This window comes from Lacisediminihabitans changchengi (assembly GCF_016634425.1).
GTDB classification, from domain to species: Bacteria; Actinomycetota; Actinomycetes; order Actinomycetales; family Microbacteriaceae; genus Lacisediminihabitans; species Lacisediminihabitans changchengi.
Genome location: NZ_JAEPES010000004.1, coordinates 213,846 through 329,188 on the forward strand (window position 1 = coordinate 213,846; position 115,343 = coordinate 329,188).

Here is a 115,343-nt window from a genome sequence, read left to right on the forward strand (position 1 = left end):
GCGTTCGCCCCGAGGAAGAGGATGCCGCGCAAGGGTTGGCCCGATCCCACCGAATACAGGACCGCGCCGCTGACCAGAAAGAAGAGGTAGCACGCCACCCCGATGCCGAGCGCGAAGAGCACCAGCGCGCCGCCGGTCTGGCCAGCCGCGCTGAATAGCCCCAGATAGAGAGCAGCGGCCGCGACGATGAACATCGCCGGGATGACCAGGATGCTCGCGTCGCGCTCGGCGAGGACATCCTTGCCGGCAAACAGGTTGATTACCCCGCTGGTCGCGATGCACAGCGCGATGAAGAGCACCACGGCGAAGACGGCGACCGCCGCCTCGTAGCGGCGCTGCGATGAATCGCGCTGCTGGGTCACACCCCGGCGCGTGCCGACTCTGCCCGGCGCTCGTACTCCGCGCGGCGGTCGGCCATCTGCATCTCGTACTCGGTGCGAGCCTCGGCGTTGCGGGCCTTCATGCGACGGCCGCGCGCCGCGATCGCGAGGCCCATCCAGAGCGCGGTCTCGCGAGCGACCAAGGCTGCGGCGATCACGAACGGGTCGACCAGGGCTGCGGCGACCAGACGACCTGCTTCTGACGGTGTCTCACCGAAGATGCCGTTGATCACGAGCAGGGTGGCCACCGTGCCGAAGTAGACGAACAGCGCGACGAACAGGCTGCCGATCACATGCACCCACCAGCCGGCGCGGTTGATGATCAGCACGAGCAGCACGAATCCGATCGCGAAGAACAGCACCGGCACCCAGAACGTGGGGCGGCTGACGAAGTCGAAGCTGAAGTCGCCGGTGCGCGCCGCGATGATCAGGGCGACCACCAGGGCGAAGATGAGGCCGAAGATCACCGCGGAGAGCAGGGCGACCAGGCTTCCGATGCCGCGGTTGCCGCGCTTCTTGGGCGGGTTCGGCGCCTCCACGTAGACCGTCTGGCTGGGCTGCGGGATGACGGCGGGCGCGACCACGGGCGCGGGTGCGGGGATCACCTCGACGTTGTCGATGTCGGCGGGGCGCTCTTCCGCTGGCACCTCCACGACGGGCGGCGCCTCGGCGAGCGTCACGCGCTCGGGCTGGGGCGGCTCGACCAGGGCGGGCGCTTCGTCTTCGACGACCTCGGCGTATTCGATGGTCTCGTGCGTGCCTCGCGACGGTTCCGGGCTGTCGATCGGCTCGCTGTCGATCAGTTCGCCGTCGAGCACCTCGATGCGCTCTCCCTCGTGCGACTCGACGGGAGCGGTTGGCTCTGCCGGCGCGGAAGAGAACTCCGGCGTGACAGCATCCTCTCGGCGCTCGTCGTCAGGATGAACAGGCGGGTTGTCGCTCACGGTGCGGCTCCTTCGCGGCCCTCACGGCCATCCGAACAGGTCACCGGTCACACTACCCCGCGGCGCAGCCCGCGCCCGGCAGTGACAGGCACCACGCACGTTTGCCCGAATCTGCAGGTTTCTGGTGCCGAAACTCTGCATATTCGGGCAAACGTGGTGGTGCGGGCTACTTATTCGGCAGCGCGTAGATGTCTGCGGCGATAGAGCCCGTGAATCCGCTTTCATCCGAGGTCATCGCGAAGGTCTGCACCAGGAGCAGCCGCGGACCGCCCTGAATGGATCCAACGAAGGCGAGCACGTCCGCATAGCTCCCGGTGACGACGATCTGGATCGGGATGACCACGAGCCCTCCACCCGCGGCCGGGGCAGGCGCCGGGGCGCTGGCATCCGGCGTCGCGGCCGACGGCGATGGAGAGGGCGAAGCGGTCGGCGTCTCGCCAGCAGCCGGTGTGGCCGGGGCGGTCACGGGGGCCACGTAGGGGGTGGGCGGGCTCACCGCCACGCTCTTCAGCGAGATGTTGTGGGCCGTTCCGTAGTCGTTGATCTCACGAAGAAAAGCCGGCATCTCGGCAACCGTGGGGAGGGATGTTCGCAGACCGGCGAGCTCGTCCTGCACCTCGCCGATGTTGGCGAATTGTTTCTTGAGCGAGACCAACTTCGTCTGGTTGATGTCATTGATACTGGTGACGCTGGAGACCTGCTCGCTCGTCGCCGAGGTCTGCTCCAGAATCGGCGAGATGCCGACGAACCAGCCGAGGACGGCGACCAGCGCGATGGCGCCGGCGATACCGAGGGTGAAGAGCCTGTTCTTGTTCATGTCTACTTCTTCTTCGCGTCGAACTGTTTGGCGAGCGCCTTGTCGCCGATGAGAAGGCTCACCGCGACGGTGTAACGCCCGGTGTCAGGGACCAGCGTGACGCTCCCGGGCATCGCTCCCAAGAAGCCGGGGACGCTAGCGAGGTTGTCGAGCCAATCGGAGATCGGCGCCTGCGGGCTGTCCGCGGTAATGGTGAGGATCGCGGCATGCTTGACGGTCGTCGTGTCGGCCGACGCGTCGGCGGCTGCGCCATCGAGCTGGGCGCTGAATCCCGTGATCGTCATCCCCGCGGGGAGGGTGTCCCCCACCGCCGTGAGGTAGGGCTCCCAGAGGATCTGGCCGTCAGCGGCGATCGGCTGCGCGGCGGTGATTCCGTCGACCTGGCTCTGCAGCGTCGTCACCTCGCCGAGCTTCGCGCGTTGAGCGGACAGCAGGGCGCTTCTCGCCTGTTCGCTCGCCAATTGCGCGGCGGACCCGGCGAGCGAAACCACCGCGACCCCGGTTGCGAGGACCACCATCACGACGACGATTACGAGGGCAGCAAGGAGGCGTCGCCGAACTGCGCGCTCCTTCTTGCCCTGAATGACCTCGGGCGGCAGGAGATGAACCCGGGGGCTGGCTCCGAGGGTGATGACGTCGCTCATCGGACGTCCGAGTGTGATGGCGCTCATGCTGCACTCCCCAAGGCCAGTCCGATTGCTACAGAGGAGCCGCGGAATCCGTCGCTGACGGTCTTCTCGGCGAAGCGACCGACGGTCACGCTCGCGAGCGGGTCACCGATAGTGACGGGCAGACGCGTGTATTCCGAGAGCGCATTGCTGAATCCGGAAAGTTGAGCGCCCCCGCCGGAGAGAATCACTCGGCCGATGGCGTCATCCGCTGCACGAGTTCCGGCGTAATAGGTGAGCGTGTTCCGCAAACTGCTGATCAGCTCGCCGGCATGCTCGTACATCGCGACGATCGCGGCCTGCTCGTCGGCCGTCGTCGGAGTCGCGGCAAGACCGAGCGTGCGCTTGATCGCCTCGGCTGCGTCCAGAGTCAGGTTGAGCTTGGTCGACAGGGCAGCGGTGAGATCGTCCCCGCCGGTCGGAATGATGCGGACGAATTGCGGAACGCCGGCGGACGAGACCACGACGATCGTGGTGTTCGCCCCCACGTCGATCATTGCCGCTGTGCCCATATCCCCTGCGCTCGAGAGAACCCGGGTGAGGGCGAACGGCACCAGGTCGACATCGACCGGGTTGAGCCCGGCGAGCTGCGCGGCCCGCACGTTGCCGAGAACCGCATCTTTGAGCGCCGCGACCAACAGTCCGTGTACGACGGGACCGTTAGCATCCGTTCCCTCGCTGATCGGATAGAAGTCGAGCAGCGCGTTCTCCGTGGGGAACGGCAGCAGTTCCTGAACGTGGAACGGAAGGGACTCGCGGATGCGCGCGAGCGGAGCCTTGGGCACCGTGAGGTCTCGAGCGAGCACCCGCGAGTTGCCGATGCCCAGCACGACATCCTTCGACGAGAACCCTCCCGTCGACCACAGCTGGCGAAGGGCCGTCGCGACGGTGCTCGGCTCCATCACCTCGCCGCGCAAGACGGCACCCTCGGGCAACGGCACCGAGTGGTACCGCACCAGGGTCTGTTTGCCCTTGACGTTGGTCGTGAGCTCTGCCGCTCGGATGGCGTTGGCGCTGATGTCCAGCCCCACAATTGTCTTCCCCATCATTTCCCCCTAGTAGTGATCAGTTATGCGGCCGCGAGGCCGAAGAGTCTGAGGTAGCCGTCGAAGACGGAGCTGCCGAGAGCAACGCCGAACCAGGCCCCGATGAGCATCCAGGGTCCAAACGGGATGCCGCTCTTGCGGTTCGCGCGGCGAGCGACGATCAGTACGATCGCGAACAGGCCCGCCAGGATGAACGCGGCGAACGCTCCAACGGCGAACGCTCCCCATCCGGTCCAGCCGAGGTAGAGACCGATCACACCGGCGAGCTTGACGTCGCCGAGCCCCATTCCCGCCGGGTACACGAAGGCCATCGCGAAATAGGCGACGAACAGAATGGCCATGCCGATAGCGGCACGGATCAGAGGCGCGTAGTCGCTCGAGATGATCGCGGCGGCTGAAAGGAGCACGATGCCCACGAGGTAGCTCGGCAGCACGATTGCGTTCGGCAGCCGATGCGTGTCGATGTCGATCATCGCCAGAGCTATCGAGATTGCCGCAAAGTAGAGGAATGCCACCAATACCAGCAGAGCGGATGTCGCTTCCGCGCCGTTGGATAGTGCGGCGAGCGGTGCGCCGAGCAAGGCGGCGACCCCGGCGAACGCGATGCCGGTGACGAGTTCGATGATCGGGTAGCGCGCCGAGATCGGCGTCGCACAGGAGCGGCACTTACCGCGCAGAACCAGCCACGAGAGCACCGGCACGTTGTCGTACCCGGCGATTCGCGAGCCGCAGTTGGGGCATGCACTCGGCGGCGACACGATCGATTTGCCGGCCGGAACCCGGTAGATGACGACGTTGAGAAACGATCCGATAAGCAGGCCGAGCGCACCGGCGATGACGATGACGGCGATCACTTGCTGTACTCCCTATAGCTACTGACATCGGAGTCAGTGTAGGAAGCGGGGGCGTTCCACTTCTGTTCGAGCCCACCGTTACAGGCCGCCATGATCATCTTCGACCACTTGCCCGCGGTGTAGGTGTCCGTCGCGTCGACCGAGAGGCAGCGGCTGGTGGACTTGTCAACGAACACGTAACTCGTCGAATACGTGCCGGTGTCGAGGAAGCGGGTCCACTTCTGGCTGGTGGCCAGCGGGTTGCTGCACAGGGTGAAGGTGACGAACTTGCCGCTCGACGCGGGTGCAGTGAGGCAGTACTTGTTCGAGTCTGTCTTCGTCCCGCCGTTGTACACGTAGATGGCCTGGTCGGCGACGGACGTCGCCGGGAGGACCGGCTCGGTGTAATACCACTTGTGGTTCCAGAGCAACTGCGTGCCGGTGCCGGTCGGGTCCTGCTTGCACGGGTAGCTGATCATGAACGAGCTTGTGACTACCTGATCCGTGACGTCGGCGCAGCGCCCGAATTCCTTGTAGTTGACCATCTGGAAGGTGAGAGCGCTCGCCGCGCCCGCGCCCACAGCGGTCGACGGCGAGAATCCGCCGCTGCAGCCGTCCCGCACCGCGAGAACCGATCCTGCTGCGATGGCACCGGGAGACAGGCAGAAGTTGGTGTTGCTGGTGTTGGTCGAATTCTGACCGACCCAGGTGTTGGATCCGACCCAACTCCACAGCTGCGTCCAGCGCGAGGCGTCGGACTTGCAAGCGGTCAGCGTGGCGGACCCCGCGAGCGCCGCGGTGTTCGTGGTGTTGGTCGGACTCGTTATGCAGAGCGGAGATTGACCGGCGACGAGAGTGCTTGCCAGCTTGATCTCGTAGTCCTTATCGTAGACCCAGAGCTGAGTCGAGTCGTTCGCCGACTTGCAGTCTGCGGGGGCCTTCAGGGTGATCTGCGATCCGACCGTCGCCGAGGTCGCCTGCAGGCAGTACGTGTTGCCGTAGTCGTAGATTCGACCACCGGCGATATTGACGTTCGTGACCTTGAACTTGTACACGGCCGAGATGTGACGGTCGCCGATAGTCGCATCGGTCATTCCCGGAATGGCAGCCCCGAGGCCGTCTGCTTGCGCCAAGGCGTACAACGGCTGGCTGGTGCCGGGAAGCACGGTACCCGTGCAGTCCATATCGTTGGCATTCTGCCAGGTCGAGTCTTTGCCGGTGGGATCGGCCATGAAGTACTTCATCGTGACGGAGTACGTCGAGGTCGCGTCGCTGCCGTCGACCTTGCCGCTGATCGTGCATGGCAGGTTCGCCCGAAGCCCGGTGATCTTGCCGGTCGTGATGTCTGTCTTGCTCAGCGATCGAACGACTCCGAGTGCCGCCTGCAGACCGGCCTGCGCCGAGTAAACGGTCTTGGTGCTCTTCTGCGCAGTGTAGACCGGCATAGCCTGCGACAGGATGACGCTGAGCAGCACGACCGAAAGTCCCGCGACCAGCACCATGAAGAGCAGAGCGCTCAAGAGGGCAACACCCTCGTCGTCTCTCCGCCGCATCCGGATGCTCATCTGCTGCCGCGCGAGGGTCAGCCGCCTCACGGTCGGTACCCACTGAAGGTACACACCGGGGTGAGCGGATCGTTACTTGTCGATTTGATGGAGCTGTTGCGGGCAAAGAACGTGGTGCTTGCGGAGGCTCCGGAATCGAGCGCGCTGTTGCCCGCATCGATGGTCAGAACGAGCTGCTGTCGTGGAGAGTCACTGATGTTGGCGGGGATGAGTTGGAAAGGATGCGTCGCGACGCCGTCGTTGATGACGTTCTCCAATTTGGTCGACCAGGCGGTCGCGTTCGTGGGCGATCCGTCCGACCACTGCCGCGAATCGAGCTCTTGGTTTATGACGTCAAACCGCCACTGGATGCAGGTGGTCGCGCCACTCGCGCTGCTCGGGGCGGGGATCCGGAACTCGACGTAGCGCGTGCCTGAGGTTCCCGCTCCGGGGTAGTTGATCGAGTCGGCGTACCGCACCTGACGGTCCATGTTGCCGAAGACGACGAGCGTGCTGTTCGTGGACTCACCGACCAGTTGGGTGCGAGTTGCGCTCCGCGACAGCGCCACGATTGTCGTAAGCAGAATCGCGATGAAAACAGTGAAGACCGCCATGGAGACGAGGAGCTCGATGAGCGTGAAGCCCGCGTCGTCCCGACGCGCATCAGCGCGCTTTCGTCGCTCATCCATTGGTAGTCCATTCGAGATCCGCGTGGGCGTCGAGCAGTGTGGTCACCGCGTACGAGCATGGGCTGGCGGTTGAGCAGCCCTGCCCGCCCGTCCAGCGCACCAGAACGACTACGCGGGTGAGCGGGGTATATCCAGGAAAGCTCGTGGGAAGCGTCTGCGATGACGGGAGCTTTGTGCAATCGCCGCCGGCCGTCTGGCCCGGCATGGTGCCGAGTTTTTGGAAGCAGGTGCCGATCACCGTGGTGATCTTGTACACCGTTCCGTCCTGCGTCTGGGTGTCATTGATCGGCACCTTCTGCGCAGAAGGAAGCGGGAGCGAGTGGTCATATTCCTGATAGGTGTTCGCTACCGCTGGGATGGAGCTATTGGCGACAAAACTTGCGGTGACATCGCTGGCAGAACGCCCGCTATAGATCAGTCCGGCCGGAAGACCACTCACCTGTTCCATCGCGTCATTTGCGACCGTGACGGCGACGGCTTGGTGTTGCTGAGTTACAGAGCCAGTAGTGCTCGCGATAGCCAGGCCCGTCGCGGCCGTAGCAACAATGCCCATGATGCTGATCGCGACGATCACCTCGATGAGGGTCATGCCCTCGTCGGAGCGGTCAGGCTGTGGAACGCAGCACATCACATTTTTCCCTGAGATTCGTCGGGCTGGCGAGTATCGACTGCGAGAGTTCGGGGCCCCTCGCGGGACCCCGAACGGTTGCTTCTATCGATCCGTTAGCCCGCCCAGGTTTGCAATCCACCCTTTGAACTGTCGAACGTCTGGTTGCCCGTCACGTTGGAGTTGCTCCCGAGAATCGTGTAGCCGTTTGCGGTAGCCGTAACCGTGATCGTGTTGCCAGGCGTTACCTTGAACGGCGCGCTAGCCGTGGTCGAAGTAAACGCGGTTCCAGGGAACTTGTCGTAGGACCCGTTATTTTGTGTGCCGTAGGTCTCGACCGCCACAGCGGCGTTCTTGAGGTCGGATCCAACGGATGCCTTCCACGCGCTCTGGCGCTGGTTGAGGAACACCGGGATCGCGATCGCGGCGAGGATTCCGATGATGATGATGACGACGAGGAGCTCGATCAGCGTGAAGCCCTTGTCGCCCTTTTGCAGTGCCGCGTGACGCTTGGCCACCGACTGGTTGAATCGCATGAACATAGTTTTTGTTCCTGTCTGGGATGTGTGCTGCTGCGGACAGGTGGCCCCCTAATGAAATGCCCCCTGGCAGCAATATTCCCCGAGCGTCACTCCCCCGTACATCCCACAAACAGGGGTACTATCAGCATTTTTCGCCCCCAGTGCGGGGGTGACCAGGCCGTTTTCTACCCACCATGCATTCCAAATGTGGAATACGACTTTGTCACAATTACTCCGGAGACGACTTCGGAGTGATCGGGTTTGCGGCGAATTACTTGATCTGGTTGAAGATGGTGAAGATCGGCATGTACAGAGCCACGATCATGCCACCGATGATCGTGCCGATCACGGCGATCATGAGCGGCTCGATCAGCGAGGTGAGTGCCTCGGCGGTGGCCGTGACCTCCTCGTCGTAGAAGTCGGCGATCTTGGTGAGCATGGTCTCGAGCGCCCCGGAGTCCTCGCCCACGGCGATCATCTGCACGACCATGGCGGGGAAGATCGGCTGCTCGGCAAGCGGGCCGGCGATCGAGTTGCCGGTGCGCACCGAGTCTTGCACCTTCTTGAGCGCGTTCTCGATCACCCAGTTGCCGGAGGTCTCCCCCACGATGTTGAGTGCCTGCAGAATCGGCACGCCGGCGCCGATCATGGCGGCGAAGTTGCGGGTGAACCGCGCGACAGCGACCTTCGCGAAAAGCCCACCGAAGACCGGGATCTTCAAGCGAAGCGGATCGAAGATCGACCGCACCTTCTCTTTGTCCTTGTTGAACTTCCACCAGAGGCTCGTGCCGATGAGCACCACGGCCAGCAGGGGCGCGATCCAGATCATGTTCTGCGACAAGGTCACCAGAATCTGGGTCGGGATCGGTAGCTGCCCGCCGAGGCTGGTGAACATCGCCTGGAACACCGGGACGATGAAGATCAGCATGGCGATCACCGCCACGAAAGCCATGATCAGTACGGCGACGGGATAGGTGAGCGCCGACTTGATGGTGGCGCGCAGCTTGACGTCCGACTCAAAATTTGCAGCGATCGATTCGAGAGCCCCGTCGAGGAATCCGCCCGTCTCCCCGGCGCGCACCAGATAGATCATGAGGCGCGGGAAGATGCGCGGATGCTTGGCGAAGCTCTCCGAGAGCGAGACGCCGCTCTCGATATCGGACCGAACCTCGGCCAAAGTCAAAGCGAGCTTCTTGTTCTCGGTCTGACTGGCGAGGATCGTCAGCGTCTTCAGCAGCGACAGACCAGCGGCGATCATTGTCGCCATCTGCCGGCTCATGATCGCGAGGTCTTTGAGCCCCACTCCCTTGCTGAGAAACGAGATCTCCATGTTGAGACCCGTTCCGTCTTTCGCCTCCGAGATCGAGGTGGGCGAGACGCCCATTGCTCGCAACCGCAGAGCGGCGTTCGACTCGGTGGCCGCATCCACCTTGCCCTTGACAACCTTGCCCGCGGAGTCTCGGCCCGTGTAGGCGTACGCCAGCGTCGCCACTACTCGGCCTTCCTGGAGTAGACGTCACCGAAGTCGATGCCCGACGTTGCCATGGCGTTCGCCGCGGCATCCGTGGCACTCTCCGCCCGATGGATGAGTAGCTTGAGCGACTCGGCATCCTGCGCCTTGTCCATCGCGGCCTTCACCGTGATGGTGCCGGCGTTGGCGAGGTCGGCGAGGTGCGAATCCATGGTGTGCATGCCGTGGTCGCGACCCGCCTGCATCGCCGAGGCGATCTGATAGGTCTTTCCTTCGCGGATCAGGTTGTTGATCGCGGGCGTGGCGATCAAGATTTCGGTGGCGACGACTCGGCCCTTGCCGCTCGCGCGCTTGACGAGGGTCTGACACACCACGCCCTGTAGGGTCGCCGCGAGCTGCGAGCGCACCTGCCCCTGCTGATGGGGCGGGAAGACGTCGATCACTCGGTCGATGGTCTGAGCCGCGTCCTGAGTGTGCAGGGTTGCGAACACGAGGTGGCCGGTCTCTGCCGCGGTCAGTGCCACCGAGATGGTCTCGAGGTCTCGGAGCTCACCGATCAGGATGACATCCGGGTCCTGCCGCAGAACGTGCTTGAGCGCGCTGGCGAAGCTGTGGGTGTCTGGACCGACCTCTCGCTGATTGACCAGCGACTTGTGGTTCTTGTGCATGAACTCGATGGGGTCTTCGACCGTCACGATGTGATCAGCACGCGTGCGGTTGACCAGGTCGATGAGGGCTGCGAGCGTCGTCGACTTTCCGGAACCGGTCGGTCCCGTCACCAGCACCAGGCCTCGGGCGAGGGTGGCGAAGCGGGCGACACTGTCGGGCACACCCAGATCTTTCAGCTGCACGATGTCCGTTGGGATGAGACGAAATGCGGCCCCCATCGCGCCGCGCTGTTGATACACGTTGACGCGGAAGCGAGCGTTCGCCGACACCGTGTAGGCGAGGTCGAGTTCGAGCTGTTCGTCGAACGTCGCCTTCTGTTCGTCGGTGAGGATGCTGGTGAGGGCGGCAGCGACCTTGTCCTTGTTCCAGACCGACAGTCCGTCGACGGGGCGCAGACCACCATCGACGCGAATCATCGGGATCGCGTTGGTGGTGACGTGGAGGTCGGATGCCCCGAGCCCCAGCACCTCGGTGAGCGCCGCAATGAGTTCCGGATCGGCCTTCGCGCGGAAGGCGACACTCTCGGCGTCCATTGGAAGATCGAAAAAGCCCTCGTTCTGATCGACCACGTCCGGAAGGACGGGAATCGCCGGGGCGACGAAGGCCGCGGCTGGCTCGGGGATCGGTGTCGGGACGATCGCGGGCGTCCCCGTCGGAGCTGCGAAATTAAGTGCGGCCGCGGTCGGTGCGGTGAAGGGCTGGACTGGTTCCGGCCGGATGGGTTCCGCCGCAACGGCCTCCTCGACGATCGGCGGACCGACCAGCGGATCGACCGGCTTCTCGCCGGCGGCTTCGCGTGCAAGGAACGCCGCCCGACGACGCTCCGACAAGATCACAGGTTGTGGCATGGCGACATCCGGAACCGATTCCGGTACGGTCTCGGCTGCTGCGGGCACGCTCGGCTCTGCAGCCACCGCACTGGCAAATGGCTCCCCGACGATGTTCGGAAACATCTCCTCGACATAGGAGTTGCTGAAGGTCTCGGCCACCGGCTTGTCGAAGGTGCCGTAGTCGAACGACGGCGTCGGTTCCGGCATCCACCCGGCGGTGTAATCGGGAGTCGGGGCAGAGAAATTCGTCCCGGGCGGCCCGGCGAACGAACCAGGCGCCGGAAACTGCGGTTCGCCGGTCGGCTGCGTGAAGGGCTGCGCGCCAGCGGGAGGCGGGAAGCTGGCTCCGGCCGGTGCCGGAAACCCCGCCGCGCTCTGGTTCGGGTTCAGCGTCACTGCGCCTGGCGGCGGAGGGAACGACGCGATGTCGGGTGCGACGATGCCGTCGGTCGACTGCGGATAGACGGTCGGCGGCATCCGGAACTCCAGAGCATCCGCTGCCTCATCCGCCGCCCGCTGGGCTGCCTGGGCATCCCCCAACGGAATCTCGTACGGCTGATTCATGTGCTTTCCCCTCGTGTTGCACTTGACCTGTCGATGACACCCCCGCGCCATCGGATTACGCGACGACGCGAAGAATCTCTTCGATCGACGTCAAACCCATCTGTGCTTTGGCCCATCCGTCTTGGCGGAGGGTCAGCATGCCCTCGCGCATCGCGACGTTTTTGATCTCCGCGCTCGACGCGCGAGCGACGGCCAGACGCTCGATGTCCTCCGTGACGGTCATGATCTCGTGAATGGCGATGCGACCGCGGTATCCGGTGTTCGAGCAGACCGAACATCCGATCGCGCGGTGCAGCGTCGGCATCGGGAAGTCGGGATTGAGTCGGAATCCGACCGCGGCGAGGTCGTTGAGCTCGGCGACGTACGGCTCCTTGCACCGGTCGCACAGTCGACGGGCGAGACGTTGTGCGACCACCGAGTCGAGCGCAGATCCGACCAGGAAGGGCTCGATTTCCATTTCGGTGAGGCGAGTGATCGCACTGGGAGCGTCATTGGTGTGAAGAGTGGAGAGCACGAGGTGGCCGGTGAGCGAAGCCTCGATGGCGATCTGTGCAGTCTCGTGGTCGCGGATCTCACCGAGCAGCACGACATCCGGGTCGGAGCGCAGGATGCTACGCAGGGCGCTTGCGAAAGTGAGCCCCGCCTTGACGTTCACCTGCACCTGGTTGATCCCCGCCATGCGGTACTCCACCGGGTCTTCGACCGTGATCACGTTGATCTCGGGCCGTGCGACCGTATTGAGTGTTGTGTAGAGCGTTGTCGACTTGCCGGAACCCGTCGGCCCGGTGACCAGAATCATTCCGTAGGGCTTCGTGTACGACTTCTTGTACGCCGCGGCGTTGCGCTCGAGTAGACCCAGGTCGGAAAGCTGCATGCTCGAACTCGAGTTGTCGAGGATTCGCATGACGACCTTCTCGCCCCAGACCGTCGGCAGGGTGGCGACGCGGAGGTCGACCTTGCGGCCGGCGTGGACGACGGAGAGCCGACCATCCTGCGGCTTGCGGCGCTCGGAGATGTCGATGTCACTCATGATCTTGAGGCGCGAGATGACGCCGTTCTGGATCTGCTTCGGCGCCTGCTGCATCTCGTGCAGCACGCCGTCGATGCGGTAGCGGACGCGCATATCGTGCTCCGCGGGCTCGATGTGGATGTCCGAGGCCCGGTCTTGGATCGCCTGGCTGATGAGCAGGTTGACGAAACGTACGATCGGCGCGTCGTCTTCCAGCGCCTCGGTGCCTGTGGCGACGACATCCGCTGACGGACGGCTCTCTTCCTCGATTGCGGTGGTGAGCTGGTCGAGCTCCCCGTCCGCACGCAGGAATCGGTTCATCGCATTGCGGAGGTCTTGGCGCTCCGCCACCACCACCGCAATGTGCATCCGAGTTGCTGCGCGGATGTCGTCCAGGGCGAAAACGTCGCCCGGATCGGCCATTGCCACGGTGAGGGTCTCGCCGTTCACAGTGATCGGCAGAAGGTCGTGTCGGCGGCAGAGCAGGGCGGGGACCAGCGTGATAGCGGTGCGATCGATCGGGAAGTCGAGCAGTTCCACGAACGGCAGCCCCGCCTGCGCGGCGCGAGCGGATGCCACCTGCGCGTCGCTCAGCACACCTCGGTCGACCAGGCCGACGATGGCCAGCTCCTCCGTGGTGGGATCGCCGGTGAGGTCATCCAGGCTCTCGATGGGCATGAGGCCACGGATGATCAGGATTTCAGCCAAGGATGACATCGCGCCCCTTCCATTCGGGTAGGGGCAACTGAAGAATTCCCCCCGGAAAGGCCAACGGTATCCCGGCGTCTCAGAGACGGACAGACCCGCTTTAGGGGGTGGAGAACCCGCTCTCACCAGGGCTTAACAGGGAAATGGCCCCTCGCGATAACGCGAGAGGCCATTCCTTGAGGTACTGCTTAGTTGTACGTACCCGGCGTGTAGTCGTCCGACGAGAAGCTGTCGAAGTCGACGAAGCTCAGGTCGGCCTCACTGAACGACGCGTCGTCCGTGAAGATACGGTTCGGGTACCGCTCCGCCTTGGCCTCGTCGGTCGCCTCGACGGCGACGTTGCGGTACTTCGGCAGACCCGTTCCGGCCGGGATGAGCTTTCCGATGATGACGTTCTCCTTGAGCCCCATCAGCGGGTCGGACTTGCCCTCCATGGCGGCCTGCGTGAGAACACGCGTGGTCTCCTGGAACGACGCGGCCGACAGCCACGACTCGGTCGCGAGCGACGCCTTGGTGATACCCATGACCTCCTGGCGAGCGGATGCCGTCTTCTTGCCCTCGGTGAGCGCGGAGCGGTTGAGCTCGTTGTACTTCAGGCGGTCGACGAGCTCACCGGGCAGGAGTCCGGTGTCGCCGTGGTCGACCACGGTGACCTTACGGAGCATCTGGCGCACGATGACCTCGATGTGCTTGTCGTGAATCGGCACACCCTGCGAGCGGTAGACGCCCTGCACACCATCGACGAGGTGCTGCTGCACGGCACGGACACCGCGAACACGAAGAACTTCCTTCGGGTCGATGGCGCCCACGTGTAGCTGCTGTCCGAGCTCGACGTGCTGGCCATCCTCGACGAGGAGGGTCGCGCGCTTGAGCACCGGGTAGGCGATCGGCTCGTCACCGTTGTCGGGGGTCAGGATCAGCTTGCGGCTGCGGTCCGTGTCCTCGATCGTGATCTTTCCGGCGGCCTCGGCGATCGGGGACGCACCCTTGGGGGTACGAGCCTCGAACAGCTCGGTGACGCGGGGAAGACCCTGGGTGATGTCATCCGCGGATGCCACACCACCGGTGTGGAAGGTACGCATGGTCAGCTGCGTACCGGGCTCGCCGATCGACTGGGCCGCGATGATGCCGACGGCCTCTCCGATGTCGACGATCTTGCCGGTGGCCAGCGAGCGACCGTAGCAGACGGCGCACACACCGACGGCAGACTCACACGTGAGGACCGAACGGACCTTCGCGTGGGTGATGCCGTTGTCGATGAGCTCCTGGATCAGCACGTCTCCGACGTCGTCGCCAGCCTTCGCCACGACCTTGCCGCTCGCGTCGACCGCGTCCTCGGCGAGGGTACGGGCGTAGAGCGAGTTCTCGACGTTGGCGTCGCGCACCAGCACACCATCGGCACCGACGGTCGCGACCAACAGGTCGAGACCCTTCGAGGTGCCACAGTCGTCTTCGCGGATGATGACATCCTGCGAGACGTCCACCAGACGACGGGTGAGGTACCCGGAGTCGGCGGTGCGCAGTGCGGTGTCGGCCAGACCCTTACGAGCACCGTGGGTCGCGATGAAGTACTCGGCGACCGAGAGCCCTTCGCGGTAGCTCGAGATGATCGGGCGGGGGATGATCTCACCCTTCGGGTTCGACACGAGGCCACGCATACCGGCGATCTGACGAACCTGCATCCAGTTACCGCGGGCACCGGAGGTGACCATGCGGTTGATGTTGTTGTTCGACGGCATGTTGTCTTCCATCGCCTTGGCGACTTCGGCGGTTGCCTTGTTCCAGATCTCGATGAGCTCCTGGCGACGCTCGGCGTCGGTCGTGAGGCCCTTCTCGAACTGGGTCTGAACCTTCGCGGCCTGCTTCTCGTAGCCACCGATGATCTCGCGCTTGGTCGGCGGGGTCAGGATGTCGGAGAGTGCGACGGTCACACCGGAGCGGGTAGCCCAGTGGAAACCGGCGTCCTTGATCCGGTCGAGCGCAGCGGCGACCTCCACCTTGGGGTACCGCTCGGCGAGATCGTTGACGATCGCGGAGAGCTGGCCCTTGTCGGCGACGGCCTCGACGTACGGGTAGTCGGCGGGAAGCGTCTCGTTGAAGATCGCACGACCGAGGGTCGTGTTCACCAAAACGGGCTTGCCAGCCTCGAAACCGGCCGGCTCTTCACCCTCGGCGAAGGCGACATCCGACAGACGGATGCGCACCTTGGCGTTGAGGTCGAGCGAGTGCTGGTCGAACGCCAGGATCGCCTCGGAGATCGAGGAGAAGGCGCGGCCCTCACCGGCGACCTCGCTCTTCAGCGTGGTCAGGTGGTGCAGACCGATGATCATGTCCTGCGTAGGCAGGGTGACCGGGCGGCCGTCGGAGGGCTTCAGGATGTTGTTCGATGCGAGCATCAGGATGCGCGCCTCGGCCTGGGCCTCGACGGACAGCGGAAGGTGCACTGCCATCTGGTCACCATCGAAGTCGGCGTTGAACGCCGCGCAGACGAGCGGGTGAAGCTGGATGGCCTTGCCCTCGACCAGCTGAGGCTCGAAGGCCTGGATGCCGAGACGGTGAAGCGTAGGTGCGCGGTTCAGCAGCACGGGGCGCTCGCGGATGATCTCCTCGAGCACGTCCCACACCTGCGGACGCGAACGCTCGACCATGCGCTTGGCGCTCTTGATGTTCTGAGCGTGGCTGAGGTCGATCAGGCGCTTGATCACGAACGGCTTGAACAGCTCGAGTGCCATCTGCTTGGGCAGACCACACTGGTGGAGCTTGAGCTGCGGTCCGACGATGATGACCGAACGACCGGAGTAGTCGACGCGCTTTCCGAGCAGGTTCTGGCGGAAACGACCCTGCTTACCCTTGAGCATGTCGCTCAGGGACTTGAGGGCGCGGTTGCCGGTACCGGTGACGGGGCGACCACGACGACCGTTGTCGAACAGTGCGTCGACGGCCTCCTGCAGCATCCGCTTCTCGTTGTTGACGATGATCTCGGGGGCACCGAGGTCGAGCAGACGACGAAGACGGTTGTTGCGGTTGATCACACGACGGTAGAGGTCGTTGAGGTCGGAGGTCGCAAAGCGGCCACCGTCGAGCTGCACCATCGGGCGCAGCTCCGGCGGGATGACCGGGACGACCTCGAGCACCATGGCGGCCGGCGAGTTGCCGGTCTGCAGGAAGGAGTTGACCACGCGCAGTCGCTTGATCGCGCGGATCTTCTTCTGGCCCTTGCCGTTGGCGATCTGGTCGTGCAGGTCGTCGCTCTCGGTGGCGAGGTCGAAGGCCTGGAGGCGCTTCTGGATGGCCTCGGCGCCCATGTAGGCCTCGAAGTACACGCCGAAACGGTCCTGGAGGTCGTGGAAGACGGAGTCTTCCGGCTTCAGGTCGCCGACCTTGAGGTTGCGGAAGTCATCCCACACGCGCTCGAGCTGAGCGATCTGCTCGTCGAACGACTTGCGGACCTGACCCATCTCCTTCTCAGCGGCGTCTTTGGTGCGACGCTTCTGGTCTGCCTTCGCGCCCTCTTCTTCCAGAGCGGCGAGGTCGGTTTCGAGGCGCTGCAGGCGCTCGGCGATACGGGAATCGCGCTGGCTCTCCAGTTCCTTGATCTCAAGGCGGATCTCGTTCTCGAGGCCGGGCATGTCATCACGACGGCCCTCCTCGTCGACGGAGATGACCATGTAGGCGGCGAAGTAGATGACCTTCTCGAGGTCTTTCGGCGCCATGTCGAGCAGGTATCCCAAGCGCGACGGAACGCCCTTGAAGTACCAGATGTGGGTCACGGGTGCGGCGAGCTCGATGTGGCCCATGCGCTCGCGACGCACGGAGGACTTGGTGACCTCCACGCCACAGCGCTCACACACGATGCCTTTGAAGCGCACTCGCTTGTACTTACCGCACGAGCACTCCCAGTCACGGCTCGGTCCGAAGATCTGCTCTCCGAAGAGGCCATCCTTCTCGGGCTTCAGCGTGCGGTAGTTGATCGTCTCGGGCTTCTTGACCTCACCGTGCGACCAGCGACGGATGTCGTCAGCGGTAGCCAGGCCAATACGCAGCTCATCAAACGTTGTTACGTCGAGCAATTTTTCTCCTACTTTGAAAAGGTGTCGTTGTCGTAGTTGGCCGGCTGTTAGATCTCGTCGATCGACGAGTTCTCGAACCGGGCGGAGATGTTGATGCCGAGCTCCTCAGCAGCACGGAAGACCTCGTCATCCGTGTCGCGCAGGCTGACCGCCGTGCCGTCCGCCGAAAGAACTTCGACGTTGAGGCAGAGCGACTGCATCTCCTTGATGAGCACCTTGAAGGACTCCGGGATGCCCGGCTCCTGGATGTTCTCACCCTTGACAATGGCTTCGTAGACCTTCACGCGGCCCAGGATGTCATCGGACTTGATCGTGAGCAGCTCCTGCAGCGCGTATGCGGCGCCATAGGCCTCGAGAGCCCAGACCTCCATCTCTCCGAAGCGCTGTCCACCGAACTGCGCCTTTCCACCGAGCGGCTGCTGGGTGATCATCGAGTAGGGGCCCGTCGAGCGTGCGTGGATCTTGTCGTCGACAAGGTGGTGCAGCTTCAGGATGTACATGTAACCGACGGAGACCGGCTGCGGGAACGGCTCGCCGGAGCGGCCATCGAACAGCTGGGTCTTGCCGGACGAGTCGATCAGGCGAACACCGTCACGCGTCTTGTTGGTCGAGTCGAGGAGTCCCTCGATCTCGCTCTCAAGCGCGCCGTCGAACACCGGGGTCGCGACCTTCGTGCCAGGCTCCGCCTTGCGAGCGTTCTCGGGGATCTTCTCGGCCCACTTGGGCTTGCCCTCGATCTCCCAACCCTGCTTGGCGACCCAACCGAGGTGGACTTCGAGCACCTGGCCGAAGTTCATGCGGCCGGGGATACCGAGCGGGTTCAGGATGATGTCGACCGGAGTTCCGTCGGCGAGGAACGGCATGTCCTCGACCGGCAGGATCTTCGAGATGACGCCCTTGTTGCCGTGACGACCGGAGAGCTTGTCACCCTCGGTGATCTTGCGCTTCTGGGCGATGAACACGACAACGCGCTGGTTGACGCCCGAGCCAAGCTCGTCGTCGCCGTCCTGCGAGTCGAACACCTTGACGCCGATGATCGTTCCGGCCTCACCGTGAGGAACCTTGAGCGAGGTGTCGCGCACCTCGCGGCTCTTCTCGTTGAAGATTGCGCGCAGCAGGCGCTCCTCGGCCGAGAGCTCGGTCTCGCCCTTCGGCGTGACCTTTCCGACCAGGATGTCGCCGGGGCGAACCTCGGCACCGATGCGGATGATGCCGCGCTCGTCGAGGTCTGCGAGCAGCTCCGGGCTCACGTTGGGGAGGTCACGGGTGATCTCCTCCTTACCGAGCTTGGTGTCGCGCGCGTCGACCTCGTACTCCTCGATGTGAATCGAGGAGAGCACGTCATCCTTCACCAGGTTCTGGTTCAGGATGATCGCGTCTTCGAAGTTGTGACCCTCCCACGGCATGAACGCCACGAGCAGGTTCTTTCCGAGCGCGAGCTCGCCGTTCTCGGTGGCGGGTCCGTCGGCCAGAACCTGGCCGGCTTCGATCCGCTCGCCGGCGGAGACGATGACGCGGTTGTTGTACGACGTGCCCTGGTTAGAGCGGTCGAACTTGCGCAGGTAGTAGTCCTGCGTTCCACCCTCGTCGAGCTGGATGGTGACGACGTCGGCGGAGACCTCCGCGACGACACCGGCCTTGTCGGCGGTGACCACGTCACCGGCGTCGATGGCCGCGTAGCCCTCCATACCGGTTCCGACGACCGGGCTCTCGCTGCGCAGCAGCGGGACGGCCTGGCGCTGCATGTTCGCACCCATGAGGGCGCGGTTTGCATCGTCGTGCTCGAGGAAGGGGATGAGCGAGGTCGCGACCGACACCATCTGGCGCGGGGAGACGTCCATGTAGCCGATCTCCTCGATCGGGAACAGGTCGACCTCTCCACCCTTGCTCCGCGCGAGGACGCGCGGGTCAGCGAAGCGGGCGTCGGAGGTCAGCGGCGCGTTGGCCTGGGCCACCACGTACTCGTCCTCTTCGCTCGCGGTGAGGTAGTCGATCGTCTCGGTGACCACGCCGTCGACGACGCGACGGTACGGAGTCTCGATGAAACCGAAGGAGTTGATGCGCGCGAACGATGCGAGCGAACCGATCAGACCGATGTTCGGGCCTTCCGGGGTCTCGATCGGGCACATGCGGCCGTAGTGCGAGGGGTGGACGTCACGAACTTCGACGCCGGCACGCTCACGCGACAGACCACCAGGGCCCAGGGCCGAGAGGCGACGCTTGTGGGTCAGGCCCGCGAGCGGGTTGTTCTGGTCCATGAACTGCGACAGCTGCGAGGTTCCGAAGAACTCCTTGATCGCTGCGACGACGGGGCGCACGTTGATCAGGGTCTGCGGGGTGATCGCCTCGATGTCCTGCGTGGTCATGCGCTCGCGAACGACGCGCTCCATGCGGGACAGACCGGTGCGCACCTGGTTCTGGATGAGCTCACCGACGGCGCGGATGCGACGGTTACCGAAGTGGTCGATGTCGTCGACATCCAGACGGATGTCGACGGCCTTACCATCGCGGATACCCGGAAGTGTCTTCTGCTCGTCGTGCAGGGCGACCAGGTACTTGATCGTCGCGATGATGTCGCGCTGGCTGAGCACGGAGTCGCTCAGCTGAGCGTCGATCCCGAGCTTGCGGTTGATCTTGTACCGGCCGACCTTGGCGAGGTCGTAGCGCTTCGAGTTGAAGTAGAAGTTGTCGAGCAGCGCACGCGCGGCCTCGGCGGCAACCTGCTCGCCCGGGCGCAGCTTGCGGTAGATGTCCTTGAGCGCCTCTTCCTTGGTGAGGATGTTGTCCTTCTCCAAGGTGAGCTCGATCGACGAGAAGCCCTTGAACTCCTCGAGGATCTCCTCGCTCGTCAGGCCGAGGGCCTTGAGGAAGACGGTGACGCTCTGCTTGCGCTTGCGGTCGATGCGAACGCCGACCTGGTCGCGCTTGTCGATCTCGAACTCGAGCCATGCACCACGGCTCGGGATGATGCGAGCGGAGTAGATGTCCTTGTCGGAGGTCTTCTCCTGCTGGCGCTCGAAGTACACGCCGGGCGAACGGACGAGCTGCGACACGACGACGCGCTCGGTGCCGTTGATGACGAAGGTGCCCTTCGGGGTCATCAGCGGGAAGTCGCCCATGAAGACGGTCTGAGTCTTGATCTCACCGGTGAGGTGGTTCATGAACTCGGCCTCGACGTAGAGAGGAGCGGAGTAGGTCTTGCCCTTCTCCTTGCACTCGTCGATCGAGTACTTCTTCTCTTCGAGGAAGGGGTTGGTGAACGACAGCTGCATCGTCTCGCCGAGGTCCTCGATCGGGGAGATCTCTTCGAAGATCTCCTCGAGGCCGGTGAGCGAAGGGAGGTCCTGACGGCCCTCGGCCTTGGCCTGCGCCGCGCGTTCCTTCCAGATGTCGTTGCCGACCAGCCAGTCGAAGCTCTCGGTCTGCAGTGCTAGCAGATCGGGAACTGTAAGCGTGTCGGTGATCTTCGCGAACGAGACGCGCTCTGCAGAGCGACCGTTCTTAGGAGATCCGTTCTTCGATGAGTTCGTGGTGGATGCGTTGCGAGCAGCAGCCAAGGAAATAACCTCCGGTGGCGGGTCTAGCGCCAGTTGCAGTCGGTGATGGATCGCCCCAGGGGTGCCGTGCTGTAGAGCACAGAGCCAACCGCAATATGAAGGCAGAGAAATCCTGGGAGCGCAAAGAACCACTATAGGACGGAAAGACGCGCCGAGTCAACCAAATGCTTGACCAATTTATCGGCGAGGGCTATAAGACCCGGCCCGGACATCCGCTCTCCCCGGTATTTTCGGAGCCTCCCACCCCTGAGTTGCATGTTTTGGCTGTTCTCGACCGCTCAAAACAGCCAAAACATGCAACTCACCGATGAGACGAGGGAGGCGGATGACCGCGGCGGGTGCACCGGTGCCGTGTGGCAGCATCGAGGCATGACCGAATCGCCCTCGACGACCCTGAAGCTGAGCGGATTCCACGCGGTCATCGAGCCGGACCGCTGGGTTCCCGGCGCCTTCACCCTCGTCGTCGACGGCACGCCGCAGTCGCACGTGAACCTCGACGATCCGACTCAGCTGTTCTTCGAGTACATCCAGCGCATCGGTCACGTCATCGACCAGCTGCGGATGCCTGGCGAACCGATAACCGCCGTGCACCTGGGCGCCGGCGCGTTCACCCTTCCGCGCTACGTCGAGGCGACGCGCCCGGGGTCGCGCCAGCAGGTCATCGAAATAGAGTCGGATCTCGTCGACCTGGTCCGCGCCCACCTCCCCCTCCCCCGCAACGCCTCCTTGCGAGTGCGCCACGGCGACGCGCGCGAGGTGATGGAGAAACTGCCGTCCGGGCTGCGCGGCGAGGTCGATCTTCTCGTCGTCGACGTGTTCAGCGGCGCCCGCACCCCGGCCCACGTCACCAGCGTCGAGTTCTACCGCGAGGCGGTCTCCCTGCTGAAGCCCGACGGCGTGATCGCGATCAATGTGGCCGACGGCCCCGGGCTCGCGTTTGCCCGCGGACAGGCCGCGACACTCCTCGCGGTGACGGATGACGTGGCCGCCCTCGCCGAGACCCAGATCTTGAAGGGTCGCCGCTTCGGCAACATCGTGCTGGTCGGGTCACCGAGCCCGCTGCCCCTGGAGTGGATGCCGCGCCTGCTCGCCGGCGGACCGCATCCGTCGAAGGTGGTCGCCGGCGCCGAACTGCGCAACTGGATCGCGGGTGCGCAGATCGTCACCGACGCCACCGCGGTGCGCTCGCCACCGCCGGCGAAGAGCATCTTCCAGGTCGGTAACCGCGACTGACCGCAGCGCTGCGCGGCGATGACGGCGGAGCCGGTTAACCTCGTAGTGATGATCACCGGTTACGACCCGCAGACCCTGCGCGAGCTAGTTGACGTGCCCGCTGTCGAGGCGCGGCTGGCCGCGCTCGGCGACAGCCGCAGCACCGACGTGCTCGGCGAGAAGGCAGTACTGCTGCGCCTGCTCGGCCGCCTCGACGAGGCTTTGGCCACGGCGGAACAGGCCTTTCGCCTCGAACACTTCTCCGGCGACCGCGAGCGCCTCACCCGGGCACGGATGCGGCGGGCTCAGGTCTTCCAATTCTCCGGGCAGCTCGAGCGCGCCCTGGCCGAGATGACCGCCGCCCGCCGCACCGCTGCGGGAGAAGAGTGGTCGTCGACCGAGGCCTTCGCAGCGCAGCACGAGGGCAAGATCCTGTTCGACCTCGGCAGGTTCAGCGAGGCCCGCGAATCTGTGGCCCACGCGCTGGCCGTGCGCGAACGCATCCAGGCTCCGGCCGAGCAGATCGAGTCCTCGCTGTTCGCGCTCGGGGTGATCGAGAGACGCATCGCCGAGGGCAGCTGACCCGATGGCCGAACTCGCGCGGGTGCGTCACTGGGCCGATGCCCTGATTGCGCTGCACCTCGACCCCAGCTGGAGCTTCGGGTTCGATGCCGCGAAGACGCGCGCCGGACTGTGCAACTACACCGACCGCCGCATCTCGGTCTCGCGCCACCTCGCCACCCGCTACGAAGACGACGAGATCCATCAGGTGCTGCTGCACGAGGTGGCCCACGCCATCGCCGGGTCGCGCGCCGGGCACGGGCCGAAATGGAAGAAGGTTGCAGCCGAACTCGGGTACGAGGGCAAACGCCTTCACGACGGGGCGATCGCGAACGACCTCGCGCCCTGGGTCGGGAGCTGCCCGGCCGGTCACCAGCACTTCCGTTACCGCGCCCCGACCCGGGTGCTGGCCTGCGGACGCTGCGCCAAACGCTTCGACCCCGCCAACACGATTACCTGGACCAAGCGCCTGGTCGCGAAGGCGAGCTGACCGGCGGCATCCGGAACCGTCCGCCAACAGGATCAGATCGTCAGATCATCCGTCAACAGGTCAGATTCGGCAATTTCGGGGCGGCCATCATGTTGGCGGATGGGCCGGCGTCGCCATAGCAGGTCGGGGAGGCGCCGGTAACCGGACATAATGGTTACCGTGAATACCGGTCAGTGGTTCGTCTCCAGCGAGGGCGCGCAATGGTGGTTCGACTCCGGAGCGGTGTCCCTCGACTTCGCCTATACCGGGGCGATGGGCGACGATCCTGCATGGGAAGACCTGCACGGTCCAGCGGACCTCGGCGAGTGGCTGGCGGGTCGGTACCCCCGGGTCGACCCGAGCGCCACGGCCGGCGATCTCATCGATGCGAAGGCACTGCGCCGGTCGATCGCCAACATCGCGCTCGCTCTCAGCCACGACCGCGAACCGCAGCCGGATGACGTCGACACGCTGAATCTCTTCGCAGCGACCCCCAACATCCCGCCAGCACTCGCCGGCGGCAATCGCCAGGCCGGACGCTCGGCCGTCCGCCCCGGACAGGCCCTGGCGACCATCGCCCGCGACGCCGTCGAGCTATTCACCGACCGGGCCGGCGGTCGCCTGCGCGAGTGTGCGGCGGATGACTGCGCCCTCGTGTTCTACGACGAATCCCGCTCGAACAACCGCCGCTGGTGCTCGATGCAGCGCTGCGGCAACCGCTCGAAGGTGCGGGCGCACCGGGCGCGGTACGGGGCTTAACGCGCCGAGCGCTGCCGGATCGGTCGAGCACCGCCGACCATTCGGCAGCACCCGTTCGATCCGACAGCGCTCGCTTAGTGCGTGCTGACCTACTCGGTGATCTGAACTTCTTTCCAGAAAGCCACGTAGTTGCTGAAGTCCTTGCCGTCGGTGCGGGCGAAAGCGGTCTCGTACGGGTGCGGGTAGCTCCAGGCGCGGTCCTGCAGCACTGCATCGCCATTCTTCACGGAGAAGTACTGGCACGCGCCCTTCCACGGGCAGGTGTACGGGGTCTTGCTCTCGACCAGGAACTCCGACTTCACGCTGGCCGGCGGGAAGTACCAGTTGCCCTCGATCTTGATCAGGTCTTCCTTGGGGGCTTCTGCGATGACGTTTCCGTCGATGACTGCCTTCATGATGTGCTCCTCAGAGATTGTGCGGCCTCGCGGCCCGCGATTATCGCAACGCTACGCTCGGCCGACTGATTCCCGGGCGACGGAGTCGACATCCAGTTCGATCGCCCGGTCGATCTCGGAACGGCGGCCGCCTTCGGTCAGTGCCCGGCCGCTCGAGGAGGCACCGATCAGGTGACCGGTCGCGTTGCGCAAGCCGGCGAAAGCGGCGGATGCGGCGGCGGCTTCGGGCGAGCAGTAGTCGATTCCGAGGTCGGCGAGCGCATCGATCACCGCACCGGCCGCGAGCAGATCCTCCACGGCGAACCGGGGCGATCCGTCGGCCCAGCTCTCGCCCGCCGCGACCACGGCGACCATGAAGCGCTCGCCCCTGTCACCCTGCCGTGCCAACACCCACTCGGCCACGGCGCGACGGTTGCGAAGGCCGCCGATCACGAGCGGCACGGTCCCCGAGCCTGTCGAGGGGACCGCCGGCGGCGTCGACTCACCGAGCACGTCGACCCAGACCAGGGCGTCGGCATCGTGCCCGATCGCCTCGGCGCCGCGCACGCCCCACTCGAACCGGACCTGGTATTGCGTCTGTGCGAAAATCACGGGTTCGAGGGTAACAACTCGCGGGTTGAGTAGCGCAGGAGGGACATGAGGCCGCGTCGCGGCCTACTCAACCAGCCAACCCGGGCGCACAATGGGGTCATGCGCGTTCTGCTCAAGCTGGTCCTCGACTGCCCACCGGATGCCGCGTGGCGGGCCCTCCGCGACCCTGCGGTGTTTCGCGCCGTCTCGGCACCCTTCACGACGTTCACCACCGACCCGGGCGGGTTTCCGTCGGAGTGGTCGGAGGGGGAATACCGGGTGCGGGCGAAGGCATTCGGACTGTTCCCCCTCGGCGAGCAGGCCATCCGTCTGTCGTTCCAGAAGCGCCCCGAATTTCTCGACGCCGGCGACGTGCACATCGTGCGGGACGACGGCGGCGGGGTGCACGGTGCCCTCGCCGCGGTAACCAACTGGAGGCACAGCATGGCCGTCGCGCCGCTCGGCACGCGCACCCTCTACCGTGACCAGCTCGAGGTCTCGGCTGGCGCGCTCACCCTTCCGCTCTGGCTGTTCTACTGGGCATTCTGGCAGTGGCGCGGCCTGCAACTACGCCGGCTCGCACCGACCTGGAGCGCCGCATGACCGCCTTCGAGGTCGCCGACTGGCGCCGCCGCGTGTTCGCGCTCTACGCCGAGGTGCGCGCATCCACCGATCTGCCTGCCGCCCATGATCTCTGGCGGCGCGGGCGCGACGAACTGTTTGCGCAACATCCGTCGACCCCGCTGCTGCCCGACGACCGCGCCGAGTTCACGGGACTTCCGGTGCGGCCGTACGACCCGGACTGGCGCTTCACGGTCGAGGTGATCGACGCCGATCCGAAGCGGATGGATGTCGAAACCGGCACCGACGGGATCGTCCCGTTCGAGCGCATCGGCATCGCCGACGTGCCCGGGGTCGGCCCGCTCGATGTCTGGAAGCTCGGCAGCTACGGAGGCGGCATCTTCGTGCCGATCAAAGACGCACTGTCGCGCGTGCCGGGCGGCACCTACGGCGGCGGCCGCTACCTGATCGACACGATCAAGGGCGCGGATCTCGGTCAGGGCGCTGGGCCGAACTCCCTGGTCCTGGACTTCAACTTCGCCTACAACCCGTCGTGCGCGTACGACCCGGAATGGGCCTGCCCGCTCGCCCAGGCTGGCAACACCGTGGCGGTCGAGATCCCCGTCGGGGAGCGCTACTCCGGCAGTTATTAGCAGAGCGCGGGTGCTAAGCTGGGGTCACTTGCGAGATCATGACGATCTCCCTGCGTCGTTGAACGCTTACTCTTCTCCCGCAGATCATCACTGATCGAAACGGTTGTAGACACTTTCTCCGGCGATCGATTGCGGCCACCGCCGCTCTCGCCACTTCCCGTTCAGGCGCTTTCGTCGTCGTGCGGACCGATGCGAAAGCACCACATCCATGTCAGAAATCACCACCACTTTCGGCGCGCTCGGCGTGCCCCAGCCGATCGTCTCCGTTCTTGCCACGCAGGGCAAGGAGACGGCATTCCCGATTCAGGTCGACACCCTGCCCGACACCCTCTCGGGCCGCGATGTGCTCGGCCGCGGTAAGACCGGTTCAGGCAAGACGCTCGCGTTCGCCATCCCGATGGTCGCCCGCCTCGGCGGCGCCCTCTCCGGCGGCAAGCGCCGCCCGGGTCGCCCGCTCGGACTCGTGCTCGCCCCCACCCGTGAGCTCGCCACCCAGATCACCGCGGTCATCGAGCCGCTTGCCGACAGCTACGGCATGAAGGTCACCACGATCTTCGGCGGCGTCTCGCAGCAGCGCCAGGTCGCGGCCCTCAAGGCCGGTGTCGACATCATCGTCGCCTGCCCCGGACGCCTCGAAGACCTCATGAAGCAGGGCTTCGTCGGCCTCGACGCGATCGAGATCTCGATCCTCGACGAGGCGGACCACATGGCCGACCTCGGCTTCCTGCCGGTCGTCACCCGCATCATGGACAAGACCCCGCAGAGCGGACAGCGCATGCTGTTCAGCGCCACCCTCGACAACGGCGTAGACAAGCTCGTGCGCAAGTACCTCCACAACGAGGTTCTGCACTCGGTCGACGAGGCCAACTCCCCCGTCGCCGCGATGACCCACCACGTGTTCGAGACCGAGTCGGTCGAGAGCAAGAAGCTCCTCGTCGAGAAGCTCGCCTCCGGCACCGGTCGCCGCGTTCTGTTCATGCGCACCAAGCACCACGCCAAGAAGCTGGCCAAGCAGCTCACCGACTCCGGCATCCCCGCCGTCGACCTGCACGGCAACCTGTCTCAGGTGCAGCGCGACCGCAACCTGGCCGCGTTCTCCGCTGGTGACGTGCGCGTTCTGGTGGCAACGGATGTCGCGGCCCGCGGCGTTCACGTCGATGACATCGAGCTCGTGATCCACGTCGACCCGCCGGCCGAGCACAAGGCCTACCTGCACCGCTCCGGCCGCACGGCCCGCGCGGGCAAGGAGGGCGAGGTCGTCACGCTCGTGCTGCCGGCCCAGCGCAAAGACACCGCAGCCCTGCTGCGCAAGGCAGACATCACCGTCACCCCGCAGCAGGTCACCGCGGACTCCCCCGCGGTCGCCGCACTCGTGGGCGATGTCGCCGCATACGTGAAGCCCGCTCCCCGCGCTGCAGTGCAGCCGCAGGGTGCGCCGCGTCAGCGCCAGTCGCAGGGCGGCCAGACCCAGGGCGGCCGTTCGGCCGGCCAGGGACGCTCGCAGGGTGCCAACGCCCAGCGCAAGCGTGCCGTGCGCGAGGGCGGAGCGGCCTCGGGTGCTCCGAAGCAGGGCGGGCCGAAGTCGGGCGCCGCTCGCACCGGCGGGCAGCGCACCGCCAGCACCGGTGGCTCGCGCGCCTTCTACAGCACCGCATCGGGTTCAGCCAGCCAGGGTTCGCGCCCGGCCGGCGGTCGCACCCGCGCTCGCGGCTAGTCAGCTCTCCAGACAGCGCGCCCGTTTGTCATCCCCGCGGTAGGTACACCTGCCGCGGGGATGACAAACGGGCGCGCTGTCGTTTAACCCGCAGACGTCGCTGTCTACCGTTTTTCGCGGGATTATCGTAAAGACATGACCGACATCACCGCGTCAGCCCTGTCACAGAACAGCGACTACGACCCCTCCGCCCTTCGCGATGTCTTCGAGCATCACTTCACCTACGCCTCGGGTATCGAGCGCAACATCCATCGCTATGCCGCGAGCCTGGCGATTACCGACTCCGAGTCTGGACAGACCTGGACCTACGCCCAGCTCGGCGAGGTCACCGGGCAGCTGATGGCCGGCCTATCCGCGCACGGGGTGGGCGTCGGCGACGTGGTCGCCTACCAGCTCATGAACCGCCCCGAGTTCGCCTTCCTCTACGTTGCCACCCAGGGCTTGCGCGCCGTCTCATCCCCGATGAACTTTCGGTTGGCGCCTGCTGAGACCGCATACATCCTGAATGATTCGAAGCCGGTCGTCTTCTTCTATGAGGCGGCGGATGCTGCGAACGTGGCCCGCGCGCTGGAGCTCTCCGATCACGTTCCGCCGGTGATCGTCGCGGTGGGCGACGGCATCCCGGTCGAGGGTTCGTTGCGGTTCGGCGATGTTCTCGACCCGCACGCTCCGAGTTTCACCGCCCCCGAGGGCGGCTCGGTCTGGGACGAGACCACCCGCCTCTACACGTCCGGCACGACCGGGATGCCGAAGGCCGTGCCGCTGTCGAGCCTCAACGAGACGCTGAGCGCGCACGACGTGATCATGCACATGTCGCTGGTTCCCGGCGACCGCACGATGAACATGTCGCCATGGTTCCACCGCGGTGGCACATACTGTGCTGGTCCGAACAGCATGTTCTACGTCGGCGGCTCGGTGGTCACGCTTCCGCAGTTCGACCCGGACCTCGTGCTCGACCTGGTCGAGAAATACCAGTTGAGCCATGTCATCGGCGCCCCGACGAATCTCGAGCGGCTGGCCGAGGCTCAGGAGCCCGCCCCGCGCAACCTGGAGAGCCTCAAGGGCATCGTCACCATGGGTGCGCCGTTCGAAAAGGCGGCGGCGCTGCGCTACCAACGTGTGCTGACCCCGAAGATCGCCAACGGCTACGGCACCACCGAGGCATTCTGGAACACCTTCCTCCGCCCCGAAGAGCTGACCTCCGCGGCCGGCGCTGCGGGGCGCGGCAACATCGACGACGACGTCGCCGTGGTGAAGGTCTATGCCGATCGCGTCGCCGACCCGAGCGACATCGTCGCGAAGGACGGGTCAGAGGTGGGCGAGGTCATCGTGCGCTCGATCAAGGCGGGCGGGGCATATCGCAACAACCCCGAGGAGCAGGCGAAGAAATTCCACGATGGCTGGCTGTACGCCGGCGACCTCGCCACCTGGACCGAGGATGAGATGGTCACCGTCATCGGACGCAAAGACGACATGATCATCTCCGGCGGTGAGAACGTGCACCCGGTGCAGGTCGAAGCCGTGCTCGCACAGGTACCTGGAGTCGCCGACACCATCGTGGTCGGGATGCCAGATGCCGAATGGGGCGAGCTGGTCGTCGCCTATGTGAAGGCCAAGCCCGGTGCCCTCACCGACCGGGATGCCGCGGCCCACGACCTCGACGCGTTCGCGCTGGCGAGCCCGGAGCTCGCCGACTTCAAGCGGCCGCGCCGGTACGCCTTCGTCGATGAGCTTCCCTACACGGCGACCGGAAAGAAGCAGCACTTCAAACTGAAAGACCAGTCAACAGCGGATGCCGCCGCCGGTCTGTTCGTGACGCCGAAGCGGTAGTGCTCGCCGGTTGAGTAGCGCCCGAGGAACGAGGACGCGTATCGAAACCCACCCCGCAGCAAGGTTTCGATACGCGAACGCCCTAGAGGGCGTGCGCTACTCAACCAGCGCTTGCTAGTACAGGGCGCCGACGGAGGCGAGGCCGGCTCGCACGAGCGCACCCCGACCGCCCTCCATGTCGGCGGCGATACCCGGGGACGCGGCCTCCATCGGGGTCATCCAGGTGAGTTCCAGGGCGTCCTGCCGCGGGTCGCAGGTACCCGTGACGGGAACGACGTAGGCCAACGACACCGCGTGCTGGCGGTCATCCGTGTATTGCGCGCCGGGGAACGGAAAGTACTCGGCGACCGAGAACGGCACCGGGCTGGCCGGCAGTAGCGGGAAGGCCATGGGGCCGAGGTCTTTCTCGAGGTGGCGGAACAGCGCGCTGCGGATGCTCTCGCCGTAGAGCACTCGACCAGAAACCAGTGTGCGCGTGATCGCACCCTCGGCGTTCGCCCGCAGCAGGACGCCGACCTCGGTCACCTGGCCGACACCATCCACTCGCACGGGCAGTGCCTCGACGTACAGCAGTGGGAGGCGGCGGCGCGCTTCGGCGAGCTCCTCTTCTGACAGCCAGCCGGAATTCGGATCGGGAGTGCCAACGGAGCTCATGCTCCATTCTTACGCGATGCAGCTGTCTGGCACGTCACATCCGAGCGTTAGCGGCCGCGTGCCCCGTCGCGAATTGTGCCCGTTCGTGTGGATTGTGCCTGCTCGAGCGGGCACACGCCGCACGAACGGGCACAATCGCGCAAGAACTGGCGGCCGCGAGTCGGCCGCCCGTGAAGACTGGGGGCGGTCCGGCCGGGATGTCAGTAGTCGAGGGGATGATAGACGGATGGGCTCAGTGCTCGAGAAATTCTCCCCGGCGACGCGAGAGTGGTTTGCCGGGGCCTTCAGCGCGCCCACTCCGGCCCAGCTCGGAGCGTGGGAGGCGGTCACCTCCGGCGCGCATGCGCTGGTCGTCGCACCGACCGGCTCGGGTAAGACCCTGGCCGCGTTCCTCTGGGCGATCGACCGCCTGGCCACCACCCCGCCACCGAATGACCCGAACCATCGCACCCGCGTGCTCTACATCTCGCCGCTCAAGGCACTCGGCGTCGACGTCGAGCGCAACCTCCGCTCGCCGCTGGTCGGCATCACCCAGACCGCAAAAAGGCTCGGGATGACTCCGCCCGAAGTCACCGTCGGCGTCAGGTCGGGCGACACCCCCTCGGCCGACCGGCGCCTGTTGCAGCGTCGCCCCCCGGACATCCTGATCACCACACCGGAGTCGCTGTACCTCATGCTCACGGCGAGCGCGCGGGAGACCCTCAAGGGTGTGGACACCGTCATCATCGATGAGGTGCATGCGGTCGCCTCGACCAAGCGCGGTGCGCACCTGGCGCTGTCGCTCGAGCGGCTGGACATGCTGCTCGACAAGCCCGCCCAGCGCATCGGGCTGTCGGCGACGGTGCGGCCGCGCGAAGAGGTCGCACGGTTTCTTGCCGGCGGCGAGCCGGTGACGATCGTCGCGCCGCCCTCGACCAAGAAGTTCGACCTGTCGGTCGTCGTGCCCGTGGACGACATGACCGAGCTCGGCACCGCGGCACCGCTCGAGGGCTCGGCTGCGGGCAGCGCTCCACAAGGCTCGATCTGGCCGCACGTCGAGGAGGAGATCGTCGATCGCATCCTCGAGCACCGGTCGACCATCGTGTTTGCCAACTCGCGGCGGTTGGCCGAGCGCCTCACTGCGCGGCTGAACGAGATCTACGACGAGCGGCTGAACCCGCCGTGGGAGACCGAGGGGGACGATGACCCCCGCGCGCGCATCGCGGCCGGGGTCAGTGCTGGCGGGGGTTTCGCTACTCAACCAGCGCACGCGCCGGCGCAGCTCATGGGGGCGTCGGGGCAGACCGCAGGGTCGACGGCTCTGCTGGCGCGGGCGCATCACGGTTCGGTGAGCAAAGACCAGCGCGCACTCATCGAAGACGATCTCAAGTCGGGGCGTCTGCGCTGTGTCGTCGCCACGTCATCCCTCGAGCTCGGCATCGACATGGGCGCGGTCGACCTGGTCATCCAGGTGGAGTCCCCGCCGTCGGTTGCCAGCGGCCTCCAGCGCATCGGCCGGGCCGGTCACCAGGTCGGCGAGGTGTCGCGCGGCATCATCTTTCCGAAGCATCGGGCCGACCTCATCCACTCTGCCGTCGCCAGTGAGCGGATGACCGCGGGGCTGATCGAATCGCTGTCGATCCCGCAGAACCCGCTCGACGTGCTCGCGCAGCAGACGGTCGCGGCGGTGGCTCTCGACTCCCTCGATGTGGAGGAGTGGTACGACACCGTTCGGCGCAGCGCACCGTTCGCGACGCTTCCGCGCTCGGCCTACGACGCCACGCTCGACCTGCTCAGCGGGCTGTACCCGTCTGACGAATTTGCGGAGCTGCGGCCGCGCATCATTTGGGATCGCGTGAGCGGGCGGATCACGGGGCGGCCGGGAGCGCAGCGCCTCGCGGTGACTTCCGGAGGCACCATCCCGGATCGCGGCATGTTCGGCGTGTTCATGGTCGGCTCAGGTGAGGGCGAGCGTGCGCCGATGCGCGTCGGCGAGCTCGACGAGGAAATGGTCTACGAGTCGCGCGTCGGCGATGTCTTCGCCCTCGGCACCACCAGCTGGAAGATCGAGGACATCACCCATGACCGGGTGGTGGTCTCCCCCGCTTTCGGGCAACCGGGGCGGGTGCCGTTCTGGAAGGGCGACGGGCTCGGGCGACCGGTGGAGCTCGGCCGAGCGGTCGGTGCCTTCACCCGCGAGGTCGCCTCGGCTGACAACGCCGCGGCTCGCGAGCGGGTGCTCGCCGGCGGACTGGACGAGCGCGCGGTGAACAACCTTGTTGCCTTCGTCGACGACCAGAAGAAGGCGACCGGGCACGTTCCCACCGATCGCACGCTCGTGGTCGAGCGTTTTCGTGACGAGCTCGGCGACTGGCGCGTGGTGATGCATTCCCCGTACGGCATGCAAGTTCACGCGCCGTGGGCTCTTGCGGTCGGGGCGCGCATCCGCGACCGATTCGGCATCGACGGCGGCGCGATGGCGAGCGACGACGGCGTGATTCTGCGCATCCCCGACACCGAGGCACAGCCCCCGGGGCTCGATCTGTTCGTCTTCGACCCCGCCGAGCTGCGCGACATCGTCACCGAGGAAGTGGGTGGTTCCGCGCTGTTCGCGGCGCGCTTCCGCGAGTGTGCCGCTCGGGCACTGCTATTGCCGCGCTACAACCCCGCGAAGCGATCGCCGCTGTGGCAGCAGCGGCAGCGGGCATCCCAGCTGCTGGATGTCGCGCGCAAGTACCCGAGCTTTCCGATCATCCTGGAGGCGGTGCGTGAGGTGCTGCAGGATGTCTACGACCTTCCCGCGCTGACCGGCATCGCGGAGGAGATCGAGAGCCGACGCATCCGTCTGGTGGAGGTGGAGACCGAGCAGGCCTCACCCTTCGCCCGGTCGCTGCTGTTCGGCTACGTCGCCGCCTTCATGTACGAGGGCGATTCGCCACTGGCCGAGCGTCGAGCCGCCGCGCTGTCGTTGGACTCGACGCTGCTCGCCGAACTTCTCGGACGAACGGAACTGCGCGAACTGCTCGACCCGCTGGTAATCGAGCAGACCGAGCTGGAGTTGCAGCGACTGGCGCCCGACCGCAAGGCGCGCGACGTCGAAGGGCTGGTCGACCTGCTGCGGATGCTCGGTCCGCTCTCGGAACCGGAGCTGCTCGAGCGCGTCGACTTCGGTCGGGTCGACTTCGATCACGTCGGCGCGGAACCCCTTCCGTGGCTGCAGACATCGCTGACGGAACTCGCGCGGGCCAACCGCATCTGGGCGGCGGGCTCCGAGCGCTGGGCCGTCATCGAAGACGCCAGCCGCCTGCGCGACGCCCTCGGCACCCCATTGCCGATCGGCATCCCCGCCGCATTCGTCGAGCCCGTCGACGATCCGCTCGGCGACCTGATCAGCCGCTTTGCCCGCACTCACGGGCCGTTCACCGCGATCTCCGCGGCCCAACGCTTCGGTCTCGGCCCCGCCGTCGTCGTCGACACGCTGCGCCGGCTCGCCAGCGCGCGGCGAGTCGTCGAGGGAGAGTTTCGGCCCGGTGGCTCCGGCAGCGAGTGGTGCGATAACGAGGTACTGCGACGGCTGCGAAGCCGGTCGCTCGCCGCGCTCCGTCAGGAGGTCGAGCCGGTCGACGCCGCGACCCTCGGCCGCTTCCTGCCGGCCTGGCAGCACGTGACCGAACCGCTGCGCGGAACGGATGGCGTGGCTCAGGTGATCGACCAGCTCGCCGGGGTGGCGCTGCCGGCATCCACCTGGGAGTCACTGGTGCTCCCCGCCCGGGTGAAGGACTACTCCCCGGTGATGCTGGACGAGCTGACGGCCTCCGGCGAGGTCATCTGGTCGGGCGGCGGCACGTTGCCCGGCAATGACGGCTGGCTGAGCTTTCACCTCGCCGACACCGCCGCGCTCACCCTGCCCGAGCCGACCGGGGCCGAAACGACCGAGCTGCAACGCTCGATTTTGGCCAGCCTCGCCGGCGGTGGCGCGTTCTTCTTCCGGCAGCTCTCGAATTCCGTCGGCGCGTCGGACTATGGGATTGTCGACGACAAAGAGCTGACCGCCGCGCTCTGGGACCTGGTCTGGGAGGGCCTGGTCACCAACGACACGCTGACCCCGCTGCGTGCGCTCCTTGGTTCAACCCCGTCCCGCCCGCGCGCCGTTCCGCGCACCCGCGCCTACCGCGGTCGGGCACGGTCTGCCCTCCCCAGCCAGGGTGGGCCGCCCAGCGCCGCCGGACGATGGTCACTGCTTCCCCTCGCCGAACCGGACTCCACCGTGCGCGGGGTCGCCACCGCCGAGCTGCTGCTCGAGCGGTACGGGGTCGTCACCCGAGGGTCGGTGGTGAGCGAGGGCATCCGCGGCGGATTCTCGCTGGCGTACCGGGTGCTCAGTCGATTCGAGGAGACCGGTCGAGCCCGCCGCGGCTATTTCATCGAGGGCCTCGGAGCAGCCCAGTTCGCCACCGGCGCCACGATCGATCGGTTGCGGTCGTTCGCCCGCGAGCCCGACAGCGAGCGAGCGCCGACCGCGGTGACCCTCGCCGCGACCGATCCCGCAAATCCCTACGGTGCCGCACTGGCCTGGCCCGCTGCCGCTGTCACGGAGGGGGCTGACGAGAAGAAGGGTCACCGCCCCGGTCGCAAGGCGGGAGCTCTGGTCATCCTGGTCGACGGGTCGCTCGCCCTGTATGTGGAGCGCGGCGGCAAGACCATGCTCACCTTCGACCTGCCGCAGCGCGCCCTCGAGGCCGCGGCGTCTTCCCTCGCCAGCACGATTCGGCGCTCGCTCGGCAGGCTGCGGGTCGAGCGGGTCGACGGCGACTTCGTGATCGGCACCCCACTCGGCGACGCCCTCGTCGCCGCGGGATTCACTACGACACCGCAGGGGCTGAGGCTGCGTGGCTAGGGAGCAGCGTGCCTGAGGGCGACACCGTCTATCGTGCGGCCAAGAATCTGGATGCTGCGCTCACCGGGCATCCGCTCGTGCGCAGCGACTTCCGCGTTCCCGCCTTCGCCACCCTCGATCTCGCGGGAGAGACCGTCGACTCGATCGTCAGCCGCGGCAAGCACCTGCTGATGCGGATCGGCGACTGGACCGTACACAGCCACCTGAAAATGGAAGGCTCCTGGCACCTGTACCGCCCGGGCACACGCTGGCGTCGACCGGACTGGCAGGCCAGGGCGGTGCTGTCCACGGCAGATTGGACGGCGGTCGGCTTCCAGCTCGGCACCCTCGAGGTGGTGGCCCGATCCGACGAAGACACGATCGTGGGGTATCTGGGCCCTGACCTGCTCGGTCCGGACTGGGATGCCGACGAGGCCCTCCGCCGATTCACCGCAGACCCCTCGAGACCGGTGGGGCTGGCGCTTCTCGATCAGCGGGTGCTGGCCGGGCTCGGCAACGTCTACCGCAACGAGCTCTGCTTTCTGCGCGGGGTGCTGCCGACACGACCGGTCGGGGAGGTCGATAATCCGGTACGGATGATCGACCTCGCGCATCGCCTCATCGACGCCAACAAAGACCGGGTCGACCGCACCACCACCGGCACCCTGCGCGGAGAGACGGACTGGGTCTATCGGCGCGACGGCAAACCCTGCCTGCGCTGTGGCACCCCGATCGAGCGCGGAACGCTCGGTGAAAACGAACTGCAGCTTCGCGACACCTACTGGTGCCCGCGCTGTCAAAGCTAGCTACCGGTACCGGCCACTACTCCGTCGACCGCCGCGGGCGACCGCGCGCCGCCACCAGGAACACGGTGCCGACCGCCGTCGCGATGCCGAGCACGACGAGCATCGGCGCCCCGATCGTGAAGGCCTGCAGCAGGTAGTAGCCGGGGCCGCCGAAGTCCCCCGACGCGGACAGCGCGGTGATGCGGTCGCCGATGAGCCGCAGCGAGTAGATGCCGCCCCCGATGAGCACCGCGCTGATCACCCAGAGCACGACGAGGTACGGATCTACGCGACGCACAACCTCGGAGGCTTCGGTGAGCGCTCCCGTGTCGGCCGAGGGAGCTCGCTGCGCAGGCGTGAGGGGGTCGACGGCGACCACGTGCGGCGGAGTCGTCGGTGCGGCGGGCTGGTAGGCATCCGTCTGCTGCTGCGACTGCGCTCGCGGCGACGTCGCCGATCGCGGCTCGTGCCGCGCGGGGTCGAAGCCGGGCTGGAACGCCGGATCGAACCTGGGGTCGAACTCGGAATCGGTGCTGTTCGTCATGTCTCCTGCTCCGTCGAGGGAATGCTACTCGCAGGCGCAGAACAGCAGGCCCCAGACGGGGATTGCGCACGGTCGCGGTGTTAGGGTGTCCTAAGTTGAGCCAGCAAAAACGTACTGGTTCTCGTACTCGAAGGGGCTCGCATGAGCTACGTGAAATCCGCCCTGCTCGACGAGAAGGGCTACGTCATCCTGGATCGTTACGACCAGGCCGCGGACCCCCAGGAATGGCTCGACCTCCAATACGTCGACTGGAAATCTTCCGGTGACACACGGTTCGCCCCGCTCGCCAGCGCGAATGGCGAGATCGAGGTCAACGGGTTCTGGAACAGCACCCCGCCGCGCACCGATAAGGATGGCGTCTGGATTCCGTCCCAGGTCGAGAAAGCCCCGCATCTGGTCGAGCGGGCCACGGAGCCGGGCGCTAACGTCGGCCGCTGCCGCGTGATCGAGCTGCAGCCCAATGACTACACCGAGACCCTCTACAACCTCCATCAGGATGACAACAACCGCCTGAACCCCGACGAGTCGGGCTGGATCGTGCGAGGGTTCTTCAACCTCACCGACGACCCCGAATCGTTCATCGTGCTGCGCGAGGACCGCTTCGACCCATCCAGCGAGATCCGGCTCGCCCTGCCGGCCGGCGCACAGATCATCGTCGACACGCAGCGCTTCTGGCACGCCGTCTGGCACCAGGGATCCGCGCCGCGTTACTGCCTCATCACCTCGTGGGAGTGCGGCCCGGCGCTCGACGATTACATCCAGAAGCACCACGGAAGTAGCGAGCACCAGAACGCGCACCTCGCGCCCGAGGTGATCGCCGAGGCGCAGGCAAGCGTGCAGCGCCGCCTCGCCGAGCGCGCGGCATCGCTCGCATTCCCGGGGTCGAGCGACTAGACCGACTGGCCGACAGAGGACACCGGATGCTGCGCCTCGCCGCCCTCGACGGGCAGGTAACGAGCTGGTTCGACGCTGTCGGCCCGGTGCTGTTCTACCTGATCGTCTGGGGTCTGGTCTTCGCCGGAACCGGGCTGTTCGTCGGGGTGTTCATCCCCTTCGTGACCGGTGACTCCCTGCTGTTCGCCGCGGGAATCCTCACCGCGACCGCGGCGGGTCTCAACATCTGGGTGCTGGCGATCGGCGTGGGAATCGCGGCGTTCCTGGGCGACCAGGTCGGGTTTCTGCTCGGCCGGCGCTACGGGCGGCCGTACCTCGATCGCCGGCGCGGGCCGTGGGTGCAGCGCGGTGTCGAGCGGGCGGAACGGTTCTACGCCGCGCTCGGCTGGTGGGCCGTGGTGGTCGCGCGGTTCATCCCGTGGGGGCGTGTGTTCGTGCCGCCGGTCGCCGGCATCGCGCGGATGAACTATCTGCGGTTCGTGACCGCGAACGTCGTGGGGGCGCTGGCCTGGGGCGTGCTGCTCACCGTGACGGGATACTTCGCGGCGAGCATCCCGGCCGTGAAGTCCGCGGCATACGTGATCGGCGGGGCGTTCATCCTGGCAGGGATCATCGCGGGCATCGTGGCGTGGGTGCGCAGCCGTCGTGCTGTGGTCGCGCCCGTCGAGTAGGCCGAGTCTCCGGCCGTGCCCCCTGCTGCCCGGCCGCCCTGCCGTTCGGCCGCCGCTGTCCGAAACGACGGAGAAATTGTTATTCCAGAGCAATTCGGTGCGATCCGGGCGCGTTTGCGCAGAATCTCCGTCGTTTCGTAAAAGGGAGAGGCGCGATTTCGTGATGTCAGTTCAGGCTGGTGTCAGCGCGAACTGACACCACGAAAACGGAGACCCTTCGCCGGACCATGAACCCACTACCTGCGGGTTTCGTAACACCCTTACATTCGGTGTCTCACTGTTCGGCGTCGCCCTCGGACCGAACTACACGACGATGCTGCTCGGCGCCGAGTCCTACCCGACCGCAGTGCGCGGTACCACGACGCGACGAACCCGCCCCGGGGTGCTTCCGGGGCGGGTTTCGTCGTCTCACGCTGGTTGAGTAGCGCCCGACGAAGGAGGACGCGTATCGAAACCCCGGTACGACACGGCGGTTTCGATCCGCAGACGCCGTAGACGGCGTGCGCTACTCAACCGGTGGCACTCAGCGGCGACGGGGCTTGCGGGGGCGGGTGCGGCCCGTGATCGGCTTGGCCTTCTTCACCGCCGGCTTCGGCGGCGCCTTCTTCGGAGCGACAGGCTCTGGCTGTACGGAGCGCGAACTGTTCGCGGTGCGCCCCCGCACGATCCCGACGAACTCCTCGATCTCGGGGGTCGTGTCGTCCGCGCGCCAGACCAGGGCGATGCGGGTCTCGGCGGCATCGGTTACCGGGCGCGCAACCACATCCTTGCGAGCGGCGAGCCGAGCCACCGACTGCGGAAGCAGCACGATACCGCCGGCCGCGGCGACGAGTTCCACGGCATCCGCTGGACTCAGGTTCTCGTCTACGCGCAGTTCGCCGTCGAGGTCGGCGAGGGTGACGGCATCCGTCGCCTCGATCGCGTGCCCTTTCTGCGCGACGACCATCGGCTGCTCGACGTATAGAGGGATGACGCTCAGCCCCTCGGACTCGACCGGCAGCCGCACGAACGCGATGTCAGCTTCGCGCGTAAGCAGGGCGGCAAGCTGATCGTCCTCGAACGTCGGCAGAAATCCGAGCGGAACGGATGCGTGCCGCTCCTGCCAAGCGGACGTCCACCGGGTGAGCGTGACCCCGGTAACGAACGCGATGGTGAAGCGTTCGACATCCATCCGGTCCTCCAGCCTGGCCGTCCCGGCGGGCCGACAGGGCTCTCAGGCTACGCTGGTCAGATGACGTCGGCGAAATCCCCCCAGACCATGAAGGCCGGAACGGCCGCCCAGAAGCTCGGGGTATACCTGCCCGCGACACCCGCAGAGTTTCAGGAGTCGCCGGTCACCCGCGAGCAGTTCAACGAGCTGAACGCCAACCCGCCGCAGTGGCTGGTCGAGCTGCGCAAGAACGGCCCGCATCCGCGCGACGTCGTCGCCCACAAGCTCGGCATTTCCAATTCGGGTCTTGCCCGCAGCGGCGCCGACGACGTCATGACGACGGATGAGATCAGCGCCCTCCTGCAGGCTCCGCCGGCCTGGCTGGTGCAGGAGCGCGCAACCCACGCCGCGGTGATGGAAGAGAACGCCCGCATCAAGGCGGACAAAGCGGCCAAGCGCTCGCTACAAGACGACAAGAAGTAGTACTGCTGGTTGAGTAGCGCACGCCGTCTACGGCGTTCGCGAATCGAAACCCGGTGCGAGTTACTCGAGAAGGTTTCGATACGCGTCCTCGCGCGGACGCTCGGGCGCTCCTCAACCAACGAAGGTGCGTTCGCCGAGCAAGGCCCGCGCCGAGAGGCGACGGGTATTCTCGATACCTCAGCGGATGCCGAACCCGAAGGGCGTGCATGGCCAGGTCAGTGAGTTCCGACGCCGGCTTCCGGCTCACTCGACCGGCGTGGGGTCTCGTACTTCGATCGTTCAGCCGGGGCTTCGTCGCGCACCAGCTGCCGGACGGTGCCGCATCCCTCACCTACTTCGCGGCCCTTGCCCTCGCCCCGTCGATGGTTGCGCTGATCTCGATCCTCGCGATCGCGGGCAGCGGCAAATCGTCGGTGTCGACGATCCTCGCCACGGTGCACGACGTGGCGCCAGACTCGGCCATCTCCATGCTCAAAGACCCGCTGGAGAAGTTCGCGTCCTCCCCCTCGGTCGGGTACGCCCTGGTCGTCGGAATTCTGATCTCGATCTGGGCCACCTCGTCGTACGTGGCGGCGTTCGGGCGGGCCATGAACCGCATCTACGAGCTGCCCGAGGGGCGCCCGATCTGGAAGCTGAAGCCGTTCACCATCGTTGTGGCCATCGGTGTTCTGATCCTCGGAGCGATCACTGTCGCGGCGCTCGCCCTGACCGAGCCGGTCGCCGACGGCATCTCGCAGGCGCTCGGACTGAGCGCCGCGCCGAGCCTGGTGCTCACCGTGGTGAAGTGGCCGGCCATGGTGCTCGCCGTCGTGTTGATCGTGACGATCCTCTACTACCTCACGCCAAACGCCCGGCGTCCCGGCTTCCGGGTGACCAGCGCCGGTGCCATGGGCGCCGTGATCGTCTTGGTGCTGGTGTCGCTGGCCTTCGCGTTCTACGTGGCCAACTTCGCCCACTTCGACCGCACCTACAGGGTCTTCGCCGGCATCGTCGTGGTGCTGATCTGGATCTGGATCGCCAACCTCACGCTGCTCTGCGGAGCCGAGTTCGACATCCAGTACGAGCGGGCGCGGGAGCTGGAGCTCGGAATCGATGCCGACGAGAAGATCTTCGTCACCCCGCGCGACACCGAGGTCAGCGACCGCAACGTGCTGAAGCGCCGCAAGGAGATCGCCGAGGCGGAGAAGATCCGCAGGGCGAGCCGACCAGGCCGGTAGTCAACCCCCTCACGCCGTTACGTCCGGCGCGTACCGTTCGGGCAATGAGCGATCAGTACACCTTCGATAACCCCGTCACCCGCTACCCCACCGACCTGGGCGCACCCGAGCTCGATCTCGACACCCCCGGACTCGACAGCGAGCTAACCCCAAGGGCCGACCTCGGCGAGAACACCTACCGCGGTACCGGCCGGCTCGACGGTCGCAAGGCACTGATAACCGGCGGCGACTCCGGCATCGGCGGCGCCGTCGCGATCGCCTTCGCGCGGGAGGGGGCGGATGTCGCGATCAGCTACCTCCCCGAAGAGCAGAGTGATGCGCAGCGCATCGCCGACCTGGTCGAGGCCGCGGGGCGCACGGCGGTGCTGCTCCCCGGCGATGTCGGCGACGCCGCCTATTGCCGGCAGCTCGTCGCGGACGCGACGGAGGCGCTCGGCGGCCTGGACATCCTGGTAAACAACGCCGGCAAGCAGCAGAACCAAGCCACCCTGGAGGAGATCTCGGACGAGCAGTTCGACGAGACGATGCGCACCAACGTCTACTCGCTGTTCTGGATCACGAAGGCCGCGCTGCCTCACCTCGGCGCGGGATCCACGATCATCAACACCAGTTCGATCCAGGCATACTCCCCGTCGGAGAACCTGGTCGACTACGCCTCGACCAAAGCCCAGATCAATACCTTCTCCAAGGCGCTGGCACAACAGCTCGCCCCGAAGGGTATCCGCGTGAATGTCGTCGCGCCCGGCCCGATCTGGACGCCCCTCCAGGCGTCAGGGGGCCAGCCGCCCGAAGCGCTGCCCGAGTTCGGCGAGCAGACCCCGCTGGGTCGTGCCGGTCAGCCCGCCGAGCTCGCGCCCGCCTACGTGTTTCTCGCCTCACCGGAGTCGAGCTACGTGATCGGCGAGACGCTGAACGTCAATGGCGGTATGCCGAACCCCTGATCCACCGATATACCGATAAGTCCGATCCACCCGTAAGCCCGATCCACCGATAGGGAGAACCTGATGACCGAGAAGAAGACACCGGACGACGAGCAGTCCCAGAATTCGCAGGACGCCGAGACCGAAGAAGACACCGCTTCGGGCGGTGCGCCGGAGTAGCGCAACGGCTGATGTGACTCCCGCGACGAGGGAGCGGAATGACGGGCCCGCGCCGCGTGTTGTGTATCGTGGCGCGGGCATCCGCCGCCGTACATCCCTGGAGTGACATGGCCTTCCTCACCTGGCTTTTCGACGCACAGTTCGTGATCGGCACTCAGCACGTGCTGTGGCGAGAGGTGATCGGCAACGTCTTCGGTCTGGCCAGCGCCCTCGGCGGGATGCGACGCAAGATCTGGGCCTGGCCGGTGGGCATCGTCGGCAATGTGCTGCTGTTCACCGTCTTTCTCGGCGCGGTCTTCGACAACCCCAACCCGATCAACCTCTATGGCCAGGCCGGACGACAGGTGCTGTTCATCGCGGTCTCTATCTACGGCTGGTACCGCTGGCAGCACGCGAAGGACGCGAACCGCCCCGCGGTGCAACCACAGTGGGCCGGCTGGCGCACCCGCATCATCCTGATCCTGGTGATGGTGGCCGGTACCGCCGCGCTGACTCCCCTGTTCACCGCTCTGGGTTCGTTCGCCCCGCAATGGTCAGACGCCTGGATCTTCATAGGCTCGCTGCTCGCCACGTACGGTATGGCGAAGGGCTGGGTCGAGTTCTGGCTGATCTGGGTGGCCGTCGATATCGTGGGCGTACCGCTCCTCCTGAGCGCCGGCTTCTACGCCTCGGCCTTCATGTACATCTTCTACGGCGTGTTCACCCTGGTCGGCTTCTTCGTCTGGGCCCGCGCACGCCGGGTACAGAAGGCCGCCATCCCCGAAGCCGCGCTGATCGACTAGACGGCGATCGGCGGTGCCACCACGGGATCTCCGCGATGGCTGTTCGCACTGCGATCGCGCTTAGTCGCGTGCCGCAGGATGAGGAACAGCGCGAGCACGCCGACCACCCCGAGCACGACCACTCCGACTACGTAGAGCACGGTCGCGAGCGCCTCGACCGCGCCCGGGGTCCCGGTCACGAGACTGCCGGTCGCCAGGGTCTGGGCGTTGCCGGTAAACACCAGCGCGACCGTGGTGGTGATATCGCTGAGCGAATCCCAGAGGCCGTGCAGCGTCACCGATCCCGCATAGGCCAGCAGGATGAACCACGACCAGCGGTACTTCTTGTGCGTACGTGAGGCACCGAAGATCACCGCTCCGATGATCGCGGTCCACAGGACGTGCCCGATCGGGGCGAGGATGGCGCGCAACACCTCGGTCTGCAGCAGCGAGGCTAAATCGAGCCCCCGGGCCGTGATCACGGAATTGAAGGCATAACCGGCGGATTCGAATGCCGCGAAACCCGCGCCGACGGTGGCCCCGAGCAACGCCCCCTGCGCCGCCGTCTTCGGAAGCACCCGCCAGCCGACGATCACGAGCACCGCGGCTTTGACGAATTCCTCGATCACGCCGACGACGACATAGAGGGCGAACACCCTCTGGGTGAGGCCGGATTCCAGCAGCGAGGCCCCGAGCACGCCGCAGATTCCACCGATGAAGAACGCCAGGATGAGCTGCAGCACGCTGACGTTTCCGCGGACCCGCTCGACGACGAACAGCACGACCGAGAACGGCACGAGGAAGCTGCCCAGCAAGATGAGCGTCGGAATCAGATTGCTGTTTTCGGTCAGCGCCGTGACCACGATGGTCACGATCCACAGAACGAGACCGGCGACGAGGGTCTTCCACCACCAGCCGTGGCGATGGTGTGCGTGTGTCACCGCGGCCGGCGAGTCCACGGCTGCGGTCGTCACGGGCGTTCTCCTCTTCGATCGGTGCTCGTCAGAGTAGCGACCGAGCGTCGCCGAGCGAAATAGGGCATCTGACGGTTGCCGCCGTCCTCTCAGCCCCTGGCGCCCATCAGATGCTCGATCGCCAGCTGATTGAGTCGCACGAATCCAAAGCCTTTGCCGCCGAAGTACGAGTCGGTATCGAAGTCTTCGAAAGCGGTGCGGTCGGCGAGCAGGTCGTCGTAGCTCTCGCCCTGGTTCAGCGTCGGCTCCGCAATCTGCGCGACGCGCGAGGCCGCGAGCGCCTCCTGCACTTCGGGGTCGGCGCGGAACGCCGCTGCCCGCTCCTTGAGCAGCAGGTACATGCGCATGTTGGCGGCCGCCGAATCCCAGACCCCGCTGATGTCTTCGGTGCGGCTGGGCTTGTAGTCGAAGTGGCGCGGGCCGTCGTAGGTGGGTCCGCCATTCGGGCCACCGTTCTCGAGCAGGTCGACGAGGGCGAAGGCGTTGGCCAGGTCGCCATGGCCGAAGACCAGGTCTTGGTCGTACTTGATTCCCTTCTGGCCGTTGAGGTCGATATGGAACAGCTTGCCCTGGTAGAGCGCCTGGGCGATTCCCGAGGTGAAGTTGAGTCCGGCCATCTGCTCGTGCCCGACCTCGGGATTCACGCCGAACAGTTCCGGGCGCTCGAGCGTCTCGATGAACGCGATGGCGTGACCGAGGGTGGGCAGCAGGATGTCTCCCCGCGGCTCATTCGGCTTCGGCTCGATCGCGAACCGGATGTCGTAGCCCTTGTCGGTGACATAGTCGGCGAACAGGTTGACGGCCTCGCGATAGCGCTCCAGCGCACCACGGATGTCTTTCGCCGAGTCGTATTCTGCCCCCTCGCGTCCGCCCCACATCACGAAGGTCTTCGCGCCGAGCTCCACGCCGAGCTCGAGTTGGCGCATGGCCTTGCGCATGGCAAAGCGACGCACCCCGCGGTCGTTGGAGGTGAAGCCACCGTCTTTGAACACCGGGGCGCTGAACAGGTTCGTGGTGACCATGGGGATGACCAGGCCGGTGTCGGCGAGAGCCTGCTTCAGGCGGTCGATCTGCTTCTGACGCTCGGCATCCGTCGATCCGAAGGCGAAGAGGTCATCGTCGTGGAAGGTGAGGCCGTATGCCCCGAGCCCCGCGAGCTTCTCGACGGCCTCGACGACGTCGAGCGGCGGACGGGTCGGGCCACCGAACGGGTCGCTGCCGTTGTAGCCGACCGTCCACAGCCCGAAGGAGAACTTGTCGTCACGGGTCGGGGTGAGCGTCATGGCTATCCTTTTCTCAGCGCCGGTGCTGACACATGCATGGTGATTTGTTGCGATACTCAACATATTGCGTGGCGATGTCGAGAGCAACCCGTTTCGAAGGAGAACCATGGGCCGCAGGACGAACTGGTCGGGCAACTACGAGTACCAGGCACGGGGGTACTTCGAGCCGTCATCGGTAGACGAGCTGCAGCAGCTCGTTCTGAACCACCACCGCATCCGCGCGGTCGGCACCGGCCACTCGTTCAACGAGATCGCCGACGCTTCCGAGGCCCGCATCTCGCTGCGCCGCATTCCCACCGAGACGGTGATCGACGGCGACACGGTCACCGTCGGCTCGGCGATCCGGTACGGCGACCTCGCCGCAACACTGCAGGACGCCGGGCGGGCCCTGAACAACCTCGCCTCCCTGCCCCACATCTCGGTCGCCGGCGCCGTCGCCACCGGCACACACGGCTCGGGCGTGCGCGTGGGCAACCTCGCCAGCGCCGTCGTCGGGCTGGAACTCCTCCGCTCCGATGGTGAACTCGTCACCCTCGACCCGAGCCACCCCGACTTCGCGGGCGCCGTGGTAAACGTCGGCGCGCTCGGCATCGTCACGCGGCTCTCTCTCGCCACCGAGCCCACGTACGACGTGGCCCAGGTGGTGTTCTTGGGGTTCCCGTGGGCCGAGGTGACAGAGAATTTCGACGAAATCATGGCCAGCGCATACAGCGTGAGCATGTTCACCGACTGGCGGGATGCCGGGGTGCAGCAGGTGTGGACCAAGAGCCGCGACGGCGCGGTGGCCGAGCTGCTCGGGCACGCGCCCGCGGAGGGCCGGCAGCATCCTATCCTCGGCAACCCGGCAGACTTCGCGACAGAGCAGGGCGGCATCGTCGGGCCATGGAACGAGCGGCTCGCGCATTTCCGGTTCGAGTTCACCCCGAGCAACGGCGACGAGATCCAGAGTGAGTACCTGATCGGGCGGGAGCACGCCGAAGCCGCCATCGACGCGCTGCGGGCGGTCGCCCCGAAGTTCGCCGACCACCTGCTGGTATCCGAGATCCGCACGATCGCCGCCGACGAGCTCTGGCTGAGCAGTGCATACGGACGCGATTCGGTCGCCTTTCACTTCACCTGGAAGCTCGACCAGCAGGCGGTCGAGGCCGCGGTGCTCGTGCTCGAGGAAGCCCTCGCGCCCTTCGACGCCCGGCCGCATTGGGGCAAGGTGTTCCACCACGCGCCGCCGTACCCGCGCGGCTCCGACTTCGTGGGTCTGATGGAGCGGTACGACGTGACCGGAAAGTTCCGCAGCCCGCTGCTCGATCGCGCGCTCGGCCGCGAGCTGTCGAGCTAGAACGAGGCGGGGTCGGCGAGCAGCGGTTCGAATGCCAGCTCCGCAGCACCGATCATGAGCAGATCGGGGCCCAGCGCGGCCGGGCGGATCTGCAGCGACTCCCCGGAGGCGGCGAGCGGACGATCCGCTCCGAAGTCGGCAAGGCGCTGCGGTGCGGCGGAGTGCAGCGCGGCAAGAAAACCGCCGAGCAGGATCAGCCGCGGATTGAGCAGGTTGACCGCGTTGCGGATGGCCACGGCGAGCAGGCCGAGTTGCCGGTCCACTTCGGCACCTACCGCCGGATCGTCGCTCGCCGCGAACGCCTCGGCGAGGGATGCTGCGGCGCCGGCATCGAGGCCGACCAGCTCGAGAAGCCGCTCCCGTCGCACCTCGGTCTCCAGGCATCCGACCCCGCCACAATGGCAGGCCGCACCAGACGGGTTGACCATCGTATGCCCGAGCTCGCCGGCATACCCATCGGCCCCGGTGAGTGGACGGCCGTTCGCGATCACCCCGCCTCCGATGCCGCTCGCTCCGCCGTTGATGTAGAGCAGGTCGCCCACGCCACGACCGCCCCCGAAGGCACTTTCGGCCCGAGCACCGAGGTGGGCGTCGTTGTCGGCGAATACGGGCAGAGCGGTCGCCTCCTGCAGCAGTGCGGCGAACGGCTCATCCCGCCAGCCGAGGTGTGGGGCGAGGCGTACCAGCCCGTCCGACGCACGCACCTGGCCCGGGACCGCGACGCCGACCCCGACGATGCGGTGCGCCGTCGTAAGCGAAGGGCGGAGGTCATCCAACAGCCCCGCGATGATGGCGACGGCGTCGACCGCCGTCGGAATGTGAGAAAGCGGATGCCGCGTGGCGGCGAGCACCGTGCCGCCCAGGCCAACCACGCCGATCGTGATGGCGTCGATCTCCGGGTTGACCGCGATGCCGACGGGCCCGCTGCTCGGCCGCACCACGAGGCTCGGGCGGCCCACCTGACGGGTGGCCTCCGCCTCGCTCTCCGTCACCAGATCGCGGTCGACCAGTTCGGCGACCAGAGCACCGATGGTGGACCGATTGAGGCCCATGACCTGCGTCAACCGGGAGCGCGATATCGCCCGCTCGTGGTGCACCAGCCGCAGGATCGTCGAGAGATTGTGGCGCCGCAGGTGGTCGTTGCTGTTGCCACGGGGCGTGCGCCCCGGCTCCGCCTCGACCATGGTGCCAACCTAGCGGACCTCCGTATGCAGCACTCAGTCGCGCACCACGTCCAGGGTCAACCACGACGCGAACGCCTCGATCTCGTCGTCGACGGCCGCACGGATGGCGGCGGTGAAGTCGACATCCTCGTGCACCCGATGCACCACGAACCGCCCGGCATCGCGGTCGGACCGGGCATCGACCTTGCCGATCAGGCGATCCCCGTGCAGGATCGGCAGCGCGAACTGGCCCCAGATGCGGGTGCGCACCGGCTTGTACATCTCGAGCGCGTAGTCGAACTCGAACAGTCGAGCGACCCGCGCGGGGTCGGTCATCAGGCGGTCGAAGGGCGACAGCAGCGCCGTGCGCCCGACGAACGGCCGGTCGAGTTGCGACGGGTCGACCCGCCATCTTCCCGGGACGCCCTCGATGGTCACCGGCTCCCCGACCGGAACGATGCCGTGCAGCTCGCTGGGCGACACCGCGATGCTGTCACGCATGACGCCGCAGGCCCGCAGGATGCGTTCGCTTCGGATGCGCGCCGCCTCGTCTCGCGGGACCTCCGGCACGTCGTCGAACACCCGCTCTGCCAGGTCCCAGATGCGCAATCGAGCGACGCGACCGACCACGGCCAGACGGCCCGACATGTGCAAGAACTCGAGCATCTGCGTGACGTTGCGGTTGTTCGTCCACCCGGTCGACGGCCACGGCTCCACCGCCTCGTCGGCAATCTCGCGCGACGTCAGTGGCCCATCGTCGCCGATCCGGTCGAGGATGCTGCGGACGAAGTCCGCATTCGCCTCCATCCAGCGCGTCGCGCCTGCACGCTCCGCCCACGTCTTCATCCCTGCCAGGAAGAGCGGCAGGTCGGCCATCGGGCGCAGCATCCAGCCGCGTTCGAACAGCAGCCCGCCGCTCAGCGCGCGCTCCGTATCGCGCGGGCGGTAGGACGAACCGAGCCGCGACCAGGCGATGTGATCCGCGGCCGGGGCGACTGTGGTGGTGAGCTCGACCCGCAGCATCGCCAGATCTGTGACCATGGCGACCACGTCATCCGGAAGCTCGCGAGTGTCAAGCAGCGCTGCGCGCACAGCGATGCGCCGGGCTTGCTCGCGGGTCAGTTCACGCATCGCGAGACCCGAGCGACCGCCGCTGTCACGTGTTCCCTCATCGGGAGATGTCAGAGCTCGCCTCGGGCGGGCACCGAGGTGGGAAACGGGTTGCGCTCGCTGAACGACCGCTGGTGCCAGTACGGGTAGATCGGTGTCGTCGCGCTGGCCGCGTCGAGGCGGGCGACCTGCTCGACGGAGAGGTTCCAGCCCACCGCGCCGAGATTCTCGCGGAACTGTTCCTCGGTGCGCGCACCGAACACGATGGTGGCGACGGTCGGGCGCTGCAGCACCCAGTTGAGGGCTACCTGGGCCAGGGATTTGCCGGTCTCCGCCGCCAGTTCATCGAGAACATCGACGGTGCGAAAGAGCGTTTCCGGGTCTCCCGACTGCTCCGTCTCGGAGCCGACCGTCAGCCGGCTACCGGCCGGCACGGGCTGGCCGCGCCTGATCTTGCCGGTGAGCCGCCCCTGAGCGAGCGGGCTCCACACCACCGTGCCGACGCCCTGGTCGATCCCGAGCGGCATGAGCTCCCACTCGAATTCGCGGGCAGCGAGCGAATAGTGCGCCTGGTGGGCGACGTGACGGGCCCAGCCATAGCGCTCGGAGACCGAGAGGGACTTCATGAGGTGCCAGCCGGAGAAATTGGAGGCGCCGATGTAGCGCACCTTGCCGCTGCGAACGAACTCGTCCAGCGTCGACAGGGTCTCCTCTTGTGGGGTCAGCGCGTCGAAACCGTGCAGGTAGTAGACGTCGACGTAGTCGGTGCCGAGTCGACGCAGGCTCCCCTCCAGCGCACGGATCAGGTGAAAGCGCGACGAACCCACATCGTTGATGTCGGCTGACGTGCTGGTGCGGAACGTCGCCTTGGTCCCGATGAGCACCTCGTCGCGACGACCGGCGACGGCAGCCCCGAGGACCTGCTCCGCGCGACCGTCGGAGTAGATATCCGCCGAATCGAAGAAATTGACGCCGGCATCGAGGGAGATGTCGACGAGCCGTTTCGCCTCATCGATCTGGGTGTTACCCCACGCGCCCTCCGACGTTCCCGCCGAGAAGGTCGCGGTGCCGAACGAGAGAACGGGGACCTTGAGTCCTGAGTTGCCGAGTTGCCGGTATTCCATTGCCGACCTCCTTGTCTCGACAATGATGGCACCGGCTCCCGTGCGCGCCGCAACCCTGCTCAGCCCATGGTCGATGATCCCCCGAGAGTCAGTCTGACTTCTCGATGGGATCGGTCAGCTGCAGCTCAGCGACCTCGATGATGTTCCTGACGGTCTTTCGCAGCTGGTCTGCGAGCGCGACGCCGTGCTCAGAATCCTCGTGCATCACCCGTCCGAGGGCGGTAAGCACCAGCCCGACGGCGAGCTCCGCCTGCTCTGGGCTGTGCGCGCGCTCGGCCGCCAGTGAGACGAATTCGCCGCGTACCGCGATCATCATCTGAGAGAGGTGCGTCATCAATTCGGGCCGGCGCAACACGAGCTCTTTCACTTTCGCGTGACTCGGCCCTACCTCCGCGCTGCTGCCGATGGCCTCACAGAGCGCCGGGACCAGTCCTCCGCTCGCCGCGCGGAAGACCACCTGTGCCGCGGGATCGAGTGCTCTCTCGCGCTGGTCGAGCGCCGCCGCCGCCTTGGACGGGTAGTAGTTGAAGAAGGTCCGGCCGGAGACATCCGCCTCGTGGCAGATCTGCTCGATGGTGGTCGCCTCGAGGCCCTGCGCGTCGATGAGCCGGTACGCCGCCTCGTGGATGGCGATCCGGGTCTGATGCTTCTTGCGCTCGCGGAGGCCGAGCTCCGGGGACGCTTCGTCGTTGATGGTCGTCATGATCGGCAATCCTTCCGACCCGCAGAGGGCGGTCGCGTCAGCGCCGCCCTCTGTGGGATCAGGATCGGGTCTGAATGCTCCCGGTCTCGGTCATTCCGGCCTCATCCGCACGCTGCTGAAGCGCGGAGGTCTTGCGCAGCGGTGGCACCCGGAAGAACAGGGTGATGACGAAGGCAAGCAGGATCACACCGAGGCCGATCCAGTAGATGGTCACCACGGAGCTGTTGAACCCGACCTTGAAGGCCTTGGTCAGTCGCGGGTCGGCGCCGTTGAGGAACGACGTGTCAGCACTCGCGCTATCGCTCGACTTGGTCGTGCTGCCGTCCTTGAGCTTCGAGACGATGCTGGGCGTCACCTTGTCGACGTAGAACGAACGCTGGCTGGCGTTTGCCCAGTTCACCTCGACCGAGTCTCCGACGACGGAGGCGTGCGCCTTCGCAGCCAGGGCTTCGAGGCCCTGCTGCTCTGCCGCAGCGTTGCCCGCCGTGGCAGCTTTGATCTGAGCAACCCCGGCATCGAGCTGCTTCTGGATGTTCTCCTGCACCGGCTCGACGATCGGGTTCCAGAGCTGCTTCATGATCGCCTTGTTGCCGGATGCCGTGGCAACGCTCGGAGTAAGCGCCGCGTTGAGGCCCGAGCTGAGCGTCGCCGTGTTCTCGTTCGACGCGATGATGTTCCCCGGCAGTGCAGCGAACAGCACCGACAGCAGCACGGCGACACCGAGCGTTCCACCGATCTGACGGAAGAAGGTGGATGCTCCGGTGGCGACACCCATCTGGTGCGGCTCCACAGAGTTCTGGCTGGCAAGCGTGAGCGTCTGCATCATCTGGCCGAGGCCGAGGCCGATGAGGAACATCGCGATGAAGATGTACCAGAGCGGCTTGTCGTCGGTGAGGAACGTAAGCACCAGGTAGCCGATGGCGAGGATCGCCGTGCCGGTCACCGGGAAGATGCGGTACTTGCCGGTGCGGGCGATGATCTGACCGGATCCGATGGACGCGATCAACAGACCGGCCATCAGCGGCAGGCTCGCCAAGCCCGATTCGGTCGGAGTGAGGCCGAACACGATCTGCAGGTACAGCGGCAGGGTGAGGAGTGCACCGAACATCCCGAATCCGACCAGCACACCGAGCACGGTAGCCATCGAAAAGGTGCGCGACTTGAACAGTCGCAGCGGGATGATCGCGTCCGCACCCATGTAGCGCTCGATGAGGATGAACGAGATGAGTCCGATCGCCCCGATCACGTAGCAGGCGATCGACCCGGCCGAGGTCCAGCCCCAGTTGCGACCCTCTTCGGCGACCAGCAGCACGGGAACGAGCGTGGCGACCACCGCGGTGGCGCCCCACCAGTCGATGCGCGGCTTGGCGGCCTTGGTGAACTTCGGCAGGTGAAGGAAGGCCAGCACCATGAGCAGCGCGATGATGCCGATCGGCACGTTGATCAGGAAGACCCAGCGCCATCCGGTGATGAACAGGATGAACGGCGCGCCGGCGAATAGGCCGCCGATGAGCGGGCCGATGACCGAGGAGAGGCCGAAGACGGCGAGGAAGTAGCCCTGGTACTTGGCGCGCTCGCGTGGAGCGAGGATGTCGCCCATGATCGCGAGCGGCAGCGACATGAGCGCACCGGCGCCGATGCCCTGGAACGCACGGAACCCGGCCAGCATGAACATCGACGTCGAGAACGACGACAGCAGGGATCCGACCAGGAACACCACGATGCCGAAGATGTACAGCGGGCGGCGGCCGAAGATGTCGGAGAGCTTGCCGTAGATCGGGACCGAGATGGTGGAAGTGATGAGGTAGGCGGTCGTGACCCAGGCCTGATCGTTGAGCCCATGCAGATCGTCACCGATGGTGCGGATCGCGGTACCCACGATGGTCTGGTCGAGCGACGACAGGAACATGCCCGCCATCAAGCCGTAGATGACGAGCAGGATCTGCCGATGCGACATGATCGGCTTCGACCCCAGCGATGAGGATTGCGTCGGGAGGGACGCGGTGGAAGTAGACAAGATGGTCCTTCAGTGACGGAAGTTGCGCGGTGCGGGAGCGCGCCGGACACACGTGAAGAACGTGGGTCGGCGTCGGGACGGCTTTTTGCAGCCACTGCAACATTACATCACTGCATCTCTGCGTCAAGTGCAGAAACTAGAAAATCGCTTCGAGTCGCCCGAGCGACCGCCGAGAATAATGCGCTACCCGGCGTCAAGCCGAACATCGCCTGCACCCCATCCAGGCCGACGCCCACCGCGGGACCCAGATCCGCGAGCGGCCAGCGCGAACGGATCCCCTCCGCAAAGGCCGTCCCTATCCTTTGCGAGCGAAGCACACCTCCGATCGCGCCGATACGAGGGGACTCGGCAGCCGACTCGCCGACTCGATCCAATGCAGCGCCGACAGACACCACGAGTTCGGAGGCCGCGTCGTCACAGATGCGTCGTGCGACCGCATCTTCCGTGGCGAGGTCGTCGACCACCCGGGCGTAGGAGGCGATGCGCCGGACGCGATCGGGGTCCCCCTGTAATTCGATGTACGCCGAGGGGAGGTCGGGGAATTCCTGTCGGATCCTCGCGGTGAGCGCCGTCTTCGGGCCGCGGCCGTCGTATTCCCTCATTACCGCGTCGAACGCTGCACGGCCGATCCAGTATCCGCTCCCGGCATCGCCGAACAGGTTTCCCCATCCATCGACCCGGGCGATCTCGTGCCGCCCGACACCGAGCGTCACCACTCCGGTGCCGACCGCGACAACCGCACCACGAACATCACCGACGGCTCCGAGGTAGGAGGTGATCGAGTCATGCGCGAGCAGCACCGTCGTGACGCTCAGATCTCCGAGCTGGCGGAGCAGCTCATCCGGGTCCGATTCGTCGACCGTGAGACCGGTGGTACCGATCGCGACCGCCCCCACCGAGCCGACGGATGCCACCACAGCCCGCACCGCATCCGCCAGTTGGGGGAGGAGGGCCGAGTCCGTTCGCACCCCCGGCAGTTCGATCTGCCTCTCATCGCCCACGACTCGGGCGGTCACGCTCGACTGCCCGGCGTCGATCGCGAGCAGTCGCTCGCTCATGATGCTCGCCAGGCGGAGTACTGCTCGCGCAAGAACTCCTGTGCGGGTTTGCCGTATGGGCAGTAGTCGTCGTTCGTCGCGGCGTCAGATGCTGGATAGAGTCGCGCCGGCCAATCCCAGAGCATCACCCCCCGCACCCAGGGGCGGGCCCGAATCGCCGCGAAGGCGTCGTCATACCAGCGCAGCTGGGCGTCGCCGTCCGGATGTCCCGGTAGAGACCAGTCGTTCGGCAACGACGGCGAATCGGAGCGACTCGGGCAACCGGATTCCATGAAGAGAAAGGGCCGATCGAACTTCTCCACGACGGGGCGGATGCGCTCCAGCTGAGCATCCCACGATCCGAGAGGGTAATACCCGCTCGACCCGATCACGTCCACGGCATCCCACCAGGTGATGTGATCTTCCTGGTACTTGTCGCAGTTGTAGGTGACGAGCCCCGCATAGATCTCCCGTACCCGGGCGATGAGCGCTCGCCAACGATCGGCCTGGGCGTCGGCCCGCACCATCTCGCAGCCGACGCAGAACAGCTCGCATCCTTCCTCGGCGGCGATGGTCGCGGCGTGCACGATGAACTCCGTGTACGACTCGAACCACTCGCCCCAGGTCGGTTCGCCCGGTACATCCCAGTCGAAGAAGCCGATGTGCGCCCGCCAGGTGCCGTCAGCGACATTGACCACCGGCTTGAGACACACCCGCAGGCCCAGCGCCTTCGCCTCCCGGATGGCCCCACGGATCTCATCATCCGTCACCGTCGGCGCCTCTCGAAACGAGATGGCGGTGGAGTACGCGTGCTCCTGCTCGGCGGCGTACGCGATCGTCACCCAGTTGACCGCGGTCGTCTCGACCATGAGTCTCATCGACTCCCGGGCGCTGTCGGTGTCCCAAGTTCCGCGGATGCCCGTCCAGCCCCAGGTCATCCCGCAGAACGGCGCGTCGAGCACCTCGACGGCGCTCACCGCAGCACTCGCGACGACACGAGGTCATTGGCGCTGCGGAGCACGGACGGATGCGCGAAGTCGCCTTCACTCGCGTCACCGGCTCCGACGACGGTGAACACCGCGGTCTCGCCGGGCAGCAGGGTCACCAGTGCGTCGTCTACCACGGCATCCGCATCCACGCGATCGACGAGAAGCGACAGCTCGCGCACAAGAGACCGCGCACTGACTTCGACGACCCATCCGTCGACGGTTCGAACCGCGTCGACGTCGACATCGGGCGCAGCCAGCTCGCCATCACGGTAATCGGCGAAGAACCAGAGTGCCCGCGCCCCCTCGAACCGGGCGACGATCAGCTCACGCGCCGGGTCGGCCGAGCGCGCGATAGCGTCCGGCACGATCACGGTGACCGCATCGCGAGCCGCAACCGAGAGCGGAACGACCACGCTGGCCAGCACAGATCCGGTGACGTCGATCCGCTCGATCTCGAGCTCGCCGACCCACGGTTCGGCGGTGTCGTCGAGAGCGACGACGGCGAACCCGTCGTCTGACGGCTGGATGGTGAGCAGTCGCTCGGCGTGCGCCTGACGCAGCGCGAACAGCAGGGGCTTGCGCCGCTCGTATCCGTCGACCGCCGACCATGAGGTCGCCGGCCAGCTGTCGTTGAGCTGCCAGACGACTGTTCCGGAACACCACGGCGTCAGAGACCGGAACCATTCGATTCCGGTGCGGATGGCGACCGCCTGGTTGAGCGACATCGCCCAGTGCCAGTCGGCCATGTCGTCCGGCAGCGCGAAGTGCGGGATGAGACCGTCGGTCAGCTTGACGTTTCCCTCCATCGCCTTCTGATGCACGAGCATGCCGGGTGACTCTGGAGTGAGCGGCTGATCGGAGATGGATTGGGTCAGGGTCGACCAGGTGGGCGGCCCCTGCCACCCGAACTCTGCGACGAAGCGAGGGCGATAGTCCCGATAGTGCGGATAGTCCTTCTGGTTCCAGAGATCCCAGATGTGCATCGAACCCTGGTTCTCGTCGTTCTGACGAGCGTCGCGATCGGGCGAGAACGGGCTTCCGGGCGTGTACGCCACCTGCGGCGCGAGCTCTTCCACCAGCGCGGGAAAGTACTCGTAGTAGTAGTACGAACCCCAGGTGCGGCCGTCGAGACGCAGCTTCCAGTTCCACTCCTGATGGCCCCAGATGTTCTCGTTGTTGCCGTTGAGGAGCACGAGCGACGGATGCGAAGCCAGCCGGACCACCGCCTCCCGCGCTTCCGCCTCGATCTCGCTCCGCAGCGGATCCTCCTCGGCGTATGCGGCACAGGCGAGAGCGAAGTCCTGCCAGACGAGCAGGCCACGTTCGTCACACTCGGCGTAGAAGTCATCCGACTCGTAGATTCCACCGCCCCAGACGCGGATGAGGTTGATGCCGGCGAACTCGGCCTGTGCCAGCCGCCGCGCGTACCGTGCACGATCCACCCGGTGCGGGAAGGCGTCGTCGGGAATCCAGTTCGCGCCGCGAACGAGCACGACCTCGCCGTTGATGATGAAGGTGAACGGCGCCGTGCCCTCGCCGTCCGGCGCGGTATCGACGCGCACGGAGCGGAAGCCAACGCGATGGGCGTGGGAGTCGACCGTTCCGCCCGGGCCGCTCAATTCGATCTGGAGGTCGTACAGCGGCTGATCACCGTGACCTCGTGGCCACCACAGCTCTGCGTCTGGCACCGCGAGTTCGAGTTCGACCAACCCGCCGTGCGACGACACCTCGACCTCGGTCTCGATCCCCGCGACCCGTACCAGCAGCGTGAGCTGCTCGGGGTCGACGACGTCGACGATCGCCGCGATCCGGGCGATCGGCACATGATTCTCGACCGTGGCCACCACCCGCACCTCCGCGAGACGGGCCATCGACCACGACTCCAACCGAACCGGCCGCCAGATGCCCGAGGTCGCCGTGTCGATACCCCAGTCCCAGCCGAAGCTGCAAGCCATCTTGCGCAGCGCGTTATACGGATGGTGATTGACGTGCGGCCGATATCCGAGTGCGAGGCTCGCGGCATCGGCCGCCCGCACGGGCGAGGAGAACTCGACCGTCAGGTCGTTTTCGCCCGGGCGCAGTATGTCGGTGACGTCGAATCGAAAGCTGCGATGCATGTTCCGGGTGTTCCCCAGCTCGATGCCATTGAGCACGATGCGCGCGACGGTGTCGAGGCCATCGAACACGATCTCCTGGCGCTCGCTACCGTCGGGAACCCACTCCACCACGCGGCTGTATGTCCAGTCGGTACGGCCGATCCAGGACTGCAGCGCCTCGTTGTCGTCGAGATAGGGATCGTCGATCAACCGGGCAGCCAGAAGGTCGGTGTGGATCGAGCCCGGCACCGACGCCGGCAGGTCGCCGAACGCGGCGATCTCGGCCGGGACGGTCGATGGGTCGGCCGGCACGACGGTCCAGCCGTCGGCGAGGTCGAGGTGGTGCATGGAAGTGCCTTTCTGGTGGTGGTCGGTGCTCGGCGTCGTCACTTGGAGGCGCCGCTCGTGATGCCCGCATAGATGAACCTCTGAAGCGCGACGAACACGATGAGAGACGGCAGGATCACGATGAGAGTGCCGGCCCCGATGATCTCCCACTGAGCGCCCATCGGTCCCTGGAAGCGGAACAGCGTCGTCGAGATGACCCCGAGGTCCTGGGAGGGCATGTAGAGGAACGGAATATAGAACTCGTTGTAGATCGCGATGCCCTTGATGATCACGACGGTCGCGATCGCCGGCCTCAACAGGGGAAGGATTATCCGCAGATAGATACCCCATCGACTGGCACCGTCGAGCATTGCCGCCTCGTCGATGGACTTCGGGATCGACTGCATGAACTGGATGAATATGTAGATCGAGACGATGTCGGTGCCGAGGAAGAGCACGATCGCTGCCCACGGGGTGTTGAACAGGTTGAGGCCGTTGACGATCTGGAACGTCGCTACCTGAGTCGTGACTCCGGGAACGAGGGTGGCGACCAAGAACAGCCCGAAGACGATCTTCTTGCCGCGGAATTCGAATCGATCGAGTGCGTAGGCGGTCATCGTTCCGATGAGGATCGTTCCGGCAAGCGAGATCAACAGGATGAACGTCGTGTTGACGAACCCCTGCAGCATGCCGCCCTCGACGAACGCACTCACGTAGTTCGAGAAGTTCAACCAGTTGGCTGGCGGAGTGATGGCCGTCGTAGAGAGGTACTCGGAATGGCTCTTGAGTGAGACGAAGAGCACGACGACCAGCGGGATAATCGTCAGCGCGGCAGCCCCGATGAGTGTCCCGTACTTGAACGCCACGGCGAGAAGGCCGCGGAGCCGCGAACCGGGCGTGCGTCCGGAACGGATGACGGTGGTGGTGATCATCCCGGTCATGACAGGTCCACATCCTCGTCGGGAACGATCCGTCTCTGAATGACCGTGGTGATCAGCACGATCAGCAGCAAGACCACCGCGAGGGCTGAGGCCAGGCCGACGTTACCCAGATTGAAGGTGCGGACCGTCTGGATGACGAAAGTCGCCGAGCCGTTCGACCCGCCGAGCATGATGTAGGGGATCTCGAATACGGCAAGGCTTCCCGCGATCGCGAGGATGAACGACAGGCTGATGATGCGCTTGATCCCCGGAGCGATGATGTAGCGAAACTGCTGCCAGCGACTCGCCCCGTCCAGCGCCGCTGCCTCATACAAATCGCTCGGAATCGACTGGATCGAGCCGAGGAACAGCACGAAGTTCAGCCCCATGTACCGCCAGACCGAGATGCACGCGAAGGAGATGTTCACCAGCGCGGGGTTGCCGAGCCACTGCGGTTTGTCGCCGTGCACACCCAACAGGTCGAGCACGGAGTCCAATGTGCCTCCCGGCTGGAAGAAGAACAAGAACGTGAAGGCGACCGCGACGCCGTTGATCAGGTACGGGAAGAAGATCACGCCCTTGAAGAAGCTGCGGAAGCGGGTGTTGAAGCTCAACACGGTAGCGAAGTAGAGAGCGAGGATCATCTGCAGAAACGACGCGGCGATGTAGTACAAACTCACCGCGAAGACCGAGAGGTACTTCGGCTCGGTGAAGATCTTCACGTAGTTGGCGAGGCCGACCAGGTCTTTCTCGGGGCTCAGCCCATCCCAGCTGGTCACGCTGTAGTAGAACAGGTTCACCGCCGGCACGTACGTGAACGTGATGAGGAGTGCGAGCGGAACGACGAGATAGAGCCAGGGATATGCCTGGCTCAGTATTCCTCGCCGCTTGGGCGGATGGTCGAGAGTGATGGCGGTCGTCGCCGGGGAATCGACGACGGATTCGGTGAGCTGTGTCACGGTACGCGTCCTTGCATGAAGTCGTGGGGTGGTGAGCAGGGCTCCTCGCCACGACGAGGAGCCCTGCAGGGTCGGCCGTCGTTATCCGGCGGCGACGTCGGAGACCGCTTGACCCCATGCCTTGTTGAGTTCGGCGAAGTAGGAGTTCTTGTCTCCGGGGGCGGCACCACGAGCGATGTCGACCATCTTCTGCCGGTAGATCGGGCCGTAGAGGTCTACCTCGCTCGTCTTGACCTCCGCCGACTCCCAGGCCGCCTTCTTGCCCGCTGGCACCTTGACCTCGATGAAGTTCGTTCCCGCTTTCTTGAGCGCCGTGTAGATCGGCGCGTCCTTACCGTCGACGAGCGGCGAGAGGCCGCCCTGGTCGTAGGAGTAGTTCGACTTCGCGGCGAACCACTTGATCCATGCCCATGCCGCCGCCTTGTGCTGCGAATACTTGCTGATCGCGTTCTTGTAGTCGCCCGAGATGGTCGAGTAGAACTTGCCCTTCGACTGCACCGGATACGGCATGTATCCGATGTCGTCGGGCGACGCGCCCGCCGTCTTGGCGGCATCCTGCATCTGGCTGACCGCCCAGGATCCGAGCACCATCGTTGCGACCTTTCCGCTGCCGAGCAGTCCCTTCGACGACTCCCAGTCGGTGGTGGTCGGGTCGGCCTCGGTCAACTTCTCGTGGACCGCGTCGAACAGGATCCCGTCGGTGACGTACTGGTACTTTCCCGGCTTCCACGGGGACTTGTCGGTGATCAGCGCCTCACTGGCGTTCTCGTCACCGAAGATGCCCCGGTTTCCCTCCCACTGCGTGAGCGGCCATCCGTCTTTGTAGTTGGTGTACAGCGGGATCGCGTCGGTCTTGCTCTTGATCGCCTTCAGATCGGAGAGAAACTCGTCGGGGGTCGTGGGGAGGTCGGAGAGACCGGCTGCAGCCCAGACCTTCTTGTTGTAGACGATGCCCTGGGCGTTGCCCGTGATCGCGATTCCGTACCCTTTGCCGCTGTAGGCCTGCTCCGTGACGAAGCGGTAGGTCTTCGACAGTTTGTCGATCGATCCCAGCGGCTCGAAAAAGGTCGAGAGCTGGTTGGGTGAGACGGTGTTCGGAATCGCCAGCACGTCGCCGTACGACTTCGTGTTCAGACGGGTCTTGACCTGGCCCTCGTAGTCCTTGATCGCCTCGAACTTGACGGTGACGCCGGGGTACGCCTTCTCGAACTCAGCGGCGTAGTCCTTGAACGTGGTGTTGACGAGATCGGTGCGCTGAGTGAGCACGGTGATCTCGCCGCTCGGCTTGCCATCGATCGTGTTGTCGCTGGAGGCGCCGCCTCCGGAGCAACCTGCGAGCGCAAGGCCGACGACGGCCATCGCTGCGGTCGCAAAGATGTGCTTCTTTGCCATCTGTTTCATCTCCTGGTGTGGGGTCACCGTCGACCCTGCGTCTAGACCGCGACTTCTAGTTCCGGGCCGACGGTGCGCTTTTGACGTGGTCATGGTCACACGCATTCCGAAGCCGTGTCAACGGTCAAATGTCAACGTTGTCGAACTTTGTCTAGTCACTTTATTTAGTCCCTGGTGTCAATCAATTGCGGGAAGGTAGCGGCAATTGCTTGCTCATGGGGCGCGAAATGTCCCTCAGAATGTCCCACGTTGACATCGGCGTGTCGCGAACACTACCGTCATGCCATGAAGGAATCGAATCGGGCGACCATCGCCGACGTCGCGCGCCTCTCCGGCGTCAGCACGAAGACCGTGTCGCGGGTGTTCTCCGCATCCGAGACGGTCAGCGCCGTGACGCGTGAGCGAGTTCTCGCCGCGGCGAAACAGCTGCGCTTCCGTCCCAACAATCTGGCGCGGAGCCTTCGCCGCGGGGGCGTGTCATCGACAGTCGCCTTCGTGATGGGCGACATCACCAACCCGTTCTACTTTCAGCTCGCCGCCGGCATCGAGCGCGAACTCGCCGAGAGCGGCCTCACGATGATCCTGGCGACCTCGGATGACTCGGCCGAAGGCGAGCAGGTCGTCGTCGATGCGCTGCTCGCCCAACGCGTGCGCGCACTCATCCTCGTACCGGTGGCCGACGACCAGGGCTATCTCGAAGGGGAGCGCCAACTCGGCACACCCATCGTCTGCGTCGATCGCCCCGCCCGCAATCTCCTCGCGGATTCGGTGGTGCTGGAGAACCGGGTCGGCATGCGCGATGCGGTCACCGCCCTGACCGACCTCGGTCACCGCCGCGTTGCCTTCATCTCCAACACCGGTCATCTCTATACCCAGGCCGAACGCCTCGCCGGCTATCGCGACGCCCTTGCCAACGTCGGCGTGAACGACAGCCGTCCGTGGGAACGGTCGATCGCCGCCGGAGCCGACCTCGACAGTGCGGTGATGGATCTGCTCTCGATGCGGCTACCGCCGACGGCGATCGTCGCGGGCAACAACCGCGGAAGCACCGCAGCCATCCGGGTGCTGCGCGACAGGAGGGACGACATCGCGTTCATCGGATTCGACGACTTCGAATTGGCCGATGCCTTGGGCATCAGCGTCGTCGGCCACGACACCATCGCGATGGGGCGCACAGCCGCTCGCCTGATCGTCGAACGGCTTGCCGACCCCAGCGGATTCACCCGTCAGGTCAAAGCGCCGGTTCACCTTCTCAAACGCGGTTCTGGCGAGGTCAGACCGCCCGCTGACGCCGACTGAGCCACGCGGACTGACGCTCCCACTGCATTCCCTGTCCGCCCTCATGCTCGTTGAACTCGTAGAAGACGACCTCGGCGTCTGCCGCCCAGTGGTTGGCTGCGGCGAACACCGTCGACGGCGGGCACACCTGATCCATACCTCCCGCCGAGAACAGCGCAGGGGCGGTCGCGCGCTTGGCGAAGTTGACGCCGTCGAAATACGAGAGGGTGCGAAAGGCCTGTTCGATATCGTCGCGGTGAACAGCGAGGTACTGCGCAACCTCCTGGTACGGAAACACCGCGGTCATCCCGACGGCACGTTCGAAGTGGCAGAGGAACGGCACATCAGGCATTACCCCGACCAGGCCCCCGACGAGACCGCCGACGGCCAGGGCGATGCCGCCGCCTTGGCTTGCCCCGGTCACCGCTATTCGCGTCTCGTCGACGCCGTCGAGAGACCGAGCCGCATCCACCAGCAATACAGCATCCGTGAAGACCCGGCGGTAGTAATAGCTCGACGGGTCCTCGATCCCGCGCGTCATGAACCCGGGCGCAGCGGCACCCGAGCCGTGCGGATCGGGCGTTGAGCCCCCGGTGCCCCACACACTGCCCTGACCGCGGGTGTCCATGAAGAAGTAGGCGTAGCCCGCCGCTGCCCACGCCATACGCTCGTGCGGAAGGCCCCGACCGCCGCCGTAGCCGTTGTACTCGATAACGGCGGGGAGGTCGCCTTCGACGCCCGCCGGGCGAAGATACCAGGCACGGATCTGATCGCCGGCGAAGCCCGAGAAGGTCACGTCGTAGACCTCGACCGTCGTCAATTGCGAGGGGACCCTCTCGATCAGGGGCGCGCTCGCCATCGCCCGCGACTCGGCGAGTGTGTCAGCCCAGAACCGGTCGAAGTCGACCGGTTCGAGCACGGGCGGGCGAAATCGACGCAGTTCGTCGAGCGGGAGGTCGAATCGAGGCATGCTGTGTCCGTTCTGAAATGGGGTGACTATCGGGGTCGGGTCACGAGATCTGACGCGCGGCGAGACGGGCGAAGTGGCCGTTTCGGGTGAGGAGCTCGTCGTGCTCGCCGATCTCAACGATGCGGCCACGCTCGATCACCGCGATACGGTCCGCCTCGCGGATGGTCGACAGCCGGTGCGCGACGATGAGCGTGGTCCGATCGCGGAAGAGCTGAGTCAGTGCGTCGCGCACTTTCGCCTCCGAGACACTATCGAGAGCGCTCGTCGCTTCGTCGAGGATGAGGACTCGTGGATCACGGATGAGCGCGCGGGCGATCGCGAGACGTTGACGCTGGCCGCCCGACAGGCGGGTTCCCCGGTCGCCGACCACCGCATCCAGACCGTCCCCGTGGAGTTCGAGGATGTCGAGCGCATTCGCGCCCGCGAGAGCCGCCAGCACCCGATCGTCGTCGGCATCCGCCAACCCGTATGCCACGTTGTCGCGGATCGTTCCCTCGAACAGCACCGACTCCTGCGGCACGACGGAGACGAACGACCTCATCGTTCGCAGGTCGAGCTCGTTCATGTCGCGGCCGTCGAGCAGCACTCGACCTTCTGTCGGCCGCACAAATCCCAGCACGAGATTCAGCAGAGTCGACTTTCCGCCACCGGAAGGGCCAACGAACGCGACGGTCTCCCCCGCCGCGATCTCGAGGTCGATCCCCTCCAATGCGGGGCGCGGCGCATCCGGATACCGGAACGACACGTTCTGCAGCGAGAGAGCGCCATCGACGCTGTCGACGACGGCGCGGCCCTCATTGATCTCGAGATCGGGATCCGCCATGACTTCGCTGATGGACCGCACCGACTCGAGCCCACGGCTGAAGACAGGAGCGGAGTTGAGCAACATCACGATGGCATTGGTCAGCACCGTGAAGTAGGTACTCAACAGCACGACCTGCCCGGGCGTGATCGGAAGCACGCCCGAGATCGCGAGGGAAGCGGCGCTCACCAGGCAGATCAGGCCGAGCACCTGGTACGAGACCCAGGAGACGGCGAGGAACCGGCCGTTGAGCGAGTCGAGCTCTCGTCCCGCAACGCGCACTCTCTCGGCACGCACCCGGAGCCGCTGCGTCTCCACCTGTTCGAGTCCGTGGCCACGCGTGATCGGGATCAGCGCCGCCATCTCTCCCACGCCGGCCGAGTAGAACTCGACCTCCCGCCGAAAAGATTCGTTGCGGACCGTCGCCCGGCTGCGGATCCAGCGGACGAGGATGGCCGACAGCGGCACCGTGACGAGAAAGACCGGCACGAAGGCGGGCACGTTGACCGCGGTGAGCACTATCGCCCCGATGAGCGTAAACGAGCTGCCGAGCAACGTCGGCAGCGACTGCTGCATCAGCAACTCAACGTTCTCCACGTCGCGTACCACCTTGTTCTGCACAGCGGCGGCGCTCTGCCGGTTGTGGAACCCGATCGACATCCGCTGCAGACGCTCGGTCAGTGCGTTGCGCAGGTCGACGGCCAGCCCACGAGTGATTCCACTGGTGATCCGCACGAACAGCATCGAGAACGGGTAGTTCAGCGCCAGGATCGCGAGTCCCGCGGCTCCCCACACCGCGAGCGAGCCGACGGCGCCGCCCCTGACGACGGTATCGACGATGACCGCGGCAATCGCCGGCATGACCCACGATGGGGAGTCTTTGACGAGGAAGGCGAGCGACGCTCCCACCAGTCGCGCCGTGTGAGGACGGAGCATGCCAGCGAGAGCCGACAGGGGGCGAGGCCGTGCGAGCGCGCGGGATAAAGGCGAGATTCGACTATAAGAGGTCACGATTTCACTCCGGGTACGACGAGGAGTGCGACCCCGGGGGCCTGTCGGCCCGCCGATCGCGGGGAGAGTCGCTGCGACGATTCTAGACGGACCGGGAGAGCGGATGTTTACCGCGCCGGTACCGGCGACGGCGCTGTCGTGCCGCGCTCGAGCACTCGCGTGACCGGAAGCTGCGGCGCGTCGGCACGCTCGCCCGCGATCCGGCGCACGAGGGTACTGGCGATCGCGACCCCGAGCGACAGGGAGTCGTGAGCGAGCACCGACAGCGGTGGGTCGGCGAGGCGAGCCGGCGTCGAATCATCCCAAGCCAGCAGCGAGAGCTCATCGGGCACTGCGATTCCCGCCGCGGACGCCGCCCGCTCGCCGCCGACCGCCATGAGGTCGTTGTCGTAGATGATGGCGGTCGCATCGGGAAGCGATGCGAGCAGTGCGGCCGTGGCCGACTCGCCTGCCGCAACAGAGTAGTCCGCGTCGACGACCAACCCGGTCGCGCCGGCCTCGTCGATCGCATCCCGAAAGGCCCGAGTCCGTGCGGCGGTGTGTTGCAGGTCAGCGGGGCCGCCCACCCGCCCGATCACTCGGTGCCCGAGACCGACGAGATAACGCACGGCGACGAACATGGCACCGTAATTGTCGACACGGATGTCGTCCACTCCCGGAGGGACATCCCATTCGCCGAGTACTACGGTCGGCAGCCGGAGCGCTCCGAGCACCGCAGGGCGCGGGTCACCGCTGACGAGGTCGACCACCACGACACCATCGACACCGCCGTGCTCGACCCAGCGCTGGTACAGGGCGAGCTCTTCCTCCAGCGAATTGACGATTACGGTCAGCACGCGCCCGCCGCTGGGCGCGAGCGTCCCCTCCATCGCGGTGAGGATGGCGGAGTAGAACGGGTCGATGGAGACCGGCTGGCGAACTCGCTGCAACACCAGACCGAGCACGATCGCGCGTGGAGCGGTCACGGCCGACTCCTTCCTGTGATTCCCCCGAGGATATACTCGTCACCGGACGAAAAGAGGGTCGTGGTCACAGGGCGCGTGTCACTCGCGGCAGCGACCAGCCGGGGGCTCATCTTGGATCTGATCCGCTCGCAGGGGCCGATCTCCCGTGTCGAACTCGCCTCGGCGACCGGCCTCGCCGCAGCATCGATCTCCAATATCGTGCGCACCCTCATGGCGGATGATCTCGTGGTGGAGTCGGGCCGTGGCGAGTCGACGGGGGGCAAGCCTCCCGTGCTCATCGAGATCAATCCTCGCGCCCGGTTCGCCATCGGCGTGCAACTCGATTCTGGCTCGATCACCACGGTCATCGCCGACTCGGCCGGCGCGATCATCGCCAGGATGAAGTCGCCGACCATCGACGCGACCAGCCCCGAGCTCCTCGTGGCGGCGATTGCCCGCGCGCATCGTTCCCTCATCGACGCGATCGACCTGGAGCCGTCGAGGATCGTCGGAGTCGGAGTGGCCTCGCCGGGGCCGATCGACCTCGCCCACGGAACGGTGTTGAGCGAATCGCTCGGGTGGCACGCCCCCTCTTTCTCCCTCGTCGATGCTCTCCGTGAGGCGATCGGCCTGCCCATCGTTCTCGACAACGACGCGACGGCTGCCGCCATCGGCGACTACTGGACGGGCGGGATCGACAATCCGATCGCGCACTGCACCGTGTACCTGGGGGCGGGGATCGGGGCCGGGATCCTCATCAACGGGGCGATCTACCGGGGAGCGAGCTCGAACGCGGGCGAACTCGGGCACTCGTGGATAGCGGACGACAGCCTCCCGGCCGGCGGCGGAACCCTCGGGGAGATTGCCGGCCCCCGAGGAGTAGCTCGTCAGGCCCGGCGGGCCCTGGCCGAGGGTGCGAAGGCCTCGTTCTCCCTGCCCGACGCCGACATCGACCCCTTCGCGGACTTCGCGACGATCGCGACGGCTGCGATCACCGGTGACACTTTGGCGCTCACGCTCCTGGAGAGATCCGCCGAGATCGTCGCCGATCGTGTGCTGGGGCTCGCGGATATCCTCGACACTTCGTCGATCGTGCTCGCCGGGCCGGCGCTGTCGATCGCCGGATCGATCTACCTCACCACAGTGCGAGCTCGACTCGAGCAGCGGTCGTTCGCGCGCCAGGTACACCCCGTGCGAGTGACCCTATCGCCGCATCCGGCCGATTCCGCCGCGATCGGTGCGGCGGCTCTGGTGCTCCAGGCGGAGCTATCGCCGCGCAGCGCCGCGGGGGCGACCCTACCGTCCGCCCACTCCGCCTGACTAACGACCGAACGGCACCGCAGGTGCGGTCACGTGACCGCGCTGCACCTTCTCAGCGCTTCTCCGCGCTTCTCCGCGCTTCTCCGCGCGAATCAGTACTCGTTCTTGATCACGAAGTACGAGCCACGAATCGTTCCGGCCAGTTTCGACTTCTGGCGTGCGAACTTGAACGCCCCGAGCTCCTCGGGCACGTCCATTCCGTCCGACAGCTTGAAGCCGACCGCGCGCTTGCCGCCGTCGGCGAGCTCGTACATCACATTGATCGACAGACCCGACTCGTAGAACACGTACGCCATACGGATGCCAGCAACCTCGAACGACGACACCTCCAGCGGGCGGGAAGCGATCACGATATCGCGCTCATCCTTGAGCACTCGAGTGATGTAGGCGAGGGTTGTCGGGTCGTCGTCCACGCTCTCGGTCGTGAAGGTGTGGTCGTACTTGTTCTTGTAGTAGCGAGCCTCGTTCGCTCTCAGCCCGGCTAGGGCATCCGCGACGGGGCTCGACTCGAGCCCGACGGTCGAGACGTTAACGAAATCCACGGTGTAGGTCATGCGTCGATGGTATTCGCGGTCGCGCCCAATAGCTCCTCCCCCGGCTCAACCTGCTCGACCTGCTCAACCTGCTCAACCTGCTCCCCCGGCTCGACCTGCTCCCCCGGCTCAACCTGCAGTCAACAGGATGCGGCCCCCGAGATTCCCGATCTGGTCCTGTTGGCGGACGATTCGGCGAACTCATCCTGTTGACGGACGCGGCAGCTCGGGACGCGGCAAGCAAAAACCCCCGGATCGACGATCACGGGGGTTTTGCGACACTGGCGGAACCGGTGGGATTTGAACCCACGGTGGGCTCAACACCCACACAACTTTTCGAGAGTTGCACCTTCGGCCGCTCGGACACGGTTCCGTCGACAATCGTAGTACAGACCCGCGCACCCCCGCGCACAGTCCCCTCCCGCCCAGTGCCCGCGTAATGTCACAGTCATGCGCCTCGCCGTCATCCTGCTCTCCAGCGCGGCTGCGGCCACCGCGGCAACACTAGCCGGACGGATGCTCGTCCTCCGCCGTCAGCGCACCGGAGCAGCCAAGCTCGCCGCAACCCTGCACCTCAACGCTCGCTGGTGGAAGCAGCAGCGAGCCCTTCCCGGCGAGATCGTCTACGTCGCCCTCGGCGATTCCGCCGCGCAAGGCGTCGGCGCCAGCCGCCCCGGTCGCAGCTACGTCGGCATGCTCGCCGACCACCTCCGTCGGCGCACCGGCCGCACGGTGCGGGTCGCCAACCTCAGCGTCTCCGGTGCCCGCCTGCGCGAGGCAATCGCGGTGCAACTCCCCCTGCTGACGAGGTTTCAGCCCGACCTGGTGACGGCGGCGATCGGCGCGAACGACATCGCGAGCTTCGAGCCCGGACGGTTCGAGCGCGAGTTGGCTGTCGTCTACGACGCGCTGCCTCCGGGCAGCATCGTCGGCGACATCCCGGCGTTCTACTTCGGTTCGGCCGAGCGACGGGTGCGCGCCGCCAACGAGATAGTGCACCGACTGGCCGCCGACCGCGGCTTCGAGGTCGCCCCCGTGCACGCGCTGACCCGGCGCCAGGGCGGTGCCCGCTACGCACTCAACCAGGTCGCGGCAGACTTCTTCCACCCGAACGATCGCGGCTACCGGGTCTGGGCATCCGCCTTCATTCCTCTCCTCGACAGGCGCTTTCCGCGAGCACGATCCACAGCTGCACAGAACTGACGGTGGCCTGACCTAGGCTCGTCGCATGCCCAAGGCCCAGTCCACTTTCCGCTGCACCGAGTGCGGTTGGACGACCCCGAAATGGGCCGGCCGCTGCGCCGAGTGTCAGTCCTGGAATACGGTGACGGATGCCACGCAGACCGGCACCGCCGCCCGCCAGGTCAAGCCGCTCGCGCCGTCCGACTCCCGCATCGCCCGCCCGATCACCATGATCACGGCCGAGGCGAGCGCGCACTGGCCGAGCGGCATCGCCGAGTTCGACCGGGTGCTCGGCGGCGGCATCGTGCCCGGGTCCACCATTCTGCTCAGCGGCGAGCCGGGCGTCGGCAAGTCGACGCTGCTGCTCGAGGTCGCGGCCCGTGCCGCGCTCTCCGGCCAGCGCGTGCTCTACGTCACCGCCGAGGAGTCGGCCAGCCAGGTGCGCCTGCGTGCCGAGCGCACCAACGCCCTCGATCACAACCTGTTTCTCGCCGCAGAGACCGACCTCGCGACGATCCTCGGGCAGATCGAGCAGGTCGACCCGCAGCTGCTCATCGTCGACTCGGTGCAGACGGTGTCGAGCTCGGCCAGCGACGGCCTCGCCGGGGGCACCTCGCAGGTGCGCGAAGTGGCGTCGACGCTGATCCGGGTGTCGAAAGACCGCAACCTCCCGGTGCTCCTGGTCGGCCACGTCACCAAAGACGGATCCATCGCCGGCCCCCGTCTGCTCGAACACCTGGTCGACGTCGTCTGCCATTTCGAGGGCGACCGCCAGACCGCCCTGCGATTCGTGCGAGCGCAGAAGAACCGCTTCGGACCGACCGACGAGGTGGGCTGTTTCGAGATGACCGGCGACGGCATCGCCGAAGTCGCCGATCCGAGCGGGCTGTTCCTCTCCCGCGGCACTGTCGCGGTGAGCGGCACCTGCGTCACCGTCGCCGTCGAGGGCCGCCGCGCGCTACCCGTCGAGGTGCAGGCCCTGATCGTCAAATCGTCCGCACCGAATCCGCGCCGGGTGACCAACGGCGTCGACTCCTCGCGGGTCGCGATGCTGCTCGCGGTGTTGGAGCGACGTGCGGGAATGAGGCTCGGCGAACACGACGTGTACGTGTCGACGGTGGGCGGCATCCGTCTCACCGAGCCGGGCGCAGACCTCGCCATCGCCCTGGCGATCGCCAGCGCCTACAGCGACCGCGCCTTCCCGTCGACGCTCGCGGCGGTCGGCGAGATCAGCCTGGCCGGTGAGATCCGTCCGGTGTCGCAGGCCAAGCAACGCACCACCGAGGCCAAGCGGCTCGGCTTCAGCACGATGATCGACGCCGAGCTCGCCCACCTCCGCGAGGCGATGCGCCTCGCCTTCTCGCTGGCGCAGCTCGAGCAGCCGGACGTGCCGGCGTTCTAGGTGACGCAAGCGCACGCGCTAGTTGAGGATGAACTGCACCGTCTGCTTGGACTTGACCTGTCCGAGCGACACCGAGAGGTGATAGCTCGCGCCGCCAGCCGTCACCTTGGGCTTGTCGGTCGCCGCGCAGGTGCTGGGCGCGGAGCGGGTGCGATCCCAGGCGATGGTCGGCGTCGATACCGGCTTGTTCGGCTCGAGCACCTGCGAGAAGTCCACGGCGTTCACCTGGCAGTCCTTCGACTGCCAGATCGTCTCGGACCCGCTAGTGACCACCAGGTTCTGCTGCGTGGTGCCCGCGTTCACCGTGCAGGTCTTCGACCCGGTGTTCGTGATCGTCATGCCGATCATCGGGTTGACGGCGCTGCCGTACGTGGTGTTGTCGGTGACCGCCTCAAGCTTGATGTTGGCCGGCAAGCAGTCACCGGTCGAGGCAGTGCTCGACGGCGACGGAGACGGAGAGGCGGATGACTCGGCCACAGGTTTCTTCGTCGAGCCGGGGCTCGCGGCACCGCTGCCGCCGCTCCCGGGTCGCACGATGATGAGGATCACGATGATGATCACCGCGAGGATACCCACGCCGACGGCCAGCCTGCGGCGCCAGTAGACCTGGGGTTCCTGCGGGCCGACCGGATTGCGGAACGTCGACATGGGCTAAGAGTAGCTACAGCCTCTTCAGCATCCGGGTATTTCCGAGCGTGTTTGGCTTTACCCGGGCAAGATCGAGAAACTCGGCGACGCCCTCATCCGGTGAGCGCACCAGTTCGGCGTACACGGCGGGGTCGATCGGTTCCTCCGTCATCGGCTCAAACCCGTGACGCGTGAAGAACGGCACCTCGAAGGTCAGGCAGAACAGTCGGCTGAGACCGAGGTCGCGCGCATCCGATTCGAGCTGTTCGAGCAGTGCATGCCCCACGCCGTGGTGCAGCCACTCCTCGGTGACCGCGAGAGTGCGCACCTCGGCGAGATCCTCCCACATGACGTGCAGCGCACCGCAGCCAATCGGGGTGCCGCTCTCGTCGACGGCGATCCGGAACTCCTGGATCGTCTCGTAGAACACCACCGAGTCTTTTCCGAGCAGGATGCGCTTCTGCACCAGCGGCTCGACGACGGCCTGGATGAACGGGACGTCGGACGTGCGGGCGGGCCGAACCGAGAAACTCATCCTTCGAGCTTAGGCCGATAGCATCGAGACCCGCGTACCGCGAGGGGAGCCGACGATGGAACCGCAGATCGACGCGACGCTGGTCGAGCAACTGGTGCGCAGCCAGCATCCGCGACTCTCCGGGCCCGTCGATATGCTCGCCCACGGCTGGGACAACGACATTTACTGCCTGGGCGACGAGCTTCTCGTGCGCCTCCCCCGACGGCGGGTCGCGTCCGAGCTGATCGCGGGGGAACAGCGGTGGCTGCCGACGATCGCCGCACTGCTGCCCGTGCCGGTGCCGACCCCGGTCGCGGCCGGTCTGCCGGAGTTCGGCTATCCGTTCCGCTGGTCGATCACGCCGTGGCTGGCGGGCACGCCGGCCTTCCACTGGTCGCTGGCCGATCGCGCCGTCGTCGCAGATCAGCTGGCGGATGCCCTGCTCGCGCTTCACGTTCCCGCTCCGATCGACGCTCCCGTCAACCCCGTACGCGGTGTGCCGCTCGCGCGTCGGGACTCCGCGCTGCGCGCGCGCCTCCCGCAGTTCGCCAGTGCTGACACGAACAGTGCCGCGGCGATCGAGAGCGCGTGGGAACGAGCGCTCGCGGCACCGGCGTGGAGCGGGCCCGCGCTCTGGCTGCACGGCGACCTGCACCCGGCGAACATCCTGTTGGAGGAGCGCACCGACGGTCTCGATCTCGCGGCGATCATCGACTTCGGCGATCTGACCTCGGGCGACCCGGCGACAGACCTCGCCCTGGCGTGGCTGATGCTCGACGGCAGTGGTCGCGCCCGGTTCCGGGAGCGGATGGCGCCGGACCAGGCGACCTGGGATCGCGCCCGGGGCTGGGCGCTCAACATGGCGACGGCGATGATCGTGGGATCCCCGGAGGGAGCGCCCACGATCCCGATCGGCCGAGCTGCACTGGAGCAGGTTCTGGCGGATTAACGAAACCGCGGGCCGAGCCTGTCGGCTCGACCCGCGGTCGGTAGTGCTGATGCTGCTTAGGCCTCGATGGCCCTAGGCCTCGATAGCCTCGACGGCTTCTTCGATGACCTCGCGGCCGGGCTGGCGACCGGTGGTGAACACGAACTCGTCATTCACGAAGTCGACGTGCACGTGGTCGCCGGCGGTGAGCTCGCCCTGCAGGATGCGCTCGCTCAGTCGGTCTTCGACCTCGCGCTGGATCGCACGGCGCAACGGCCGAGCTCCGAGCGACGGGTCGAAGCCGATCTTGATCAGGTGCTCCTTGGCGGCCTGGCCGATCTCCACGGTCATGTCGCGGTCCAGCAGGCGGTCGGAAAGACGCTTGATGAACAGGTCGACGATCTGGAGGAGCTCCGGCTGCGTGAGCTGCGGGAAGACGATGGTGTCGTCGACACGGTTGAGGAACTCCGGCTTGAAGTTCTTCTTCAACTCCTCGACGACCTTGCCACGCATGCGGTCGTAGCCGCTCGCGGTGTCGGAGGCGGAGGTGAAGCCGAGCGGGGTTCCGGAGATGTCGCGGGTTCCGAGGTTGGTGGTCATGATGATCACCGTGTTCTTGAAGTCCACGACACGGCCCTGGCCATCGGTCAGTCGTCCCTCTTCCAGAATCTGGAGGAGCGAGTTGAAGATGTCCGGGTGGGCCTTCTCGATCTCGTCGAACAGCACCACGGAGAACGGCTTGCGGCGCACCTTCTCGGTGAGCTGGCCGCCCTCTTCGAAGCCGACGAATCCGGGAGGAGCACCGAACAGTCGCGAGACCGTGTGCTTCTCGCCGTACTCCGACATGTCGAGGGAGATCAGGGCGTTCTCATCGTCGAACAGGAACTCGGCGAGCGCCTTGGCGAGCTCCGTCTTTCCGACACCGGTGGGGCCGGCGAAGATGAACGAGCCCGAGGGACGCTTCGGGTCTTTCAGACCCGCACGCTGGCGACGGATGGTCTTGGAGAGCGCCGCGATGGCCTCCTCCTGACCGACGACGCGCTGGTGCAGCGCCTTCTCCATGAAGACGAGACGGCTGGTCTCCTCCTCGGTGAGCTTGAACACCGGGATGCCGGTGGCCGCGGCGAGGACCTCGGCGATCACGCCTTCGTCCACGGTGCCGGTCGAGCCGGCCTCTCCGCTCTTCCACTGCTTCTCGAGACGCAGGCGCTCCCCGAGCAGCTTCTTCTCTTCGTCACGAAGCGAAGCGGCCTTCTCGAAGTCCTGATCCTCGATCGCGCCCTCCTTCTGCCCGCGGACGGCCGCGATGCGGTCGTCGAACTCGCGGAGCTCCGGCGGGGCGGACAGGATCGACAGACGCAGGCGGGCGCCGGCCTCGTCGATCAGGTCGATGGCCTTGTCGGGGAGGAAGCGGTCGGCCACGTAGCGGTCGGCCAGGTTCGCGGCGGCGACGATGGCGCCATCCGTGATGGACACCTTGTGGAACGACTCGTACTTGTCGCGCAGTCCCTTGAGGATGTTGATGGTGTGGGGCAGGGAGGGCTCGTGCACCTGCACCGGCTGGAAGCGGCGCTCGAGCGCTGCATCCTTCTCGAAGTGCTTGCGGTACTCGTCGAGGGTCGTTGCTCCGATGGTCTGGAGTTCACCGCGGGCGAGCAGCGGCTTGAGAATCGACGCGGCGTCGATCGCACCCTCTGCAGCACCGGCGCCGACGAGGGTGTGGATCTCGTCGATGAAGGTGATGATGTCACCGCGGGTGCGGATCTCCTTGGTGACCTTCTTCAGGCGCTCCTCGAAGTCACCGCGGTAGCGGCTTCCGGCGATGAGCGAGCCGAGGTCGAGCGTGTAGAGCTGCTTGTCCTTCAGCGTCTCCGGGACATCCCCACGGACGATCGCCTGCGCGAGGCCCTCGACGACGGCGGTCTTGCCGACGCCGGGCTCTCCGATCAGTACCGGGTTGTTCTTCGAACGGCGGGAGAGGATCTGCATGACCCGCTCCATCTCCTTCTCGCGCCCGATCACCGGGTCGAGCTTGCCGTCGCGGGCGGCTTGGGTGAGGTTGCGTCCGAACTGGTCGAGCACCTGGCTGCCGCCCTGAGCGGATGCCTGCGTCTCGCCGCCGACAGCGACCTGCTCCTTGCCCTGGTATCCGCTGAGCAGCTGGATGACCTGCTGGCGCACGCGGTTGAGGTCGGCGCCGAGCTTCACGAGCACCTGGGCTGCGACGCCCTCGCCCTCGCGGATGAGTCCGAGCAGGATGTGCTCGGTTCCGATGTAGTTGTGGCCGAGCTGCAGCGCCTCGCGCAGTGACAGCTCCAAGACCTTCTTCGCGCGCGGCGTGAACGGGATGTGCCCCGTCGGCTGCTGCTGGCCCTGGCCGATGATGTCCTGAACCTGCTCGCGCACGGCGTCGAGCGAGATACCGAGGGACTCGAGTGCCTTCGCGGCAACGCCCTCGCCCTCGTGGATCAGGCCGAGCAGGATGTGCTCGGTGCCGATGTAGTTGTGGTTGAGCATTTTGGCTTCTTCTTGCGCCAAGACGACCACCCGACGGGCTCTGTCAGTAAATCTTTCGAACATGTTGACTCCTATGGCACCGTGCAGGGTTGGCGCCGTTACATCAGAGACTAACCAGCAACCACTGGGATCCGGCGCTCTGTTCGCCGTGGGCGTGACCGCGGTTGACACAGGCGGCACATCGTCTGAGACGAGCTTCTGATCGTCGGCCACTCGCTCGTAGAGAACCAGCCCGAGTGAGCTGACCTACTTGGGCTGGGTCGACTCGAGTTGCGAGTCGAGGCGGGCACGCTCTTCGGCTTCGATCTCGGAATAGACCTTGCGCTCGGTGCGGTCGGCCCGAAGGATCGAGCGCATCACGAGCCAGAAGACCAGGCCGAGCAGGATCGTGGGAACCACGGAGTAGATGGCGTTGGCCCAGAAGTTGTGGATCACGAAAATCAGAATACGTCGACTGGCTGGGAAGCCCCGCCGAGTCAGCTGCCGTGGGCGACGACGCCGATGATGCCCTGGATGATCGAGTACAGGGCGACGCCAGCGACGGCGATCCAGAGTACGACGCGGGTGGTCGACGGCTTCTTCGGGTCTTTGGGTTCCTGCGGCAGATAGCTCATCGGTGCGCCTCGATCACTTAACTACTCGGTCACTTCACTAGGGGGAACAGGATCGTCTCGCGGATGCCGAGGCCGGTGAGCGCCATCAGCAGTCGGTCGATTCCCATGCCCATGCCTCCGGTGGGTGGCATCCCGTGCTCGAGGGCACGCAGGAACTCCTCGTCGAGGCGCATGGCCTCCGGGTCGCCCTTGGAGGCGAGGATCGCCTGCTCGACGAAACGCTCCCGCTGGATGACCGGGTCGACGAGCTCGGAGTAGCCGGTGGCCAGCTCGAAGCCGCGCACGTAGAGGTCCCACTTCTCCACCAGGCCGGTCTTCGACCGGTGGTCACGCACCAGCGGGCTGGTATCGACCGGGAAGTCCATGACGAAGGTCGGGCGCTCGAGGCCGCCTTTGACGAAGTGCTCCCAGAGTTCTTCGACGTACTTGCCCGGCGTGGGCTGCCCCACCTCGATGCCGAGGGCATCTGCCTTCTGCTTGAGCTCGTCGAGCGGGGTGTCGACGGTGATCGACCAGCCTGATGCTTCATTGAGAGACTCGTACATCGAGATGCGATCCCACTCGCCGCCGAAGTCGAAGGTGGTGCCGTCGGCCCAGGTGACCACGTGCGATCCGGAGATGGCGAAGGCCGCGTTCTGGATCATCTCCTGGGTGAGATCGGCCATCTGGTGGTAGTCGCCGTATGCCTGGTAGGCCTCGAGCATCGCGAATTCGGGGCTGTGCGTGGAGTCGGCGCCCTCGTTGCGGAAGTTGCGGTTGATCTCGAACACCCGCTCGATGCCGCCGACCACCGCGCGCTTGAGGAACAGTTCCGGCGCGATGCGCAGGAACAGCTCGGTGTCGAAGGCGTTGCTGTGGGTGACGAAAGGCCGGGCCGACGCACCGCCGTGGATGGTCTGCAGCATCGGGGTCTCGACCTCGATATAGCCGTGGTTCGCGAAGGTGGTGCGTAGCGAGGAGACGGCGAGCGCGCGGCTGCGCACGTTCGCGCGGGCGGCCTCGCGAGAGATCAGGTCGAGGTAGCGCTGGCGAACCCGCGTCTCCTCGTTCAGTTCCGAATGCAGGTTCGGCAGCGGGCGCACGGCCTTCGACGCGATCTTCCAGTCGGTGGCCATGACGCTGAGCTCACCCCGGCGGCTGGAGATGACCTCGCCGGTGACGAACAGGTGATCGCCCAGGTCGACCAGGTCCTTCCAGGCGGCGAGCGACTCTTCGCCGACCTCGGCCAGCGAGATCATGGCCTGGATACGCTCCCCGTCACCGGACTGCAGGGAGACGAAGCAGAGCTTGCCGGTGTTGCGAAGGTGTACCACCCGGCCGGCGAGGCCCACGATGTCGCCGGTTACGGCATCCGTCTCCAGGTTCGGATACTTCGCGCGCACCGCGGGGATGGTGGTGGTGATCGGCAGCGAGACCGGATACGCCCCCGCCCCGGAGTCGATGAGGCGGTCGCGCTTGGCGAGCCGCACGCGGGTCTGCTCGGAGAGCTCTTCTTCCGTGGGCTCTGCTGGCGTCTGGTCGGTCATCGCTGTGCTCCTGGGGGGTTGTGACCCGCCAAGTTTACGGGGACGGCGCTGGTGGCCCGGTTCAGGGTGCGCGGCGGAGGGCGTTCTCCACCGACGAGCGAACCAGAGGCCCGAGCACACTGCCGGGTGCCTCCACCCCGATAGAGCTCAGCAGTCCGGTCGCCTGCTCGACGATGGCGATCGAGAAGCTCGTGGCGGTAGCGATCGCCTCGGCGTATGCCGCGCGATCCGCCTCCGCGACGATGATCGGCTCGCCGCCCATCTCCACGACGAGCGCCTGCCCGATCGGCTGCACGGGCGCGGGCGCGGTGACGGCGAAGTAGCTGCCATTCAGCTGCGCGAGATCGATGCTCGTGCCAGTGAAGGCGAGGGCGGGGTGGATCGCCAGCGGGATCACGCCGGACGCCAGCGCCGGCCCGAAGACCCCGGTGCCGTACTCGGCAGCGGTGTGAACGACGAGCTGCCCCTGCTGCCAGACGCCGGCCGTCGCCAGACCCGCAATGAGGGTCGGTAGCTCGGTTGGCGGAACCGCGAGGATCACGAGCTCACTGCGTTCGACCAGCGCGGGGATGTCGAGAATCGGCACCCCGGGCAGCATCGCCTCCGCGCGCTCCCGGCTGCTCTCCGAGATCGCGGAGATTCCGACGATGGCGTGCCCGGCACCCGCGAGGGCCGCGCCGAGCACCGGCCCGACGTGCCCTGCCCCGATGATTCCGACGCCGAGGCGTCCGCTGCGCTCGGTCATGCCGGCTCCTCCCCGGAACGCCAGCGATGCGAGGTGTCCGACTGCTGGGACGCGACCGCTGCTGTGGCGACGGTCTCGAAGAAGGCGAGCGCCCGGTTCTGATCCACCGCATCGAGGTGTGCGCGGATCGGCCCCGCAACCGTGTGCAGGTGGATATCGGCGAGCCGCAACATCCGCAGCACCGGTCCCTGGCTGAGGGCGACGCTCTGCAATCTCGGCTGCGGCACCACGACGAACTTGCGCCAGATCGCGCCCGTGCGCAGCACGAAGGAGCCGGGCGTCACAAGGAACCCGTTGCGCCGCCACGACAGCGGGCGCAACCAGGCCGCACGAAGAGGCGAGTTCTCGAAGCCGTCTGCACCGCCGCGGGAGCGCAGTCCGCGCTCGATCATCGCCACCGACTCCGAGCCGACCAGATCGGGCAGCAGCAACTCGAGCACCTTCGTCACCTCGGCGAGGTTGCCGACCGGCAGCAGGGTCGTGTTCGCCTGATTGTCTGCGCCCCGGGTGTTCGAGTGACCGGCGCGATTGACGCGCACCTCCCACCAGCCGAACGGCCGCCAGAGCAGCGACTGCGAGACCTCGATCGAATGGATGCGACCGGGCGGCAGGGTCTCGCTGGTGGTCGACAGCAGCCCGAAGCCGACACGCACACCGTCGGGGGTGCTCGAGATGCTGTAGCGCAGCGACTTGGTGAAGCGGCGCACGTAGTAGCTGACGAAACCGAGCGCGCTCGGCAGAGCGAAGACCAGGATGAAGAAATTGCCGGTGCGGGCGATCCAGACCGCCACGGCGGCGATGAAGACGGCCGCGATGATCATCCCGTTGCCGAGCAGCATGGAGCCGATCAGGCGCCCGAGGTGGATGTTGACGATCGACTCCGGCGGGGTGCCCGGGTCGTGCTCGGGCGCCATGAACTCGTTCACCCGCCGGTCGATGACGGTCTGGCCGGTCGTCTGGGACATGGGCTTGGCGGCCGCGCGGGTGCCGGATGCGAGGCGGAGGATCTCGCGCCGCAGCTCATCCGCTGCTGCTGTTCCCAGGTAAGAGAGCTGCACGTTCGCGTCGTGGCCAGCCTGGTTGATCTCGAGCTTGGAGGCGCCGAACAGGCGGGCGAAGAACGGCCGCACGATGTTGATGCCCTGGATGCGATCGAGCCGCGCCTTGCGACTGGTGCGAAACAGCACCCCCGACCGCACCTCCACCACCTCGTTGGTGATGCGGAAGCTGTGCATCCGCCATGACACGTAGAACCCCGCGATGAGCACCAGCAGCACGCCGGCGATCACCCCGAGCACCTGCAGCACGATGCCGTGAGCGAGCACGTACTCGACCGGGTCACCCTGGTCGCCGCCGCCATACCGGGGCAGGAACAACTCGACCAGTCGCTCGCGGAGGTTCGACACGACGAAGCCGAGCACGGCGATGAGCACGATTCCGCCACGCAACAGCGGAGAGGCGGGGTGCAGCCGATGCCACTGCCCGTCGGCGAGTCGCCCGGCCGCCGAGGTGACCGGAACGGATGCCTGCGGCTCCTGCCGCGCGGCCGAATCCGTCACAGCCCCGCCCGTCGCGTCTCGGCCAGGGCCACCAGCCGATCGCGCAGCTCATCGGCTTCCGCCTCCGGGAGGCCGGGAATGGTGACCCCGGCCGAGGCCGCCGCCGTCACGAATTTCAGCTCGCTGAGCCCGAGCGCGCGGGCGACCGGACCACGGTTGATGTCGACCAGCTGCATGCGCCCGTACGGCACGGCGACGAAGCGCAACCACATGATGCCCCGGCGCAGCAGCAGGTCGTCTTCTCGAAGCTGGTAGCCGATCGCGCGCACTCGGCGTGGAACCACGATGACGTTCACGAGGGCGACGATGGCAACGACCGCCGCCACGATGCCCGTCCACCAGATGTGCACGACGAAGAACAACACGATTGCGGCCGCCCCGGCGACGACGAACGTCAGCCCCCAGCTCACCAGCTCCACCACCACCAACTTCGGCGAGACGCGGCGCCACTCGGTGGAGGGGAGGTCGAGTCGTTCGGTCACGTGTGGATCTCCCTGTGCTCGTGGAATCTTGGGCTCTGCGAAATCCTGCGCTCTGTGAAATCCAGGTCGAGCTTTCACACATCCACGCTGGCTAGGGCCGGACCCTGATCGCCTTCTTGCCCTGCTCGTCGTCGTCATCGTCGCCGGGCGGCACGGTACACATGTGCTCGGCGATGAGACCGCCGGCCAGGAGTACCCCGGCACCGATGATGGTGGCCACGGCCGACAGGATGGAGTTTACCGGCGTGACCGAACGGGTGAGCAGGTAGATCGCCACACCCACCCCGACACCGACGATGAGCGCGCCGATGACGGCGCTCGCCTTCGCCAGCACCAGTACTCGGGTGGCGTAGTAGGGGTCGATCGGTCCGGTCGACTTGCGCAGCGTCACCCGTCGGATCGGTACGGCCAGCGAGACCACGATCGCGCCGATCGCGGCGAGGGCCAGTGCAAGGGTGAGGGGCAAGGTCACGATCGGTCGCCCGACCGCGGTCAGCGCGAACTCGAGCAGGGCGCCGAGCAGAGCTCCCCCGATCGCGACGAGCACGACCGTCAGTGCTGCGGTGCGCTTCATACGGTGTCTCCTGGTGTCCATAGCGGGCTGGCGGCGAAAGGCCAGACCTCATCGGAGCTCGCAGCGGCGAGCTCCGCGATCGGGCCGTGCTCAGGCAGTCGGGCGCCCGGCTCGGCCTGCAGCCACGGCACGATCACGAACGGACGCTCCCAGGCCCGCGGGTGTGGCAGGGTGAGTCGTTCGCTCGTGATGCGCATGGCTCCGAAACTGACGATGTCGAGGTCGAGGGTGCGATCGCCCCAGCGCTCGACCCGCACGCGACCGTGTTCGGCTTCGATGCGGTTCAGCTCGTCGAGCAACTGCTCGGGGAGCAGGGCGCTGCGCACCAGCAGCACGGCGTTGAGATAGTTGGGCGCGTCCTCATCGACGCCAGCCGGCTTCCAGGCGTGCGATTCCACGATTCCGGATGCCGCCTCCACCGTCACCCCGTCGATGGCGGCGATATCGGCCACCGCCGCCCGCAGATTGTCTTCGCGGTCGCCGAGGTTCGACCCGAGAGCGATGACCGCGGGCAGCACCACGCGGGTCCTCACTGAGTTCGTCCCCTCGTGATGGTGATGGAGACATCGTCGAACGGCACCGTGATGGGCGCGCTCGGCTTGTGGAGGGTGACGCGCGTGCTGTGGGCCGCCGGGTGCGCGAGCACGGCATCCGCTACCCGTTGCGCCACCGTCTCGATCAGGTCGACCGGGTTGGCTTCGACCACGGCGACGACCTCCTCGGCAAGCACGCCGTAGTGGATGGTCTGCTCGAGGTCGTCAGACCTCCCCGCCGACGAAGTATCGAGAAAGACGGTCACATCGACGATGAACTGCTGCCCGTCGCGACGCTCGTGCTCGAACACACCGTGGTGCGCGAAGGCCCGCAGCCCGGTGAGGCTGATCTGGTCGAGAGGGGTCACGGCTGCATCGCCTCCCAGACGTCGAGTGCGGCACGGGTGCCGGCGACGTCGTGAACCCGCACCCCCCAGACCCCTGCCTGCGCGGCCAGGGCGCTGATCGTTGCGGTCGGGGTGTCGCGTTGCTTCGGCGACGCCCCCTCGGGCAGCAGCGAGCCGAGAAAGCGCTTGCGCGAGACGCCGATCAAAACGGGATAACCGATGCTTTCGATCGCGGTCAGGTGGGCCAAGAGCTTCCAGTTCTGTTCGGCGGTCTTCGCGAACCCGATGCCGGGGTCGAGGATGATGCGATCCGGTCGCACCCCGCTCACGATGAGTTCCGCCACCCGGGACTTGAGCTCCTCGCGAACGTCGTGCACCACGTCACCGTACTGGGCATTGGCGGCCATCGTGGCACTCGGTCCGCGCCAGTGCATCGCGAGGTAGTACAGCCCCGTCTCGGCGGCAACCCGGCGCATGCCCTCATCGGCGAGCCCACCGGAGACGTCATTGATGAGCACGGCTCCCGCCTCAGCCGCGGCGAGGGCGGTGGCGGCATTCATTGTGTCGACGCTCACGGCGATACCGCGATCGACCAGGCCACGGATCACGGGCAGCACTCGCAGCTGCTCCTGACGGATCGGGACCCGCTCCGCGCCCGGCCGGGTGGATTCGCCGCCAACGTCGATGAGTTGCGCGCCGGCACGCGTGAGCTCGACTCCACGCTCGATGGCATCGTCGAGGCTGACGTATTCACCGCCGTCGCTGAACGAATCCGGCGTGATGTTGAGCACCCCCATGACGCGCGGGCGTGAGGGGCTGATCGGCCGATAGGGCCGTAGCGGCACCAGCTCGCTCACGGCGTGACACCGATCAACGCGATCGCCTCGGCGCGAGCGGCGGGATCAGAGAGGATGCCGCGGCTCGCGAGCGTGACGGTGGAGCTGCGTGTCTGCCGGGCGCCCCGCGTGGTGACACACCCGTGCACGGCGTCGAGGACCACCAGCACACCTGACGGACGCAGCCCGGCCTGCAGGGCATCCGCAATCTCTTCGGTCAGACGCTCCTGCAGCTGAGGGCGGGAGGAGATCGCGTCCACCACCCGCGCGATGCTACCGAGACCGACCACGCGCTCCCCCGGCAGGTAGGCGATGTGCGCCGTGCCCAGGAACGGCAGCAGGTGATGCTCGCAGACCGAGCGGAACTCGATGCCGCGCACGATGACCAGCTCGCCAGTTTCGTCGGCGATCTCGCTCGTCGCGAGGATGGCATCCGTGTCGACGCCGATGCCGGCGAAGAACTCCGTGTACGCCGTCGCGACGCGGTGTGGCGTCAGCTCGAGCCCCGGACGTGCCGGATCCTCGCCGATGGCGGCGAGGATCTCGAGCACTGCAGCCTCGATGCGCGCGGTGTCGATCCGTGACGTCGCGGGCCCATCAGACAGGGGCCCATAAGAAACGGACCGCTCAGAAACGGAGTGCACAGAAACGGACTGCACAGAGGCTGGCCGCGGGGAAACGGGGTCGGCCACGGACGGACTAGGCGGTGGCGATATCGGGGCGCTTACGCGGGCGCGGAGCGCGAGCCTTCTTGGTCGGCTCCGAGGTGACGCCGCCGTCGACTACCCCCTCGTCGATGGGAGCCTTGGACGGCATGGCTACTGCCGGCAGAGCCGAGACCGGGCGCTTGTCGCTCGAGAGCCACTGCGGGCGCTGCGGGAGCTTCTTCACATCCGCGAAGATCTCCGCCAGCTCGTGCTGGTCGAGGGTCTCCTTCTCGAGCAGAGCCGTCGCAAGACGGTCGAGGATGTCGCGGTTCTCGTTGAGCACCTGCCACGCCTCGTTGTGCGCGTTCTCGATGAGCGCGCGCACCTCGTCGTCGACCTGCTCGGAGACGCGCTCCGAGTAGTCACGTTGGCTGCCCATGTCGCGACCGAGCCACATCTCGCCCGAGCCGGAGCCGAGCTTGACCGAGCCGATGTTGGCGCTCATGCCGAACTCGGTGACCATCTTGCGCGCGGTCGAGGTGGCCTTCTCGATGTCGTTCGAGGCGCCGGTGGTCGGGTCGTGGAACACGACCTCCTCAGCGACACGACCGCCCATGGCGTACGCCAGCTGGTCGAGCAGCTCGTTACGGCTGACCGAGTAGCGGTCTTCGACCGGCATCACCATCGTGTAGCCGAGGGCACGCCCACGCGGCAGGATCGTGATCTTAGTCACCGGGTCGGTGTTGTTCATCGCGGTGGCGACGAGGGCGTGACCACCCTCGTGGTACGCGGTGATCAGCTTTTCCTGGTCGCGCATGACGCGGGTGCGGCGCTGCGGGCCGGCCATGACGCGGTCGACCGCCTCATCCAGGGCACGGTTGTCGATCAGCTGAGCGTTGGAGCGCGCGGTGAGCAGCGCGGCCTCGTTGAGCACGTTGGCAAGATCCGCGCCGGTGAAACCGGGAGTCTTGCGGGCGAGAACCTCGAGGTCGACGCCTGCGGCTAGGGGCTTGCCCTTTCCGTGCACCTCGAGGATCTGCTTGCGACCGAGCATGTCGGGCGCGTCGACCCCGATCTGGCGGTCGAAGCGTCCCGGGCGCAGCAGCGCGGGGTCGAGGATGTCGGGGCGGTTGGTCGCGGCGATCAGGATGACGTTGGTCTTCACGTCGAAGCCGTCCATCTCGACCAGCAGCTGGTTGAGGGTCTGCTCACGCTCGTCGTGACCGCCGCCCATGCCGGAGCCACGGTGGCGACCGACGGCGTCGATCTCGTCGACGAAGATGATGGCCGGCGAGTTCTCCTTGGCCTGCGCGAACAGGTCGCGAACGCGGCTGGCACCGACACCGACGAACATCTCGACGAAGTCCGAACCGGAGATTGAGTAGAAGGGCACGTTCGCCTCGCCGGCGACAGCGCGGGCGAGCAGGGTCTTACCGGTCCCGGGAGGCCCGTAGAGCAGCACGCCCTTCGGGATGCGAGCGCCGACAGCCTGGAACTTGGCTGGCTCCTTGAGGAAGTCCTTGATCTCCTCGAGCTCTTCGATCGCCTCGTCGGATCCCGCGACATCCGCGAACGTCACCTTCGGGGTCTCCTTGGAGACGAGCTTGGCCTTCGACTTGCCGAACTGCATCACCTTCGAGCCGCCACCCTGCATGTTCGACAGGATGAACCAGAACACGATGCCGATCAGCAGGAACGGGATGATGAGGCCGAGCAGGGAGGTGAACCAGTTGCCCTTGTCGACCTGGTCGTCGTACTTGGCGCCGGAGGAATCGACGGCATTGACGATCGCCTCACCACGCGGAACGGAGTAGTAGAACTGCACCTGCTTGCCGTCGGTGCCGGCCTGTTTGAGCACGAGGTCGACGCGCTGCTCGTTGTCGACGATCTTGGCCGAGGCCACCTTGTCGTCTTTCAACAGTGACAGGCCCTGCTTGGTCGTGACCTCTTTGAAGCCGGAACCACTCAGCAGGCTGAACCCGACCGACACGACGACAACCGCGAGGACGATCCAGACGAGCGGGCCGCGGAGAAAACGCTTGAAGTCCATAGTGTTGCGGGCGACGAGGCCCGGCACCTTTCTGCCGAAGAATGTGTGTGCAAGGCTACCTGTCCGGCGCTGCGTGGCCGCTGCATGTTTGCCGTGGGCGTAACTAACGTTCTCGCGGAGGGCTACTCACGCGTAGACGTGGGGGGCAAGCACGCCGATGTCGCGGAAGTTGCGGTACTTCTCCGCATAGTCCAACCCGTAGCCGACCACGAACGCGTTGGGAATCTGGAATCCCTCGTACTTGACGTCGACGATCACCTTGGCGGCATCCGGTTTGCGCAGCAGCGCGCAGATCTCCACAGACTCCGCGCCACGGCTCTCGAGGTTTCCGCGCAGCCACGACAGGGTCAGCCCGGAGTCGATGATGTCCTCGACGATGAGCACCTTTCGGCCGTGCAGGTCCGAGTCGAGGTCTTTGAGAATGCGGACGACGCCGGACGACTGCGTGCCGGACCCGTACGACGACACCGCCATCCAGTCCATCTCGATCGGCAGATGCAGTTCCCGAGCCAGGTCGGCCATCACCATCACCGCACCCTTCAGCACGCCGACCAGCAGCAACTTCTCCCCGGCGTAGTCGGTCTCGATGCGGCGGGCGAGTTCGGCGATCTTGGCGTGGATCTCGTCCTCGGTGATCAACACGCTCTCGAGATCGGCGGCGATGTCCTGATAGTCCATGGGTCTGTTACTCCTGCGGGGTGGGGGTGCGCGCGGCCGGGTCGTGACCGGCCAAGCTGAAGATGAGCAGGCTGCCCTGCCTGATTACTTTAATCCCGGGCAGGTGCAGGGCATCCTGACCCCGCCAGTCCGTCACCAGCCGCGATACCTCCAGAGTGTGGGTCTGGCTGAGGCTCACCCCGAACTCCGCCTGCACCGTGGCCCGGATGATCCGCTGCCGCAGCGCGGGCGGGTTCGCCGCCAGAGCCTTCACCGGCAGCGAGATCCCCGCCTCGGCGTGCTCGGCGAGCTCCTCCAACTGCTCTTCGGCGAACGCGTCGAGAGCCTCGGTGTCTTCCCGGGCGAGCGCTGCCGTCCGAGCGAGAGCCTCGGCGAACCCCGGCCCGAGTTCGCGTTCCAGCAGCGGCAGCACAGTCGAGCGAACGCGCACCCGGGTGAATCTGTCGTCGGAGTTCTGCGGATCGGTCCATGGCGTCAGTCCCGAGTCGAGGCAGAACCGTTCGGTCGTATCGCGCCGGAGCCCGAGCAGCGGCCGCAGGTAGGGGCCGGATGCCGCGGCCATCCCCTTCAGACTGCCGAGGCCGCTCCCCCGGGCAAGGCCCAGAAGTACCGTCTCCGCCTGGTCGTCGAGCGTGTGACCGAGCAGGATGCGCGCGGCTCCCGTCTCGGCGGCCGCCTCCGCGAGCGCGGCGTAGCGAGCCGCGCGGGCGGCGGCCTCCGGTCCGCCGTCGGTGCCGACGATGACGGTTTTCACCAGGACGGGGTCAAGACCGAGCGACAGCGCTTGGGCGGCGGCGTGCGCCGCCACATCCGCCGACCCCTCCTGCAGACCGTGGTCGACGACCACCGCGCCGGCACGGATGCCCGCCCGCCCAGCCTCGAACGCGGCCCCCGCCGCTAGCGCAAGGGAGTCGGGTCCGCCGCTCAGTGCCACCAGCACCCGCGAGTTCTGGGGCAGATCGGCGAGCGAGGAGCGCACCGCTCGGCGGACGTCGGCGATGGCGGGCGTCAGGCGTGGGCGAGTGGTCATCCGATAACGTTATTGCAGCCACCCCAGACCCAAGGAGCCACACCTATGGCCAGCTACGACGCCGTCATCGAGATCCCCAAGGGGAGCCGCAACAAGTACGAGGTCGATCACGAGACCGGACGCGTCTACCTCGACCGCGTGCTGTTCACGGGATTCGTCTACCCCACCGACTACGGCTACTTCGAGAACACCCTCGGCCTCGACGGCGACCCCGTCGACGTGCTGGTGCTGCTCGACTACCCGCTGTTCCCGGGCGTCGGCGTGAAGGTGCGCCCCATCGGCGTCTTCAACATGACGGATGACGGCGGCTCAGACGCCAAGGTCATCGCCGTGCAGGCGAAGGACCCCCGCTGGGACTGGCTGCAGGATGTCGACGACATTCCCGAGTACACCCGCAAGGAGATCGAGCACTTCTTCGAGCACTACAAAGACCTCGAGCCCGGCAAGTGGGTCAAGACCGAGGGCTGGGGTAACGCCGCCGAAGCCGAGCAGATCATCCTCGACGGAATCGAGAAGCTCAAGGCCGAGGGTCACTGACCTTCACGGAGCAATGAGAAAGCCCCCTCCCCGCGAATGCGGGAGGGGGCTTTTTCGTTGTGGTGAGTGGGTTCTTTGCTAGAGCGTGACGCCCCGCGCCGCCATGAAGGGGACCGGGTCGACGGCCGTTCCACCCGGACGGGTCTCGAAGTGGAGGTGGCAGCCGGTGGAGTTGCCGGTGCTGCCGACGCGGGCGATCTGCTCTCCGGCGGTGACGGTCTGGCCCTTCGAGACCAGGGTGCCGCCGTTCATGATGTGCCCGTATGCGGTGCTCACGCCGCCTCCGGTCACGATCACGAAGTTGCCGTAGCCGCCGCTCTGTCCGGCGAAGGTCACCGTTCCCGAGTTGGCTGCCCAGATCGGGGTGCCGCAGGCCGCCCCGAGGTCGGCTCCAGCGTGCAGCGACCAAATTCCGCTCACCGGGTTGGTGCGCATTCCGTAGGGATCGACGACTCTGCCCTGCGAGGGCTTCGCCCAGCCGGATCCACCCACGGAGCCTCCGGCGCTTCCGCCACCACCACCGCTGCCTCCGCCGCCGCCACCGGATGACGCGGGATGCGCGGCCGCGTAGGCCGCTGCCGCGGCAGCCGCCTGACGATCCTGTTCGGCCTTGATGGCGGCTCGCACCTTCACGCCCTCCGAATACGAGGCCTCGGTGATCGCCTGGTTGTTCACCAGCGCGGAACGCTGTGCTTCGAGACGGCCCTTGTTGTCCTGCTGTTCGGCGAGAGCAGCAGTCGCCTTTTCCGATGCAGCGTTCGCCTCATCCATCGCCTTCTGAGCGTCGTCGGCCAGGGCCTTGAGGGCCTTCTCGGCGACATCCGCCTGGCTGCTGAGCGACTCGGCGGTGTTCTGGTCTTGGACGGCCTTCTCATAGATGCCGGCGGACTGGTCTTTCACCAGCGTCGCCATCCCGAGCTTGGCGAGGAGCTTCTTGGAGTCGTCGCCGCTGAAGAAGATGGTGGAGGAGACGTCACTGCCGCCGCCGACCCGAGCCAACTGCGCGACCAGGGTCGCCGCCTTCTGCTTGGAATCGTCTGCCTTCTTCTGGGCGATCTTCGCCTGGTCCTGCAGGGCTGTCAGCTTGAACGCGGCCTCGTCGTGCTTCTGCTGGGCTACCTGAAACTCGGTGCCCTTTTGCTCCGCGACCTGCTGGGCGGCAGACACCTGAGCGGCAAGACCGGCGAGGGCCTCATCGAGTTTCGCGATCTCTTTCTGCTTCGCCGCGACGTTGTTGCGCGCGGCCTGCACATCACCCCAGCTGGGGTAGTCCACGGCATAGGCACGGTCGGCGGACTGGCCGACAATGGTGCCGGTTATGAGAACCGCGGCGAGGGCGACGAGAGCGATCGCGCGCTTGTTGCGCAGACGATCGAACGTTGTGCCGTGATTCATAGATTCCCCCGATGGTGAGCGGCAATCATCCCCGAGCCGCCCGTTGGTAACACTGTTAACACCAGTAACACCAGTCACCGTAGCAACAGGGCGCGCAAATGACCAGGCCGGGCCCATTCTGGGGGCAGCCTGCCCTCGGCTCGCACGTTCGGGAGCGGCGTCACTCACGACGCCTTCGACTGCCGTTATTCAGGAGTGCGTGGGCTGCGCGGGCGTTCTTCAGGAGTCGGCGTGTGACGGGATTTCGCGTTATTCAGCAGGCTGTGGGGCGGGAGTTGCCCGTGATGCGGGTGGGGAGAACGTCCGTCACTCCAGTCCCCCGCCTCACACACCCTCCTGAATGATGCGAGTCCGAGTACCGCCACGTGCACCGACCCGAATCGGTGAGCGGGTCAGCCGCCGTTGCCGGCGAGGCTGATGCCGCGATCGCGGAGGAACGGAACCGGATCGATGGTGCCGGATCCCTGGTACACCGAGAAGTGGAGGTGGCACCCGGTGGACCATCCGGTGCTCCCGATCTTGGCGATGTTCTGGCCGGGCGCGACATCCTGGCCGATCGAGACGAGGATGCCGCCGTTCACGATGTGACCGTAGGCGGTGAAGGTGCCGTCGTGGTGGTCGATCTTGATGTAGTTGCCGTACCCGCCGAACGGGCCGGCGTAGACGATGGTGCCGGCATGCGCTGCATAGATGGGCGAACCGCACGCCGCGCCGAGGTCGGTGCCGTCGTGCAGGGCGTAATTGTGGGTGTACGGATCGACGCGGAAACCATACGGGCTCGAAATCGGCCCACCCGCCGGACGCGCGTAGCCCTGTTCGCTGATCTCCCCCGCCGCGAGGTCGGCACCGGGGCCGTACTTGGCGACGAGGCCCGCCTTGTACTCCTCCTCGGTGTGCTGCTGGTTCGTCTTCAGGGTCTCGAGCTGCGCCTGGAGGGTCGCGATGTGCGCCTGCTGCTCGTCGAGTGCTGCCTGCGCGGCCTGCGCGGCTGTGGCGGCCTCTTCCAACGCTTTCTGCGCGGCCTCGGCGAGCGACTTCAGCGCATCCTTCGCGACGTTAGCGGTGTCGGTGAGCGACTGGGCCGTGTTCTGGTCTTGGATCGCCTTGGCGTAGAGCCCGGCGGACTGATCGCTGACCATGCTGGCAAGACCGAGCTGCTCGAGCATGTCGTTGGCCTTGCCACCACTGAAGAAGATCTGGGTGGGGAGGTCGTTGCCACTGGTGCGCGCGAGTCGGGCGGCGACCTGAGCGGCCTGCTGCTTCGACTTCGCGGCCTTGTCCTTAGCGACATCCGCTTGCTCCTTCAGCGTCGCCGCCTCGAGCGCCTTCGTGTCGTACTTGTCCTGGGCGACCTGGGCGTCTTCGCCCTTCTGCTCGGCGAGCGACTGCTTGGCCGTCACATCCGCCTGCAGGCCGGCGATCGTCGCCGTGATCTCGGCGATCTGCTTGGCCGCGGCGGCCGTATTGGTGCGGGCGGCCTGAACGTCGTTCCAGCTCGGGTAGTCGTCGGCGAATGCCGCGTCGGCCGAGTGCCCGACGACAGTGCCCGATACGAGCATGGCAACGACGGCGGCAGCGGCGAGAAAGCGGATGCGTCCCGGGCGGGTAACACGAATCTTCCAGGCGACTGCGCCTCTTTCGCTCTGCCTGTTGTTCATGTCTCCCTGACTCCGTGACGCTGTCCGGCCGACACCAGTCCCTGCCTGCCGGCAGTTGTTTAACACTGCTAACGATAACGGGTGCTCGCGCGGGCCGAGACGGGCGAGCGCCCGTCAACCTTCGACAACACGTTGAACCTAACCGTCGACCACGACATGAGGCGGGTAATTCGTCGGTGTGGCACGAACACGCCCGGGTTGCAGCGAGATCGGGCTCAGTTTGGCAAATGACTGGGACGCCCCTATGCTTATTCCTCGGCAGCTATGAAGTGTTTCTTGCTTCACGGCCCCATCGTTTAGTGGCCTAGGACGGCGCCCTTTCACGGCGTTAACACGGGTTCGAATCCCGTTGGGGTCACATAGCACCATCTCAAACAGCGAATAGCTAGGCCCTGTAGCGCAGTTGGTTAGCGCGCCGCCCTGTCACGGCGGAGGTCGCCGGTTCAAGTCCGGTCAGGGTCGCAACGCACGGTCTTCTCTCGCCAGACGGCCGTGTCGTTTGGCTCTGTAGCTCAGTTGGTAGAGCGCACGACTGAAAATCGTGAGGTCACCGGATCGACGCCGGTCGGAGCCACGAAGGCCATCTGCAGGCTTCTACTGTGGGTGGCCTTTTTTTGTGCCCTCAGTCCTCGACGACCAGGCCGGTGCGCTTGCGGTACGCCCGGGCCGCACGCACACGAGTGCCACACGAGGGGCGGCACCATTCGCGGCGCGGGTGGTCTTTGAGAAAGAACAGCGGACACCCTGGGGCCTGGCATGCTCGCAGCGTCGTCAGCCTGTCGGTGCCGAAGATGGCGATAGCGTCTGCCGCGATCTCACCGAGTACGCCGCCCACGCCTGAACCCTCTGACCGGGACACCGCTGACGGCACCGAACCGATCGAGAGCGCCAGCGACTGCCAGGTGCGAAGGATGCCCGCGTGCGCGTTGAGCAGATCGACCGCCGCCTCGTCGACTGCCCTCTCGCCGGCCGCGCCGTCCCCCGAATCCGCTGCGGCAAGCGAGCCGGCGATTGACCGGATGGCGCTGCGCAGCGCCAGGAACTCGGCGAGGTCGCCCTCCCCCACGACCAGCGCCTCGGAGGCCGGCGTGTGAGTGAGACGCGGCCGGATGCGCTGAAGCCAGCCATCGAGCGCGCTCGGCGATGCAAGCCCTTCGCGCACCGCGCCTCGCACCGTGTAGTGCGTGTTCGCCAGATCGAGGGCCAGCGAGTCCTCGATGAGTGGGACGTTCTCGACGTGTTCGTGGTCGTTCATGGTTCTCACGTTAGCACTCGCTTGCATCCGTGAGAAGTTTGTGTTCTACTTTTCTCACGCATGCAGAAGACTCCAGCCGTGAGAACCAGTTCACGGCGCGACGAGCACCGCAGCAATAGCCGCCTCCCCAATCGAAGGAAATCATGGACTTCACCCCCGCCGACACGGCCATCGTCATCACCGACCCGCAGAACGACGTTCTGAAAGAGAACGGCATGGTCTGGGGCCTCGTCGGCCCGAGCATCCGCACCAACAACACCGTCGACAACCTCGAGCGCCTGATGACCTCGGGCAAAGAACTCGGCTTCGGCGTGTTCATCTCCCCGCACTACTACTACCCGACCGACCAGAAGTGGCAGTTCGGTGGCCCGATCGAGACGATGATGCACGACTCGCACATGTTCTCCCGCGCCGGCGCCCTCGACCTGACCGGTTTCGCCGGCTCGGGCGCCGACTGGCTCGACAAGCTCGCCCCGGTGATCAACGACGGCGAGACCGTCGTGACGAGCCCGCACAAGGCCTTCGGCCCGTCGACCAACGACCTCGTTCTGCAGCTGCGTAAGCGGGGCATCCAGAAGGTGATCCTCGGCGGAATGCTGGCCAACCTGTGTGTCGAGTCGCACCTGCGCGACCTCATCGAGGCGGGCTTCGAAGTCGCCGTAGTTCCGGATGCGACCGCAGCGCCGAACCACCCCGAGCTCGGTGACGGAAACGCCGCAGCGGCGATCAACTTCAACTTCGTCGCCAACCAGGTGCTCAGCACCGACCAGGCGATCGAGGCGATGAAGGCCGCAACCGCCTGATCCGCTTCAGCTGACCGACCGGCCATTCGCACCGTCGCGGTGCGGATGGCCGGTCTCGTTTTTTTGAGACGGAGCGGACGAGCGTCAGCCCACGTTGAGCGAAAGGTACTTCGTCTCGACGTACTCGTCGATGCCGACGTGTGCGCCCTCGCGGCCGTATCCGCTGGATTTGACCCCACCGAACGGTGCCGCCGGGTTCGACAGCACGCCCCGGTTCACGCCGACCATGCCGACCTCGAGCTTCTCTGAGACACGAACGGCGCGATCGAGGTCGCGAGTGAAGATGTAGGCGGCGAGGCCGTAGTCAGAGGCGTTCGCCCACCCGAGCAGCTCGTCCTCCGTGCTGAAGCCGACGATCGGGGCGACCGGGCCGAAGATCTCGTCGGTGACCAGGCGGGATGTCGGGCTCACCCCGGTGACGACCCGCGCGGCCGAGAAATACCCGGTCGACTTGGGCAGCGGAGTCTCATAGACGACGGTCGCGCCCTCCGCCACAGCGGCGGCGACCAGCTCCTCGACCTTGTCGACGGCGGCCTGGTCGATGAGCGGACCGAGCGTGACGGCGGCATCCGTTCCGCGTCCGACGACGAGTTTCTCGAACCGAGCAGCGAACTTGGTGGAGAACTCGTCGAGCACCGACTCGTGCACGTAGAACCGATTCGCGGCCGTGCACGCCTCACCGTTGTTGCGGAGCTTCGCGAGCATCGCCTGATCGACCGCATGATCGATGTCGGCATCCTCGAAGACGATGAACGGCGCGTTGCCGCCGAGTTCGAGCGACAGCCGGATGAGGCCCTTCGCCGACTGTTCGGCGAGCGACTGCCCGACCTCGGTCGACCCGGTGAACGACAGCTTGCGCAGACGCGGATCCTCGATCAGCGAGCTGACCACCGACGAGGCCTTGGAGGTGGTGACGGTACCGAGCACGCCGTCGGGGAGGCCAGCCTCCGTAAGGATGGCGGCGATCGCATGCATCGATAGCGGGGTCTGCTTCGCGGCCTTGACGACGACCGTGCAGCCGGCGGCAAACGCGGGGCCGATCTTGCGCGCGCCCATCGCGAGCGGGAAGTTCCACGGGGTGACCAGCAGGCACGGGCCGACGGGCTGCTTCATGGTGATGATGCGCGACTTGCCGTCCGGCGCGGTCGACCAAGATCCGTCGAGCCGCACCGCCTCCTCGGAGAACCAGCGGAAGAAGTCGGCGGCATAGGCGACCTCCGAGCGCGACTCCGCGATCGGCTTGCCCATTTCCAGCGTCATCAGCAGGGCGAGCTCCTCGTTGCGCTCCGTCATGAGCTCGTAGGTGCGACGCAGGATCTCGCCGCGCTCGCGCGGCGGGGTGGCGGCCCAGGCGGGCTGGGCGGCGACTGCCGCGTCCAAAGCCGCGCGGGCATCCTCGACGCTCGCGTCGGCGACCTCGACCAGCACCTCACCGGTGCTCGGATCGTCGACGCCGAGCGTCATGCCCGTCGACGAGTCGACCCACGCTCCGTTTCTCAGGAGCCCCTTCGGCACGGCAGAGAGGACGGCGGCTTCGGACTCGGTGAGCGAGGTGATGTTCGGCACGCCTCCACTATATGGAGATGCACAGATCTATATGGAGATGCACAGATCGGGCACCCGTTTGTCGTAAGTCCGCGCCAGACTGTGTGCATGTGCGGACGCTTTGCCATGGACAAGAAGGTGGATGACCTCATCCTCGAGTTCGTCGCGGCGGGCGGGGAGGCAGCGGACTGGGAGCCGAACTGGAACGTGCGGCCGACGGACCCCATCCCCGTGATCATTGAGAGCACCAAAGAACAACCGGAGCCGCTGCGCCGGGTCGCTCTCGCCCGCTGGTCGCTCACTCCCGGCTGGTCGAAGACGCTCAAGATGACGGTGCCCACGTTCAACGCCCGAAGCGAGGGCATCACCGAGAAGGCCTCATTCAAGGCTGCGGTGAAGTCGAAGCGGGCGCTGATCCCGGCATCCGGATACTACGAGTGGCAGACCGACCCGGTGACGAAGAAGAAGACGCCCTTCTATCTGCGCGGCGCCGACGACGAGACACTGGCCTTCGCCGGCCTGTACTCCTGGTGGCGCGACCACTCCAAGCCGGATGACGACCCCGACCGCTGGGTGCTCACGGCCACGATTCTCACGGCCGATGCCGTGCACACCCTCGACCACATCCACGACCGCAACCCGGTTCCGCTTCCGCCGGAGTGGTGGGCGGACTGGCTCGACCCGCGCATCGAGGGCGATCAGGCCTTCGTCGACGCGGCGGTAGCCGCGGCGGTCGGCGTCGCGGAAACCCTCGAGGTGGTGCAGGTCGTCGCGGTCACCGATGACGAACCGATTCCCGTCCGCTGAGGCTGAACATCGGCACAACACCCTTGCCCTGCGACTCCCGCGGGCATACGTTCCAGAACAACCGTTAGGAGATCGCCCGTGCGTCCAAAACTGATCGTCATCGCCCTCATCGCTTTCGCGGCCTACGTGCTCGGAGCACGGGCCGGCCACGACCGCTACGAGGAAATCAAGCATGCCGCCACCAAGTATTGGAACGACCCCGAAGTGAAGAAAGCCCGCAAGAAGGCCAAGAAGCTTCGCGATAAGGCACGCAAGGCCGCGTCGAAGCAGGCACACCGCCTCTACTCGTGACCGCTAGAGCTGCGATGCCCTCGGTGTGAAGGTGTCGCAGCTCTCTGCTCCCGACTGGTACCCGGTCTCGAACCAGCGCTGGCGCTGCGCACTGGAGCCATGGGTCCAGGAGTCGGGGTCCACCGCTCCCCCGCCGAGCTTCTGCAGCCGATCGTCACCGATCGCGGCCGCAGCGTTGAGAGCGTCGGCGACCTGCGCGCTGGTGACTGGTTCGAGGAAGGGCACACCGTTGTCATCCGTCGTCTCTGTCGCCGCCCCCACCCAGGCGCCGGCGAAACAGTCGGCCTGCAGTTCGGTGCGCACCGAATCCGACCCGGCCCCCTCCTGGTCACCGGACTGATTCGCGAAGCGCCCGGCCAGATCTTGGATGCCGTGGCCCCATTCGTGGGCGACCACATAGAGCTGGGACAGCGAGCCGGCCGTGGCGCCATAGGTGTCGCGCAGGTCGGTGAAGAATGCCGTGTCGAGGTAGATCACCTTGTCGCTCGGGCAGTAGAACGGACCGGTGGCGCCCGAGGCAGTGCCGCACGGAGTGTCGGTAGAACCGCCGAACAGCACGAAGTCCGGCGAGGTGTAGTCGACTCCGAGCACTGGCGCCTCCTGCGCCCAGTAGACGTCGAGGGATGCCGCGGCCCCCTTCATCCTGCAGCCGACGTCGGCGTTGGCCTGGGCTCCGGTCGTGCACTGGGAGAGGTCCTGACCTCCCGCCGCAGGCTGGCTGCCGGCGTCGGACCCGGCATCCGTTCCCAGGTCGACGCCGAGCAGGTTCGCGATCACGATGATCGCGATCGTGACCAGCACACCGCCACCGCCGCCCACGACCAGGCCGGTGCGGCGACGACCACCGCCGGAGCGGGCATTGCCCTTGCTGATGTCGGCGTCGTCGTTGAACGTCATGGCGAGCAGAGTACCCGGCGCCAGGGCGTCAGCGGCGCTTCGGCGACTTCTCCCTCACCGGCGCGGTGCCACTCTCGCGCTGCGCGCGGAAGTACTCGCGCGCTTCGTCCTGCCGCTCGCGCTCGGCACCCGAGGCGATCGGAGCCCGCACCAGCTCCGGGGTGAATCCGAATGCCTCGACCAGGGGCAGAGCCTGGTCGCGGAGGCGCGGCAACAGCCGATCGTCGATGTAGTCAGTGATCGCCGTTGCGCGGGCGGCGGAGAGGCGCCCGTTGATCAGATACCAGGCGAGGTTCTTCTCGATCAGCGAGAGGCCGAACAGGTCACGCAGCCAGGTGAGCACCTCGCGGGTGCCCGCGTGCTCGATGCCTGCGAGTGCATCGGTGAAGGCCTCCCACTGCAGCAGCTCACCGTGCGCCTTCGCGGCCTCGATCAGCTCGTTCTGGTTGCTGTTGAACAGCGCGGCCGCCTCGGCGGGCGCGAGTTTCGACGCCGGGCGCAGTCGCCCAGCGAGCGCGGCGACCATCGTCTGCACCCGATCGGTGAGCAACTGGCGCTGGGATGCTTCCTCCCGCACCGATCCGACGGAGCGCGCGATCGATCCACGGTCGCTCACGTTCTGGGCCAGCCGGCGCAGGCCCGAGCGGTTGACCGCGGCCTCGCCGACCTGCCCGGCGACGAATCCGGCGAGCGCGCCGGCATCCGCTGTGGCGAACTTGCGGGAGTAGTCGGTGAGCAGGCGCTTGGCGACCAACTGCAGCAGCACGGTGTTGTCCCCCTCGAACGTGACATAGACGTCGAGGTCGGCGCGCAGCTGGGTGAGGCGGTTCTCGGCCAGGAATCCGGCCCCGCCGCAGGCCTCGCGGGCCTCCTGCAGGATGTCCAACGCATTCCAGGTGCTGAGCGGCTTGAGGGCCGCGGCGAGGGTTTCGAGGTCTTCGCGGTCGGCATCCGTCGCGTGTGCACCGGAGAACACTCCGTCGAAGGCGGTGAGCAGCTTCTCGTGCGCGAACGACATGGCATAGGTCGTCGCCAGGCGCGGGAGCAAGCGGCGCTGATGACGCTGGTAGTCGAGGATGACCTCTTCGTCGGTGGGGCTGCCCGCGACGAACTGGCGGCGCTGACTGCCGTAGGTGATCGCGATGTCGAGGGCGAGCTTGCTGGCGACGGTTGCCGCGCCATCGAGCGAGACCCGGCCCTGAACCAGCGTGCCAATCATGGTGAAGAATCGGCGGCCGGGGCTCGCGATGCTCGACGAGTAGACGCCGTTTTCGTCGACGTCGCCATAGCGGTTCAGCAGGTTCTCTCGGGGCACGCGCACGCCGTCGAAATGGAGGCGGCCATTATCGATGCCGTTGAGGCCACCCTTGGGCCCGTCGTCTTCGCCACCGATGCCCGGCAGGAAGCCGCTCTCGTCGCGGAGGGGCACATAGAGCGCGTGCACGCCGTGATTGGTCCCCGCGACAATCAGCTGGGCGAAGACGACGGCGGCGGTACCGTGCACCGCCGCGTTGCCGAGGTAGTCCTTCCAGGCGGCGCGGAACGGCGTCTGGAGAACAAACTCGTCGGTAGCCGGGTCGTAGGTGGCGGTGGTGCCGATGGCCGCGACATCCGATCCATGTCCGGTCTCAGTCATCGCGAAGGCCCCGGGCACCTTCAGGCTCATGATGTCGGGAAGGAGTCGCTGATGGTGGCGCTCGGTTCCCAGGTGCAACACCGCGGCGCCGAACAGCCCCCACTGCACGCCAGACTTGATCTGCAGGGACGGGTCTGCGGTGACCAGTTCCTCGAACGAGGCGATGTTTCCGCCGTGATCGTCCTCACCGCCGACCGACTTCGGGAACGCCCGGTGCACGACGCCCTTCTCGACCAGGAGGCCGAGCTGTTCGAACACCCGCTGGCGTTGCTCGGCGAGGCTGAGTCCCTCCTGGCGCTGCAACGCGGGGTCGACCAGGAGTGCGCGGGAATGGCGCCGCGCGTCTGCCCACTGCCCCAGCAGATAGCCGCCCAACCAGGCGACATCGACCCCCGACGGGGCCAGAGACGGCACGGATGCGGCGGATACGGTGGAATGCGGACGATCTGCGAGCTGCGTCATTGGGCTTGTCCTTCGCGTGGGGTATTTCCACGCTACGAGCCACCCCGGGAGGGGCAAAGCGGGTCGTTCGGACTAGACGAATGCGCTCGCGAGGCCGGGGCATCCGTTGTGGATTCCCACAACCGAAGCACCAAGGGAATGTGGGATGCCACCGTGCGTTGTAGTGACTACAGACTTCAGAAGGAGAAGAGAATGCCCACAATCGAACTAACCAACGATGTCTTCGAGAAGACCGTCACCTCCCCCGGAATCACCCTCGTGGACTTCTGGGCCGACTGGTGTGGCCCCTGTAAGATGTTCGCCCCGATCTATGACGCCGCGAGCGAGAAGAACCCCGACGTGACCTTCGCCAAGGTCGACACCGAGGCCGAGCAGGCGCTGGCCGGTGCCGCCGGCATCAGCGCCATCCCGACCCTGATGGCGTTCCGTGACGGCGTGCTCGTCTTCTCGCAGGCCGGCGCGCTGCCCGGCCCCGCTCTCGACCAGGTGATCGAGGCCGTCAAGGGTCTCGACATGGACGAGGTGCACCGCCAGATCGCTGCACAGCAGGCCGCGGAGACCACTCCAGAGGCTTAGTCAGTTCCAGCGGCCTTTCGAGGTCGCGCGGATGATCTCGAGCAGCGCCGCACGCATCCCCGCGTTGTCGGCGATGCTCGGGAACAGATCCGCTTCGAGCGTCTTCGCACGCTCCCACACCCGGCGACCGGTCGGCGTGCGCGTCACCACGTGCCGTCGACCGTCGGCCGGGTGTTTCTCTCTCGCGACGAACCCCTCGCGTTCGAGCCGCTCCAGGCTCCGCGACATGGTCTGCACTTCCACCCTCGCCTGCGTGGCGAGTTCGGTCTGACTGAGCGACCCGACGTCGAGCAGGTCGAGCACGATCAGCCCCGCGTGCGTCAGACCCTCCTTTTCGAGCGCCTCGACCCAGGCGTGCTCGACCAGGCGCGACGCCATGGAGAGCAGTCGGCCGGTCGGCCACGCATCCATGGGGTCCATATCTGCCATTCTCGGGTACGGTGAGTTACTAAGCTAGCTGAGTAATTACCGTCTCAACAGGTGGAGGATGCCGTGGCCAGGGATGTCGTTCGTCAAGTGATCGTGCTGGTCAGCGCGGTGATCGCGGTGGTCGGCTCGTTCATCGGTTCCGGCGCTGCCGGCGGAACGCCGATTCAGGATGCCGCCGGCGGAGCGCTCGCGGCGGACGCGACCACCATCGCTCCCGCCGGCCCCGCGTTCTCGATCTGGTCGGTGATCTACGTCGGACTGATCGCCTACGCGATCTGGCAGCTCCTCCCCCGACAGCGCAGCGACCCACGCCAGCGCGTGCTCGGCTACCCGATCGCGGTGACCCTGGTGCTCAATGCCGCCTGGATCCTCAGCATCCAGTTCGGCTTCCTGGCGCTGAGCGTGCCGATCATCGTGGTGCTGCTCGCCGCCCTGATCTGGACCTTCTTCCTCACCCTCCGCACGCGCCCGAAAGGCGTGGTGGAGGCCGCCGTCGCCGACGGAACCGTCGGCCTCTACCTCGGCTGGGTCTGCGTCGCGACCGCGGCCAACATCACCGCCTACCTCGTCGCCGCGGGGTTCGCCGGAGGGAGCATCCCGCGTGACGTGTGGTCCGTCGTCATCGTCGCGGTGGCCGGGGCGGTCGGCGTGCTGCTCGCGCTGCGCGGCCGCGGGCGACTTGCGCCCGCGGCATCCCTCGGCTGGGGGCTGGCGTGGGTCGCGGTCGCACGGTTGGGCGGAGAGCCCTTCTCCGTGGCGACCGGAATCGCGGCCATAGCCGCGGTGATCATCGTGGTCGTGACGACCATCAGCATCCGGGTGCGCGTCTCGTGAGCACAGTAACCACTGCTCACGACCGCCGCCGGTGGGCCGGGCTTGTCTTCATCAGCGTCGCCGTCGCCCTGATCATCGTCGATTCGACGATCGTGAACGTGGCGATCCCCTCGATCATCAAAGACCTCAGCATCACCTCCACCCAGGTGCAGTGGGTACAGGAGAGCTACACGCTCGTCTTCGCCGCGCTTCTGCTGGTATTCGGCGCGCTGGCCGACCGGTACGGACGACGACGGATGTTGCTGCTCGGCGTCATCGTCTTCGCTGCCAGCTCGGTGCTCGCGGCCCTCGCGCCCACCGGAGACCTGCTCATCGGCTCACGCGTGCTGCAGGGTGTCGGCGGCGCGATGGTGCTGCCGACCACGCTCTCCCTGATCAATGCGACCTTCCGCGGACGAGAGCGCGCCATCGCTTTCGCTGTCTGGGGGTCGACGATCGGCGGCATGGTCGCGGTCGGCCCCCTGCTCGGTGGCTGGCTGACCACCTACTTCTCGTGGCGGTGGGCGTTCGGCATCAACATCCCGTTCGGTGTCGCGATCGTGATCGGCGTTCTGCTGTTCGTCGCGCCGTCGAAAGACCCGAGCGCGACCGGACGAGTGGATGTCGTCGGCGCGGCCCTGTCGGTGGTGACGAGCGCGACGCTCGTGTTCGGCCTCATCGAGGGACGCACCTACGGCTGGTGGCTGATCAAGAAGGGGGTGGATTGGCCGCTCGCTCTGTCGCCGGTGCCCATCGCCTTCGCGATAACGGTGGTGGCCGGCATCCTGTTCGTCCTCTGGGGGCTGCGTCGCCAGCGGCGAGGGCTCTCGCCACTGCTCGCCTTCGACCTGTTCCGCATCGCGTCATTCCGCAACGGCAATATCGCGGCGATGATCGTGTCTCTGGGAGAGTTCGGCATCATCCTGTCGCTACCGCTCTGGCTGCAGAACGTTCTCGGCTACGACGCGCTGCAGACCGGGTTCATCCTGCTGGCGCTCGCCATCGGGTCGTTCGTGGCCAGCGGATTCGCCGGAGCGTTCGGCAATCGCATCGCGCCCGTGACCATCGTTCGGGTCGGCATCGCGGCCGAGATCTTAGGGGTCGCGGGTCTGGGCGTGGTGATCTCGGCCTCCGCCAGCTGGGGCATCATCGTGCCGTTCCTCTTCGTCTACGGTTTCGGGGTCGGGCTCGCGACAGCGCAGCTGACCGGCGTCGTGCTCAAGGATGTCCCGATTGAGAAGAGCGGTCAGGGTTCCGGCACGCAGAGCACCGCACGGCAGATCGGATCAGCGCTCGGCATCGCCATCCTCGGCACGGTGCTATTCACCTCCGCCGGCAGCGCGCTCGATGCCCGCCTCAGCGACGTGCCCGACGCGCAACGCACGCAGATCGTGAACACCGTGGTGGACAGCGCCGGTGCGGCGATCCCGGCTCTGGCGAAACAGAACGCTCAGGTCGGCGACGCCGCGAAGGTCGCCTTCAGCGACGCCACCCGATACTCGGCTTTTGCCGCGGCCGGATTCCTCGTCTTGGGTCTCATCGCGACGCTGCGACTCGGGCGCTCTCGCCCGGAGGACGAGCGTCCCGGTAACCGTCCGCCAACAGGCTGAAATCACCGAATCATCCGCCAACAGGACAGATTCGGAGGTATTGCGGCGGCCATCCTGTTGGCTGCAGGGCGGGTTGGGCGCGACTAGGAGCGTTCGCGGTGGAAGAAGCGGTGCACCCGCTCCCGCACGGTGGCGGCGGGCGGCTCGTTGTAGACGCCGGCGAGCTCCTGGCCGCTGAGGGCATGGATCGCGGCCATGATCTCATCCGTCGCCGCACGGCGGGCTCGGCCCGATGTCGCCGGACCGTGAGCGCTGAGATCCAACGGCTCGCCGAACTGCACCGTCACCTTCGCCAGCCGGGGAACGGATGACCCCACCGGCTGCAACTCCTCGGTGCCGGTGAGCGCGACCGGAACCACCGGTGCCCCCGACGTGAGCGCCAACCAGGCGACGCCGGTGCGGCCGCGGTAGAGCCGACCGTCGAGCGAGCGGGTGCCCTCCGGATAGATGGAAAAGGCTTCGCCTGCCTCGAGCACGGAGAGCCCGGCATCCAGGGCGTCCTGCGCGGCCGCGGCGGAACCACGCTCGACCGGGATGGCCCCCACGCCGCTGAAGAATGCCTTCGAGAGCCGGCCGCGCATCCCGGTGCCGGTGAAATAGCTCGCCTTGGCGAGAAAAGAGACCGATCTCGGGGCGACGAGCGTGATCACGATGCTGTCCGCGAAGGAGAGATGGTTGCTCGCGAGGATGACCGCGCCATGCTTCGGCACATTCGACCGCCCGATGATCGTGGGCCGGAACAGGGCGCGGCCGAACGGGGCGAGCGTCGCTCGCGCGAGGAATTTCAGCACGTGATTGTCTCCTGGCCTTGCCGACGTGGCAGCGAGCGGTGGTCTACACGAACGAGGGGGTGGGTAGACCGTTCGGTATGTCCCCTTGAAGTGGGGATGTGGTGCCCACCGGCCACACGCTAGCCTGGGCGAGCATCACTACCGCGGACTTACCCCGCACCTGTCCACCCTGGCAGGTGTTGTGCGCGGAGAGTGAGGCACATACCCACGTTTCCCTGTAACCCGATTATGCAGGATTGGCATCAATGTACCCGACATTGCACGCCTGGCGACCCATCCAGGCAGTTACCACCGCGCTCGAAAACCTCTCCGGGGGTGCTCTGTGAGCAGCGTCGGCAGAACCCTCTCTCCGCTGGAATCACTTGTCGGCGCGAACCACGGTCGAACCTTTTCCGGACGCACGGGCGATACCCCCCGAGTGGGGCTCGCCTGGAGCCGCCGCTACCGTCTTCTGCTCACGACCAGCGACGCCGCGGTCATCGCCCTCGCGGTAACCGTGGCATTCCTCGGCCGCTTCGGCCTCGGCGACGCCGAGCTCTCGGTCGCCGGCGTCTCGGTGCAGTACCAGGTGGTCGCCCTCATCGTCGGCCTCCTCTGGTTTGTCACCATCGGTGCCTTCCGCACCCGCGCCACCCGAATGCTCGGCGTCGGTTTCGCCGAATACCGCAGCGTGGTCAACGCCAGCCTCTTCATCTTCGGCCTGCTCGCGATCGCCTTCCTGATCTTCCAGGTGCAGATCGCCCGGGGCTTCTTCATCGTCGCCCTGCCAATCGGCCTCGCTGCCCTGCTGCTCGAGCGCTGGATCTGGCGCCGCTGGCTCAACCACATGCGCAACGACGGGCACTACCTGTCGCGGGCCATCGTGGTCGGCAGTCCGGCCGAAGTGGCCTACGTGGTCAAGCAGATCGAAAAGAAGTCAGGGGCCGCATACAGCATCGTCGGCATGGCGCTCCCCGAGGGCGACCACTTGGCTCTCGACTTCGCCGGCGAGCCGGTTCCTCTGGTGTCGAGCCTCGACCACGTCGCCGAGGCCGCTCACATGCATGGCGCAGATGCGGTAATCGTGGCTGGCGAGTCGAGCGGCGGCGGCACCTTCATCCGTGACCTCGGTTGGGCGCTCGAGGGCAGTGGGTCGGAGTTAGTCGTGGCATCGGGCCTGACCAACGTCGCTGGCCCGCGCATCCATTTCCGTCCGGTCGAGGGCTTGCCGCTCATGCACGTGGAGCTGCCGCAGTTCGAGGGCGGCAAGCACCTCGCGAAGCGCCTGTTCGACATTGCCGTCTCTGGGGCTGCGCTCGTCTTCCTCGCCCCGTTCTTCGCCATCGTCGCCGTCGCGATCCGTCGCGACAGCGAGGGCGGGGTATTCTTCCGCCAGGAGCGCGTCGGCCGCAACGGCGAAACGTTCCCCATGATCAAGTTCCGCTCGATGGTGCAGACCGCCGAGGCAGACCTGAAGGGCCTGCTCGATCAGAACGAAGGCAGCGGTCCGCTGTTCAAGCTCAAGCACGATCCGCGCATCACCCGCCTCGGCGCCATGCTGCGAAAATACTCGATCGACGAACTCCCGCAGTTCTGGAACGTTCTGATGGGCCACATGAGCCTGGTCGGACCGCGCCCGCCGCTGGAGAGCGAGGTCAAGGATTACGAGAAGCACGTCCACCGCCGCCTGTACATCAAACCAGGGCTCACCGGCATGTGGCAGGTGAATGGCCGCTCCGACCTCAGCTGGGAGGAGAGCGTGAGACTCGACCTCTACTATGTCGAGAACTGGTCGCTCACCGGCGACCTGATCATCCTGTGGCGCACGTTCAAGGTCGTCACGAATCCGGTCGGAGCGTACTGATGATCGACCACTTTCGCGATGTCTCGGCTGAGAATGAGACGCCGACCCCGCACTCTGCCCAGATAGCCCCCACTGCGGACATCGACCCCAGGTCGAGCATCGGGGAAGGCAGCATGGTGTGGCATCTCGCCCAGGTTCGCGAATACGCGCACGTGGGCAACGGGTCGATCGTGGGCCGCGGCGCGTACATCGGCCCCGGAGTGATCGTCGGTCAGAACTGCAAAATCCAGAATTACGCGCTGGTGTACGAGCCGGCGCTGCTCGAGGACGGCGTCTTCGTCGGCCCCTCGGTCGTCTTCACCAACGACGTCTTCCCGCGCGCCATCAACACCGACGGCACCCGCAAGTCGAACGATGACTGGCATGCGGTTGGCGTCACCGTGCGCACTGGCGCCTCGATCGGAGCGCGAGCCGTGTGCATCGCGCCCATCACGATCGGCCGCTGGGCTCTCATCGCTGCGGGAGCGGTGGTCACCAAGGATGTTCCCGACTTCGCGCTCGTGGCCGGCGTGCCGGCGAAGCGCGTCGGCTGGGTCGGCCGCAGCGGTTCGCCGCTGATGGCCGAGGGCGACGGCTTCTTCCTCTGCCCGGTCTCCGGCGAGCGCTACCTCGAAATCGACGGACTGCTTCGGCAGGTCTGAGCACGGGAACGGCGGAGCGAGATATGGGTACCCCAAAGAAGCTAGTGACACCCCGCCGGCTGATCGCCGTCGGGGCCGTGCTCGCGGCTGTCGTGCTCGTGGTCGGGATCGGTTTCACCGCGCTGTCGTCTGGCATGAGCACCGGTCAGGCAGGCAAATCGGCTCACGGTTCGGCGGGTCCGTCTTCCTCGAATTCGGCGACAGATGACTCGGCGGCTGGCGCCGACACGGAGACTGGCGCCGACACGGAGGCTGGGGCCGCTGACACGACTCCGTCGCCGCGTCCCACCGCTCCTCGCACGGCCACCGAGGTCGAAGCAGGCGGGTCCGTCAGCCACACCCTCCCGCCGTCGGCGCCCAGCGCGCCTCTCGTCTCACTACCGTTGCCGGCGTCGGCAAGCGCGCTGAAGAAGCTCGTCACCGGGTTCCCGGTCGCCGTGCTCGTGATGCCCTCGGCAACGATCGTCGACTCGTCCGTCTCGTCGAGTGGCGACATCCTTCAGGCGACGCTCTCCGCGAAGACCACGGCCGATAGCGACGACGTCATCACCTACTATGAAAAGCAATTCGCGAAGGTTGGACTTGTGGGGAGTTCGACTCCGGCTTCGGGGGGAAGCCTCTCGTACTCCTTCGTCCGGGGAAGCAACTCCATCGCTCTCACGGTGAAGCCGAGCAAGTCCGGAGGCTCCACCTTCACGTTATTCGGAGTTCTGAACGCCAGCGCGTAACAGCTGAAGGGGGGCGAATAGATGTACATCTCACTGAACGACCGGGGCGACGAGGCAAGCGCTGACGAGTCTGCTGCGGCAAATCCGACGCCGCCCGGAGCCAAAAAAGCGCTCGTTCGCGTTTCCTCCGTTGTCATCACCCTGGGTATCGTCAGCATGCTCACCGATGTCTCATCCGAGTCGGTGGCGGCAATCCTGCCGCTGTACATCACCAGCGCGATGGGCCTGTCGACCATCGCCTACGGCTTCATCGACGGCCTCTATCAGGGCGTCAGCGCATTCGTTCGCATCGGCGGCGGGTGGGCAGCCGACCGCGCCGACCGTCCGAAGTGGATCGCCTTCGCGGGATACGGGCTCTCGGCGGTCGCCAAGATCTGGCTGTTGCTCGCCACCGGATTCGCCGCTATCGCCGCGGTGGTCGCTGTCGATCGCATCGGCAAGGGCATCCGCACCGCTCCCCGTGACGCCCTCATCACGGCATCCTCAGAGCCATCGAATCTCGGCCACTCGTTCGGGGTACACCGGATGCTCGACACCATCGGTGCCGCGGTCGGGCCACTTCTCGCCTTCCTCGTCCTCTTCTTCGTCCCCACGGGCTACACGATCGTGTTCGTCATCTCGCTCGCCTTCGCGGCTCTCGGAGTCATCGTGCTCGGCCTCCTGGTGCCGAACCGTCGCCCCCGCGCGGAACGGGCGAAAGCGCTCACCCGTCCGCCGCTGCGCTGGCGTGATCTCAACGAACCTCGGCTGCGCCGCCTGGTGATCGTCGCCGGCATCCTGGGTCTGCTCACCATCGGTGACGGCTTCGTCTACCTCTCGCTGCAGGCACGGAGCGATTTCGCCGCCACCTGGTTCCCGCTGCTCTACGTCGGCACCAACATCGCTTTCTTCGTCTTTGCGATTCCGCTCGGCCGCATCGCCGACCGGGTGGGCCGCTGGCGCGTCTTTCTGTTCGGACACATCGCGCTCGTGCTTGCCTACGCCTGCACGGTGCTCCCGTTCGGCGGGCCGACCATCACGATCCTCTGTCTGGTGCTGCTCGGCGCCTTCTACGCGGCGACGGATGGCGTGCTCGCCGCCCTCGCCGCACAGTTCTCCCCGCCGGACGGCATCGCCAGTGGGATCGCGGCGGCGCAAACCGTCGTGGCCGTGGCCCGACTGCTCGCCTCCACCGGATTCGGAGTGCTCTGGTTCGCCATCGGCCGCGGCAACGCGGTGCTCATCGCTGCCGCCGCTCTCGCGATCGCTATCCCGATCGCCTGGTTCTTGCTGCGGTCGCTGCGCTCGAAGGCGACGACGGCGTGACGACGCGACTCCGACTGATCATCGCCGGAGCCCTCGCGGTCATCCTTCTCGGCGGAGCTATCGCGTACGCCGTCGTCGCCATCTCGAACTATCAGGCCCGCATCTCCGCACCGAGCGGGGTGAGCACGACCACGGCAGCGAAAGCGAGCGATGCGCCGCGAGTGGTGTTCCGCAACACCGCGACCGGCGCCGGGTACGGGCTGATCGCAAGCGTTCCACTCGGCGACCCGACGGGTACACGCACGGTCAGCGACATCCCGTGCGATCGTGTGTATCAGACCACGAAGTTCACCACCTGCCTGCGCATCGATCGCGGCGTCGTCACCACCTTCGGCGCGTACCTGCTCGACAACGACGGCAAGCAGCTGGACAAGTGGGGACTTCCCGGGCTCCCCAGCCGCACCAGGATCTCGCCCGACTCGAGGCTCGCCTCCTACACCGCGTTTATCACCGGTGAGGCATACGCGACCGTCGGATTCTCTGTCGGCACCCACATCGTCAGCACCGCTGGCAAGGATTATGGCGATCTGGAGAGCTTCACCTTCACCGTCGACGGCAGCCCCATCACTTCAACCGATCGCAACTTCTGGGGGGTGACGTTCACCGACGACGACAACATCTTCTACGCGACAGGCGCGACGAATGGCAAGACCTGGTTGGTGAAGGGCGACCTCGCGGCGCGAACGCTCACCGCCATCCATGAGACCGCCGAGTGTCCCTCCATCTCGCCCGACGGAAAGCTGATCGCCTACAAGAAGAACGTGTCGACCACGGCGAGCCCGTTCTGGAACATCGCGGTGCTCACCCTCGCGACCGGAGTGGAGAAGATCCTTCCCGAGAAGCGCAGCATCGACGACCAGGTGGACTGGCTGAACGATTCGACGCTGCTCTATGGTGTTCCGCGTGACTCCACCGCCGGCGATAGTGATATCTGGTCGATTCCGGCCAACGGATCGGCGGCACCGAAGGTCTACATCGACCATGCCTGGTCACCCTCGGTGGTGAACTGATGGAGCACACGAACACGATCACCCTCGGCGGCGTCTCCGTCGACCTGATGGAGCGGGATGCCGCGATCGAGAAGATCGCCGCCCGGTCGAAAGACACCAGCTCTGCACCACTCGGCGTGGTGTCGATAAACCTCGACCACATCCACCACTTCGGCCCGGCCGGCCGGTGGCGTCGGTCGCTCGATACCGACCGCGGCCGCGCCATCGAATGGCTCGACCTGATCGACGGCGCCCCCCTCGCGGCTCAGGCCCAGCGGGTGACCGGGCGCGCCTGGCCGCGCCTGGCCGGAAGCGACCTCGCCGGGCCGATCCTCGACAACGCGGCCCGAGACGGTGTGAGCGTCGGATTTCTGGGCGGCGATACCTCGACGCACGACACCCTGCGCGTGAAGTTCGCCGCCGAACGACCGGATCTCGTGGTTTCCGGGTTCTGGGCGCCGTCGCGCGACGAGCTGAGTGACCCGGTTCGCGCCGGCGACATCGCGGCGGAGATCGCCGCCGCCGGCACCGACATCCTCGTGGTGGGTCTCGGCAAGCCGCGCCAGGAACTGTGGATCGCCGAGCACGCCGCCGAATCCGGCGCGCGCGTGCTGCTCGCTTTCGGTGCAGTGGTCGACTTCCTCGCCGAGCGCATCGAGCGTTCCCCCGATTGGGTGGCCGCCGCGGGCCTCGAGTGGGCCTGGCGCCTCTCGCGCGAACCGCGACGTCTGGCGAACCGATACCTCGTGGCCGGTCCGCCCGCGTACGCGACGGTGCGGCGGGCCAGTGGAGCGGATGTCGCCCCGAGGCGCGAGCTGCCGGCGGCACGCGACATCCGTCGTCCGATCACGTCGGGGAGGTTCGTCGATGAGACGTCGGACGCCGACGTGGCCGTCGTCGTCGTCACCTATAACAGTGCCGACGACCTGCCGGGGCTGCTGGCCAGCCTGCGCCGGGAGGCCGCGACGGTCACCATGCGCGTGATCGTCGCCGACAACGGATCGACGGACGGAACCCGCGAGCTGATCGCGGCGGAGACCGACGTGATCGCGGCGAGCACCGGCGGCAACGTCGGCTACGCGCGCGGAATCAACGCCGCGATGACACACGCGGTGGGCGCCAACACAGTGCTCATCCTCAACCCTGACCTCAGCGTGGAAGCCGGGGCGATCGAGGCGATGCTGCGCCGGCTCGATCGGTCCGGTGCAGGAATCGTGGTGCCGAGCATCGTCGATGACGCGGGCGAGGTGTACCCGTCGCTGCGGCGCGAGCCGACCATCTCTCGCACGATCGGGGATTCGCTGCTGGGCAGCCGCGCATCTGGCCGACCGGAGTGGGCCAGCGAGATCGACTTCGACGCCGAAAGCTATCGCCACCCGCATGAAGTGGAGTGGGCGACCGGCGCCGCGCTGTTGATCGACAGCGAGGTCGCTGCCGCCGTCGGAGAATGGGACGGGCGGTTCTTCCTCTATTCGGAGGAGACCGACTTCTTCCGCCGGGCGCGCGACGCCGGCTACAGCATCTGGTACGAACCGGCCGCAACGGTGCGCCACTCCCAGGGCGGGTCGGGGAGCTCCGTCGCACTCGACAGCCTGCTCGCGGTGAACAAGGTGCGCTACGCCCGCAAGCACCGCAGTGCCGGATACGCGACGGGGATTCATATCGGCGCGATTCTCGGCGAGGTGATGCGGTCGTACGACCCCGCTCACCGGCAGATCCTGCGCACACTGCTCGACCAGCGCAGCTGGCGGTCCCTTCCGCGCGCGGTCGAGGGAAGCCCACTGGATTCCACCGGCGACACGATCGGCGCGGTGATCATCCCCGCACACAACGAGGCAACGGTGATCGCGCGCACTCTCTCACCGCTCGCCGATCTCGCGGCTAACGGGCGGCTCGAGGTGTGGGTGGTCTGCAACGGGTGTTCCGACGCCACCGCTGAGATCGCTCGTGGCTTCGACGGAGTGAACGTGCTCGAGATCGACGAGGCCTCGAAGACCGCTGCTCTCAATGCGGGGGATGCCGCGGCCTCGGCCTGGCCGCGGCTCTACCTCGACGGGGACATCGCCATCGAGCCCTCCGCGGTCGCCGCGGTGTTCGCGCGGCTGGCTGGTTCACCCGTGCTCGCTGCCCGACCTGCATACCGGTATCTGGTCGACTCGCGCTCGCCGATCGTCACCTCGTACTACCGCGCCCGTCAGCGGATGCCGTCGATGAGCGCGGCGATGTGGGGAGCGGGCGCTTACGCACTCAGTAAGACCGGGCACGAACGGTTCGGGATGTTCCCCGCGGTGACGGGCGACGACCTGTTCGTCGACCAGACGTTCACCGCAGCGGAAAAGCGCGTAGTGCCGTGCGCGCCCGTCGTCGTGCGCACTCCGAAGACCGCGTCGGCGCTCGTCGCTGTGCTCGCTCGACAGAGCCGTGGCAGCGAAGAATCCACGTTGCCGGCCACGTCGCGCGGCACCATCCGAGAGCTCATCGCAACAGTGCATGGGCCCCGATCGTTCGTCGATGCTGCGCTCTACGCGACGCTCACAGTGTTCGCGCGCCGGTTGGCGCGGCGGTCGACAGCCGTTGTGTGGGAACGTGACGACTCGACCCGCTGAGTGCGAGCCGAGTTCCCAGTGACTGAGCAGCTGTTTAAGAGCGCGTGCTAACCTGTGCACGCATTGGCCCATCCACGAGCTCGAACTCGGAGTAGGACATGACTTTTTCCGCGATGACGCAGAAACTCAGCTCAGATCCGCGTACGCGCGTGCGGATGATAGCGGCTGCAGTCGTCGTCATCGCCCTCGCCGTCACTGGTGTGGGCGTGTTCCGCGCGGCGGAACCAGCATCGGCAGCGCCTTCCGCAGTGCTGTACCCGGACGCCGTACCGAAGACTCTGACCGATCCCGACCCGAAGTCGGTTGAACTCGGTCTGCAGTTCAGCAGCAGCGTCGGTGGCACGATCTCGGGCATCCGCTTTTATAAGAGTAAGGAAAACACGGGAACCCACGTCGGTGCTCTGTGGTCGTCGTCCGGTCGCCGCCTGGCTTCGGTAACATTCACCAACGAGAGCGCGACTGGGTGGCAGACGGCCAACTTCGCCACACCGGTCGCCATCAAAAAGAACCGGACATACGTCGCCTCGTACCTCGCCCCGAAAGGCAAGTACTCGGTGACCGAGAACGGTTTCGCCAAGCCGTACACGAGCGGCACTCTTACCGTTCCCACCGGCGGCGGCGTCTACCGCTACGGCACGGGTGGATTCCCGACCTACACCTACAAGAACAGCAACTACTTCGTCGACGTGGTGTACACACCGTCGACCGTCACGGTGCCGAGCCCGTCGAGTTCGACGACGCCGACCCCGAGTGCAACCCCCAGCACCAGCCCTAGCAGTAGCCCTAGCCCCAGCCCGTCGCCGTCGCCGAGTACTCCGCCGACGACCACCCCGCCGCCGGTATCGACCGCGCTCAACTTGCCGCGCATCCCGTGGGAGGGCGGCTCCGACTATTGGAAGAAATTCCGCGCGACCGACGCTGCTGGCTGGGACGATCCGAGCTTCTTCCCGATCGTGATCTGGTACAACGGCATCTCCAACAACGCCGAGGCGATGTACGACAAGTCGGTAGGAATCAACACCTACATCGGCATGGACAAGTCGACCCCGTACAGCCTGTTCAAAGACAACGGCGTGTTCTGGATCGGCGACAAGTTGAACAGCAGCTTCACCGATTCGAGCACCAACTGGGTCGGCAACTTCCTCGATGACGAGGTCGACGGGCGGTACAGCCCGGCCGCAGGGCGCGCCCACCTGCAGCAGCTGGTGGACTCCTACGCCGGAAACGGCCGATTCAACTACGCCAACTTCACCCAGATCGTCATGAGCACCGACGGCAATCAGTCGGACGCCGAGCAATACGTGAATAACTACACGGATGCCGTCTCGGCCGACATGTACTGGTACACGATCCCTTACTGCAGCTGGACACCCTACCGCGGTGACACCTATCTGAACCCGATCACCAAGGCGAACTGCCGCACCTCATCGTCGTACGGCAAGACAGTGAACATGCTGCGCCAGCGCGATGCCGTCGATGGCAAACTTCAGCCGATCTGGAACTTCATCGAGGACCTCAATGGCGGACCGGGCCCGAGCGCTCCGGCAGTCACCATCACCCCTGCCCAGCTCAAGGGCTCGGTGATGAACTCGATCATCAACGAGGCCCGGGGCATCGTCTACTTCAACCAGAGCCTGTCGGGGTCGTGCCAGGGTGGCAGCATCCTGCGCCAGTCCCAGGTCACGCCGAACTTCTGCGGCGCTCCTCAGATCGCTGCGGCGAAAGAGGTCGATGCTCTGATCCGCCAGCTCGCCCCGGTGATCAACACGCAGTCGTATCAGTACAGCTTCGGTTCCGGCCTGAACACGATGCTGAAGGCGTACAACGGATCCGCCTACATCTTCTCCATGGTGGACGGATCATCGACACCCGGCAGCCGCACGTTCACCCTCCCCGGTGGCATCACCGGTTCGCAGATCGAGGTGGTCGGTGAGAACCGCACCATCACGGTCGGGGCGAACCGCACGTTCACCGACAGCTTCGCAGCCGAGTCCAGCTATCACATCTACAAGATCACCGTCTGATCGTCAGCGGAACTCCACCAGCTCCTGGCGCATCGCCTCGTGGTCTAGCGCCGCGCGGATCGCCCGCCGCTGGCGAAGCCTGGCGGCCAGTCGATCAGTGACCACTGAGAGAAACAGCGCCAGGCCGACCCCGAGGGCGATGATCCCGATCTTGGCGCGCGACGAGCGACCCTCGATATAACTGACCACCGGATTCGCCGGTGATTCGAGGGTGGTCACCCTGCTGATCGGCGCAACGCCCTGGTCCACCTGTTCCTGCAACGCCAGAGCGCTCACCTTCGCACTGAGATCGTTGGCGATCGTTCGAACTCGCTCGGGTGTCGAGTCGACCACTTCGATGGAGAGCGCAGCCTGGTTGAAATTCGTCTGCCACTGACCGCCCGAGTTGGGCAGCGTGATCGCCCACCCTGACCGGATTCCCTCGCCGTACAGCGTCGAACCACCGGATAGCGGAGCCACGGCGTCAGCGCCGTTGACCCGCCGCTCGATCACGGCGGCGAACTGCACCAGGCTGTCGGCCGACACCTCGAGTGAGTTGGTCTTGCTCGGCGCAACGAACACGACATCGAGCTGAGTGGAGTAGACGCCGGACACCCTGCCGGCCGCGACTACGGCGACCGCAGTGAGGATGAGCACGGCGATCACGACATACCACCGACGAAGCACCACACGGATGAGCTGAGCCGCTGTCATCCGCACCCCCGGGTCGTGGTCGAAAGCCCATGATATCGCCGAGTCATCGGCGATCTCCGCCGCGCAGGCCGGATTATCACCCCCTTCCGGGGCAACTCCCGCCAGGACGCGCGCGCCTCATCCATAATGGACATTCGACGAGGGGACAGCGGTTCCAGGGGTGAGAGGACGAGTGCGCGCCGGCATGGACATCGATCACGTCATTCTCACCCGATTCAACCTGCCTACTCCCGGGCCGGAAAGCATGGTGCGCGCCCAGGACGGATGGCTGCGAACCCGCGTCGTGCTGTTCGAGAAGTACTGCGTTCCGTCGGTACTGTCACAGTCGACCCGCGACTTCACGTGGATCATCTATTTCGACCCGGAGAGCCCCGATTGGCTCAAGGAAATCGTCGAGCGGTATAGCGCTGAGGGGGCGTTCGTACCGGTGTTCCGCGCGTCGGTCTCCAACACCGAGCTCCTCGACGACATCCGTCGAATCACCGGCGCACACGGCACGACTCTCATCACCACGAATCTCGACAACGACGACGGCCTCGCCGTGGACTTCATCGAACGCCTGCAGTCCGCACCGCGCGTGACTCCGAGCGCTGCCCTCTACCTCACCCATGGGCTTATCAAGAGCCCCGCTGGGCTTTTCATTCGCACCGACCGGCACAACGCCTTCTGCTCGGTGCGCGAGACCTGGGATGACCCGAAGACCTGCTGGATCGACTGGCACGATCTGCTACCGAAGCACTTTGCCGTGCAGGAGATCGTGGGCGCGCCAGCCTGGCTCCAGGTGGTGCACGGAACCAACGTCAGCAACCGGGTACACGGCTCTCTGGTCGACGCCACCTCCTTTCGAGCGTCGTTCCCCGGCCTGCTCGACGACGTGGAGCCCCCGCACCGCGCCCAGCTCCTGCGGGACCGCCTCATCGCGTCCCCCGCGCGCGCCATCGCGACCGGTACACGCCTGAGCGGCAAGCGCCTCATCCGTGCGGTGTTGGGCAAAGAAGGTCTGAATCGGGTGAAGGGCGTCGTCGCCGGGCTGCGAGGAGGCACGCGATGACAGTGAACCACCGGCCGTTCCGCATAGGATACGGCGACGCACCGACTTCCGAGAGAGGCACCGTATGTACCTGAGAGATCTGCTGCGCTCGCTGGTGCGTCGGTGGTACCTGTTGGTCGCCGGGCTCATCATCACGGGTGTCGCCGCCGTCGGTCTGTTCTCTGTTCTGCCCGTCAGTTACCACTCGTCAGCAAGCATGGTGCTGCTTCCGCCGAAGACCGCCACCGGCGACGACGGCAATCCCTTCCTGCAACTCGGCGGACTCAACCAGGCGGTGGACGTGTTGACGCGCACGCTCACCTCCGACAGCGAGAGCCGCCGAATCCTGAAAGCCAACCCCGGTGCGACCTTCACGGTCGCTCCCGACGGCACCACCAGTGGCCCCATCTTCATCGCCACCTCCACTGCGCCGACAGCGGCGAAGGCCACCGCCATGACGGACACCATCGTCGCAACCGTCCCGGTGGCCCTGGCGCAGATCCAGGACGGGTTGTCGGTGCAGCCGGAATCGCAGATCGATGTGCTGGTTATCTCGCAGGACGCTAAGCCGACACTCGATTCCAAGATCCGGCTCCAAGCCAGCGCCGGCATCATCGCCCTCGGCGTGGCGCTCACGGTCGTGGCAACCGGACTCATCGACGGACTGCTCCGCTCGCGACGACGACTACGCGCGTCGTCGCGCACATCGGGCGCGAACGGCAGCCGCAGCGCTGCGGCCCTGACGGATGGTGACACCGCTCGTGTCGCGCAGACGGATGCCACGACGCCCCCAGCCGAGGACTACCTCGACCCTGACATGTCGTCGCCGACGGAAACGGCCGTGCGCGGGCGGTCCGCGGCGGCTACCCGCCGCCGCTGACCATGACCGTTCGGGATGCGACGGGAGCTCCCGCGGCGCGCGACGATGAACGCCCAGCGCCACGGCATCGCGTGCGCTTCGACGCAGTGTCGGTGCTCACGCTCTATATCGTCATCCTGTACGCCGTCCCCTCCGATCTCTCCCTGACCTCGTTCGGCGGCGCAGGGTCTCCGATCATGATCTTCGGGCTGCTCGGCGGTATCTGGTGGGCGTGGCGCCAGGTCTCGCGATCCGAATCGGCAATGAATCCGGGCCATCAGCCGGTGCGAATAGTGCTGTTCGTGCTTCTGACGATCGCCGTCATCAGCTACATCGGCGCGATGCTGAGCCCCCGCGAGAGCGTCGAGGTCAACGGGGCAGACCTGGGACTGCTCCGTCTGCTCTCGCTGGCGAGTGTTCTCCTGCTCGCCAACGACGGCATCGGTGACGGTGCGCGCTTTCGCACGTTCCTCCGTCGGCTCTGCTTCGCCGGTTCCCTGTTCGCCGCGTTCGGGCTGGTGCAGTTCGTCACCAAACAGTCCTTCGTCGATCGACTGGTGATCCCCGGATTCTCCGCGTCGCAGGACTTTTCGGCCGTCCAGGACCGGAGCGGCTTCGCCCGCGCTGCGGCAACAGCGACGAATCCGTTGGAATACGCGTTCGTTTTGGCGATGATCCTGCCGATCGCCGTGACCCTCGCACTCGACGACACCGATCGGCCCCGTTGGAGGCGGTGGACCCCGGCCTTCGTGATCGTCGTCGCCCTAGCCATCTCGGGGTCGAGATCGGGCATCGTGGGGTTGATCCTCGGCCTACTGCTGCTGTTCCCTGCCTGGAATAGCGGCCGCCGGATCCGCGCGATCGTCATCGGTGTCATCGGCGCGGGACTCGTCTACCTGGCGGTTCCTGGCATGATCGGCACCGTCCGCTACCTGTTCCTGAACGTCGGGCAGGATGCGAGCACGACCTCGCGCACCAACAGTTACGACCTGGCGCTCACCTTCATCGGCAGGAGCCCCCTCTTCGGTCGTGGTTTTGGCACTTTCCTCCCCCAGTACCGGATTCTCGATAACCAATACCTGTTGGCGGCGATCGAGCTGGGCATCGTCGGCCTGGCGGCGCTCCTCGCCCTGATCATCGTCGCGGCCATCGTCGCTCTGCGCACGGGCCTGTCCAGACCTCCTGGCCTGACCCGATCGCTCGGACCGGCGCTGCTGTCATCCGTCGCTGTCGGCGCGGTCTTGACCGCGTTCTCCGACGCGTTTTCGTTCAGGAT

The 115,343-nt window shown here is 66.3% G+C and carries 102 protein-coding genes and 4 tRNA genes (2 of these 106 cut by a window edge); 42 read left to right on the forward strand and 64 right to left on the reverse strand.

Features of this window, described 5'->3' with window-relative positions:
• The 15 genes from IV501_RS12260 to rpoB all read right to left on the reverse strand — a co-directional run.
• A protein-coding gene (locus tag IV501_RS12260; RefSeq protein ID WP_200556619.1) for a DUF6121 family protein crosses the window boundary here: on the reverse strand, positions 1 to 362 show its 5' portion. Its footprint begins 157 nt before the window's first position; 362 of the gene's 519 nt are visible here — the first part of the coding sequence; the start codon lies at positions 360 to 362; its stop codon lies beyond the left edge, outside the window.
• Positions 359 to 1,324 (reverse strand): hypothetical protein, encoded by a 966-nt coding sequence (locus IV501_RS16595; protein WP_200556620.1) that lies wholly within the window; start codon positions 1,322 to 1,324, stop codon positions 359 to 361. The genes IV501_RS12260 and IV501_RS16595 overlap by 4 nt, the downstream gene beginning before the upstream one ends.
• A gap of 166 nt (positions 1,325 to 1,490) precedes the next feature.
• Positions 1,491 to 2,141, reverse strand: coding sequence for a type IV pilus inner membrane component PilO (locus IV501_RS12270; protein ID WP_200556621.1), 651 nt, complete (start codon positions 2,139 to 2,141; stop codon positions 1,491 to 1,493).
• Positions 2,142 to 2,143: 2 nt separating this feature from the next.
• A complete protein-coding gene (locus IV501_RS12275) occupies positions 2,144 to 2,812 on the reverse strand; it encodes a PilN family protein (RefSeq protein WP_200556622.1) in 669 nt (222 codons plus the stop codon).
• Positions 2,809 to 3,855: a type IV pilus assembly protein PilM gene (gene pilM, locus IV501_RS12280; protein ID WP_200556623.1), complete on the reverse strand. Its 1,047-nt coding sequence runs from the start codon at positions 3,853 to 3,855 to the stop codon at positions 2,809 to 2,811. Before pilM ends, IV501_RS12275 begins: the two co-directional genes overlap by 4 nt.
• Positions 3,856 to 3,878: 23 nt before the next feature.
• On the reverse strand, positions 3,879 to 4,709 hold the full coding sequence (locus tag IV501_RS12285; protein WP_200556624.1) for a prepilin peptidase: 831 nt from the start codon (positions 4,707 to 4,709) through the stop codon (positions 3,879 to 3,881).
• Positions 4,706 to 6,283 carry a hypothetical protein gene (locus IV501_RS12290; protein WP_200556625.1) on the reverse strand — a complete coding sequence of 526 codons (1,578 nt, stop codon included), beginning with the start codon at positions 6,281 to 6,283 and terminating at the stop codon, positions 4,706 to 4,708. Before IV501_RS12290 ends, IV501_RS12285 begins: the two co-directional genes overlap by 4 nt.
• Positions 6,280 to 6,921: a prepilin-type N-terminal cleavage/methylation domain-containing protein gene (locus tag IV501_RS12295; RefSeq protein WP_200556626.1), complete on the reverse strand. Its 642-nt coding sequence runs from the start codon at positions 6,919 to 6,921 to the stop codon at positions 6,280 to 6,282. The genes IV501_RS12290 and IV501_RS12295 overlap by 4 nt, the downstream gene beginning before the upstream one ends.
• Entirely contained in the window at positions 6,914 to 7,549 is a 636-nt protein-coding gene (locus IV501_RS12300; RefSeq protein ID WP_372430754.1) for a type IV pilus modification PilV family protein, read from the reverse strand. Before IV501_RS12300 ends, IV501_RS12295 begins: the two co-directional genes overlap by 8 nt.
• A gap of 95 nt (positions 7,550 to 7,644) precedes the next feature.
• Positions 7,645 to 8,064: a prepilin-type N-terminal cleavage/methylation domain-containing protein gene (locus IV501_RS16600; RefSeq protein WP_200556628.1), complete on the reverse strand. Its 420-nt coding sequence runs from the start codon at positions 8,062 to 8,064 to the stop codon at positions 7,645 to 7,647.
• Positions 8,065 to 8,320: 256 nt separating this feature from the next.
• Positions 8,321 to 9,541 (reverse strand): type II secretion system F family protein, encoded by a 1,221-nt coding sequence (locus IV501_RS12310; protein WP_307812270.1) that lies wholly within the window; start codon positions 9,539 to 9,541, stop codon positions 8,321 to 8,323.
• Positions 9,541 to 11,583 (reverse strand): type IV pilus twitching motility protein PilT, encoded by a 2,043-nt coding sequence (locus IV501_RS16605; protein WP_307812271.1) that lies wholly within the window; start codon positions 11,581 to 11,583, stop codon positions 9,541 to 9,543. Before IV501_RS16605 ends, IV501_RS12310 begins: the two co-directional genes overlap by 1 nt.
• A 55-nt stretch (positions 11,584 to 11,638) precedes the next feature.
• Positions 11,639 to 13,309 (reverse strand): GspE/PulE family protein, encoded by a 1,671-nt coding sequence (locus IV501_RS12320; RefSeq protein ID WP_200556629.1) that lies wholly within the window; start codon positions 13,307 to 13,309, stop codon positions 11,639 to 11,641.
• Positions 13,310 to 13,488: 179 nt separating this feature from the next.
• Positions 13,489 to 17,370, reverse strand: coding sequence for a DNA-directed RNA polymerase subunit beta' (locus IV501_RS12325; protein ID WP_200556630.1), 3,882 nt, complete (start codon positions 17,368 to 17,370; stop codon positions 13,489 to 13,491).
• Between the two features lie 47 nt (positions 17,371 to 17,417).
• The gene (rpoB, locus tag IV501_RS12330; RefSeq protein WP_200556631.1) at positions 17,418 to 20,927 is read right to left on the reverse strand and encodes a DNA-directed RNA polymerase subunit beta; all 3,510 of its coding nucleotides are present in this window, start codon (positions 20,925 to 20,927) and stop codon (positions 17,418 to 17,420) included.
• A gap of 369 nt (positions 20,928 to 21,296) precedes the next feature.
• Here rpoB and IV501_RS12335 point away from each other — a divergent pair, with 369 nt between their 5' ends.
• The 4 genes from IV501_RS12335 to IV501_RS12350 all read left to right on the forward strand — a co-directional run bounded on the left by IV501_RS12335 (position 21,297) and on the right by IV501_RS12350 (position 23,928).
• The gene (locus IV501_RS12335; RefSeq protein ID WP_200556632.1) at positions 21,297 to 22,160 is read left to right on the forward strand and encodes a spermidine synthase; all 864 of its coding nucleotides are present in this window, start codon (positions 21,297 to 21,299) and stop codon (positions 22,158 to 22,160) included.
• A gap of 45 nt (positions 22,161 to 22,205) precedes the next feature.
• The gene (locus IV501_RS12340; protein WP_200556633.1) at positions 22,206 to 22,721 is read left to right on the forward strand and encodes a hypothetical protein; all 516 of its coding nucleotides are present in this window, start codon (positions 22,206 to 22,208) and stop codon (positions 22,719 to 22,721) included.
• A 4-nt stretch (positions 22,722 to 22,725) separates the two neighbouring features.
• A complete protein-coding gene (locus IV501_RS12345; RefSeq protein WP_200556634.1) occupies positions 22,726 to 23,190 on the forward strand; it encodes a SprT-like domain-containing protein in 465 nt (154 codons plus the stop codon).
• 150 nt (positions 23,191 to 23,340) lie between these two features.
• The gene (locus tag IV501_RS12350; protein WP_200556635.1) at positions 23,341 to 23,928 is read left to right on the forward strand and encodes a CGNR zinc finger domain-containing protein; all 588 of its coding nucleotides are present in this window, start codon (positions 23,341 to 23,343) and stop codon (positions 23,926 to 23,928) included.
• A gap of 89 nt (positions 23,929 to 24,017) precedes the next feature.
• Here the strand turns inward: IV501_RS12350 and IV501_RS12355 are convergent, their stop codons facing one another.
• Positions 24,018 to 24,323, reverse strand: a complete 306-nt coding sequence (locus IV501_RS12355; RefSeq protein WP_200556636.1) for a DUF427 domain-containing protein — start codon at positions 24,321 to 24,323, stop codon at positions 24,018 to 24,020.
• A gap of 51 nt (positions 24,324 to 24,374) precedes the next feature.
• Positions 24,375 to 24,914 carry a 2-phosphosulfolactate phosphatase gene (locus IV501_RS16205; RefSeq protein ID WP_200556637.1) on the reverse strand — a complete coding sequence of 180 codons (540 nt, stop codon included), beginning with the start codon at positions 24,912 to 24,914 and terminating at the stop codon, positions 24,375 to 24,377.
• A gap of 99 nt (positions 24,915 to 25,013) precedes the next feature.
• Here IV501_RS16205 and IV501_RS12365 point away from each other — a divergent pair, with 99 nt between their 5' ends.
• The 4 genes from IV501_RS12365 (at position 25,014) to IV501_RS12380 (ending at position 29,651) form a co-directional block, all read left to right on the forward strand.
• On the forward strand, positions 25,014 to 25,496 hold the full coding sequence (locus IV501_RS12365) for a hypothetical protein (RefSeq protein WP_200556638.1): 483 nt from the start codon (positions 25,014 to 25,016) through the stop codon (positions 25,494 to 25,496).
• Positions 25,493 to 26,107 carry a DUF1684 domain-containing protein gene (locus IV501_RS12370; protein WP_200556639.1) on the forward strand — a complete coding sequence of 205 codons (615 nt, stop codon included), beginning with the start codon at positions 25,493 to 25,495 and terminating at the stop codon, positions 26,105 to 26,107. Before IV501_RS12365 ends, IV501_RS12370 begins: the two co-directional genes overlap by 4 nt.
• Before the next feature lie 208 nt (positions 26,108 to 26,315).
• Positions 26,316 to 27,821, forward strand: a complete 1,506-nt coding sequence (locus tag IV501_RS12375; RefSeq protein WP_200556640.1) for a DEAD/DEAH box helicase — start codon at positions 26,316 to 26,318, stop codon at positions 27,819 to 27,821.
• 135 nt (positions 27,822 to 27,956) lie between these two features.
• The gene (locus tag IV501_RS12380) at positions 27,957 to 29,651 is read left to right on the forward strand and encodes a class I adenylate-forming enzyme family protein (RefSeq protein ID WP_200556641.1); all 1,695 of its coding nucleotides are present in this window, start codon (positions 27,957 to 27,959) and stop codon (positions 29,649 to 29,651) included.
• A gap of 114 nt (positions 29,652 to 29,765) precedes the next feature.
• On the opposite strand, the gene IV501_RS12385 is transcribed toward IV501_RS12380, so the two are convergent.
• Positions 29,766 to 30,305, reverse strand: coding sequence for an NUDIX hydrolase family protein (locus tag IV501_RS12385; protein ID WP_200556642.1), 540 nt, complete (start codon positions 30,303 to 30,305; stop codon positions 29,766 to 29,768).
• A gap of 226 nt (positions 30,306 to 30,531) precedes the next feature.
• Between IV501_RS12385 and IV501_RS12390 the strand changes: the two genes are divergently transcribed.
• Positions 30,532 to 35,181: an ATP-dependent helicase gene (locus IV501_RS12390; RefSeq protein WP_200556643.1), complete on the forward strand. Its 4,650-nt coding sequence runs from the start codon at positions 30,532 to 30,534 to the stop codon at positions 35,179 to 35,181.
• An 8-nt stretch (positions 35,182 to 35,189) separates the two neighbouring features.
• The gene (locus IV501_RS12395; protein ID WP_200556644.1) at positions 35,190 to 35,966 is read left to right on the forward strand and encodes an Fpg/Nei family DNA glycosylase; all 777 of its coding nucleotides are present in this window, start codon (positions 35,190 to 35,192) and stop codon (positions 35,964 to 35,966) included.
• A gap of 16 nt (positions 35,967 to 35,982) precedes the next feature.
• Here IV501_RS12395 and IV501_RS12400 read toward each other — a convergent pair whose 3' ends face one another.
• A complete protein-coding gene (locus IV501_RS12400) occupies positions 35,983 to 36,489 on the reverse strand; it encodes a hypothetical protein (protein WP_200556645.1) in 507 nt (168 codons plus the stop codon).
• Between the two features lie 141 nt (positions 36,490 to 36,630).
• Between IV501_RS12400 and IV501_RS12405 the strand changes: the two genes are divergently transcribed.
• Both IV501_RS12405 and IV501_RS12410 read left to right on the forward strand, forming a co-directional pair.
• Positions 36,631 to 37,383 (forward strand): hypothetical protein, encoded by a 753-nt coding sequence (locus IV501_RS12405; protein WP_200556646.1) that lies wholly within the window; start codon positions 36,631 to 36,633, stop codon positions 37,381 to 37,383.
• A gap of 26 nt (positions 37,384 to 37,409) precedes the next feature.
• The gene (locus IV501_RS12410; protein ID WP_200556647.1) at positions 37,410 to 38,054 is read left to right on the forward strand and encodes a DedA family protein; all 645 of its coding nucleotides are present in this window, start codon (positions 37,410 to 37,412) and stop codon (positions 38,052 to 38,054) included.
• A 523-nt stretch (positions 38,055 to 38,577) separates the two neighbouring features.
• Here IV501_RS12410 and IV501_RS12415 read toward each other — a convergent pair.
• The gene (locus tag IV501_RS12415; RefSeq protein ID WP_200556648.1) at positions 38,578 to 39,225 is read right to left on the reverse strand and encodes a LysR family substrate-binding domain-containing protein; all 648 of its coding nucleotides are present in this window, start codon (positions 39,223 to 39,225) and stop codon (positions 38,578 to 38,580) included.
• A gap of 60 nt (positions 39,226 to 39,285) precedes the next feature.
• Here IV501_RS12415 and IV501_RS12420 point away from each other — a divergent pair, with 60 nt between their 5' ends.
• The 4 genes from IV501_RS12420 (at position 39,286) to pnuC (ending at position 42,786) form a co-directional block, all read left to right on the forward strand.
• Positions 39,286 to 39,687, forward strand: a complete 402-nt coding sequence (locus tag IV501_RS12420) for a DUF5997 family protein (RefSeq protein ID WP_200556649.1) — start codon at positions 39,286 to 39,288, stop codon at positions 39,685 to 39,687.
• Positions 39,688 to 39,905: 218 nt separating this feature from the next.
• Positions 39,906 to 40,904: a YihY/virulence factor BrkB family protein gene (locus IV501_RS12425; RefSeq protein WP_200556650.1), complete on the forward strand. Its 999-nt coding sequence runs from the start codon at positions 39,906 to 39,908 to the stop codon at positions 40,902 to 40,904.
• A gap of 44 nt (positions 40,905 to 40,948) precedes the next feature.
• The gene (locus tag IV501_RS12430) at positions 40,949 to 41,845 is read left to right on the forward strand and encodes an SDR family oxidoreductase (protein WP_200556651.1); all 897 of its coding nucleotides are present in this window, start codon (positions 40,949 to 40,951) and stop codon (positions 41,843 to 41,845) included.
• Between the two features lie 266 nt (positions 41,846 to 42,111).
• Positions 42,112 to 42,786 (forward strand): nicotinamide riboside transporter PnuC, encoded by a 675-nt coding sequence (gene pnuC, locus IV501_RS12435; protein ID WP_200556955.1) that lies wholly within the window; start codon positions 42,112 to 42,114, stop codon positions 42,784 to 42,786.
• Here the strand turns inward: pnuC and IV501_RS12440 are convergent.
• Together IV501_RS12440 and xylA are read right to left on the reverse strand one after the other, a co-directional pair.
• On the reverse strand, positions 42,783 to 43,739 hold the full coding sequence (locus IV501_RS12440; RefSeq protein WP_200556652.1) for a PrsW family intramembrane metalloprotease: 957 nt from the start codon (positions 43,737 to 43,739) through the stop codon (positions 42,783 to 42,785). The two genes, pnuC and IV501_RS12440, sit on opposite strands and share 4 nt — an antisense overlap.
• A gap of 89 nt (positions 43,740 to 43,828) precedes the next feature.
• Positions 43,829 to 45,022, reverse strand: coding sequence for a xylose isomerase (xylA, locus tag IV501_RS12445; RefSeq protein WP_200556653.1), 1,194 nt, complete (start codon positions 45,020 to 45,022; stop codon positions 43,829 to 43,831).
• Between the two features lie 106 nt (positions 45,023 to 45,128).
• Here xylA and IV501_RS12450 point away from each other — a divergent pair, with 106 nt between their 5' ends.
• Positions 45,129 to 46,358, forward strand: coding sequence for an FAD-binding protein (locus tag IV501_RS12450; RefSeq protein ID WP_200556654.1), 1,230 nt, complete (start codon positions 45,129 to 45,131; stop codon positions 46,356 to 46,358).
• On the opposite strand, the gene IV501_RS12455 is transcribed toward IV501_RS12450, so the two are convergent.
• The 11 genes from IV501_RS12455 to IV501_RS12505 form a co-directional block, all read right to left on the reverse strand.
• Positions 46,355 to 47,542, reverse strand: coding sequence for an ROK family transcriptional regulator (locus IV501_RS12455; protein WP_200556655.1), 1,188 nt, complete (start codon positions 47,540 to 47,542; stop codon positions 46,355 to 46,357). The two genes, IV501_RS12450 and IV501_RS12455, sit on opposite strands and share 4 nt — an antisense overlap.
• Positions 47,543 to 47,575: 33 nt before the next feature.
• Entirely contained in the window at positions 47,576 to 48,652 is a 1,077-nt protein-coding gene (locus IV501_RS12460; RefSeq protein ID WP_200556656.1) for a DNA glycosylase AlkZ-like family protein, read from the reverse strand.
• Between the two features lie 50 nt (positions 48,653 to 48,702).
• Positions 48,703 to 49,755, reverse strand: coding sequence for an aldo/keto reductase (locus tag IV501_RS12465; protein WP_200556657.1), 1,053 nt, complete (start codon positions 49,753 to 49,755; stop codon positions 48,703 to 48,705).
• Positions 49,756 to 49,843: 88 nt separating this feature from the next.
• On the reverse strand, positions 49,844 to 50,458 hold the full coding sequence (locus tag IV501_RS12470; RefSeq protein ID WP_200556658.1) for a TetR/AcrR family transcriptional regulator: 615 nt from the start codon (positions 50,456 to 50,458) through the stop codon (positions 49,844 to 49,846).
• A 58-nt stretch (positions 50,459 to 50,516) separates the two neighbouring features.
• A complete protein-coding gene (locus tag IV501_RS12475; RefSeq protein ID WP_443667554.1) occupies positions 50,517 to 52,475 on the reverse strand; it encodes an MDR family MFS transporter in 1,959 nt (652 codons plus the stop codon).
• A gap of 107 nt (positions 52,476 to 52,582) precedes the next feature.
• Positions 52,583 to 53,533, reverse strand: a complete 951-nt coding sequence (locus IV501_RS12480; protein WP_200556659.1) for a BadF/BadG/BcrA/BcrD ATPase family protein — start codon at positions 53,531 to 53,533, stop codon at positions 52,583 to 52,585.
• Complete coding sequence (locus IV501_RS12485) at positions 53,530 to 54,489, reverse strand: glycoside hydrolase family 113 (RefSeq protein WP_307812273.1); 960 nt, start codon at positions 54,487 to 54,489, stop codon at positions 53,530 to 53,532. Before IV501_RS12485 ends, IV501_RS12480 begins: the two co-directional genes overlap by 4 nt.
• A complete protein-coding gene (locus tag IV501_RS12490; RefSeq protein ID WP_307812274.1) occupies positions 54,486 to 56,987 on the reverse strand; it encodes a glycoside hydrolase family 2 protein in 2,502 nt (833 codons plus the stop codon). The genes IV501_RS12485 and IV501_RS12490 overlap by 4 nt, the downstream gene beginning before the upstream one ends.
• Positions 56,984 to 57,865, reverse strand: a complete 882-nt coding sequence (locus tag IV501_RS12495; protein ID WP_200556660.1) for a carbohydrate ABC transporter permease — start codon at positions 57,863 to 57,865, stop codon at positions 56,984 to 56,986. The genes IV501_RS12490 and IV501_RS12495 overlap by 4 nt, the downstream gene beginning before the upstream one ends.
• Positions 57,862 to 58,803 (reverse strand): carbohydrate ABC transporter permease, encoded by a 942-nt coding sequence (locus tag IV501_RS12500; RefSeq protein ID WP_307812275.1) that lies wholly within the window; start codon positions 58,801 to 58,803, stop codon positions 57,862 to 57,864. Before IV501_RS12500 ends, IV501_RS12495 begins: the two co-directional genes overlap by 4 nt.
• An 81-nt stretch (positions 58,804 to 58,884) precedes the next feature.
• Positions 58,885 to 60,195, reverse strand: a complete 1,311-nt coding sequence (locus tag IV501_RS12505) for an ABC transporter substrate-binding protein (RefSeq protein WP_200556661.1) — start codon at positions 60,193 to 60,195, stop codon at positions 58,885 to 58,887.
• 285 nt (positions 60,196 to 60,480) lie between these two features.
• Here IV501_RS12505 and IV501_RS12510 point away from each other — a divergent pair, with 285 nt between their 5' ends.
• The gene (locus IV501_RS12510; protein WP_200556662.1) at positions 60,481 to 61,494 is read left to right on the forward strand and encodes a LacI family DNA-binding transcriptional regulator; all 1,014 of its coding nucleotides are present in this window, start codon (positions 60,481 to 60,483) and stop codon (positions 61,492 to 61,494) included.
• On the opposite strand, the gene IV501_RS12515 is transcribed toward IV501_RS12510, so the two are convergent.
• From IV501_RS12515 to IV501_RS12525, 3 genes are all read right to left on the reverse strand, one after another.
• Positions 61,469 to 62,443, reverse strand: a complete 975-nt coding sequence (locus tag IV501_RS12515) for an acetylxylan esterase (RefSeq protein ID WP_200556663.1) — start codon at positions 62,441 to 62,443, stop codon at positions 61,469 to 61,471. The genes IV501_RS12510 and IV501_RS12515 overlap by 26 nt on opposite strands.
• A 40-nt stretch (positions 62,444 to 62,483) precedes the next feature.
• Positions 62,484 to 64,181 carry an ABC transporter ATP-binding protein gene (locus IV501_RS12520; protein WP_200556664.1) on the reverse strand — a complete coding sequence of 566 codons (1,698 nt, stop codon included), beginning with the start codon at positions 64,179 to 64,181 and terminating at the stop codon, positions 62,484 to 62,486.
• Between the two features lie 182 nt (positions 64,182 to 64,363).
• Positions 64,364 to 65,221, reverse strand: coding sequence for a LacI family DNA-binding transcriptional regulator (locus IV501_RS12525; protein ID WP_200556665.1), 858 nt, complete (start codon positions 65,219 to 65,221; stop codon positions 64,364 to 64,366).
• Between the two features lie 60 nt (positions 65,222 to 65,281).
• Between IV501_RS12525 and IV501_RS12530 the strand changes: the two genes are divergently transcribed.
• Positions 65,282 to 66,520 (forward strand): ROK family transcriptional regulator, encoded by a 1,239-nt coding sequence (locus IV501_RS12530; protein WP_200556666.1) that lies wholly within the window; start codon positions 65,282 to 65,284, stop codon positions 66,518 to 66,520.
• Between the two features lie 92 nt (positions 66,521 to 66,612).
• On the opposite strand, the gene IV501_RS12535 is transcribed toward IV501_RS12530, so the two are convergent.
• Together IV501_RS12535 and IV501_RS12540 are read right to left on the reverse strand one after the other, a co-directional pair.
• A complete protein-coding gene (locus IV501_RS12535; RefSeq protein WP_200556667.1) occupies positions 66,613 to 67,074 on the reverse strand; it encodes a DUF8821 family protein in 462 nt (153 codons plus the stop codon).
• Positions 67,075 to 67,335: 261 nt separating this feature from the next.
• Positions 67,336 to 67,426: transfer RNA gene (locus tag IV501_RS12540), tRNA-Ser, on the reverse strand.
• 77 nt (positions 67,427 to 67,503) lie between these two features.
• Between IV501_RS12540 and IV501_RS12545 the strand changes: the two genes are divergently transcribed.
• Both IV501_RS12545 and radA read left to right on the forward strand, forming a co-directional pair.
• Entirely contained in the window at positions 67,504 to 68,256 is a 753-nt protein-coding gene (locus IV501_RS12545; RefSeq protein WP_200556668.1) for an SGNH/GDSL hydrolase family protein, read from the forward strand.
• Positions 68,257 to 68,281: 25 nt separating this feature from the next.
• On the forward strand, positions 68,282 to 69,637 hold the full coding sequence (gene radA, locus IV501_RS12550) for a DNA repair protein RadA (protein ID WP_200556669.1): 1,356 nt from the start codon (positions 68,282 to 68,284) through the stop codon (positions 69,635 to 69,637).
• Positions 69,638 to 69,655: 18 nt separating this feature from the next.
• On the opposite strand, the gene IV501_RS12555 is transcribed toward radA, so the two are convergent.
• Both IV501_RS12555 and IV501_RS12560 read right to left on the reverse strand, forming a co-directional pair.
• A complete protein-coding gene (locus IV501_RS12555; protein ID WP_200556670.1) occupies positions 69,656 to 70,285 on the reverse strand; it encodes a hypothetical protein in 630 nt (209 codons plus the stop codon).
• Positions 70,286 to 70,298: 13 nt separating this feature from the next.
• On the reverse strand, positions 70,299 to 70,799 hold the full coding sequence (locus IV501_RS12560; RefSeq protein ID WP_200556671.1) for an amino-acid N-acetyltransferase: 501 nt from the start codon (positions 70,797 to 70,799) through the stop codon (positions 70,299 to 70,301).
• Positions 70,800 to 70,854: 55 nt separating this feature from the next.
• Here IV501_RS12560 and IV501_RS12565 point away from each other — a divergent pair, with 55 nt between their 5' ends.
• Positions 70,855 to 71,727: an aminoglycoside phosphotransferase family protein gene (locus IV501_RS12565; protein ID WP_200556672.1), complete on the forward strand. Its 873-nt coding sequence runs from the start codon at positions 70,855 to 70,857 to the stop codon at positions 71,725 to 71,727.
• 72 nt (positions 71,728 to 71,799) lie between these two features.
• Here the strand turns inward: IV501_RS12565 and IV501_RS12570 are convergent, their stop codons facing one another.
• The 15 genes from IV501_RS12570 to tilS all read right to left on the reverse strand — a co-directional run bounded on the left by IV501_RS12570 (position 71,800) and on the right by tilS (position 85,844).
• Positions 71,800 to 74,286: an ATP-dependent Clp protease ATP-binding subunit gene (locus IV501_RS12570; protein ID WP_200556673.1), complete on the reverse strand. Its 2,487-nt coding sequence runs from the start codon at positions 74,284 to 74,286 to the stop codon at positions 71,800 to 71,802.
• Positions 74,287 to 74,469: 183 nt separating this feature from the next.
• Positions 74,470 to 74,658 carry a hypothetical protein gene (locus tag IV501_RS12575; protein ID WP_234698627.1) on the reverse strand — a complete coding sequence of 63 codons (189 nt, stop codon included), beginning with the start codon at positions 74,656 to 74,658 and terminating at the stop codon, positions 74,470 to 74,472.
• Between the two features lie 41 nt (positions 74,659 to 74,699).
• A complete protein-coding gene (locus IV501_RS12580; protein ID WP_200556674.1) occupies positions 74,700 to 74,837 on the reverse strand; it encodes a hypothetical protein in 138 nt (45 codons plus the stop codon).
• 29 nt (positions 74,838 to 74,866) lie between these two features.
• Complete coding sequence (gene lysS, locus IV501_RS12585) at positions 74,867 to 76,363, reverse strand: lysine--tRNA ligase (RefSeq protein ID WP_200556675.1); 1,497 nt, start codon at positions 76,361 to 76,363, stop codon at positions 74,867 to 74,869.
• Between the two features lie 61 nt (positions 76,364 to 76,424).
• Positions 76,425 to 77,108: a Rossmann-like and DUF2520 domain-containing protein gene (locus tag IV501_RS12590; RefSeq protein WP_200556676.1), complete on the reverse strand. Its 684-nt coding sequence runs from the start codon at positions 77,106 to 77,108 to the stop codon at positions 76,425 to 76,427.
• A complete protein-coding gene (locus IV501_RS12595; protein ID WP_200556677.1) occupies positions 77,105 to 78,667 on the reverse strand; it encodes a PH domain-containing protein in 1,563 nt (520 codons plus the stop codon). Before IV501_RS12595 ends, IV501_RS12590 begins: the two co-directional genes overlap by 4 nt.
• A complete protein-coding gene (locus tag IV501_RS12600) occupies positions 78,664 to 79,149 on the reverse strand; it encodes a PH domain-containing protein (RefSeq protein WP_307812276.1) in 486 nt (161 codons plus the stop codon). The genes IV501_RS12595 and IV501_RS12600 overlap by 4 nt, the downstream gene beginning before the upstream one ends.
• A gap of 91 nt (positions 79,150 to 79,240) precedes the next feature.
• Positions 79,241 to 79,723 (reverse strand): DUF3180 domain-containing protein, encoded by a 483-nt coding sequence (locus IV501_RS12605; protein ID WP_200556679.1) that lies wholly within the window; start codon positions 79,721 to 79,723, stop codon positions 79,241 to 79,243.
• On the reverse strand, positions 79,720 to 80,256 hold the full coding sequence (gene folK, locus IV501_RS12610; protein WP_200556680.1) for a 2-amino-4-hydroxy-6-hydroxymethyldihydropteridine diphosphokinase: 537 nt from the start codon (positions 80,254 to 80,256) through the stop codon (positions 79,720 to 79,722). Before folK ends, IV501_RS12605 begins: the two co-directional genes overlap by 4 nt.
• Complete coding sequence (folB, locus tag IV501_RS12615) at positions 80,253 to 80,624, reverse strand: dihydroneopterin aldolase (RefSeq protein WP_200556681.1); 372 nt, start codon at positions 80,622 to 80,624, stop codon at positions 80,253 to 80,255. Before folB ends, folK begins: the two co-directional genes overlap by 4 nt.
• The gene (gene folP, locus IV501_RS12620; RefSeq protein WP_307812277.1) at positions 80,621 to 81,460 is read right to left on the reverse strand and encodes a dihydropteroate synthase; all 840 of its coding nucleotides are present in this window, start codon (positions 81,458 to 81,460) and stop codon (positions 80,621 to 80,623) included. The genes folB and folP overlap by 4 nt, the downstream gene beginning before the upstream one ends.
• Positions 81,457 to 82,044, reverse strand: a complete 588-nt coding sequence (folE, locus tag IV501_RS12625) for a GTP cyclohydrolase I FolE (RefSeq protein WP_234698576.1) — start codon at positions 82,042 to 82,044, stop codon at positions 81,457 to 81,459. The genes folP and folE overlap by 4 nt, the downstream gene beginning before the upstream one ends.
• A gap of 94 nt (positions 82,045 to 82,138) precedes the next feature.
• Positions 82,139 to 84,136 carry an ATP-dependent zinc metalloprotease FtsH gene (gene ftsH / locus IV501_RS12630; protein ID WP_200556963.1) on the reverse strand — a complete coding sequence of 666 codons (1,998 nt, stop codon included), beginning with the start codon at positions 84,134 to 84,136 and terminating at the stop codon, positions 82,139 to 82,141.
• A gap of 126 nt (positions 84,137 to 84,262) precedes the next feature.
• The gene (hpt, locus tag IV501_RS12635; RefSeq protein WP_200556682.1) at positions 84,263 to 84,814 is read right to left on the reverse strand and encodes a hypoxanthine phosphoribosyltransferase; all 552 of its coding nucleotides are present in this window, start codon (positions 84,812 to 84,814) and stop codon (positions 84,263 to 84,265) included.
• Positions 84,815 to 84,821: 7 nt separating this feature from the next.
• Positions 84,822 to 85,844 (reverse strand): tRNA lysidine(34) synthetase TilS, encoded by a 1,023-nt coding sequence (gene tilS, locus IV501_RS12640; RefSeq protein WP_200556683.1) that lies wholly within the window; start codon positions 85,842 to 85,844, stop codon positions 84,822 to 84,824.
• A gap of 45 nt (positions 85,845 to 85,889) precedes the next feature.
• Here tilS and IV501_RS12645 point away from each other — a divergent pair, with 45 nt between their 5' ends.
• Positions 85,890 to 86,381 carry an inorganic diphosphatase gene (locus IV501_RS12645; protein WP_200556684.1) on the forward strand — a complete coding sequence of 164 codons (492 nt, stop codon included), beginning with the start codon at positions 85,890 to 85,892 and terminating at the stop codon, positions 86,379 to 86,381.
• 78 nt (positions 86,382 to 86,459) lie between these two features.
• Here the strand turns inward: IV501_RS12645 and IV501_RS12650 are convergent, their stop codons facing one another.
• Both IV501_RS12650 and IV501_RS12655 read right to left on the reverse strand, forming a co-directional pair.
• Complete coding sequence (locus tag IV501_RS12650; RefSeq protein ID WP_200556685.1) at positions 86,460 to 87,776, reverse strand: M23 family metallopeptidase; 1,317 nt, start codon at positions 87,774 to 87,776, stop codon at positions 86,460 to 86,462.
• A 392-nt stretch (positions 87,777 to 88,168) separates the two neighbouring features.
• Positions 88,169 to 89,434 (reverse strand): peptidoglycan DD-metalloendopeptidase family protein, encoded by a 1,266-nt coding sequence (locus tag IV501_RS12655; protein WP_200556686.1) that lies wholly within the window; start codon positions 89,432 to 89,434, stop codon positions 88,169 to 88,171.
• A gap of 285 nt (positions 89,435 to 89,719) precedes the next feature.
• On the opposite strand from IV501_RS12655, the gene IV501_RS12660 reads away from it, so the two are divergent.
• From IV501_RS12660 to IV501_RS12670, 3 genes are all read left to right on the forward strand, one after another.
• Positions 89,720 to 89,792: transfer RNA gene (locus IV501_RS12660), tRNA-Glu, on the forward strand.
• Positions 89,793 to 89,822: 30 nt separating this feature from the next.
• Positions 89,823 to 89,896 (forward strand) — tRNA-Asp (locus IV501_RS12665).
• A gap of 39 nt (positions 89,897 to 89,935) precedes the next feature.
• Positions 89,936 to 90,008 (forward strand) — tRNA-Phe (locus tag IV501_RS12670).
• A gap of 48 nt (positions 90,009 to 90,056) precedes the next feature.
• Here IV501_RS12670 and IV501_RS12675 read toward each other — a convergent pair.
• Positions 90,057 to 90,689 carry a CGNR zinc finger domain-containing protein gene (locus IV501_RS12675; protein ID WP_200556687.1) on the reverse strand — a complete coding sequence of 211 codons (633 nt, stop codon included), beginning with the start codon at positions 90,687 to 90,689 and terminating at the stop codon, positions 90,057 to 90,059.
• Positions 90,690 to 90,832: 143 nt separating this feature from the next.
• Between IV501_RS12675 and IV501_RS12680 the strand changes: the two genes are divergently transcribed.
• Positions 90,833 to 91,492, forward strand: coding sequence for a cysteine hydrolase family protein (locus IV501_RS12680; RefSeq protein WP_200556688.1), 660 nt, complete (start codon positions 90,833 to 90,835; stop codon positions 91,490 to 91,492).
• Between the two features lie 84 nt (positions 91,493 to 91,576).
• Here IV501_RS12680 and IV501_RS12685 read toward each other — a convergent pair whose 3' ends face one another.
• Positions 91,577 to 93,058 carry an NAD-dependent succinate-semialdehyde dehydrogenase gene (locus IV501_RS12685; protein ID WP_443667555.1) on the reverse strand — a complete coding sequence of 494 codons (1,482 nt, stop codon included), beginning with the start codon at positions 93,056 to 93,058 and terminating at the stop codon, positions 91,577 to 91,579.
• An 87-nt stretch (positions 93,059 to 93,145) separates the two neighbouring features.
• Between IV501_RS12685 and IV501_RS12690 the strand changes: the two genes are divergently transcribed.
• Positions 93,146 to 93,844, forward strand: a complete 699-nt coding sequence (locus IV501_RS12690) for an SOS response-associated peptidase (protein ID WP_200556689.1) — start codon at positions 93,146 to 93,148, stop codon at positions 93,842 to 93,844.
• Between the two features lie 78 nt (positions 93,845 to 93,922).
• Positions 93,923 to 94,135: a hypothetical protein gene (locus tag IV501_RS12695; RefSeq protein WP_200556690.1), complete on the forward strand. Its 213-nt coding sequence runs from the start codon at positions 93,923 to 93,925 to the stop codon at positions 94,133 to 94,135.
• A 3-nt stretch (positions 94,136 to 94,138) separates the two neighbouring features.
• On the opposite strand, the gene ypfJ is transcribed toward IV501_RS12695, so the two are convergent.
• Together ypfJ and IV501_RS12705 are read right to left on the reverse strand one after the other, a co-directional pair.
• Positions 94,139 to 95,032 (reverse strand): KPN_02809 family neutral zinc metallopeptidase, encoded by an 894-nt coding sequence (ypfJ, locus tag IV501_RS12700; protein ID WP_200556691.1) that lies wholly within the window; start codon positions 95,030 to 95,032, stop codon positions 94,139 to 94,141.
• A 28-nt stretch (positions 95,033 to 95,060) separates the two neighbouring features.
• Entirely contained in the window at positions 95,061 to 97,130 is a 2,070-nt protein-coding gene (locus IV501_RS12705; RefSeq protein WP_200556692.1) for an acyl-CoA dehydrogenase family protein, read from the reverse strand.
• A gap of 192 nt (positions 97,131 to 97,322) precedes the next feature.
• Between IV501_RS12705 and trxA the strand changes: the two genes are divergently transcribed.
• A complete protein-coding gene (gene trxA, locus IV501_RS12710; RefSeq protein WP_200556693.1) occupies positions 97,323 to 97,706 on the forward strand; it encodes a thioredoxin in 384 nt (127 codons plus the stop codon).
• Here the strand turns inward: trxA and IV501_RS12715 are convergent, their stop codons facing one another.
• Positions 97,707 to 98,126, reverse strand: a complete 420-nt coding sequence (locus IV501_RS12715) for a MarR family winged helix-turn-helix transcriptional regulator (protein ID WP_234698520.1) — start codon at positions 98,124 to 98,126, stop codon at positions 97,707 to 97,709.
• A 72-nt stretch (positions 98,127 to 98,198) separates the two neighbouring features.
• On the opposite strand from IV501_RS12715, the gene IV501_RS12720 reads away from it, so the two are divergent.
• Positions 98,199 to 98,969, forward strand: a complete 771-nt coding sequence (locus tag IV501_RS12720; protein ID WP_307812278.1) for a TspO/MBR family protein — start codon at positions 98,199 to 98,201, stop codon at positions 98,967 to 98,969.
• Positions 98,966 to 100,558 carry a DHA2 family efflux MFS transporter permease subunit gene (locus IV501_RS12725; RefSeq protein ID WP_200556696.1) on the forward strand — a complete coding sequence of 531 codons (1,593 nt, stop codon included), beginning with the start codon at positions 98,966 to 98,968 and terminating at the stop codon, positions 100,556 to 100,558. Before IV501_RS12720 ends, IV501_RS12725 begins: the two co-directional genes overlap by 4 nt.
• Before the next feature lie 83 nt (positions 100,559 to 100,641).
• Here IV501_RS12725 and IV501_RS12730 read toward each other — a convergent pair whose 3' ends face one another.
• A complete protein-coding gene (locus IV501_RS12730; protein ID WP_200556697.1) occupies positions 100,642 to 101,349 on the reverse strand; it encodes a lysophospholipid acyltransferase family protein in 708 nt (235 codons plus the stop codon).
• Positions 101,350 to 101,767: 418 nt separating this feature from the next.
• Here IV501_RS12730 and IV501_RS12735 point away from each other — a divergent pair, with 418 nt between their 5' ends.
• From IV501_RS12735 to IV501_RS12765, 7 genes are all read left to right on the forward strand, one after another.
• Entirely contained in the window at positions 101,768 to 103,192 is a 1,425-nt protein-coding gene (locus tag IV501_RS12735) for a sugar transferase (RefSeq protein ID WP_200556698.1), read from the forward strand.
• On the forward strand, positions 103,192 to 103,833 hold the full coding sequence (locus IV501_RS12740; protein WP_200556699.1) for an acyltransferase: 642 nt from the start codon (positions 103,192 to 103,194) through the stop codon (positions 103,831 to 103,833). The genes IV501_RS12735 and IV501_RS12740 overlap by 1 nt, the downstream gene beginning before the upstream one ends.
• Before the next feature lie 23 nt (positions 103,834 to 103,856).
• Entirely contained in the window at positions 103,857 to 104,561 is a 705-nt protein-coding gene (locus tag IV501_RS12745) for a hypothetical protein (RefSeq protein ID WP_200556700.1), read from the forward strand.
• A gap of 21 nt (positions 104,562 to 104,582) precedes the next feature.
• Positions 104,583 to 105,866, forward strand: coding sequence for an MFS transporter (locus IV501_RS12750; RefSeq protein WP_200556701.1), 1,284 nt, complete (start codon positions 104,583 to 104,585; stop codon positions 105,864 to 105,866).
• Positions 105,863 to 106,876 (forward strand): TolB-like translocation protein, encoded by a 1,014-nt coding sequence (locus IV501_RS12755; RefSeq protein ID WP_200556702.1) that lies wholly within the window; start codon positions 105,863 to 105,865, stop codon positions 106,874 to 106,876. The genes IV501_RS12750 and IV501_RS12755 overlap by 4 nt, the downstream gene beginning before the upstream one ends.
• Positions 106,876 to 109,461: a WecB/TagA/CpsF family glycosyltransferase gene (locus IV501_RS12760; RefSeq protein ID WP_200556703.1), complete on the forward strand. Its 2,586-nt coding sequence runs from the start codon at positions 106,876 to 106,878 to the stop codon at positions 109,459 to 109,461. Before IV501_RS12755 ends, IV501_RS12760 begins: the two co-directional genes overlap by 1 nt.
• 155 nt (positions 109,462 to 109,616) lie before the next feature.
• A complete protein-coding gene (locus IV501_RS12765) occupies positions 109,617 to 111,485 on the forward strand; it encodes a DUF4082 domain-containing protein (protein ID WP_200556704.1) in 1,869 nt (622 codons plus the stop codon).
• Between the two features lie 3 nt (positions 111,486 to 111,488).
• Here IV501_RS12765 and IV501_RS12770 read toward each other — a convergent pair whose 3' ends face one another.
• Positions 111,489 to 112,178, reverse strand: coding sequence for a hypothetical protein (locus tag IV501_RS12770; RefSeq protein WP_200556705.1), 690 nt, complete (start codon positions 112,176 to 112,178; stop codon positions 111,489 to 111,491).
• Between the two features lie 184 nt (positions 112,179 to 112,362).
• Here IV501_RS12770 and IV501_RS12775 point away from each other — a divergent pair, with 184 nt between their 5' ends.
• From IV501_RS12775 to IV501_RS16610, 3 genes are all read left to right on the forward strand, one after another.
• Complete coding sequence (locus IV501_RS12775) at positions 112,363 to 113,229, forward strand: glycosyltransferase (protein ID WP_200556706.1); 867 nt, start codon at positions 112,363 to 112,365, stop codon at positions 113,227 to 113,229.
• Positions 113,230 to 113,293: 64 nt separating this feature from the next.
• The gene (locus IV501_RS12780) at positions 113,294 to 114,088 is read left to right on the forward strand and encodes a hypothetical protein (protein ID WP_200556707.1); all 795 of its coding nucleotides are present in this window, start codon (positions 113,294 to 113,296) and stop codon (positions 114,086 to 114,088) included.
• A gap of 71 nt (positions 114,089 to 114,159) precedes the next feature.
• Positions 114,160 to 115,343, forward strand: partial view of an O-antigen ligase family protein gene (locus IV501_RS16610; RefSeq protein ID WP_200556708.1) — the 5' portion only. The gene runs 118 nt beyond the window's last position; only the first 1,184 of its 1,302 coding nucleotides appear in the window; the start codon lies at positions 114,160 to 114,162; the stop codon falls past the right edge of the window.

Coding starts and splice junctions, on each gene's coding strand:
- IV501_RS12300 (WP_372430754.1), bottom strand. CDS start 7,549: ATGTGCTGCGTTCCACAGCCTGACCGCTCCGACGAGGGCATGACCCTC.
- IV501_RS12390 (WP_200556643.1), top strand. CDS start 30,532: ATGGGCTCAGTGCTCGAGAAATTCTCCCCGGCGACGCGAGAGTGGTTT.
- IV501_RS16605 (WP_307812271.1), bottom strand. CDS start 11,583: ATGAATCAGCCGTACGAGATTCCGTTGGGGGATGCCCAGGCAGCCCAG.
- IV501_RS12335 (WP_200556632.1), top strand. CDS start 21,297: ATGACCGAATCGCCCTCGACGACCCTGAAGCTGAGCGGATTCCACGCG.
- IV501_RS12480 (WP_200556659.1), bottom strand. CDS start 53,533: ATGAGCGAGCGACTGCTCGCGATCGACGCCGGGCAGTCGAGCGTGACC.
- IV501_RS12675 (WP_200556687.1), bottom strand. CDS start 90,689: ATGAACGACCACGAACACGTCGAGAACGTCCCACTCATCGAGGACTCG.
- IV501_RS12470 (WP_200556658.1), bottom strand. CDS start 50,458: ATGACGACCATCAACGACGAAGCGTCCCCGGAGCTCGGCCTCCGCGAG.
- IV501_RS12745 (WP_200556700.1), top strand. CDS start 103,857: ATGGGTACCCCAAAGAAGCTAGTGACACCCCGCCGGCTGATCGCCGTC.
- IV501_RS12510 (WP_200556662.1), top strand. CDS start 60,481: ATGAAGGAATCGAATCGGGCGACCATCGCCGACGTCGCGCGCCTCTCC.
- IV501_RS16600 (WP_200556628.1), bottom strand. CDS start 8,064: ATGCGATTCAACCAGTCGGTGGCCAAGCGTCACGCGGCACTGCAAAAG.
- IV501_RS12520 (WP_200556664.1), bottom strand. CDS start 64,181: ATGCTCCGTCCTCACACGGCGCGACTGGTGGGAGCGTCGCTCGCCTTC.
- IV501_RS12545 (WP_200556668.1), top strand. CDS start 67,504: ATGCGCCTCGCCGTCATCCTGCTCTCCAGCGCGGCTGCGGCCACCGCG.
- tilS (WP_200556683.1), bottom strand. CDS start 85,844: ATGACCACTCGCCCACGCCTGACGCCCGCCATCGCCGACGTCCGCCGA.
- IV501_RS12350 (WP_200556635.1), top strand. CDS start 23,341: ATGGTTACCGTGAATACCGGTCAGTGGTTCGTCTCCAGCGAGGGCGCG.
- IV501_RS12385 (WP_200556642.1), bottom strand. CDS start 30,305: ATGAGCTCCGTTGGCACTCCCGATCCGAATTCCGGCTGGCTGTCAGAA.
- radA (WP_200556669.1), top strand. CDS start 68,282: ATGCCCAAGGCCCAGTCCACTTTCCGCTGCACCGAGTGCGGTTGGACG.
- IV501_RS12320 (WP_200556629.1), bottom strand. CDS start 13,309: ATGTCATCCTTGGCTGAAATCCTGATCATCCGTGGCCTCATGCCCATC.
- IV501_RS12370 (WP_200556639.1), top strand. CDS start 25,493: ATGACCGCCTTCGAGGTCGCCGACTGGCGCCGCCGCGTGTTCGCGCTC.
- IV501_RS12505 (WP_200556661.1), bottom strand. CDS start 60,195: ATGGCAAAGAAGCACATCTTTGCGACCGCAGCGATGGCCGTCGTCGGC.
- IV501_RS12465 (WP_200556657.1), bottom strand. CDS start 49,755: ATGGAATACCGGCAACTCGGCAACTCAGGACTCAAGGTCCCCGTTCTC.
- IV501_RS12455 (WP_200556655.1), bottom strand. CDS start 47,542: ATGGTCGAGGCGGAGCCGGGGCGCACGCCCCGTGGCAACAGCAACGAC.
- IV501_RS12690 (WP_200556689.1), top strand. CDS start 93,146: ATGTGCGGACGCTTTGCCATGGACAAGAAGGTGGATGACCTCATCCTC.
- IV501_RS12345 (WP_200556634.1), top strand. CDS start 22,726: ATGGCCGAACTCGCGCGGGTGCGTCACTGGGCCGATGCCCTGATTGCG.
- IV501_RS12405 (WP_200556646.1), top strand. CDS start 36,631: ATGAGCTACGTGAAATCCGCCCTGCTCGACGAGAAGGGCTACGTCATC.
- IV501_RS12750 (WP_200556701.1), top strand. CDS start 104,583: ATGTACATCTCACTGAACGACCGGGGCGACGAGGCAAGCGCTGACGAG.
- IV501_RS12415 (WP_200556648.1), bottom strand. CDS start 39,225: ATGGATGTCGAACGCTTCACCATCGCGTTCGTTACCGGGGTCACGCTC.
- ypfJ (WP_200556691.1), bottom strand. CDS start 95,032: ATGACGTTCAACGACGACGCCGACATCAGCAAGGGCAATGCCCGCTCC.
- IV501_RS12410 (WP_200556647.1), top strand. CDS start 37,410: ATGCTGCGCCTCGCCGCCCTCGACGGGCAGGTAACGAGCTGGTTCGAC.
- IV501_RS12645 (WP_200556684.1), top strand. CDS start 85,890: ATGGCCAGCTACGACGCCGTCATCGAGATCCCCAAGGGGAGCCGCAAC.
- IV501_RS12680 (WP_200556688.1), top strand. CDS start 90,833: ATGGACTTCACCCCCGCCGACACGGCCATCGTCATCACCGACCCGCAG.
- ftsH (WP_200556963.1), bottom strand. CDS start 84,136: ATGGACTTCAAGCGTTTTCTCCGCGGCCCGCTCGTCTGGATCGTCCTC.
- IV501_RS12430 (WP_200556651.1), top strand. CDS start 40,949: ATGAGCGATCAGTACACCTTCGATAACCCCGTCACCCGCTACCCCACC.
- IV501_RS12420 (WP_200556649.1), top strand. CDS start 39,286: ATGACGTCGGCGAAATCCCCCCAGACCATGAAGGCCGGAACGGCCGCC.
- IV501_RS12375 (WP_200556640.1), top strand. CDS start 26,316: ATGTCAGAAATCACCACCACTTTCGGCGCGCTCGGCGTGCCCCAGCCG.
- IV501_RS12605 (WP_200556679.1), bottom strand. CDS start 79,723: ATGAAGCGCACCGCAGCACTGACGGTCGTGCTCGTCGCGATCGGGGGA.
- IV501_RS12655 (WP_200556686.1), bottom strand. CDS start 89,434: ATGAACAACAGGCAGAGCGAAAGAGGCGCAGTCGCCTGGAAGATTCGT.
- IV501_RS12580 (WP_200556674.1), bottom strand. CDS start 74,837: ATGAGCTATCTGCCGCAGGAACCCAAAGACCCGAAGAAGCCGTCGACC.
- IV501_RS12400 (WP_200556645.1), bottom strand. CDS start 36,489: ATGACGAACAGCACCGATTCCGAGTTCGACCCCAGGTTCGATCCGGCG.
- IV501_RS12365 (WP_200556638.1), top strand. CDS start 25,014: ATGCGCGTTCTGCTCAAGCTGGTCCTCGACTGCCCACCGGATGCCGCG.
- IV501_RS12450 (WP_200556654.1), top strand. CDS start 45,129: ATGGGCCGCAGGACGAACTGGTCGGGCAACTACGAGTACCAGGCACGG.
- xylA (WP_200556653.1), bottom strand. CDS start 45,022: ATGACGCTCACCCCGACCCGTGACGACAAGTTCTCCTTCGGGCTGTGG.
- IV501_RS12715 (WP_234698520.1), bottom strand. CDS start 98,126: ATGGACCCCATGGATGCGTGGCCGACCGGCCGACTGCTCTCCATGGCG.
- IV501_RS12515 (WP_200556663.1), bottom strand. CDS start 62,443: ATGCCTCGATTCGACCTCCCGCTCGACGAACTGCGTCGATTTCGCCCG.
- hpt (WP_200556682.1), bottom strand. CDS start 84,814: ATGGACTATCAGGACATCGCCGCCGATCTCGAGAGCGTGTTGATCACC.
- IV501_RS12560 (WP_200556671.1), bottom strand. CDS start 70,799: ATGAGTTTCTCGGTTCGGCCCGCCCGCACGTCCGACGTCCCGTTCATC.
- trxA (WP_200556693.1), top strand. CDS start 97,323: ATGCCCACAATCGAACTAACCAACGATGTCTTCGAGAAGACCGTCACC.
- IV501_RS12705 (WP_200556692.1), bottom strand. CDS start 97,130: ATGACGCAGCTCGCAGATCGTCCGCATTCCACCGTATCCGCCGCATCC.
- IV501_RS12760 (WP_200556703.1), top strand. CDS start 106,876: ATGGAGCACACGAACACGATCACCCTCGGCGGCGTCTCCGTCGACCTG.
- IV501_RS12570 (WP_200556673.1), bottom strand. CDS start 74,286: ATGTTCGAAAGATTTACTGACAGAGCCCGTCGGGTGGTCGTCTTGGCG.
- IV501_RS12270 (WP_200556621.1), bottom strand. CDS start 2,141: ATGAACAAGAACAGGCTCTTCACCCTCGGTATCGCCGGCGCCATCGCG.
- IV501_RS12780 (WP_200556707.1), top strand. CDS start 113,294: ATGTACCTGAGAGATCTGCTGCGCTCGCTGGTGCGTCGGTGGTACCTG.
- IV501_RS12775 (WP_200556706.1), top strand. CDS start 112,363: ATGGACATCGATCACGTCATTCTCACCCGATTCAACCTGCCTACTCCC.
- IV501_RS12740 (WP_200556699.1), top strand. CDS start 103,192: ATGATCGACCACTTTCGCGATGTCTCGGCTGAGAATGAGACGCCGACC.
- IV501_RS12355 (WP_200556636.1), bottom strand. CDS start 24,323: ATGAAGGCAGTCATCGACGGAAACGTCATCGCAGAAGCCCCCAAGGAA.
- IV501_RS12555 (WP_200556670.1), bottom strand. CDS start 70,285: ATGTCGACGTTCCGCAATCCGGTCGGCCCGCAGGAACCCCAGGTCTAC.
- IV501_RS12650 (WP_200556685.1), bottom strand. CDS start 87,776: ATGAATCACGGCACAACGTTCGATCGTCTGCGCAACAAGCGCGCGATC.
- pilM (WP_200556623.1), bottom strand. CDS start 3,855: ATGGGGAAGACAATTGTGGGGCTGGACATCAGCGCCAACGCCATCCGA.
- IV501_RS12590 (WP_200556676.1), bottom strand. CDS start 77,108: ATGACCGAGCGCAGCGGACGCCTCGGCGTCGGAATCATCGGGGCAGGG.
- IV501_RS12765 (WP_200556704.1), top strand. CDS start 109,617: ATGATAGCGGCTGCAGTCGTCGTCATCGCCCTCGCCGTCACTGGTGTG.
- IV501_RS12565 (WP_200556672.1), top strand. CDS start 70,855: ATGGAACCGCAGATCGACGCGACGCTGGTCGAGCAACTGGTGCGCAGC.
- IV501_RS12275 (WP_200556622.1), bottom strand. CDS start 2,812: ATGAGCGCCATCACACTCGGACGTCCGATGAGCGACGTCATCACCCTC.
- lysS (WP_200556675.1), bottom strand. CDS start 76,363: ATGACCGACCAGACGCCAGCAGAGCCCACGGAAGAAGAGCTCTCCGAG.
- pnuC (WP_200556955.1), top strand. CDS start 42,112: ATGGCCTTCCTCACCTGGCTTTTCGACGCACAGTTCGTGATCGGCACT.
- IV501_RS12495 (WP_200556660.1), bottom strand. CDS start 57,865: ATGACCGGGATGATCACCACCACCGTCATCCGTTCCGGACGCACGCCC.
- IV501_RS12770 (WP_200556705.1), bottom strand. CDS start 112,178: ATGACAGCGGCTCAGCTCATCCGTGTGGTGCTTCGTCGGTGGTATGTC.
- IV501_RS12295 (WP_200556626.1), bottom strand. CDS start 6,921: ATGGATGAGCGACGAAAGCGCGCTGATGCGCGTCGGGACGACGCGGGC.
- IV501_RS12535 (WP_200556667.1), bottom strand. CDS start 67,074: ATGACCTACACCGTGGATTTCGTTAACGTCTCGACCGTCGGGCTCGAG.
- IV501_RS12380 (WP_200556641.1), top strand. CDS start 27,957: ATGACCGACATCACCGCGTCAGCCCTGTCACAGAACAGCGACTACGAC.
- IV501_RS12460 (WP_200556656.1), bottom strand. CDS start 48,652: ATGCGTGAACTGACCCGCGAGCAAGCCCGGCGCATCGCTGTGCGCGCA.